At 57.6% G+C, this 112,895-nt stretch carries 108 protein-coding genes and 1 pseudogene (1 of these 109 running past the window's edge); 64 read left to right on the forward strand and 45 right to left on the reverse strand.

Annotation, left to right across the window (positions count from 1 at the left end):
- Nucleotides 1-132: pseudogene (locus tag FN806_RS14690) on the forward strand (bifunctional methylenetetrahydrofolate dehydrogenase/methenyltetrahydrofolate cyclohydrolase); the annotation flags it as partial.
- 249 nt (nucleotides 133-381) lie between these two features.
- Here the strand turns inward: FN806_RS14690 and FN806_RS14695 are convergent.
- Nucleotides 382-1,227 carry a DMT family transporter gene (locus tag FN806_RS14695; protein ID WP_142638470.1) on the reverse strand — a complete coding sequence of 282 codons (846 nt, stop codon included), beginning with the start codon at nucleotides 1,225-1,227 and terminating at the stop codon, nucleotides 382-384.
- 139 nt (nucleotides 1,228-1,366) lie between these two features.
- Here FN806_RS14695 and FN806_RS14700 point away from each other — a divergent pair, with 139 nt between their 5' ends.
- Nucleotides 1,367-1,801, forward strand: a complete 435-nt coding sequence (locus FN806_RS14700) for a group II truncated hemoglobin (protein ID WP_142638472.1) — start codon at nucleotides 1,367-1,369, stop codon at nucleotides 1,799-1,801.
- Nucleotides 1,802-2,232: 431 nt separating this feature from the next.
- On the opposite strand, the gene glnT is transcribed toward FN806_RS14700, so the two are convergent.
- The 6 genes from glnT to FN806_RS14730 all read right to left on the reverse strand — a co-directional run bounded on the left by glnT (nucleotide 2,233) and on the right by FN806_RS14730 (nucleotide 8,354).
- On the reverse strand, nucleotides 2,233-3,561 hold the full coding sequence (glnT, locus tag FN806_RS14705) for a type III glutamate--ammonia ligase (protein ID WP_142638474.1): 1,329 nt from the start codon (nucleotides 3,559-3,561) through the stop codon (nucleotides 2,233-2,235).
- Between the two features lie 80 nt (nucleotides 3,562-3,641).
- Nucleotides 3,642-4,970 (reverse strand): FMN-binding glutamate synthase family protein, encoded by a 1,329-nt coding sequence (locus FN806_RS14710; protein WP_142638687.1) that lies wholly within the window; start codon nucleotides 4,968-4,970, stop codon nucleotides 3,642-3,644.
- 20 nt (nucleotides 4,971-4,990) lie between these two features.
- A complete protein-coding gene (locus tag FN806_RS14715) occupies nucleotides 4,991-5,674 on the reverse strand; it encodes a GltB/FmdC/FwdC-like GXGXG domain-containing protein (RefSeq protein ID WP_142638476.1) in 684 nt (227 codons plus the stop codon).
- 1 nt (nucleotide 5,675) lies between these two features.
- Nucleotides 5,676-6,605, reverse strand: coding sequence for a class II glutamine amidotransferase (locus FN806_RS14720; RefSeq protein ID WP_142638478.1), 930 nt, complete (start codon nucleotides 6,603-6,605; stop codon nucleotides 5,676-5,678).
- 148 nt (nucleotides 6,606-6,753) lie between these two features.
- Nucleotides 6,754-6,969 carry a hypothetical protein gene (locus FN806_RS14725; protein WP_142638480.1) on the reverse strand — a complete coding sequence of 72 codons (216 nt, stop codon included), beginning with the start codon at nucleotides 6,967-6,969 and terminating at the stop codon, nucleotides 6,754-6,756.
- An 11-nt stretch (nucleotides 6,970-6,980) separates the two neighbouring features.
- Complete coding sequence (locus FN806_RS14730) at nucleotides 6,981-8,354, reverse strand: ammonium transporter (RefSeq protein ID WP_142638482.1); 1,374 nt, start codon at nucleotides 8,352-8,354, stop codon at nucleotides 6,981-6,983.
- A 339-nt stretch (nucleotides 8,355-8,693) separates the two neighbouring features.
- Here FN806_RS14730 and FN806_RS14735 point away from each other — a divergent pair, with 339 nt between their 5' ends.
- Genes FN806_RS14735 through FN806_RS14755 form a run of 5 tightly spaced genes read left to right on the forward strand, consistent with a single transcriptional unit; the run spans nucleotide 8,694 to nucleotide 13,056 of the window.
- A complete protein-coding gene (locus FN806_RS14735; RefSeq protein WP_142638484.1) occupies nucleotides 8,694-9,839 on the forward strand; it encodes an aminomethyl transferase family protein in 1,146 nt (381 codons plus the stop codon).
- A 54-nt stretch (nucleotides 9,840-9,893) separates the two neighbouring features.
- Nucleotides 9,894-10,490 carry a dimethylamine monooxygenase subunit DmmA family protein gene (locus FN806_RS14740; RefSeq protein WP_142638486.1) on the forward strand — a complete coding sequence of 199 codons (597 nt, stop codon included), beginning with the start codon at nucleotides 9,894-9,896 and terminating at the stop codon, nucleotides 10,488-10,490.
- On the forward strand, nucleotides 10,487-11,449 hold the full coding sequence (locus FN806_RS14745) for a PDR/VanB family oxidoreductase (RefSeq protein ID WP_142638488.1): 963 nt from the start codon (nucleotides 10,487-10,489) through the stop codon (nucleotides 11,447-11,449). The genes FN806_RS14740 and FN806_RS14745 overlap by 4 nt, the downstream gene beginning before the upstream one ends.
- 13 nt (nucleotides 11,450-11,462) lie before the next feature.
- Nucleotides 11,463-12,530, forward strand: a complete 1,068-nt coding sequence (locus tag FN806_RS14750) for a heme-dependent oxidative N-demethylase family protein (RefSeq protein ID WP_142638490.1) — start codon at nucleotides 11,463-11,465, stop codon at nucleotides 12,528-12,530.
- A gap of 28 nt (nucleotides 12,531-12,558) precedes the next feature.
- Entirely contained in the window at nucleotides 12,559-13,056 is a 498-nt protein-coding gene (locus FN806_RS14755; RefSeq protein ID WP_142638492.1) for a GNAT family N-acetyltransferase, read from the forward strand.
- Here the strand turns inward: FN806_RS14755 and FN806_RS14760 are convergent.
- Both FN806_RS14760 and FN806_RS14770 read right to left on the reverse strand, forming a co-directional pair.
- Nucleotides 13,034-13,690, reverse strand: coding sequence for a helix-turn-helix domain-containing protein (locus tag FN806_RS14760; RefSeq protein ID WP_185956716.1), 657 nt, complete (start codon nucleotides 13,688-13,690; stop codon nucleotides 13,034-13,036). The genes FN806_RS14755 and FN806_RS14760 overlap by 23 nt on opposite strands.
- A 237-nt stretch (nucleotides 13,691-13,927) precedes the next feature.
- Entirely contained in the window at nucleotides 13,928-14,950 is a 1,023-nt protein-coding gene (locus FN806_RS14770) for a helix-turn-helix domain-containing protein (RefSeq protein ID WP_142638497.1), read from the reverse strand.
- 137 nt (nucleotides 14,951-15,087) lie between these two features.
- Here FN806_RS14770 and FN806_RS14775 point away from each other — a divergent pair, with 137 nt between their 5' ends.
- The gene (locus tag FN806_RS14775; RefSeq protein WP_142638499.1) at nucleotides 15,088-16,110 is read left to right on the forward strand and encodes an alpha/beta hydrolase family protein; all 1,023 of its coding nucleotides are present in this window, start codon (nucleotides 15,088-15,090) and stop codon (nucleotides 16,108-16,110) included.
- Between the two features lie 95 nt (nucleotides 16,111-16,205).
- Here FN806_RS14775 and FN806_RS14780 read toward each other — a convergent pair whose 3' ends face one another.
- On the reverse strand, nucleotides 16,206-16,622 hold the full coding sequence (locus tag FN806_RS14780) for a helix-turn-helix domain-containing protein (RefSeq protein ID WP_142638500.1): 417 nt from the start codon (nucleotides 16,620-16,622) through the stop codon (nucleotides 16,206-16,208).
- 70 nt (nucleotides 16,623-16,692) lie between these two features.
- Here FN806_RS14780 and FN806_RS14785 point away from each other — a divergent pair, with 70 nt between their 5' ends.
- Together FN806_RS14785 and FN806_RS14790 are read left to right on the forward strand one after the other, a co-directional pair.
- A complete protein-coding gene (locus tag FN806_RS14785; protein ID WP_221929490.1) occupies nucleotides 16,693-17,940 on the forward strand; it encodes an MFS transporter in 1,248 nt (415 codons plus the stop codon).
- 26 nt (nucleotides 17,941-17,966) lie between these two features.
- The gene (locus FN806_RS14790) at nucleotides 17,967-18,863 is read left to right on the forward strand and encodes an alpha/beta fold hydrolase (RefSeq protein ID WP_185956717.1); all 897 of its coding nucleotides are present in this window, start codon (nucleotides 17,967-17,969) and stop codon (nucleotides 18,861-18,863) included.
- A 510-nt stretch (nucleotides 18,864-19,373) separates the two neighbouring features.
- On the opposite strand, the gene FN806_RS14795 is transcribed toward FN806_RS14790, so the two are convergent.
- The 6 genes from FN806_RS14795 to FN806_RS14820 all read right to left on the reverse strand — a co-directional run bounded on the left by FN806_RS14795 (nucleotide 19,374) and on the right by FN806_RS14820 (nucleotide 28,065).
- The gene (locus tag FN806_RS14795; protein ID WP_142638504.1) at nucleotides 19,374-19,838 is read right to left on the reverse strand and encodes a hypothetical protein; all 465 of its coding nucleotides are present in this window, start codon (nucleotides 19,836-19,838) and stop codon (nucleotides 19,374-19,376) included.
- Between the two features lie 131 nt (nucleotides 19,839-19,969).
- Nucleotides 19,970-21,040 carry a polyprenyl synthetase family protein gene (locus FN806_RS14800; RefSeq protein ID WP_221929491.1) on the reverse strand — a complete coding sequence of 357 codons (1,071 nt, stop codon included), beginning with the start codon at nucleotides 21,038-21,040 and terminating at the stop codon, nucleotides 19,970-19,972.
- A gap of 3 nt (nucleotides 21,041-21,043) precedes the next feature.
- Entirely contained in the window at nucleotides 21,044-23,092 is a 2,049-nt protein-coding gene (locus FN806_RS14805; RefSeq protein ID WP_142638506.1) for a hydroxysqualene dehydroxylase, read from the reverse strand.
- A complete protein-coding gene (locus FN806_RS14810) occupies nucleotides 23,085-23,912 on the reverse strand; it encodes a DUF3237 domain-containing protein (protein WP_185956718.1) in 828 nt (275 codons plus the stop codon). The genes FN806_RS14805 and FN806_RS14810 overlap by 8 nt, the downstream gene beginning before the upstream one ends.
- A gap of 14 nt (nucleotides 23,913-23,926) precedes the next feature.
- Nucleotides 23,927-24,808 (reverse strand): encapsulin, encoded by an 882-nt coding sequence (locus tag FN806_RS14815; protein ID WP_142638510.1) that lies wholly within the window; start codon nucleotides 24,806-24,808, stop codon nucleotides 23,927-23,929.
- A 53-nt stretch (nucleotides 24,809-24,861) separates the two neighbouring features.
- A complete protein-coding gene (locus tag FN806_RS14820; protein WP_142638512.1) occupies nucleotides 24,862-28,065 on the reverse strand; it encodes an adenylate/guanylate cyclase domain-containing protein in 3,204 nt (1,067 codons plus the stop codon).
- A gap of 448 nt (nucleotides 28,066-28,513) precedes the next feature.
- Here FN806_RS14820 and FN806_RS14825 point away from each other — a divergent pair, with 448 nt between their 5' ends.
- From FN806_RS14825 to FN806_RS14850, 6 genes are all read left to right on the forward strand, one after another.
- Nucleotides 28,514-28,948, forward strand: a complete 435-nt coding sequence (locus FN806_RS14825) for a hypothetical protein (protein WP_142638514.1) — start codon at nucleotides 28,514-28,516, stop codon at nucleotides 28,946-28,948.
- Nucleotides 28,945-29,610, forward strand: coding sequence for a MotA/TolQ/ExbB proton channel family protein (locus tag FN806_RS14830; RefSeq protein ID WP_142638516.1), 666 nt, complete (start codon nucleotides 28,945-28,947; stop codon nucleotides 29,608-29,610). The genes FN806_RS14825 and FN806_RS14830 overlap by 4 nt, the downstream gene beginning before the upstream one ends.
- Nucleotides 29,603-29,968 (forward strand): biopolymer transporter ExbD, encoded by a 366-nt coding sequence (locus FN806_RS14835; protein WP_246097257.1) that lies wholly within the window; start codon nucleotides 29,603-29,605, stop codon nucleotides 29,966-29,968. The genes FN806_RS14830 and FN806_RS14835 overlap by 8 nt, the downstream gene beginning before the upstream one ends.
- A 4-nt stretch (nucleotides 29,969-29,972) precedes the next feature.
- On the forward strand, nucleotides 29,973-30,350 hold the full coding sequence (locus FN806_RS14840; RefSeq protein ID WP_142638518.1) for an ExbD/TolR family protein: 378 nt from the start codon (nucleotides 29,973-29,975) through the stop codon (nucleotides 30,348-30,350).
- Complete coding sequence (locus FN806_RS14845; protein WP_142638520.1) at nucleotides 30,347-31,480, forward strand: energy transducer TonB family protein; 1,134 nt, start codon at nucleotides 30,347-30,349, stop codon at nucleotides 31,478-31,480. Before FN806_RS14840 ends, FN806_RS14845 begins: the two co-directional genes overlap by 4 nt.
- A 442-nt stretch (nucleotides 31,481-31,922) precedes the next feature.
- Nucleotides 31,923-32,930 carry a porin gene (locus FN806_RS14850; protein ID WP_142638522.1) on the forward strand — a complete coding sequence of 336 codons (1,008 nt, stop codon included), beginning with the start codon at nucleotides 31,923-31,925 and terminating at the stop codon, nucleotides 32,928-32,930.
- Nucleotides 32,931-32,990: 60 nt separating this feature from the next.
- On the opposite strand, the gene FN806_RS14855 is transcribed toward FN806_RS14850, so the two are convergent.
- The 5 genes from FN806_RS14855 to FN806_RS14875 are packed head-to-tail and all read right to left on the reverse strand — an operon-like array spanning nucleotide 32,991 to nucleotide 37,197.
- Nucleotides 32,991-33,533, reverse strand: coding sequence for a DUF3833 domain-containing protein (locus FN806_RS14855; RefSeq protein ID WP_142638524.1), 543 nt, complete (start codon nucleotides 33,531-33,533; stop codon nucleotides 32,991-32,993).
- Nucleotides 33,530-34,147: a DUF3833 domain-containing protein gene (locus FN806_RS14860; protein ID WP_142638526.1), complete on the reverse strand. Its 618-nt coding sequence runs from the start codon at nucleotides 34,145-34,147 to the stop codon at nucleotides 33,530-33,532. The genes FN806_RS14855 and FN806_RS14860 overlap by 4 nt, the downstream gene beginning before the upstream one ends.
- Complete coding sequence (locus FN806_RS14865) at nucleotides 34,144-35,367, reverse strand: MFS transporter (protein WP_142638528.1); 1,224 nt, start codon at nucleotides 35,365-35,367, stop codon at nucleotides 34,144-34,146. Before FN806_RS14865 ends, FN806_RS14860 begins: the two co-directional genes overlap by 4 nt.
- Entirely contained in the window at nucleotides 35,367-35,912 is a 546-nt protein-coding gene (locus tag FN806_RS14870; RefSeq protein WP_246097258.1) for a hypothetical protein, read from the reverse strand. The genes FN806_RS14865 and FN806_RS14870 overlap by 1 nt, the downstream gene beginning before the upstream one ends.
- Complete coding sequence (locus tag FN806_RS14875; protein ID WP_142638530.1) at nucleotides 35,863-37,197, reverse strand: NAD(P)/FAD-dependent oxidoreductase; 1,335 nt, start codon at nucleotides 37,195-37,197, stop codon at nucleotides 35,863-35,865. The genes FN806_RS14870 and FN806_RS14875 overlap by 50 nt, the downstream gene beginning before the upstream one ends.
- Before the next feature lie 178 nt (nucleotides 37,198-37,375).
- On the opposite strand from FN806_RS14875, the gene FN806_RS14880 reads away from it, so the two are divergent.
- On the forward strand, nucleotides 37,376-38,101 hold the full coding sequence (locus tag FN806_RS14880) for an SDR family NAD(P)-dependent oxidoreductase (protein WP_142638532.1): 726 nt from the start codon (nucleotides 37,376-37,378) through the stop codon (nucleotides 38,099-38,101).
- 34 nt (nucleotides 38,102-38,135) lie between these two features.
- Here FN806_RS14880 and FN806_RS14885 read toward each other — a convergent pair whose 3' ends face one another.
- Nucleotides 38,136-38,423, reverse strand: coding sequence for an I78 family peptidase inhibitor (locus FN806_RS14885; protein WP_142638533.1), 288 nt, complete (start codon nucleotides 38,421-38,423; stop codon nucleotides 38,136-38,138).
- Nucleotides 38,424-38,553: 130 nt separating this feature from the next.
- Between FN806_RS14885 and FN806_RS14890 the strand changes: the two genes are divergently transcribed.
- A complete protein-coding gene (locus FN806_RS14890) occupies nucleotides 38,554-39,666 on the forward strand; it encodes an S-(hydroxymethyl)glutathione dehydrogenase/class III alcohol dehydrogenase (protein WP_142638535.1) in 1,113 nt (370 codons plus the stop codon).
- A gap of 53 nt (nucleotides 39,667-39,719) precedes the next feature.
- Here FN806_RS14890 and FN806_RS14895 read toward each other — a convergent pair whose 3' ends face one another.
- Nucleotides 39,720-40,658, reverse strand: a complete 939-nt coding sequence (locus FN806_RS14895; RefSeq protein WP_142638537.1) for a DMT family transporter — start codon at nucleotides 40,656-40,658, stop codon at nucleotides 39,720-39,722.
- Between the two features lie 112 nt (nucleotides 40,659-40,770).
- Nucleotides 40,771-41,133, reverse strand: coding sequence for a group III truncated hemoglobin (locus FN806_RS14900; protein WP_246097259.1), 363 nt, complete (start codon nucleotides 41,131-41,133; stop codon nucleotides 40,771-40,773).
- 234 nt (nucleotides 41,134-41,367) lie between these two features.
- Here FN806_RS14900 and FN806_RS14905 point away from each other — a divergent pair, with 234 nt between their 5' ends.
- Complete coding sequence (locus FN806_RS14905; RefSeq protein WP_142638541.1) at nucleotides 41,368-41,835, forward strand: DUF1203 domain-containing protein; 468 nt, start codon at nucleotides 41,368-41,370, stop codon at nucleotides 41,833-41,835.
- Here FN806_RS14905 and FN806_RS14910 read toward each other — a convergent pair.
- Entirely contained in the window at nucleotides 41,832-42,824 is a 993-nt protein-coding gene (locus FN806_RS14910; RefSeq protein WP_142638697.1) for an ABC transporter ATP-binding protein, read from the reverse strand. The two genes, FN806_RS14905 and FN806_RS14910, sit on opposite strands and share 4 nt — an antisense overlap.
- An 87-nt stretch (nucleotides 42,825-42,911) precedes the next feature.
- Here FN806_RS14910 and FN806_RS14915 point away from each other — a divergent pair, with 87 nt between their 5' ends.
- The 3 genes from FN806_RS14915 to polA all read left to right on the forward strand — a co-directional run bounded on the left by FN806_RS14915 (nucleotide 42,912) and on the right by polA (nucleotide 46,839).
- Complete coding sequence (locus FN806_RS14915; RefSeq protein WP_142638543.1) at nucleotides 42,912-43,091, forward strand: zinc-finger domain-containing protein; 180 nt, start codon at nucleotides 42,912-42,914, stop codon at nucleotides 43,089-43,091.
- Between the two features lie 411 nt (nucleotides 43,092-43,502).
- Complete coding sequence (locus FN806_RS14925; RefSeq protein WP_142638545.1) at nucleotides 43,503-43,970, forward strand: hypothetical protein; 468 nt, start codon at nucleotides 43,503-43,505, stop codon at nucleotides 43,968-43,970.
- A 70-nt stretch (nucleotides 43,971-44,040) separates the two neighbouring features.
- Complete coding sequence (gene polA / locus FN806_RS14930) at nucleotides 44,041-46,839, forward strand: DNA polymerase I (protein ID WP_142638547.1); 2,799 nt, start codon at nucleotides 44,041-44,043, stop codon at nucleotides 46,837-46,839.
- Between the two features lie 42 nt (nucleotides 46,840-46,881).
- Here polA and FN806_RS14935 read toward each other — a convergent pair whose 3' ends face one another.
- Complete coding sequence (locus FN806_RS14935; RefSeq protein WP_342782020.1) at nucleotides 46,882-47,151, reverse strand: DUF2798 domain-containing protein; 270 nt, start codon at nucleotides 47,149-47,151, stop codon at nucleotides 46,882-46,884.
- 31 nt (nucleotides 47,152-47,182) lie between these two features.
- Nucleotides 47,183-47,938, reverse strand: coding sequence for a hydroxypyruvate isomerase family protein (locus FN806_RS14940; protein ID WP_142638549.1), 756 nt, complete (start codon nucleotides 47,936-47,938; stop codon nucleotides 47,183-47,185).
- Nucleotides 47,939-48,110: 172 nt separating this feature from the next.
- Between FN806_RS14940 and FN806_RS14945 the strand changes: the two genes are divergently transcribed.
- Nucleotides 48,111-49,061 (forward strand): DMT family transporter, encoded by a 951-nt coding sequence (locus FN806_RS14945; RefSeq protein ID WP_246097260.1) that lies wholly within the window; start codon nucleotides 48,111-48,113, stop codon nucleotides 49,059-49,061.
- Here FN806_RS14945 and FN806_RS14950 read toward each other — a convergent pair.
- Nucleotides 49,044-49,619, reverse strand: coding sequence for a DUF1285 domain-containing protein (locus FN806_RS14950; RefSeq protein WP_142638551.1), 576 nt, complete (start codon nucleotides 49,617-49,619; stop codon nucleotides 49,044-49,046). The genes FN806_RS14945 and FN806_RS14950 overlap by 18 nt on opposite strands.
- A gap of 64 nt (nucleotides 49,620-49,683) precedes the next feature.
- On the opposite strand from FN806_RS14950, the gene FN806_RS14955 reads away from it, so the two are divergent.
- From FN806_RS14955 to FN806_RS14980, 6 genes are all read left to right on the forward strand, one after another.
- Nucleotides 49,684-50,691 carry an AAA family ATPase gene (locus tag FN806_RS14955; RefSeq protein WP_142638553.1) on the forward strand — a complete coding sequence of 336 codons (1,008 nt, stop codon included), beginning with the start codon at nucleotides 49,684-49,686 and terminating at the stop codon, nucleotides 50,689-50,691.
- On the forward strand, nucleotides 50,688-51,563 hold the full coding sequence (locus FN806_RS14960; protein ID WP_142638555.1) for a DUF58 domain-containing protein: 876 nt from the start codon (nucleotides 50,688-50,690) through the stop codon (nucleotides 51,561-51,563). The genes FN806_RS14955 and FN806_RS14960 overlap by 4 nt, the downstream gene beginning before the upstream one ends.
- Nucleotides 51,560-54,322 carry a DUF4159 domain-containing protein gene (locus FN806_RS14965; protein ID WP_142638557.1) on the forward strand — a complete coding sequence of 921 codons (2,763 nt, stop codon included), beginning with the start codon at nucleotides 51,560-51,562 and terminating at the stop codon, nucleotides 54,320-54,322. Before FN806_RS14960 ends, FN806_RS14965 begins: the two co-directional genes overlap by 4 nt.
- A complete protein-coding gene (locus tag FN806_RS14970) occupies nucleotides 54,319-56,361 on the forward strand; it encodes a hypothetical protein (RefSeq protein WP_142638559.1) in 2,043 nt (680 codons plus the stop codon). Before FN806_RS14965 ends, FN806_RS14970 begins: the two co-directional genes overlap by 4 nt.
- A gap of 312 nt (nucleotides 56,362-56,673) precedes the next feature.
- Entirely contained in the window at nucleotides 56,674-58,890 is a 2,217-nt protein-coding gene (locus FN806_RS14975; protein WP_142638561.1) for a response regulator, read from the forward strand.
- Nucleotides 58,891-58,899: 9 nt separating this feature from the next.
- Nucleotides 58,900-59,361: a VOC family protein gene (locus tag FN806_RS14980; protein WP_142638563.1), complete on the forward strand. Its 462-nt coding sequence runs from the start codon at nucleotides 58,900-58,902 to the stop codon at nucleotides 59,359-59,361.
- Here FN806_RS14980 and yaaA read toward each other — a convergent pair.
- The 3 genes from yaaA to FN806_RS14995 form a co-directional block, all read right to left on the reverse strand.
- Nucleotides 59,331-60,122, reverse strand: coding sequence for a peroxide stress protein YaaA (yaaA, locus tag FN806_RS14985; RefSeq protein ID WP_142638565.1), 792 nt, complete (start codon nucleotides 60,120-60,122; stop codon nucleotides 59,331-59,333). The two genes, FN806_RS14980 and yaaA, sit on opposite strands and share 31 nt — an antisense overlap.
- Nucleotides 60,123-60,155: 33 nt before the next feature.
- Complete coding sequence (gene recQ, locus FN806_RS14990) at nucleotides 60,156-62,195, reverse strand: DNA helicase RecQ (protein ID WP_142638567.1); 2,040 nt, start codon at nucleotides 62,193-62,195, stop codon at nucleotides 60,156-60,158.
- A gap of 86 nt (nucleotides 62,196-62,281) precedes the next feature.
- A complete protein-coding gene (locus FN806_RS14995; protein ID WP_108860000.1) occupies nucleotides 62,282-62,572 on the reverse strand; it encodes a YggT family protein in 291 nt (96 codons plus the stop codon).
- A gap of 134 nt (nucleotides 62,573-62,706) precedes the next feature.
- On the opposite strand from FN806_RS14995, the gene FN806_RS15000 reads away from it, so the two are divergent.
- The 13 genes from FN806_RS15000 (at nucleotide 62,707) to FN806_RS15060 (ending at nucleotide 74,578) form a co-directional block, all read left to right on the forward strand.
- On the forward strand, nucleotides 62,707-64,074 hold the full coding sequence (locus FN806_RS15000; RefSeq protein ID WP_142638704.1) for an MFS transporter: 1,368 nt from the start codon (nucleotides 62,707-62,709) through the stop codon (nucleotides 64,072-64,074).
- Nucleotides 64,071-64,934: a penicillin-insensitive murein endopeptidase gene (gene mepA, locus FN806_RS15005; protein WP_142638569.1), complete on the forward strand. Its 864-nt coding sequence runs from the start codon at nucleotides 64,071-64,073 to the stop codon at nucleotides 64,932-64,934. Before FN806_RS15000 ends, mepA begins: the two co-directional genes overlap by 4 nt.
- A complete protein-coding gene (locus FN806_RS15010) occupies nucleotides 64,907-65,791 on the forward strand; it encodes an esterase-like activity of phytase family protein (protein ID WP_142638571.1) in 885 nt (294 codons plus the stop codon). The genes mepA and FN806_RS15010 overlap by 28 nt, the downstream gene beginning before the upstream one ends.
- Before the next feature lie 91 nt (nucleotides 65,792-65,882).
- Entirely contained in the window at nucleotides 65,883-66,527 is a 645-nt protein-coding gene (locus tag FN806_RS15015) for a queuosine precursor transporter (protein ID WP_142638573.1), read from the forward strand.
- A gap of 262 nt (nucleotides 66,528-66,789) precedes the next feature.
- A complete protein-coding gene (gene arfB / locus FN806_RS15020) occupies nucleotides 66,790-67,209 on the forward strand; it encodes an alternative ribosome rescue aminoacyl-tRNA hydrolase ArfB (protein ID WP_142638575.1) in 420 nt (139 codons plus the stop codon).
- Between the two features lie 59 nt (nucleotides 67,210-67,268).
- Complete coding sequence (locus tag FN806_RS15025; protein ID WP_142638577.1) at nucleotides 67,269-68,015, forward strand: SDR family oxidoreductase; 747 nt, start codon at nucleotides 67,269-67,271, stop codon at nucleotides 68,013-68,015.
- Between the two features lie 82 nt (nucleotides 68,016-68,097).
- Entirely contained in the window at nucleotides 68,098-69,111 is a 1,014-nt protein-coding gene (locus tag FN806_RS15030; protein ID WP_142638579.1) for a P1 family peptidase, read from the forward strand.
- A gap of 113 nt (nucleotides 69,112-69,224) precedes the next feature.
- The gene (locus tag FN806_RS15035) at nucleotides 69,225-69,638 is read left to right on the forward strand and encodes a c-type cytochrome (protein ID WP_142638581.1); all 414 of its coding nucleotides are present in this window, start codon (nucleotides 69,225-69,227) and stop codon (nucleotides 69,636-69,638) included.
- Between the two features lie 199 nt (nucleotides 69,639-69,837).
- Nucleotides 69,838-70,380 (forward strand): isopentenyl-diphosphate Delta-isomerase, encoded by a 543-nt coding sequence (gene idi, locus FN806_RS15040; protein ID WP_142638583.1) that lies wholly within the window; start codon nucleotides 69,838-69,840, stop codon nucleotides 70,378-70,380.
- Between the two features lie 145 nt (nucleotides 70,381-70,525).
- Nucleotides 70,526-71,002 carry an SsrA-binding protein SmpB gene (gene smpB, locus FN806_RS15045; protein ID WP_142638585.1) on the forward strand — a complete coding sequence of 159 codons (477 nt, stop codon included), beginning with the start codon at nucleotides 70,526-70,528 and terminating at the stop codon, nucleotides 71,000-71,002.
- Nucleotides 71,003-71,439: 437 nt separating this feature from the next.
- Entirely contained in the window at nucleotides 71,440-72,411 is a 972-nt protein-coding gene (locus FN806_RS15050) for an ABC transporter substrate-binding protein (protein WP_142638587.1), read from the forward strand.
- 67 nt (nucleotides 72,412-72,478) lie between these two features.
- A complete protein-coding gene (locus FN806_RS15055) occupies nucleotides 72,479-73,507 on the forward strand; it encodes an ABC transporter permease (RefSeq protein WP_058274114.1) in 1,029 nt (342 codons plus the stop codon).
- Nucleotides 73,508-73,519: 12 nt separating this feature from the next.
- Entirely contained in the window at nucleotides 73,520-74,578 is a 1,059-nt protein-coding gene (locus FN806_RS15060; protein WP_058274115.1) for a quaternary amine ABC transporter ATP-binding protein, read from the forward strand.
- A gap of 33 nt (nucleotides 74,579-74,611) precedes the next feature.
- Here FN806_RS15060 and FN806_RS15065 read toward each other — a convergent pair whose 3' ends face one another.
- Nucleotides 74,612-75,535, reverse strand: a complete 924-nt coding sequence (locus tag FN806_RS15065) for a LysR substrate-binding domain-containing protein (protein WP_058277183.1) — start codon at nucleotides 75,533-75,535, stop codon at nucleotides 74,612-74,614.
- 237 nt (nucleotides 75,536-75,772) lie between these two features.
- Here FN806_RS15065 and FN806_RS15070 point away from each other — a divergent pair, with 237 nt between their 5' ends.
- The 6 genes from FN806_RS15070 (at nucleotide 75,773) to FN806_RS15095 (ending at nucleotide 83,893) form a co-directional block, all read left to right on the forward strand.
- On the forward strand, nucleotides 75,773-77,377 hold the full coding sequence (locus FN806_RS15070; protein ID WP_142638589.1) for a fatty acid--CoA ligase: 1,605 nt from the start codon (nucleotides 75,773-75,775) through the stop codon (nucleotides 77,375-77,377).
- Complete coding sequence (locus tag FN806_RS15075) at nucleotides 77,374-78,060, forward strand: dimethylsulfonioproprionate lyase family protein (protein WP_142638590.1); 687 nt, start codon at nucleotides 77,374-77,376, stop codon at nucleotides 78,058-78,060. The genes FN806_RS15070 and FN806_RS15075 overlap by 4 nt, the downstream gene beginning before the upstream one ends.
- An 11-nt stretch (nucleotides 78,061-78,071) precedes the next feature.
- On the forward strand, nucleotides 78,072-80,192 hold the full coding sequence (locus FN806_RS15080) for a 3-hydroxyacyl-CoA dehydrogenase NAD-binding domain-containing protein (protein ID WP_142638592.1): 2,121 nt from the start codon (nucleotides 78,072-78,074) through the stop codon (nucleotides 80,190-80,192).
- Nucleotides 80,189-81,373, forward strand: coding sequence for an acetyl-CoA C-acyltransferase (locus tag FN806_RS15085; RefSeq protein ID WP_142638594.1), 1,185 nt, complete (start codon nucleotides 80,189-80,191; stop codon nucleotides 81,371-81,373). Before FN806_RS15080 ends, FN806_RS15085 begins: the two co-directional genes overlap by 4 nt.
- 128 nt (nucleotides 81,374-81,501) lie before the next feature.
- On the forward strand, nucleotides 81,502-82,593 hold the full coding sequence (locus tag FN806_RS15090; protein WP_246097261.1) for an AraC family transcriptional regulator: 1,092 nt from the start codon (nucleotides 81,502-81,504) through the stop codon (nucleotides 82,591-82,593).
- Between the two features lie 121 nt (nucleotides 82,594-82,714).
- Nucleotides 82,715-83,893 (forward strand): acyl-CoA dehydrogenase family protein, encoded by a 1,179-nt coding sequence (locus tag FN806_RS15095; RefSeq protein WP_142638596.1) that lies wholly within the window; start codon nucleotides 82,715-82,717, stop codon nucleotides 83,891-83,893.
- Between the two features lie 266 nt (nucleotides 83,894-84,159).
- Here the strand turns inward: FN806_RS15095 and glpK are convergent, their stop codons facing one another.
- The 3 genes from glpK to panB form a co-directional block, all read right to left on the reverse strand.
- On the reverse strand, nucleotides 84,160-85,638 hold the full coding sequence (glpK, locus tag FN806_RS15100) for a glycerol kinase GlpK (protein WP_142638598.1): 1,479 nt from the start codon (nucleotides 85,636-85,638) through the stop codon (nucleotides 84,160-84,162).
- A 69-nt stretch (nucleotides 85,639-85,707) separates the two neighbouring features.
- On the reverse strand, nucleotides 85,708-86,550 hold the full coding sequence (gene panC, locus FN806_RS15105; RefSeq protein WP_142638600.1) for a pantoate--beta-alanine ligase: 843 nt from the start codon (nucleotides 86,548-86,550) through the stop codon (nucleotides 85,708-85,710).
- Complete coding sequence (gene panB / locus FN806_RS15110; RefSeq protein WP_142638602.1) at nucleotides 86,547-87,386, reverse strand: 3-methyl-2-oxobutanoate hydroxymethyltransferase; 840 nt, start codon at nucleotides 87,384-87,386, stop codon at nucleotides 86,547-86,549. The genes panC and panB overlap by 4 nt, the downstream gene beginning before the upstream one ends.
- Before the next feature lie 170 nt (nucleotides 87,387-87,556).
- Here panB and FN806_RS15115 point away from each other — a divergent pair, with 170 nt between their 5' ends.
- Genes FN806_RS15115 through FN806_RS15140 form a run of 6 tightly spaced genes read left to right on the forward strand, consistent with a single transcriptional unit; the run spans nucleotide 87,557 to nucleotide 94,970 of the window.
- Entirely contained in the window at nucleotides 87,557-89,044 is a 1,488-nt protein-coding gene (locus FN806_RS15115) for an ABC transporter substrate-binding protein (protein ID WP_142638604.1), read from the forward strand.
- A gap of 27 nt (nucleotides 89,045-89,071) precedes the next feature.
- Complete coding sequence (locus tag FN806_RS15120) at nucleotides 89,072-90,091, forward strand: hypothetical protein (protein WP_142638606.1); 1,020 nt, start codon at nucleotides 89,072-89,074, stop codon at nucleotides 90,089-90,091.
- 40 nt (nucleotides 90,092-90,131) lie between these two features.
- Entirely contained in the window at nucleotides 90,132-91,079 is a 948-nt protein-coding gene (locus FN806_RS15125; RefSeq protein WP_142638608.1) for an ABC transporter permease, read from the forward strand.
- Nucleotides 91,076-91,891 (forward strand): ABC transporter permease, encoded by an 816-nt coding sequence (locus tag FN806_RS15130; RefSeq protein ID WP_142638610.1) that lies wholly within the window; start codon nucleotides 91,076-91,078, stop codon nucleotides 91,889-91,891. Before FN806_RS15125 ends, FN806_RS15130 begins: the two co-directional genes overlap by 4 nt.
- Entirely contained in the window at nucleotides 91,888-93,486 is a 1,599-nt protein-coding gene (locus FN806_RS15135; RefSeq protein WP_142638612.1) for an ABC transporter ATP-binding protein, read from the forward strand. The genes FN806_RS15130 and FN806_RS15135 overlap by 4 nt, the downstream gene beginning before the upstream one ends.
- Before the next feature lie 32 nt (nucleotides 93,487-93,518).
- A complete protein-coding gene (locus tag FN806_RS15140) occupies nucleotides 93,519-94,970 on the forward strand; it encodes an aldehyde dehydrogenase family protein (RefSeq protein WP_142638614.1) in 1,452 nt (483 codons plus the stop codon).
- A 3-nt stretch (nucleotides 94,971-94,973) separates the two neighbouring features.
- On the opposite strand, the gene pncB is transcribed toward FN806_RS15140, so the two are convergent.
- Nucleotides 94,974-96,266: a nicotinate phosphoribosyltransferase gene (gene pncB / locus FN806_RS15145; protein WP_142638615.1), complete on the reverse strand. Its 1,293-nt coding sequence runs from the start codon at nucleotides 96,264-96,266 to the stop codon at nucleotides 94,974-94,976.
- A gap of 165 nt (nucleotides 96,267-96,431) precedes the next feature.
- Here pncB and FN806_RS15150 point away from each other — a divergent pair, with 165 nt between their 5' ends.
- Complete coding sequence (locus FN806_RS15150) at nucleotides 96,432-96,965, forward strand: hypothetical protein (protein ID WP_142638617.1); 534 nt, start codon at nucleotides 96,432-96,434, stop codon at nucleotides 96,963-96,965.
- On the opposite strand, the gene pncA is transcribed toward FN806_RS15150, so the two are convergent.
- Nucleotides 96,962-97,555, reverse strand: a complete 594-nt coding sequence (pncA, locus tag FN806_RS15155) for a bifunctional nicotinamidase/pyrazinamidase (protein WP_142638619.1) — start codon at nucleotides 97,553-97,555, stop codon at nucleotides 96,962-96,964. The genes FN806_RS15150 and pncA overlap by 4 nt on opposite strands.
- Before the next feature lie 96 nt (nucleotides 97,556-97,651).
- On the opposite strand from pncA, the gene trhO reads away from it, so the two are divergent.
- Nucleotides 97,652-98,557, forward strand: coding sequence for an oxygen-dependent tRNA uridine(34) hydroxylase TrhO (gene trhO, locus FN806_RS15160; protein WP_142638621.1), 906 nt, complete (start codon nucleotides 97,652-97,654; stop codon nucleotides 98,555-98,557).
- A gap of 73 nt (nucleotides 98,558-98,630) precedes the next feature.
- The gene (locus FN806_RS15165; RefSeq protein ID WP_142638623.1) at nucleotides 98,631-99,134 is read left to right on the forward strand and encodes a potassium channel family protein; all 504 of its coding nucleotides are present in this window, start codon (nucleotides 98,631-98,633) and stop codon (nucleotides 99,132-99,134) included.
- A gap of 13 nt (nucleotides 99,135-99,147) precedes the next feature.
- Here FN806_RS15165 and FN806_RS15170 read toward each other — a convergent pair whose 3' ends face one another.
- The gene (locus tag FN806_RS15170) at nucleotides 99,148-99,477 is read right to left on the reverse strand and encodes a hypothetical protein (RefSeq protein ID WP_142638625.1); all 330 of its coding nucleotides are present in this window, start codon (nucleotides 99,475-99,477) and stop codon (nucleotides 99,148-99,150) included.
- Nucleotides 99,478-99,643: 166 nt separating this feature from the next.
- Between FN806_RS15170 and betB the strand changes: the two genes are divergently transcribed.
- Nucleotides 99,644-101,098: a betaine-aldehyde dehydrogenase gene (gene betB / locus FN806_RS15175; RefSeq protein ID WP_142638627.1), complete on the forward strand. Its 1,455-nt coding sequence runs from the start codon at nucleotides 99,644-99,646 to the stop codon at nucleotides 101,096-101,098.
- Nucleotides 101,099-101,220: 122 nt separating this feature from the next.
- On the opposite strand, the gene FN806_RS15180 is transcribed toward betB, so the two are convergent.
- Genes FN806_RS15180 through FN806_RS15200 form a run of 5 tightly spaced genes read right to left on the reverse strand, consistent with a single transcriptional unit; the run spans nucleotide 101,221 to nucleotide 105,854 of the window.
- On the reverse strand, nucleotides 101,221-103,356 hold the full coding sequence (locus tag FN806_RS15180; protein ID WP_142638629.1) for a hypothetical protein: 2,136 nt from the start codon (nucleotides 103,354-103,356) through the stop codon (nucleotides 101,221-101,223).
- Complete coding sequence (gene motA / locus FN806_RS15185; protein WP_142638631.1) at nucleotides 103,353-104,222, reverse strand: flagellar motor stator protein MotA; 870 nt, start codon at nucleotides 104,220-104,222, stop codon at nucleotides 103,353-103,355. Before motA ends, FN806_RS15180 begins: the two co-directional genes overlap by 4 nt.
- Nucleotides 104,223-104,268: 46 nt before the next feature.
- Entirely contained in the window at nucleotides 104,269-104,844 is a 576-nt protein-coding gene (locus FN806_RS15190) for a MotE family protein (RefSeq protein ID WP_142638633.1), read from the reverse strand.
- Nucleotides 104,841-105,347, reverse strand: a complete 507-nt coding sequence (locus FN806_RS15195) for a hypothetical protein (RefSeq protein ID WP_142638635.1) — start codon at nucleotides 105,345-105,347, stop codon at nucleotides 104,841-104,843. The genes FN806_RS15190 and FN806_RS15195 overlap by 4 nt, the downstream gene beginning before the upstream one ends.
- Nucleotides 105,348-105,356: 9 nt before the next feature.
- Nucleotides 105,357-105,854, reverse strand: a complete 498-nt coding sequence (locus FN806_RS15200; RefSeq protein ID WP_142638637.1) for a flagellar basal body-associated FliL family protein — start codon at nucleotides 105,852-105,854, stop codon at nucleotides 105,357-105,359.
- A gap of 119 nt (nucleotides 105,855-105,973) precedes the next feature.
- Between FN806_RS15200 and fliF the strand changes: the two genes are divergently transcribed.
- The 4 genes from fliF to fliP are packed head-to-tail and all read left to right on the forward strand — an operon-like array spanning nucleotide 105,974 to nucleotide 109,164.
- Nucleotides 105,974-107,560 (forward strand): flagellar basal-body MS-ring/collar protein FliF, encoded by a 1,587-nt coding sequence (fliF, locus tag FN806_RS15205; RefSeq protein WP_142638639.1) that lies wholly within the window; start codon nucleotides 105,974-105,976, stop codon nucleotides 107,558-107,560.
- Entirely contained in the window at nucleotides 107,560-108,156 is a 597-nt protein-coding gene (locus FN806_RS15210) for a FliH/SctL family protein (RefSeq protein ID WP_142638641.1), read from the forward strand. Before fliF ends, FN806_RS15210 begins: the two co-directional genes overlap by 1 nt.
- Nucleotides 108,149-108,436, forward strand: coding sequence for a FliM/FliN family flagellar motor switch protein (locus tag FN806_RS15215; protein WP_142638642.1), 288 nt, complete (start codon nucleotides 108,149-108,151; stop codon nucleotides 108,434-108,436). The genes FN806_RS15210 and FN806_RS15215 overlap by 8 nt, the downstream gene beginning before the upstream one ends.
- Complete coding sequence (gene fliP / locus FN806_RS15220; protein ID WP_142638644.1) at nucleotides 108,436-109,164, forward strand: flagellar type III secretion system pore protein FliP; 729 nt, start codon at nucleotides 108,436-108,438, stop codon at nucleotides 109,162-109,164. The genes FN806_RS15215 and fliP overlap by 1 nt, the downstream gene beginning before the upstream one ends.
- 4 nt (nucleotides 109,165-109,168) lie before the next feature.
- Here fliP and FN806_RS15225 read toward each other — a convergent pair whose 3' ends face one another.
- Both FN806_RS15225 and FN806_RS15230 read right to left on the reverse strand, forming a co-directional pair.
- Entirely contained in the window at nucleotides 109,169-110,620 is a 1,452-nt protein-coding gene (locus FN806_RS15225; RefSeq protein ID WP_142638646.1) for a sensor histidine kinase, read from the reverse strand.
- Nucleotides 110,617-111,354, reverse strand: coding sequence for a response regulator transcription factor (locus FN806_RS15230; protein WP_142638648.1), 738 nt, complete (start codon nucleotides 111,352-111,354; stop codon nucleotides 110,617-110,619). The genes FN806_RS15225 and FN806_RS15230 overlap by 4 nt, the downstream gene beginning before the upstream one ends.
- 214 nt (nucleotides 111,355-111,568) lie before the next feature.
- Here FN806_RS15230 and FN806_RS15235 point away from each other — a divergent pair, with 214 nt between their 5' ends.
- Entirely contained in the window at nucleotides 111,569-112,813 is a 1,245-nt protein-coding gene (locus FN806_RS15235) for an ABC transporter substrate-binding protein (RefSeq protein WP_142638650.1), read from the forward strand.
- A gap of 57 nt (nucleotides 112,814-112,870) precedes the next feature.
- On the forward strand, nucleotides 112,871-112,895 hold the beginning of the coding sequence (locus tag FN806_RS15240; RefSeq protein ID WP_142638652.1) for a carbohydrate ABC transporter permease. Its footprint extends 848 nt past the window's final position; 25 of the gene's 873 nt are visible here — the first part of the coding sequence; the start codon lies at nucleotides 112,871-112,873; its stop codon lies off the right edge, out of view.

Here is a 112,895-nt window from a genome sequence, read left to right on the forward strand (position 1 = left end):
GAACGCGCCGGAGCAATCACCCCCGTCCCCGGTGGCGTCGGCCCCATGACAATCGCATGCCTGCTGGCCAACACCCTGACCGCCGCATGCCGCGCTAACAAACTCCCCGAACCAGAAGGCCTGACGGCTTAAAACGAGGCCGCCGCTGTTCAAACTGCGGCTGTTCTTTTTTCCGTTCTGATTTAGGTAGGTATTGGCGACCTTTTAGGTCGTAACTAGTGCATGGTGATCGTATCCATTGGCGTGTCGCCTACCAATTCCCTCCGATCCCCCCTACTACGAGCGTTGTGTGAATCCGGACCGCCACGCTCAGGCGAGATTGAGTGCCTGCCAAACAGCCCGGCTGCAGCCCATCAGGCACGTCAATTCGCAAGGCCGTCCTCAGAGCGCGAGATAGCCGATTCCGGCAAACGCGACGACACAACCAAGCCACTGGCTTGGTGACATACGCTCTTTCAAGATTGCCCAGGCAAGGACAACAGTCAGTAGTCCAAAAACCGAAGCCGCGACGGATGCATATTGGGCATTGGGCAACCTACCGGCCGCGACCACACTGAGAATTGCGACCGCATCCAGTAAACCCATTAAGCACAAAAGGGGCAGTGCTTTTGTGCCGGGCCAAATCGACTTGCGAGACGCAAAAGCTATCGCTGCCAGAACCAGAATTGCCGTAAGTCGACCGATTAGAGACACGGTGTATTCGTCGCTGATCTCTGCCGCGTATTGCCCCAGGGCAAATGCTGCGGCGAACCCGGTTGCGGCCAGCAAAGACAAGACAATGGTTGGGCCACGGGCAGGGTAGGTTGTCTCGGTTTTGTCTGAGCGGGCTGCGACGATGGATACTCCGAGGCCGATCGCAATTACGGCCAACCAGTGCCATGCACTGACAGTCGAGCCGCGCCAAATTGCGACGGTGACGGACAAGACCGGATAGCTGGCAACTAGCGGCGCAACCAATCGCACGGGCCCCCGATGAAAAGCCTCGTACATGCTGAGCCCGGCCAAGAGGTAAAAAAAACCTGCTGCAATCGCATAAGCCATCGCGTTGCCCGACATGGGGTTGATGTCGCCCCAGGCTGCAACCATCCCGATCTGCAGGATGGCACCAAAGAGTAACACAAACATAAGCGAGGCGACCACGCTGACGGACTGGCTGATATAGCGGACCGAGAGATCATGAATGCCCCAGCACAACGCAGCTAGCAACCCGAGTGCAAGGGCGCTCATGTAAGGGAAGATTGTTGTAGTGTCGACCATATTGGCATGTGTTCGGTCCCAGATATCAACAGCGCCAAGATGTCACTGTTGATAAACTAATATTCCTGTTATGCAATAAATTAGGCACTGGAGACCCGGAGAATCCACTATGTCCTCGGCTTTGGATCAACTTGGAGGCGAAGAGAGCCTGCGCGCGCTTGTCGAACAATTTTATGATCGAATGGAGGCCGATCCGGCTGTGTATTCCTTGCACCGGCTGCATTTTCGGGGTCACGGATTGAACCATACAAGGCAAGCACAGTTCGAGTTCCTCAGCGGTTTTTTGGGCGGCCGAGCTTATTACCGGGAACGATTTGGCCACATGGATTTACGGGAAATACATGCCCATGTGCCTATTCGCGAGGCCGATGCAGAGCTTTGGCTGGAAACCTTTGACGCCGCTTTGGAAGATTGTGAACTGCGCGGCCCGGCGGTGGATAAGATGCGAACCTCCCTGCGACGTGCGGCATTGATGCTTGTTAACGACGTTCCCGACTGGCGCATCGAGGTGGATAGGAAAAAAGGACAAGAAGTCCCAGAATAGGCTATTTGCAGGGTCTCGAAATCAGTCGTCAAACAACCAACCGTTCAGATTAGATGAAGCGGTCTTAAGTATTGAACGTCATAGAGATTTGCTCGATCGCGATATCGTCGTTTAGGTGTCATCTTTTGCACAGCACCCTTAGCCCATGCCCTGATTGACTGCTTTTCGGCCGCAAGCCAGGGATGGTTCCGATTTCCCAGACAACCAAGGGGCTGCCCAAAGCAGCTGTGCAATGCGGGGATTGGGTTCCCGTCTTAAAGGCGCACAATTTCAACGGAATCCCCGTTTGACGATATGTGTGCAAAAGACGCGCCGCGATCTTCGCCCGGCGCGTGTTGACTGAAAAAACATCCCGGCGTGATCGTTGTTGGTTAATGAACAACAAGGCCGCGGCACAGGCCGCAACCTCGATGTCTTCCAGTTTTACCGGATCAGATATCCAGCGTGTTTTCCTTTTCCCAGCGCGAGAAATGCGACACGAAGGAATTCCACTCCTGATGCTTCATCTTCAGGAAAGCAGACGAGAATTCGGCGCCCATCATGCCCTTCAGGTCTTTGTCTTTGTCGTATTCGCGCAGTGCATCAAGCATGTTCAACGGCAACTTTGGTGCTCCGCGCACTTTATGGCCTTCGGCATACATATCGATATCCCAGCGCTTGCCAGGGTCTGCTTTGGATCGGATACCTGACAGTCCAGCCGCAATGATCACGGCCTGAAGCAGGTAGGGGTTGGTTGCTCCGTCCGGCAGACGCAATTCAAACCGCCCGGGGCCGGGCACACGCACCATGTGAGTCCGGTTGTTGCCCGTCCATGTCACGGTGTTGGGCGCCCATGTTGCACCCGACATCGTCCGCGGCGCGTTGATGCGTTTGTAGCTGTTCACCGTGGGGTTGGTGATCGCGGCCAGTGCTGACGCGTGCTTCATGATGCCACCGAGGAAGTGCTTGCCACGCTCTCCCAGACCAACCTCACCGGTCGGGCCGTCGCCCTCGCCTGCAAACACGTTGGTCTTGGCCGCATCGCCTGGCGCATCCCAGACCGAGATATGCGCATGACAGCCATTACCGGTCAGGCCTTCCACCGGTTTCGGCATGAATGTCGCACGCAGCCCATGTTTTTCAGCAACCGATTTGGTCATGAACTTGAAGAAAGAGTGTTTATCAGCAGTGCGCAGAACGTCGTCAAATTCCCAATTCATCTCGAACTGGCCGTTGGCGTCCTCGTGGTCGTTCTGATAAGGTCCCCAGCCCAGTTCCAGCATGTAGTCACAGATTTCACGCACGACATCATACCGGCGCATCACGGCCTGTTGGTCATAGCAAGGCTTTTCAGCTGTATCGAAAGGATCGCTAATCTGTTCTCCGTCCGGCGTCATCAGGAAGAACTCGGCTTCGATACCGGTTTTGACATGCATTCCTTCGCTTGCAGCTTCGTCGATCAGGCGGCGCAATACATTACGAGGGGCTTGCGCGACATCGCTGCCTTCCATAACGCAGTTGCCAGCAACCCAAGCCACTTCGGGCTTCCAGGGCAGCTGAATGACCGATGATGGGTCTGGAACTGCCAGCATGTCAGGATGAGCCGGTGTCATATCCAGCCAGGTGGCGAACCCGGCAAAGCCTGCACCATCTTGCTGCATGTCGGCAATCGCCTGCGCAGGAACCAGTTTAGCCCTCTGTCCACCGAACAGGTCGGTGAACGAGATCATGAAGTATTTGACGCCTTTTTCTTTTGCGAAAGCTGCGAGATCTGTCGTCACGATTGCTTTCCTTTCCCTGTTGAATTCTAGTTTTTCAAAGCAAAAACGCGGCCCCCATCAGGGAGCCGCGCAGCATCGGTTCAGAACCCTTCCTTGCCCGGGTACCAACTGGTGCCCGCCAAGGGGACACGCGCCATGGCGGCCGCCTCCATTGTCAGGGCACACAGGTCTTCAGGTTCGAGATTGTGCAGGTGATTGTGGCCACATGCACGCGCGATGGTTTGGGCCTCAAGCGCCATCACCTTCAAGTAGTTGCGCAGCCTGCGACCCGCAGCAACCGGGTCAAGACGCGCAGCCAGGTCGGGGTCTTGCGTGGTGATCCCTGCCGGGTCCTGACCTTCGTGCCAATCGTCATAAGCGCCAGTGGTTGTGCCCAGCTTCTGGTATTCGGATTCCCATTTGGGATCGTTGTCCCCAAGGGCCACCAGAGCAGCCGTGCCAATGGCAACTGCATCTGCACCCAGTGCCAATGCCTTGGCCACATCGGCCCCGGTGCGAATGCCGCCTGAGATGACCAACTGAACCTCACGATGTACGCCCAGATCCTGCAATGCCTGAACGGCAGGGCGGATGCATGACAGTGTTGGCAACCCGACATGTTCAATGAATACGTCCTGCGTCGCAGCGGTGCCGCCCTGCATGCCATCCATGACGACAACGTCCGCCCCGGCTTTCACTGCCAATGCAGTGTCGTAGTAGGGGCGCGTGGCGCCAACTTTCACATAGATAGGCACTTGCCAATCAGTGATTTCCCGAAGTTCGAGGATCTTGATCTCAAGGTCGTCCGGCCCTGTCCAGTCTGGATGGCGGCAAGCGGACCGTTGGTCAATGCCTTTGGGCAGGGTCCGCATCTCGGCCACACGGTCACTGATCTTTTGACCCAACAACATGCCGCCCCCGCCGGGTTTGGCGCCTTGGCCAACCACAATCTCAATCGCATCAGCCTTACGCAGATCGTTGGGATTCATGCCATAGCGTGAGGGCAGGTATTGATACACCAGCTTGGTTGAGTGGCCACGTTCCTCGGGCGTCATGCCTCCATCACCGGTGGTGGTTGACGTGCCCGCTGCGGATGCGCCGCGGCCCAGAGCTTCTTTCGCCGGACCGGACAACGCGCCAAAGCTCATACCCGCAATGGTGATCGGGATATCCAGCTCGATCGGCTTTTTGGCAAAGCGCGTGCCCAACGTTACTGAGGTATCGCAACGTTCCCGATAGCCTTCCAACGGATAGCGCGACACCGACGCACCCAGAAAGAGTAGATCGTCGAAATGAGGAACTTTCCGTTTGGCGCCACCGCCACGAATGTCATAGATACCTGTCGCAGCGGCGCGACGGATCTCAGCATTGATCGGATTGGTAAATGTCGCCGACTGAATCGGCAGGGTGCGGGGGATCTGATCGTCCATATCTTTCATACCCTTCTTCCTCAGTAAGCTGCGGAATTGTCGATGTCGAAATTGTAAAGCTGACGAGCCGAGCCATAGCGTTTGAACTCTTCCGGCTTGGCGTCGCTGCCAGCGCGGTCCAGCAGATCCCTCAGAATATCCAGATGCTCAGGGCGCATTTCTTTCTCGATGCAATCAGCACCGAGGCTTTTGACCGAACCACGCACGAACAGCCGTGCCTCGTAGAGTGAGTCCCCCAGCGCATCGCCCGCATCTCCGCAGACGACCAGATTTCCTGCCTGTGCCATGAAGGCGGACATGTGCCCGATATTGCCATGCACCACGATGTCGATACCTTTCATCGAAATACCGCAGCGCGAGCTTGCGTTGCCCTTGATGACCAGCAACCCACCATGGCCTGTGGCCCCGGCATACTGGCTGGCGTCGCCATCGACGATGACCTGGCCGGACATCATATTCTCAGCCACACCCGGACCAACTGAGCCTTGAACCTTGATGGTCGCCTGTTGGTTCATGCCGGCACAATAGTATCCGGTAGACCCCTTGACCGTCACTTCGATCGGCGCGTCCAGTCCGACAGCAATCGCATGGCTGCCTTTTGGATTTACAATTTCCCAGCTGGTTTGGTTGGTCTCGGCGTTTTGCGCCTGCAGGGACGAGTTCAATCCACGCAGTCCGTCTGCCTCTAAATCATAGGTCTGCATTTCAGGCGGCCTTTTCGTGAGTTGTGGGACTGTCGTTGTGCGACCAGAAATAAACGGTGGCTGGTTCAGGTTCCCAAACTCGGGCGTCTTCAATGCCCGGCAGGTTCACCAAGGCGCGGTATTCGCTGCCAAAGGCAACATATTGATCCGTTTCTGCCATCACTGCAGGCTTGCAAGCGATTGGGTCACGTACGACGCCAAACCCGTCTTTGGTCCCTACTACAAAGGTGAAAAACCCGTCCAGATCATCAATGCTGGATTCCAGAGCTTCCCCTAAAGTGGCGCCATTCATCATTTTCCAGGTCAGGTATGCGGCACCAACTTCGGTGTCGTTCTCTGTCTGGATGGTAACGCCTTCGCGGCGCAACTTGCGGCGCAACGAGTTGTGGTTGGACAGGGATCCGTTGTGAACCAGACATTGATCGGACCCCGTGTTGAACGGATGTGCGCCCATTGTTGTCACGGCGGATTCCGTCGCCATGCGTGTGTGTCCAATGCCATGAGTGCCGCTCATGCCGCTGAGGCTGAAGCGGTCTGCAACATCCTTGGGCAGGCCAACTTCCTTGTAGATTTCGAGGCTTTCGCCACGACTCATGATACGAACCGTCGGCCGGATTTCAGCCAGCGCGGCGCGCGCGGCTTCGAACTGACGGGCGGGAATTTCCAAGACGGCATGTGTATCATTGTCTGCCTGACCAACCGTCACGCCAAGACTTTTGCCTAGCTCATCAGCCAAGTCGACGAAGTCCGTTTCGGGGTTGGGGGACTGAACTGTAATCTTGGTTTTGCCATCGGACTCAGAGCCGTAGATTGCAATACCGGCACTATCGGGGCCACGATCTGTCATCGTGATCAGCATGTCTGTCAGCATATTGCCCAGTTGGGGCGCAAGAGACTGGTCTTTGAGGAATAATCCAACAATTCCGCACATGGCTGGCAGATCTCCTTATGTGTTTCATTATGATTCGACGGTACCAACAAATCAGTGGGACATCAATAATCATAGGAAAGTTTTTTTCCTAAGAGGCAATGGGCGCGACCTGTGTTTTTCGCGCCCATTGCAAGCATTCAAGGCTGGATCAATATCGCTCCAACTGTGCTTTCACCTTTTCTTCGTCACCGGTATGGCGCGCCTTTTCCAGGTGCTCAGCTTCGCGGACGAATTGGATGCGATGCCAGCCAACCCAGAAGACGACACCAATGATGACCATTAGAACTTCGTAACCTTGGAAGGGATAGACCGGCCCGACTTCGGCCAGATCCACGGCCCAGTTTGTATAACCATTCGTAGACATATCTTACTCCCTCATTTCACTGCTACGCCACGGGCGGCCAGTTCTTCTTTATCGGCTTCGATAATGGCAGCTTTGGCGTCCTCATAGGCATGGTGTTCAGCGTAATCGAGACCCTGAAGTTCAACTTCTTCCGGGATGCGCAGTACGCCGGCAGCGGATTGCATTTTCGCTAGAGCCCAGCCTGGCAGGAACCCAAGGACAAAGAACATGATGACCGCACCCGTGATCTGACCGATCGGGTTGATGGTTGCATAACCTTCATATGGTGACGAAGGCACGCCCCACAGGACAAAGCCCGCGATGACCAGCCCGACGACACCTGCATAGCCATGCACGGCTACAGCACCGACAGCATCATCCAGCTTGAACCGACGCTCTACCCAGTAGTGCAGATTATAGACGATCACGACGCCGATTGCGGCAATGATCATCGCTTGGATCGGGTGATACAAATCGTTTCCAGCAGACGCGGTGATGATACCGGCCAGACCGCCCGAGAAGGTCCAGAAGGCATCTCCCTTCGAGACGACATAGGCTGCCATCAACCCGCCCGACAGCGACATCAGGAAGTTGAACGTAATCGCCGACAGCGTGGTCGGGGCCAGATAGATGTTGGTTGCAGTCCAGGTGGCGCCAACGATCTGACCGTCGATAACCTCGGGCGAGATTACCGGAACGTTACAGGCGGCATAGAAGCCCCAGAACCCGGTATAGATCAGGAAAATTCCGATGGTCAGCAACCATGGATTATGCGGAGGAATATCCCGCGGCGTTCCATCTTTGGCGAACTTGCCAAGTCGTGGACCCAGTACCATGATCACACCAAGTGCGTAACCACCTGCGATTGCATGGATAACGCCTGACGCATATGCATCGTGATATCCCAAGATGCGCACCATCCAGCCACCATAGTGCCAGCCCCAAGCAGCGTCGATGATCCACCAGACGGACCCGATCATGACTGCATGGACCCACAAAGCTGATGACCTGATCCGTTCGATCACTGAACCAGAAACGATCGAGGCAGCCGTCCACGAGAACAGAAGGAACGCGGCCCAGAAGACCCCTGTGATTCTGTCGTCCAAATTGGTTGCCATTGTGTTCGCCCACGGTAGATTTGCGGCACCTGCTTCGGTGTCGAGACCGCCCCAGAACGGAAAGTTCGGGAACGCCCAGTAGATCCACCATCCAAAGAAGAAGAACGTGACCGTCACCAGCGGGATGATCATGATGTTTTTCATCAATGTGTGCATATGGTTACGGGCCCGGCTGGCGCCGACTTCGTACATGCAAAAGCCCACATGGATGAGGAACATGAAGACGACCGTTACCCAGTAATAAAACTCGGTAAAGACCGTCGTAAGTGCATTTAGATTGCCATCCACTTCGTAGTCTCCCTGTTGTTGCAGCAGGAGGTCTTTCTGCGAAGCATTTCCTGCTGGGAATAATTGTATACTAAGGGGACAATCTCATTGGCGACCTGTCAATAGATATGTGGGGCAAACATCTTTAAGGTCGGTGCTTGATGTATGTCCTCACACGTCAAAAAACGCACTAAGCCACAGATAAAGAAAAGAAATATCAATATTCTCGAATGTTCTTAGGGTGCAAAAATTGCAGGCAAATATTCCCAACAGGAAAAAATTCTGCACACAAGTGTTGATTTTCAACCCAACATCGGCCTCAATATGGGCAACAAAAATGATCAACGGGAGAACCGAACCATGGCCATTCTTTGGAGGACGTCGGCCCTTGCGCAGCGCCACGCCCAGATCGGCGGCGAGCTTGAAGACTGGAACGGGATGGGGACTGCTTGGTTCTATGACCAAAGCCCTGAACGTGCCAAAGCTGACTACGAAGCAATTCGAACCAAAGCTGGTCTTATGGATGTTTCCGGCTTGAAAAAGGTTCACGTGGTTGGTGAGGATGCCGCCTATGTCATTGATCGTGTCACCACGCGGAACGTCGAAAAGATCATGCCGGGGCGGTCGACCTATGCCTCAATCCTGAATGCCGAAGGCAAGTTTGTTGATGATTGCATCATCTATCGCCTGTCGGTGAACACGTGGCTGGTGGTGCATGGCACAGGCACAGGAATGGAGCAGCTGACATCCGTGGCGGCGGGTAAGAATTGTTCGGTCATCTTCGATGATGACATGCATGACATGTCGCTGCAGGGTCCGGTGGCTGTAGACTTCCTGGCTAAGCACATCCCCGGAATTCGCGATCTGGCCTATTTCGGCATCATGCAGACCAAGCTATATGGCTGCCCGGTGATGATTTCGCGGACCGGCTATACCGGTGAGCGCGGGTATGAGATCTTCTGTCAGGCCAAGCACGCCGTTCACTTGTGGGACAGCATTCTGGCTGATGGCAAGGATATGGGCATCGTCCCGGTCCAGTTCTCGACGCTCGACCTGTTGCGCACCGAAAGCTACCTGCTGTTTTACCCCGGCGACAATTCCGAAACCTATCCGTTCGATGGCGATACCTGCGGCGATACACTGTGGGAACTGGGCCTGGATTTCACTGTCTCACCTGGAAAAACCGGCTTTATCGGCGCCGAGAACCACTATGCATCGCAAGGCAAAGAGCGGTTTAAGATCTATGGCGTCAAACTGAACGGCACGACGCCGGCGGATGAAGGCGCGGATCTGCTGCAAAACGGCGAGAAAGTCGGCGTTGTCACCTTCGGCATGTATTCTGATATCAATGGTCACAATGTGGGTATCGCGCGGATGCCGGTCGCATGTGCATCACCCGGCACCAAGCTGACGGTGCGTAACGGCGATGGGACAGAAATAACGGCAACTGCGGAAGAGATGCCGTTCTACGATCAGGACAAATCGATCAGAACCGCAAAGGGCTGAGTTTCAGGGGGCGCGACGGACACACCGTGGCGCCCTTTTCCTATTGAGGGCACAATGTCAAAGTTCGAATTTCCCAAGTCAATCGCAAGCCGCCCGGTCTGGGGCACGCTAGAGGTTCGCCAGGGCGAACATCATCTCATGATAGCCGAGGCTGAAGGGGCCGAAGCCATTCTCGACATCGCAACACCTGACCTGATGGCCAAAACCCATCTGATCTATATCCCGAAAGGCACGGATTTCGCGGAAAAGCTAAGGGCATTGAACCCTGCTCAGTTCTATGAAGGCCCGTCTTTCGAGGCGTCTCTGCCGCGCATTCGTCGGGTTCTGGAGGACGCGCATATGGGATTGCAGGTCTACCTGACCGGCACCGAAGGCATGATGGGGCAGGCCATGAATGAAGTGATGGCTGTGGGTCTGCCACACACGGCGATCCAGACCGAACATCGCGGATCGGTCGCCCGTCGGATGCAATGCGTGCATTGCAAGGGCATCACCGAAGACGTCGAGATTGACCCGTTTGTCTGTTCACATTGCGGCTTAAACCTGTTTGTGCGCGATCACTACTCCCGCCGTCTTGCCGCCTATCAGGGCGTCCGTATCGACGCCGAGGATCATGGTAATGTGCCCGAGTCGAAGGGGATTTACGAATGAGCGGTGCTGAGAAAATTCAGGTCAAGGTGACCGAGATCACTCCGCTGAACGAATTGGTGACGCGGTTCCGGTTCGAACGTATCGACGGCACGCCATTACCAACCTTTTCGGGCGGGGCACATACTGTGGTCGAAATGAAGGATGGTGCCATTACACGGCTTAACCCCTATTCGTTGATGTCGGATCCGTTTGATCAGTCATCTTATACAATTTCGGTTCGACGCGATGATGAGGGCAGGGGGGGGTCGCTGTTCATGCACCGCCAGGTCAAGCTGGGCGACGAGATGACCATCAGCTATCCGGTCAACTTGTTTTCACTGGACTTGCGCGCCCGCAAGCATCTGTTTCTGGCCGGTGGCATCGGGATCACCCCGTTTCTGGCGCAGATCAAACAGTTGGAATTGCTGCACGGGCATTGGGAGTTGCATTACGCGTGCCGAAACACTGCCTTGGCATCTTATGCTGAGCAACTGACAGACAGGCATCCGAACGAAACCCATCTGTACTATGACGATCAGAGCCAGGCGATCGATCTGAAAAATCTGCTCAGCGGGCAACCCTTGGGAACGCATGTGTATGTGTGTGGTCCAAAGGGCATGATCGACTGGGTCCGAAACACGGCTGCCGCCGAAGGCTGGCCCGAAGATTGCGTGCACTACGAAGAGTTCCTGGCGCCTCAGCCCGGCAAACCGTTCGAGGTGCGCTTGGCGGCATCGGATAAGGTCATTCATGTGGGTGAAAACGAAAGCCTGTTGGAGGCCATCGAACGTGAAGGCGTGGACGCACCGTATCTGTGCCGCGGTGGGGCCTGCGGTCAGTGCGAAACCGTTGTGCTCGACCATGAAGGTAATTTCGTTCACCGCGATCACTGGCTGACCGGCGAAGAAAAGGCCGCGGGCAAGAAAATCATGCCCTGTGTATCGCGCTTCGAGGGCAAGTCCCTCGTGCTGGACCGTTGAGAGGAGGCCCAACATGACCATTCAATTCAACGACGAATCCTTCCGCGATGACTATACGTTTCACAACTCGGACTGGGCGATCAAACGCTTTCCGTTTCCGTTTCACGAAGACAGCTATATGTATTCGGTCAACATGGAACAGCATCGCGGCGGGCCCAAAGGATCGGTCTACGAGATGCGGTTCGACGTCGACGAACACTATGTGTCCGAGATGAAAGACCGCGCCATGGTATTGGATCAGGATCCGTTGCGCTGCCAGTCACTGCCGCATATGACTTTGGCCGGTTGGGACTTGCTAGAGCTGATCATGGTCAGCAAATCCGAAGACTATCCCGATCTGTTCGAACTGCATCGCAATGGCAACCAGTGGCGCTGGGTCAACAAACCGATGGGCATTGATCACAGCTTTACCTTCATGGACGAAACCACGCTTCCGTACGGGCCGATGGAATACATCACCCGTCAGGCACAGGGTGATTTCGCCGTGCTGGATCAGCGTGACGAGATGCTGTGGATGGACGCGGGAATGGTGACGACCCAAGCGGATTGGAGCCTGGATTTTGACATCGGAATGAACTTTTTCGAATGGCACGCGCCGGTTCCCAAAGCCCATGAAATGGGCATTTTCCAACGCGCCCTGAAATTCCTGCTGAACATTCAACAGGGTGCCCCGGCACGGCGTCTGAATTGGACTATGACAGTGAATCCGCTGCTGGATACCAGCCCGGAAAACTATCACAAATGGGGTATCCAGAAGACGACGCTGACACCTGAAAACATAGCGCACAAACAGTATCTGCGGGTCGAGTTGCAAACCTTTTTCCGCCTACCGCGTTCCAACGCCCTGGTGTTCCCGATCCGCTGCTACCTGTGTAGTTTTCAGGACCTGATGACCGTACCCAAATGGGGCCGTCGTCTGCATCGGGTCATCCGGGACCTGCCGGTCGAGCTGGCAACCTATAAAGGGTTCATCGATAACCGCCCCATGATGTTGGACTATCTCAGCCAGTTTGACGACGGGTTGCCCACGTCTCCGGGGATCTGGCCGGATTTGGAAACGGAACCACCTTTGTCTAAGTAAGCGAGACTTGCGAAATTTCTCAACTCATATGATTGATCCGGTCGAAGCGCCTTGGCTCATCTCGAGTGACGATTTTGCTTTGTATGACGTGCTTGCGCTGCTTCGCGCGTCATTTCAGTACATGGATGCCCGGATCGACCCTCCGTCTTCTATCCATAGTCTGAACGTGGAAGGAATGCAGGTGCATTGTCAGGGTGGCGGCGAGATCTGGGCCGTTGGGCGACCACTTTTCGCGTGTATGTTTCTGACGCCCAAGCCCGACAGTTTGTACCTTGGAAAGCTTGCGGTGAAGGATGGATTGCGGGGTCAGGGTATCGGCCGCAGGTTGGTGGATCATGCTGTACGCCGTGCTGCAGAGCTTGGCTTACCTGCGCTGGAACTGGAAACACGCGTGGAACTTACTGAAAACCATCGCGTATTTTCGAGGCTGGGGTTCACGATCGTAAGCACGGGCAGTCGCGAAGGTTATGACAGACCCACAGATTTCTTATTGCGCAAACCGATCAGTTTGTCTGCGGATAGCTGATCACTGATATATACCGCGCCGGCAGACTGACAAGCCGTTCGGGCCCATGCGGAGCATCTGCATCAAAGAACAGGGTATCGCCGGGTTTTAGCGGGTAAATCTGGTCCCCGTGGCGGTAATCCACCTCACCGTCCAGCATGTAAATCGTCTCGATCCCGCCATGTTGGAAAGTTGGGAACACATCTGATTCAGCGGTCAGGGTAATCAGATACGGTTCTACGATCACGCCGGATCCGTTGGCACCAATATGTCCCAACAGGTTATACTGATGGTTCGCACGTGTTCCTTCACGCTCCAGTTCGACGCCTTCTCCTGCTTTTGTATGAACCGCCTCGCGGCGTTCTTCAAACTGCCGGAAAAAGCTTGTCAAAGGAACCGAAAGCGCATCCGCCAGCGATTGCAGAGTCGTCAATGACGGCGACGTATTTCCGTTTTCGATCTTGGACAGCATGCCAATCGACAGGCCGGTCAACTGGGCCAGCTCTGCGACCGTTATGTTCTGCTGTTTGCGAAAGGCACGAACCTCGCGGCCGATGGCAACTTCAAGAACTTTCTCTCTGTCACCCGAACGAACGGAATGTGGGTCCTGCGTCAGGTTTGCTGCCATTTCTTTGTCGCGTTTTTTCAATTTCATTCTTTCAACGTCTTGCTACACGTGTCCAAACCGGTTCTGCAAGCAGGCGCGGCGCAATACCCAATTCTATTCGGATTACCATAGCATCAGTTTTTCCTGATAGTAATATAATCATGCTGACAGAAAACAGAATAGAGATCGGATTCTCACTGTTTGACGGCTTTCACGGCTCTGACGCCGATGTCCTAAATCAAGGTTCGGCAGCTGTGGCAAGGATGCTTGGTACACCAGAACGTCTTAGGTTTTGACCCTTTCATCGGGCACTTCCACAGGAGACCTCAACCAGCGACGCGGATTGACGCCGATCACCCTTAAGAACTCGCGGTTGAAGTTCGACTTGGTGTTAAACCCGCTGGCCAGCATCGCCTCGGTCACCGATTTTCCAGTCTTCATTACGGCGCAAGCGTGAGAAATCCGATGCCTATTGATGTAGCGAGACACATTCTCGCTTTTGCCTTTGTTGATTGCGCTTGAAAGCTGCTTTTCTGGAACCTGCAATTTTCGGGCCAACCGGGCCAGTGTGAGATCGGGATCGAGATATGGCTTATGTGTTTCCATATAGGCGTCGAGCTTTTCGACAATAGCGGTGTCACGGGTTTTATCTTGCTTGGAATACGCATCGCGCGTGTCAGAACCAATGCTCTGGCTTTCGATTGCATGCGATAGGCTGAGCGCCCCTAATATGAGCAATGTGATTGCGGAAAACAGGCTTGGCAGCCAGAGCAAGACCTCGGTGTCTCCTGATGCAAGGCGGACTGCAATGAATATGTCGCTGCCTGCTGAGGCGATCAAAGCGATGGCCAGAACACGCCAAACCCAAACAATCATGCGCCCGTTTTCTAAGCGGCTATGGGGCAAACAATCTTCGCCGCGCAAGAGCATAAACGCGATGGCGATACCGTATGCCGCAAAGAGAAAGGGGATCAACACGTCCAGCGCTTCGGGTTGGGTTGCCAGAAAACTTATCGCAAGGGCCGGACCTACCGCATGCAAATACAAGTCCTGTCTGCGCAGATAACCCACCGAGGCCTGACGAAAGGACAGCCACGCGGATGCGGCAATTACAGTCGCAAGAATGGGCTGAACGACCCTGAGACCCGTAAAGCCATAATATTGCACAAGCGCGATAACCGCACTTTGTGCTGCGCAGCATCCGATGAGGACCAAAAGCGTGGGATGGGTTTTGCGGGTCAGAAAGCGATGTAAAAGAAAGCCCGAAAGCAGCAGGGCAGTAATCATTGGGATTGGTAGAACTGGCATCAGGGGGGTCCGTTTTCGTCTGTCATAGGACCTAAATCCTGATCTGCGCGACCTTAAACCGGATTCAGGTCGTATGAAATCCCGACAGCGTCTGAATGTAGGCCGACACTAATGCCACCCTACAAAAAAGGCGCGCCATGAAACTTCCTCTTCTTACCCTCGTCATGACCCTTTCGGCGGGTACGGAAATTGCTGCACAAGATGTCGGCCTCGTCGAATTGACGATTGCCGCACCTCATCATGATCAGGACATGCAAATGGCTGTCATGTTCCCTGCGGCAGGTCAGCGCCAGACTATGTTTGCAGAAAATGCAGTGTTCTATGGAACAGCAGTAGTCGAAAACGCCAAGCCGGTGCCAGGGCAACATCCGGTTGTTCTTCTCTCACACGGATGGGGCGGCAATTATGCACGAATGGCGTGGCTTAGTGCGGGGTTGGTCTCGCAAGGTGCAATCGTTGTGGCAGTAAACCATCCAGGCAGCACGACCTTAGATTTGGATTTCGCTACCGCATTTAATCATTGGACCCGCGCCCAGGACATGTCCGCCGCGTTGGATCACGCGCTGCAAGACCCGGTTTTCGCCCCCCTCATCGACACTTCACGGATCTACGCCACGGGCTTCTCTTATGGTGGCTGGACAGCCCTTTCGCTTGCGGGCGTCCAGGGCAATCGTGACGGATTTTTCGATTATTGCGAGGCCGCAGGGGCAGGGTCACAATTTTGCGCAAAGCTGACGGCAGAGGGCGTCAATGTAACCGCAATCGACCAAGAAAAATATGAGGCATCTTACAAGGATCCACGGGTCAGTGCCGTCGCAGCCATTGATCCGGGACTAACTTGGGATCTTGCGTATAAGGATGTGCGGGACGTGACAGCCTCGCTTTTTCTGATTGGATTGGGTGACGGGGCCGACAGGCTGAATGCAACAGACACGAGCGCTCTGGGAAGCAATTTTGAGGCGCTGGTTCCTCAGGCCGCGGTGATGACGATCGCGCCCGCAATGCATTTCACCGCGCTTGGATTATGTAAGCCCGCCGGTGAAGCGATTTTGATCGAAGAGCAGGACGATCCTGTTTGCACTGATCCCGTGGGAACGGACCGCGCCCAAGTCCTTGACATGATAATTGACAGTTTGGCCGCTCACTTCGATCTGAATTAGTGTATTTCGGACACTTACATATCGGCATTGCATCCAATGGTGCGGGCCGACCATACCCCTCAGCGGTATACCAAAAATTCGTAGTTGGATTGCCGCTACCTGCCACTGGCTTTCTTCGTGCCCCGGTGATGGGCGAGGTCGATGAGCCGTCTGAATGTTGGGCATTCCAAATGCGATGGCGCCGGGCAATCCGCCACATGTCGCAGGGTATCGCGCAGCGCCGTCAGCTCGCGGATTTGCCGATCCAGCGCATCCGCACGAATGTGAAACTCTTGCCGGGGGATATTCGGAGTTCCATCAAGGCCGAACATCCCCGAGATTTCCTCAAGTGAAAACCCTGCAGATTTGCCCATCGTGATCAGGGCTAGTTGCAATAAGACATCCGGCGTGAACTGCCGACGAAGCCCGTGCCGCGCAACAGACGAGATCAGGCCAAGCTCATCATAGTAACGCAGCGTTGAAGTTGGGGTGCCGGTCTTTTTCGACACCTCGCCTATATCCAAAAGTTTCATGCTTGACCTCAAGTCGACTTGAACTCGTAACGTCGCCTTCTGTAGCGATTCCGACAAGAGGAAAATAGTCGTGCACATCAAATCAAATGCATTGAAGACAACGAGACCCGGCGCTTTGTTGTGTTTCTCCCTGTCCATGCTGCTGGCCTCATTGGGCACTAGCATTGCCAATATCGCCTTGCCTGCAATCGCCCAGGACCTGAAGGCGCAGGTACATCAAGTGCAATGGGTGGTGATCGCATATCTCGCGACACTGACGCTGTTCTCTGTGTTGGCTGGACGACTTGGGGACCGCTTTGGACGACAGCAGATGCTGATCTTCGGGCTTATACTTTTCGCGCTGGCCTCTGCGTTTTGCGGCTTGGCGCCTAATCTTAAGGTGTTGAGTGCCGCGCGGTCTCTTCAAGGAATTGGCGCTGCATTCCTCATGGTGCTGACCGTCGCACTCGTTCGCGATATTTTTCAAACAGAGCGTGTCGGGCAAGCCATGGGCCTGTTGGGCACGATGTCGGCGGTCGGAACCGCACTGGGACCTTCGTTGGGTGGCGTGCTGATTGGAAAACTCGGGTGGCAAGGAGTGTTCTTTGTCCTGGTGCCGATGAGCCTGACTACGGCCATTTTGGCCGTTCGGCTTTTGCCTGCAAGTGTTTCCTCTGGGATAACACCTCTGGTCGGACTAACTGCACTGCGAAAGAGCGGCGCAATCCCCGGCCTTGCGGCAAATTTTCTGGTGGCAAATGTGATGTTGACCACTTTGCTGATAGGCCCCTTCTTTCTGGGGCAGTCTCTTGGGCTGAGCGCGGCGAAAGTGGGGCTTGTCATGTCGGTCGGACCAATCATATCGATCTTCCTCGGCGTCCCATCGGGTCGGCTAGTGGATGCATGGGTGGCGGCGCGTGTTCTGTCGCTTGGGCTCATTGCTCTGACCACCGGGACCTTTGCGCTTGCGGTCCTGCCAGTCGCATTCGGTGTCATTGGTTACATTGGCGCTATCAGCATCCTGACACCGGGATACCAGTTGTTTCAGGCCGCCAACAACACCATGATCATGGTGGGGGTTCGGGCAGATCAGCGGGGGACAGTTTCAGGGCTGCTTGGCTTGTCGCGCAATCTGGGCCTTATTTTCGGCGCCTCTGTCATGGGGACGGTCTTTTCCTTTGGGATCGGGGCCCGCACCGTCGAGGCAGCATCTGCTGAAGCGATTGCCAACGGGATGCAGCTCACCTTTGTAATCTGCGGGGTATTGGCCATCGTGGCGTATTGGCTTTCGCGTCGAACTTCGTTGAAGAGCATCACCAGTAAGACAGTCGCGAGATAATGATAAAGGAGGTCGCAGTCCTACCGATGAACACTTTTAAACCTGTCCCAATAGACGGCTTGAACGTACAGATTTGGGGGCATGGCGATACGCCCGCGCTCATTTTCCATGGGGGGCCAGGGTCGGGTCTCAACCCGCAGCACACAGCCTATTTCGACGCCGACCGCCATCGGGTGGTTCTTTTTGACCAACGCGGAACAGGGTTGTCGGGCAGAGCTGGTCGGGTCACTGTAAACACGACCCAGCACACCCTACGCGATGCCGAGGCTATCCGGATGGCCCTGGGATATGAAGATTGGATAGTGCTGGGTGGTTCATGGGGTGGCGCACTGGCATTGGCCTACGCATCCGCTCATCCTGATCGGGTACGCGCATTGATCGTGCGCAGCACGCATATCTGCCGCCCTTCAATGGACCAGTGGATGTTGCGCGATAGGGCAAAGCGTTTCGAAGCCGGGCAGCGTGCGCGCGGCCTGTTTCTCGATCCTCTCGATGAGACAGAACAGCTCCATCCTGCCATAGCATGGTTTGCCCGTATGGAAGATAATGACGCGCAAGCACGTGAGGCAGCCCGCCGTGTGATGGCGCTTGAAGATGCATTTCATGGACCGCAACCCGGCACTGTGCGGCTTCCGGCATCCGTCACCCAAAGCGACATAAATCGCACCCGCGTGTACCTTTGGTACTGGCTTAATAATTTCTTCCTACCTGCTACCGGCCCCGGAGATCCAAATACAATCGCCGTACTCCCACATCGTTTGATCCATGGGGCGGATGACCTAATATGCCCGATTGAACCTGCCCGTGCCTTTGCCCAAGCTGGAAAGCTTCAATTTGAGGAGATTGAGAGACTGGGTCACAACGGTTTGGCGCCGCAGATGATCGCTGCTGTGCGCCAAGCCGTAGAAGATTTGAGCGGTTGAGTATCAAGCAGAAGCGCGTTCTCAAATCGGACAATCGCGGCAATTCCGAGTGCGCGCAATTTGGGTTCAGGGCATCGTCATTTTTTTGGTTGCGTGAGGTGGCTGAAGCAAAGCGCGATGCCTGACCGCCTTCGATTCCGTATGCGAGAGACAGGGGACAATTCTGGCTGGTCATTTCGCTTCGCGCGTCGATGTTGCTCAGCAGTTTATATCGTTTTGCCGGTAATCTTTTGGTCGAATTTTGTGCCAAGGCGACCCATCTCACCCGATTTAAAAAGCTGTTTGTTCTTGCTCGGCATTCACGTTGGCTGTGGCACCTAAAAGCCCAATGGCAGGAATAGTTAAGTTATCTATGAGGCGCATGTTTAGCCTCGCCCGGTGCCAGCTTCGTATGAGGCAGATGATTACAAATCGAAATATTTTTCGAAGCTATTTTCTGCATATGTGCAATCGAAATAGAAAACTCCGACCACGGGCAATACTGCACCGTACCTTCGGGGCAGGATCACTTTAGTCAGCTACAACCTCAAAGGTGACAACGATGGCGGTGTTTTCGCTGCCTTTGGTGTATACGCGCCCCTGATACTGGCCGGGTTCTGCCAGATCATGAATGGTGAGGCTTACGGCAACGTCGACGGCCTGTCCCGGGGGAATACGGACTGCGGAAGGTTGGATGCTCATCTTGTCGGTTGGCAACACGTTGCCGTCGCGGCTGATCATGTCGCCCGGTTCGAACTGCAAGTCGACAACGTCTGCTCCGGCAGGTGCAGCAAAGGACAACAGAATGGTTCCTGTCTCACCGGGCCTGCAGGGCTTGCGGCAGTGAAAGGGTCCGTCCAGTTGTTGTGTGGTGCTGTTTTCCGCATTCAGAATGCCCCGTGCGATCTGAGATATCGGAAGTGTATCCTGCTCCGGAACGGCCTTGGTGGCCGTGCGGAGAGCGCTGACAAATGGTTTTCGCTCGAAATAAGGCATAGCTCAATGTGCACAGCCTACAGCGTTTAGTAAATGACAAACTTGAAAGGAATGCGTATTGGATTCGGCGGTGGATTCACGGGATTTCGAAATTTAAGATATTGAATATCTACAAAAAAATAGGGCGAGTGTTAGACCTGACGCGCCACCAGATAATCCATGAACTGACCAAGAAACGCGCGCGGCGCCGCGTTGGTATTTGCAAATACAACATCGAATTCCCGACGGGCCGCCGCAAGCAGGTCATTTGCTGCGGCCTGAGCATATTCAATGCAAGAATAGTGGTTCATCCGCGCCAATACCCATTCGACCTCTTGCTCCGAACGGGCCGTTCTTGGCTTTTCTAGAAACTCTGACAGTCGGGACTGTTCCTGCCGATCCGCCTGCGCCCCAAGACGTCCCAGCATCAGCGTGCGTTTGCCTTCGTAGATATCCCCACCGATCTCTTTGCCGTATTTACCCTGGCTTCCCACAAGATTCAGAACGTCATCCTGGATCTGAAAGGCGGCCCCCAGAAAAAAGCCGAACGCGTTGAAGTCATCCAGATTCAGCGCCCCGGAGGCGACATCGTCCGGGCGCGCGATCAGGGCACCTATACGCATCGGGTGAATGAAGCTGTACCAGCAGGTTTTCTTCAGACACATGGTCAGATAGTCGGACGGGCTGAGGTCAAGGCGATTGTCTTTTATCCATCCCAATTCAAGGGCTTGGCCCTCGATCGACTCTTTCAGCAGGTGATCAAATTCGTCCACCACACGCGCGCCGGTCATCGGGCCCAGAGGGCCGAGGTTCTGGCGCAGCAGGCTTAGCGCCAGAGATTGCATGCCGTCGCCGATATTGATCGCCAAGGGCACACCAAGACGTTTGTGCATACATTCCCGACCCCGTCGGAAATCGCTGAGGTCTTCGATATCGTCATGAACCAGAAATGCATTGTGCAGCAATTCGATGACCGCAGCAGCAATTTCGGCATCCTCGGCTTTTCCGCCGAATGCTTCACACGTGGCCAGAAGAAGGGCAGGTCTAAGCCCTTTGCCCGAGGTTTCGATATAGTCCCGCATAGGCCCATAGAGATAGGCTTGCGGCTCACCCGTTGGCATTTTGTCCAACAGTACCTTGCGCGCCTGATCGCCATAACGCGTCAGCTGCTCAAGGAAGCCTTGCGTGGCCGCGGATGCCGGCTGCGCCTTGGGAACAGTCACCTGTCAGCCCTTCTGTGTGATGATGACTTTGCGACCGGACGTGTCGGTTGGCGGTGAGGTCGCCTCAACAATGCCGATCGCCAGATCTTCGGCAAAGTCCGCGCCGGGGATCGGTGTGTCCCGGCCCGGCAGATGCGCGGCCATCAGATTATAGAGCTCAGGAGGTGCCGCGACCATGCGCAACGCGTCCGAGATCGCAGGGTCTTCGACAATTCCGCCGGGCTTGGAGTATTCGGCCGTCAGCGGACCAATCGCGGCCAGCGGTCCTTGCCCACCACGTTTGGTGCCGGTGGCGTCTTGTCCCATGCGCAAAGCGGCCTCGACAGCGATGGCAAAGCGTTCATCCCAGGGCTCACCCGCCTGATATCGGGCATAGTCATAGGCCCGCAGGGGTTGCAGGATGTCGGGCTCATGCAGATCCCAGATTTCACAGGGCTGCGCCTCAGAACCACTGCGCCGTAGGATGGCATTGACGGCTCTTCGGGCAGCCTCATTTGCGCCTTCCATGGTGGCCAGGTCGGTGTTGGTCCGGACGTAGTCGGACGCAAGCATAAAGTTCGGAATCAGCGTCGCCGCTTCGGGCCGCAGCCGCCAGCTGTTAATGCGGTTTACCAACAGCGGTTCGACATTGCTTTCTCGGGCAGGATGATCGGGGTCCTCAACGATGTCGGGATCCAGGAACCAATAATGCAGTTCTTCATCCCTGAGGACGATGTTGCCATCAACGTTCAGGCTGCGTTTGAGCTGTTCCCAGACCTCTTTGGCGATTTCTTCACGAGAGCTGTCGCGCGCGGTTTTTCCGTTCGTGCCCGGCTTGTCCCATTCGGAAATATCGACCGAGAGTAATCCCTTGGTCTTACCATCGGCCCAGTTTTCAAAATCTATCTGGGACCAGAATTGTTTTTGCGAAACAGCCGTCAGCGCCCAAGGGCTGTCGATAAAGATCACATGGCCATGGGCTAGTTCAACATCCTTGGTCAGGTAAAACTGTATGCCATTCATCCATTGCACGTCTTCGGCAAGCAATGGCAGCTTGGCCAGACCCGGATCTACCTTTGTCATGGCCGGCGTCACCAAAGGTGCAATGCGTTCAATGGGCAAGGCGCTGATGAACCAATCACCGGTGACCTGCTTTTGCGTGCCGTCCTGTTCAACCGTGGCGCTGGCAATTCGGCCGTTTCGGCATTCAATCCCGGTCACCTTGGAATCGAAATGGTACACCACACCCCGGCTTTTCAGATATTCCAGCCAAGGCTGAATCCAGACCAGATTGGTTGGCCCGTTCAGCAGCCTGTTGCTGGTCGCCTCGGGTGTTGCGATCCCAAGCTGCAGTTGAATGGCGACATCGCCGACGGTCTTGGTGCTTGCGGTTGTCGCTTTGGCCGCCACCAGTGACCGGGTCAGGCCGATTGCCAGAAACTTCTGATAGGCTTCGGACCGCTCCGCGGCGCCGATGAATTCCCACCAGCCGATACGTTCATACTCATCGAACCGGCGCTCTTTGCACGAGGTCGCTATGCGCCACATGCAACCAAGGAAATGTTCGATATCCTCAAAGTCGATTTCGTTGCGCGGCGAGATTGTATAGGCAAAGGTCTTGAGCGCATTGGCGACCTCTTTTAGCGATTGTGGAAACCGCTCGGGTACGATGATACCGGGGTGGTCGAACTGGCTGACCAATACCTGGGTTGTCGGAACCAGATTGTCGTAGCAGGTGCCCTTGTCATAATAGGGCGTGCGCGACATCGTATTGGTGATGTGCCGGTAGAAGTTGGGGAAGAACCGGAACCCATGTTCACCGGGCAACCAGGGGCGTTTGACACCGGGTGGCAGGTCATAGCCGTGCATCCCGATCCAGTCTTTCAGCGCTCTGATATGTTCCTCTTTCGAACCGTGATCGTCTTCACCTTCAAGCACGGGAATGCTGCGTGCCTTGCCGCCGGCGATAAGCTGACGCTCATACACTTCGACTTCGAAACCCCGTTCGATCAGCTCATGCGCGGCGCTCATCCCGCCGACGCCTCCGCCTAATATGACCACCTTTTCAGCCATCGGATGTTCCTTTCGCGGAATAGACGTCAAATCGCAGGGTGATGTCGGACAGGCTGGCCTCTCCGATCCCGAAACCCTGCAGACGGTTGATCCACATATAACGCGGATTCGAGGTCAGATACCGGGGTGCCAGCCGAACCGGGGCACTGGGTGGCAGCTTGCCCTTGGCAAGGGCGGCATAGCCATCCGTACCGAAATCGCAGATCCCGGTATCGTCGAACATGACCGGGGCACCGCCGGTTGTCGGATTGATCAGCGCCTTGGCATGCAGAATACCCACACCATCAGGGCGCACGCGCATCCAGTCTCCGCCCACGGGCTCGATCGTTCCGTTCAGGTTCGGGCCGGTCACGGTACCGCCTTCTTTGATCGCAAAATGCAGCCATATGCCATCGGGAGTTTCACCCGATGGGTTGAAGTTGCCCGAAAACGGCACCTCAAAATGGGCGATATGATCCAGCACCGGGCTGGATGTCTCGTGTTTTGGCGCGCGATCTTCTGGTTTCGGCGCGACCGCGTTTCCGGGGTCATAATCGCGCCCGCCCGAGGTCAGAACCGGCCGCCAGGTCATCAGTTTTCCCACAGCGGGAACCGGCAGGGCCGCTGCAAATTGTTGCAACCCCGATTGTGGATCCTGACCCAGTGGCCACCCACGGACAGCCCGTTCAGGTCCGTCCCCTTCGCGATAGAACAGGCGCAGCGTGTCATGCGGAGATATCGCAGGCCCGGCCTCAACCAGAACCCGCTGTACCCCGGTGGCTGCCTGAAAGGCGGCCTCGGACCAGCGCAGGGTGACCCCGCCGTCGCTGAATTCCCGCATACCCATCGCGCCGGTCAGCACGTGATGGTCGAGATAGCCTGAGCTTCTTTGATCCTGAGGCGGAATTTCTGCTGAACGCGGAAGATATGATCGCCATCTGCCGAGGTCTGCAGATATTTGACCGCAATGTCAGAAGGCACAACAATCTCAACCGGTGCGCCCTGCAAAGACACCAGCACGGCCTTGTTCACCGGAAATGCGCCAGACCGCAGCAGCGGCCCGTCCAGAAATGGCAGAATGCTGTCGCGGGGCAGGACCATCGAGTTTTCCATCGGTGTCGTGACCGCCTGGAACAGGCCGTTACCCATCACACAGGCATAGGGTCCAAGATGACCCAGGGATTCCAGTTGACTGATCCCCGCAACCACGGCCTCGAAAACCTCGGGGCCGGTTGGCTTTTTCTTCGAGCCGCTGGAAACCGGCTGGGCCTCACCTGCTTCCAGCAGACCTTCGTAATGTCCACCGCCGCTGACGGTATAGACCGGGGGCAGCGTGACAGGTGCACCGGGCGCGGGTTGGGGGCCTTCACCAGTGCCGGCCTGACCGTTAAAGATGATCTCATCCTCGACCCGTGCGACAATGGCAGCCGCCCGGCGGAACATGATCAGCGCAGCGGCCAGTTCGGGATCTGCAAGCTGTGCACCTTTGACATGGACGTTCACCGACACTGTCGACAGCCGCGTCGTGTCAAAGTCATTCACGCCAAAGCGCATCCTTGGGCCGGTCGCTTCTGGGACCAGCTCGAGCTTGTTCAGAGGAACCGATTGGGTATCAGCCGGTAGCGGGCCGTAGAGCGGCAGGAAACTGGCAGCAATACGCGCGCGCAACGCTTCGTCGTGGACGGCCTTGTTCACGGCATCCCACTGCTGCTGGTCCAATTCAAGTGCTTCGGTCATCGTCTCCCCCTTCTGGATGGCACTGCGCGGTTAAATCTGGCAGCTATCTAATTTCATAACGTTTTAGCAAATTTGTTCAGGCAATCCAGAGCGCGTTTCTCTTGAACAACTGCCCCGATGTCACGTGCAAGCTGCAGGGCTTGATTTGCCTCAGTGACAGCTTGGTCAAGGTCGCCACGGGCGGCCAATGCTTTAGCGCGCACACGGTGATATTCCGGCTTGTTCAACATCTCTCCACGCTCCCACCCGGGCGTGCAAACATGTTCAAGCCGGTTCAGGGCATCCTCGATATGACCCTGATCGATCAACAGCTCGGACAGGACAATCTGGTTTTGCGGGAAGGTAAAGTTGCCGCCAGCTTGGGACACAAGGTCCATATAGGTCCCGACACGAGCAGCCCCCCCGATCACGTCACCTTTGCCCGCCTGAGCCAGACCCAGATAGATATCCTGCATTGCGTGAAGATACAGGAACCCTTCTTCGTCCGCGATCCGACGCGCTTCGTTCATCGTATCGTCCAGCAAGTCCCATTCGCCCGCATACGGAAGGAACATCGACGACGCGCCCATAATGTAGACAAGGTTGGGGGCGTGTTCGAACGGCTTGCTGATTTCGATCGACTTCAGGCGGGCCTCTTCGGCCTCGTCGAATTTGCCAAGCTGCCACAGAAGACAGCCCTGAATGGCAAAGAACGACGCGCTGGTCGAGGACTGGGTCATCGGCATCATGGCCATGTCAAGCTCGGGCGTGATCAGGGCAAGGCCCCGTTCAAGCTGTCTTTCGCAATCGGCGAACTCGCCGCGGAAATAATGAGTATAGCTGAGCGCTCGAGCAGCAAGGACGTTTGTAACCGGATCCGGTGCAAGGCTGGCCATGCCGTCAAGGGCCTGCGCCATCTCAAGTGCGCGGTTCATCTGGCCCGACACAAAGAAATGCGTCCATCGGCAGAAGGTCGCGGCAAACAGGGTTTCGCCCGCACCCAGCGCCTGTGCAAGATGCATCGCACGGGCTGCGGTCTGCCCAACCTGTGTGGATGACCAACCGTGTATCGCCATGAACGCAGGCAACACATTCATCTGAACGCCAAGCTCTACCCCATCTCGTTCGGGACCGCCGGGCATCGTTTCGATATTGCGCAATGCGGCCTGAAAAGCGGCAATCGCCGGTAGGTTCGCAAGGCGGCTGAGGGCCTGTTCACCCGCCAAAACCCAGTGGGTAACAGCCTCGCCCTTCAGACCACCGAGATCACAGTGATGCGCCACGGTATCCGGTGTCGGGTTACCAAAAGCCTTGTGACCGGCCAGCAATTCTTTGGCGATTTTCAGGTGAATCTGTTCCCGGTCTTCAAGTAAAAGCGACTGGTACGCTGTATCCTGCACCAGCGCATGGTGGAACGTGTAAGTCGGCGCCCCGGCTTCGCTGGTGATGGATACCAGACCTGCACCGATCAGTTGGATCAATGCCGATTCCACATCCGTGTCCTTGGGCGCTACCGCATGGATCATCGCCGACGTGAAGCTGCGGCCAATCACGGATCCCAACTGCGCTACAGGTCGCGCATTTTCCATCCGGTCCAGCCGCGACATCAGCGAGTCATGAAGAGTTGCGGGGATACTGAGTGTTCCCATTACCCCGGCATCGATGGGCACGTCCTGCGGCAGCTGATCCAGAACCGCCTTGGTCATTTCCTCGATATAAAGCGGCACACCATCGGCTTTTTCGACAATCTGTCTGACCAAAGTGACCGGCAGGCTGCGCGGTACGGCAACACGGCGCACCAGTTCAGACGCTTCGAGAACCGAAAGAGGTGTCAATTCGACGATTGACGCGCGGCCTTCAAAATGTTCCGGAGGCTCGTATTCAGGGCGGTGCGTCAGAACCACAAGGATGGGCAACTGGTCCAAGGCGTCGATCAGCGCGTCCAAGGCATCCAGCGTGGTTGCGTCCGCCCAGTGCACATCTTCGAATACCAACAGCAATGACCCGCGTTCATCGCAGATGCTCCCGGCACAGCGGATCAGCAAGTCCAAAGATTTGCGGGCTTTCTTGATCGGATCGGGTTCGACCGGAGCGTCAGTTTCAAACCCGGCCAAATCCAATAGCAGCGCAGCATCTTCTTCGGTCAAACGAGAGGCGTTTTTCGCGTATTCCCTGATCGACTCGGTTACCTTGTCGGTATCAGTCTCATCCCCTGCAAACCGCCGAAGCTCGGCACGCAGCGGGTGCAGGGGCAAACTGGCAAGATGCGGGACACATTGCAGGGTCATAGGCCTTTGTCCCAGCGTTTTGCTGAGGGAATTGATCAGCCGCGATTTCCCGATACCGGCCGGGCCACCAACCAGCGCAACCTGACCCGATCCGCGCAGCACATGATCCCAAAGCCCTGTCAGGCCGGTCAGGTCGTCTTCGCGGGCAACCAATTTGACCGTGGACTTGCCGGTGCGCGCGTCGAACCGGCTGGCGGCGATCTTTTCGTCAATAACGCGGAAGACCGAGCGCTCACCATCAAATCCCTTCAATTCGTGATTGCCGCGCGGTTCAAAGTTGAAGGCCCCTTTTGTCAGGCGCCATGTCTCGGACGAGACGACAACTTCACCGGGATTGGCCAATCCCTGAAGGCGTGAGGCAAGGTTGGCCGTTTCGCCAACAATGAAATCCTGTGTTCCCAGGCTGGCAGAGGAAACAACCCCGACAACGACAACTCCGGTTGCGATTCCCGCGCGCAGGTCCAGGTTTTCACCGAACTTGTTTTCCAGATTCTGAACCGCTTCGATGGTTTCCAAAACTGCACGCACCGCGCGCTCGGTATCATCTTCAGTGGCTTTCGGATATCCGAAATACATCATGATGCCATCGCCCTGCTTATAAGCCAGGTGGCATCCGTGTTGTTTCATCGTGCCGATGGCGGTGTCCAGATACAGATTCATGATCTGCATCAGCTCTTCCGGATCATGCCGCTGTGCTAATTGCGTGGACCCGACCAGATCGCAGAATACAAGCGTCAGCTGTCGCCGTTCGGCCACGCGGGACATTGCGGGTCTGTCGGACGCTTCCTGAAGCTTCAGTTGTGCCTGTGTTTGCCGAAAACGTTTCCTTTGACCGACAGTCAAACCCAGATCTCGAAGTTCCGGGTCTGTCAATTCGTCCAATATTACGTCGTCTATCCCTTCTTCGAGAAACCGCGCGCTGAAGTCATGTAGATCGGCGTTTTGCAGAATAGTTGAAAGGCGTGTGGATTTCCCGATGACAGTCGTCATTGATCAGCGCTTGCCCCCTGGTACTTCTTCGGCACATCGTTGCATGCCTCATTCGCGTCAATATCGCGCCGAATCCAAAAGATTGACGTGGTATAAGACCAATTTGGTAACAAGTGTGGCAGATGTCGGGCCGAATTGCTATGATATTGCGGTCAAGCCTCCCAAATGAATGGTTTTGTTGTCAAATCGAAACCAGCCCGGTGTGGTCGCACCACTCAGACGCAATTTCGGTCGGTCCGAGGTTAATTGGCACCAGGTACAAGGCCTCAGGGGTTCAGGTTAATCCGGGCGGAAACCAGTGGCCTGACCGGATGGCTGTAAATATGCCGGTTGGTCACAAATGCGTCGCGAGCCCTTTCGCGGGCCATAGCTCTTGGATAAAAGAATAACGCGCCAGCACCGAAACGCCGGCCTTCGATGTCTTCATTGAATTACCGGGAGCATACCTGTGACGTCTTTCCGCCTGGCGAAACTAGCGATCCTTTGTCTTGGCATTCCAACCATGTCCCCTGCGCAATCCGCCGAGGACCCAAGCGCTGGGCTGTTGATGGAACTGAACAATCTGCAACAGGTCGATGGCAACTGCCGACTGTCATTTCTGTTGCAAAATCAGACCGGTGCCGAGATTGAGGCCGCCAATTTTGAAACCGTTATCTTTAACGCGGAGGGCAATGTTGTCAGCCTGACGCTGTATAATTTCCGCGATATTCCTGCGGGACGTCTGCGGGTGCGGCAGTTCACCATCGCGGACATGAGCTGCGGCAATGTCGGCCGGATTCTGATCAACGGATCCAATACATGTACGGTCGAAGGCGCCGAGAGCGATCTGTGCGACGCGGCCCTGACCCTGAACAACCGAACAGATGTGGAGTTTCTCAGATGAGCCCGCTTGATGCTTTGCGTGAAATTGTTGCCCTTGGCGGGCCGGTGGTTGCGGTCCTGATCGCCATGTCGATCGTGACGCTGGCCGTCACGCTGTACAAGCTTTGGCAGTTCACCGTTTCCGGTGTCGGTCGGCACAAGATCCTGTCCCAGGCGCTTGCGGCCTGGGATGCAGGTGACACGCAGGCCGCAAGGGCCAAGCTGGCGGAAAGCCGCAGTTATCTTGCGCCGCTAGTCAGAACTGCCATGGATGCGCCCATCATGCCCGGGCTGGACCAAAGGCTGGATGCCGAGGCCGGGTTGGCCTTGGCGGGCCTTGAACGCGGCTTTCGCCTGCTGGACACCGTGGCACAGCTGGCGCCTCTGCTGGGCCTGTTCGGCACCGTCCTTGGCATGATCGAAGCGTTCCAGAGCCTTCAGACTGCCGGATCGTCGGTTGATCCCTCGCTGCTTGCGGGCGGTATCTGGGTAGCGCTGGTCACCACAGCGGTTGGTCTGGCCGTGGCGATGCCGACCTCGATGGTTCTGTCCTGGTTCGAAAGTCGCACTGCGCGCGAACGGGTTTTCGCCGACAAGGCCTTGAGGACCGTTCTTGTTCCGGGGCGGGGATCGTCAGACCCTGCCCAGATGGCCGCTGTCCCAACGACAGCAGATCATGCGTAATCGGGCACCATTTGTGCGACGGCCAATGTCGATGACGCCGCTCATCGACATCATTTTCCTTTTGTTGCTTTTCTTCATGCTGACTTCGACCTTCTCGAAATATGCCGAGATCGAATTGAGCAGTGCGACCGGCGGCGCCTCGACCGACGAAGTTACGGGTCAGCGGGTGTTTTTGCAGCTGGGATCAGAGCGCCTGATCCTGAACGGCGTTCCGGTCACATTGGACGAGGTGGTCGAGCAGGTGAACACCGGGCAAGTCCTGGTCAGCCTTGACCCCGATACAACCTCGCAAAGGCTGGTCAATCTGCTGGTGCGGCTGCGTGGGCGCGACGGGTTGAGCGTTCTGGTGTTGGAGTGAGGCGATGATCCGCAATCTTCGACCCCGCCGCAAACGCGATTCGACCATTGCTTTGATCAATGTCGTGTTTCTGATGCTGATCTTCTTTTTGATCACCGGAACGATAGCGCCGCCGCTGGATCCGGATCTGCAACTTGTGGATACGTCAGAACTGGATGGCAGTGAGCCTCCCGACGCATTGGTTCTGCACAAGAACGGATTGCTCAGCTTTCGGGGCCAGCCGATGACCCCCGAAGCCTATATGACCGGCCGCGACCCCGCGCCGGTGCGGATCGTGCCCGACCGTGAAGCACCGGGCCACCGCCTGATTGAGGTGACGGGGACTCTGCGGCGGTTGGGGGCGACGTCGGTCTTTGTAGTGACCGAAAAGGCGCTGGAATGATCAGACGCTCGGTTGTCATTGCGGCTATTGCGGTCCTGGTGTCCCTGTTAATTCACTTAGTCGGGTTGAGCGTGACGGCGCCCCGTCTGACTGAAACCACGGAACCTGCAGGCCCGGCCGATGCCATCGCGCTGGGCAATGAGTTCGAAGAGATTGCCGATGTCGTTGCGGACCCGGTTGAGCCCGAGCCCGCCCCCGAATCCGAACCGGAACCGGAAGAGCCGCTGGAGCCCGAACCGGCACCCGAACCCGAAGAAGTGCCGGTTAGCGAAGCATTGGTCGCCTCTGATAACCCTCAGCAGGTCCCTTCACCCGATCTGGGCAAGTCCGAAATCGTGCGCCCGGTTGTGACGGAAACGGTTGAGCCGTCGGAAACCACGTCTGAGACACCTTCGGACGCAAATGAAGCCGCCAGCCAGGACGAAGATTCCACGCCTCAGGCCGAACCCAGTGAGCAGGCCGAAACACCCGAAGGAGTGCCCGAGGCCAGCCCGGTGCAAGCCGAAGAACAGGCAGCGGTTGACCCGGCCCCGGCTGAAGTTCCCACGCCCGAGCCATCGCCGGTTCCCGACATACCGCTGATAGCTGACATTCCCGACGTCGACATCCCACTTGTCGAGCCCGAACCCGAACCTGAGGCGGAGGAAGAGACAGAGACGGCACTGACCTCTTCGGTGCGTCCGAAGCTACCGGATCAACGGCCTAGTTCCAAACCGCAGGGCGTCTTGCCGGGCTCCAACGATTTCAGTGATCTGCGGTTCCCAGAGAAAGAAGTCGAATCCCCGCTGTCGCAGTACAAACGCGCGGGAATTGACCCGTTCACACGCGGCAACACCAGTGCAGGTTCAGGGGGAAGGGGGCCAGGCAATTCCACCAAAACCAACTATGCTGGCCGTGTGCTCATGCATCTGAACCGGGCGCCTTTGGTCTATGTTTCGGCACGCGGTTTCGCTCAAGTCTTTTTTCAGATCAACCCGGATGGCACCTTGGCCTTTGTCGATGTGGTCGACAGCTCTGGATCCCCCGAAGTCGACCGCGCTGCCAAGGCGCAGGTTCGTGCGGCGTCACCTTTCCCGTTGCCCCCTGGCGGTGTCAGCCGCAGCCTGTCATTTTTCTATAACAGCAACTAGCATATGGTGCCGTAGCAGGATCGCATCCGACCCGAAGCGCGGCTGGGCATTATGCTGTGTGACTGGGCGTGCTCTTGGGCGTGGCAATTCCCGGAATGCGGACTCTCAGATTGCGACTCACCTGAAATTGGGCTGCAGTCACAACAGGGGTAGGGACCGAGAATCCCTGAATCATGCGACCTGTCAATAATTCCCGGTTTAAAGAGGTGGTCTGGCTTTTTTGCGTTCAAATTTTTGTAACGTTTCCAATGAGCGAACAAAGTGCTCGAAAAGCTTGAATATCTACGCCCTGCGGCCTTTTTGCCCGATGCAAAGTGGCAACACCGTTGCAGGCAGAGGGCGTGGAAAATCCCGTCTCGCTATTGTGCCCATGTTGAAATTATTCGACGAATTTAGCCGCCGCTTCGGTGGCACTACTCCTCTCAAAACTTATGGATTAACCATGAAAAACGTACTCATCGCATCGACCGCGCTGATTGCAACCGCCAGTGTTGCTGCCGCGGAAGTCAAATTCAGCGGCTATGGCCGCTTTGGTCTGGGCTATGAAGAAGACCGTTCAGCAACCACCACCACAACGACCGCGTCTGGTGCGGTCAATTCGAACAACGCCTCGACCGACGATACCATTTTGGTGTCGCGTTTTCGTCTGAACATCGACGCCAGTGCCGAAACAGATGGCGGCGTTGAATTCCAGGGCCGTGTTCGTCTGCAGGCGGATGACGATTCAAGCACCGGCGAGCAGAACGAAGCTGGCCTGAATGGCGCCCGTTTCTCGGTTATCTATGGCGGCCTGCGTGTTGACGCCGGTAACGTTTCGGGTTCGTTCGACAACCTGGATGACTACTTCGGTACCGAGCCGGGCCTGGAAGAATTCCTGGGTCAGTATTCGGGCGTGAACTATTCCTTCCTAGAATACAGCTCAACCGGCACGGGCGCGAATGCTGTGTTCTTCCGCTACACCGTTGGCGATCTGGCATTCTCGGCATCCTATGACCAGGACACGAAATTCCTGGGCGCAGGCATCACTGACGACCGTGATCGCTGGGACGTAAGCGCAACTTACACCTTCAACAACTTCACCGCCTCGCTGGCATATGGTGAAACTGATGAAGGCGCAGGCGTTGACAAGGAAAGCCTGACTGTTCTGACCCTGGGTGCAGAACTGGGCGATTTCTACGGCACCCTGTTCGTGGCTGACGATGACGTCAACAACGACGCCGAAGACGGCACCGCTTATGGTTTCTCGGTCGCCTATGATCTGGGTGCGGCAACCACGCTGCAGCTGGTTTACGGTGACGGTTCGGCTGACGACGACACCCGCAACATCGGTGTTGGCGCCATCTATGACCTGGGCGGCGGTGTATCGCTGCGTGGTGCAGTTGGCGAGATCAAAGACGGCGATGACGACGGCAAGATCCGTGCCGACTTTGGTGCTCAGTTCAACTTCTAAGCCGATCTGAACCATATTGATCTAAGGGCGGGCCTTCGGGTCCGCCCTTTTTCTGTCTGACTATTTCTTTTCAAAGAACAAAATGACTTCACCCAGCCGGATGCCATAGCGCGAGACATAGGCCCGGTTCAGCAGCCGGTCATCGCTCAGCAGCCACATCCAGTCATCGAAATCGACCCGCATGGTCCCATCCTTGACGGGCAGGTCGATCTTGTAGGTCCAGTTGAAGGTATCGCCACGCTCGATCCCGCTGGCGGTGCCCAGCACGCCGGGGGCTGTGCCGGTCCAGGTATCCTCGCCGGTTTTGGTCAGGGTCCAGACGCGCTGCTCGGTTGCGCCGTCGTCATAAACGAAATCCTCGATCAGGGTCAGCGTCTCGCCATCCCATGTACCATTGATATCAACAGTGAACCGGCGTGGCACATTGCCCAGAACATCCTGAAATTGACCATAGGCCACAGTCTGACCCTCAAAGAACTCTTCCAGGTTCAACTGCCGATCGGACAAAAAGGTCTTGGGGGTTCGGGGTTTCGCGGAGCAGGCAGCCAGAACGGTCAGCCCCAGAACAGCAAGGCCCGCGATGACAAGACGACGTGGTTTCATTGCAGCACCCGTGTTTCAGCGGCGGTGTCATGGCCATTCGCCCGGTCCAGATAGGTCGATTTGGTGGAGGGCGCCGGGCGCATGGTGGCTATCAGCTCGGCGACTTTGATGCCGAACTTTCGCATCTCGGACCGGTTCATGATCACGCCACTTTCCGTCAGGTACATCCAGTCGGTTACGTCCAGCGTGTGTCCCCCTGCGTCCTCGGGCAGGATGATCTTGTAGGTCAGCTTTACGGTCGAGCCCGAGACCGTGCCGCGCCCTTCGCCCACGATGTCATCTGCTGTCGCGATGAATGTGTTTCCTGTGCCCAGAGTCAGATACCATTTGCGGGCCATCTTCTTGCCGTTGGAATAGATGAAATTCTCGGTCAGAGTGCCTGTGTTGCCGTCCCATTCCCCGACCATACGGGCGACAAAGCTGTTCGACATCTTACCGTCGGGGCCATAGATCAGCCCTTCGGACAGGATCTCCCCGTTCAGGTTTTCCGTCATCTTAAACGCGGGGCCGGTGCCGCTGTAATCCTCAGGCGATTGGGCCCGAAAGCTGAGATAGCGCCCTTTTGCGATGGACAGGGCGAAGATGATGAGCAGGGCTATAGCAAGTAGTTTCATTTGGCTGAGACCTCAGTTGGCAGCGTCAGGACCATTCCAAACGCGCCGAGTTTCAGGATGCAGGGCAAAATGGCATAGGCGAGGTTGAGCGTTCGCAGCGCCTCGGCTGAATTTGCCTGTCCCGGAGTGAATCCGCTGCGTTCCAGCAATGGAAGGGTGAAAAAGGCCGCCAGGGCCAGCCCCAGCTTGCCCGCGAATGACCAGATGCCGAATGCGGCGGATGCGTTCAGACCTGCGCGTGTCAGAGCGACCGAGAACATGGCCGGCAGCACCACCATATCCGCCCCAAGTGCGGCGCCCGATGCAATGCAGATCAGGGCGAACCCGGCTAGGCTGCCGGTTGACAGCGTCGCGGCGCTGACAAAGGCCGCAATCGAGAGCGGCATGGCGATCATTAGGGTCTGTTTCGGGCCAATCCGATTGCTGAGCCGCGCCCAAAGGGGCACGCTTGCCCCCGCGCTGAGGAAGAACAAGATCAACAGCGGTCCTGCCATGCCTGGCAGTTGCAGCCGGTCTTCGACAAAAAACAGAAACAGAGTCGAGGTGATGGCGACCGGCAAGCTGTTGATCAGCGCCAGAACCAGCAGGCGTAAGGCTCCGGCATCGCCCAGCCCTGCAAGGGTCAGGGCCTGTCCGGTGATCGGCGCGCGTCGCCAGATCGGGGCCGTCAGGACAAAGGTCAGAATGGCGATGAGGCCCAAAAACAGCCCGAACGCAGGATAGCCCTGCGCCTGCGCGCCAAAGGCAACAAACAGCGCGGGGGCACTTGCGGCAAGTATCACGCCGGTTAGCTGTCCGCCTTCGCGATAGGCGGCGAGTGTCATCAGCTCGGACGGGGTGGGCGTTTTGGCCAACGTGGCGCTGCGGCCATAGAGCAGGATGGTTCCCAGGCTGTAGGCTGAAAACAGCAGGATAAGGATGGCCACCAAACTGGCAACGGACGCGCCCTCAGACAGAGTGAACAGCAGCGGGAAGCCAACGGCCAGCCCAAGTGCGGCGAGGGCAGCAAACAAAAGCTGGCCACCAGGCCACCGGTCAATCGCCCAGCCAATCAGGGGATCCTGCACAAGGTCAACCAAACGGATCAGCAACAGGACGGCGCCGATCACCCCAAGGCCAATGCCCAGATTGACCGCCGCAAAACGCGGGAGGTGAATGTAAAGCGGGATGCCTGCAGCGGCGAGCATCAACGCATAGAGACTGACCCGGGGATACAGCATCACTGACCCTTCAACTGCCGGGTAAAGTTGGCCGATCTAGTGTTGCTGCCAAGAAAGATCGACATGAATGCGCGCGTGATGCCCGGGCTCGACAAGGTGCAGGTTCTGCTGCCATTGCGCCAGAACCCGATCTTGTCCGGACCCTCCGGGATTGCAAGATAGCTGTCGCCTTTGCTGACGGCCTGAAAACAGGCCTGCAACTGATCGGCGGTTGGAGGCGGGTTGCCCTGTCGCACCATTTCGCCAAGCGTCGACTTGATCAGAGCCTTCTGCGCGATGGATTTGCGGTATGTCAGTTTCAGTCCGAACTCTTGATTCCAGTCAAACGGTGCGCCGCCGGGCGTATAAAGCCTGGCATCGTAAACCGGCAAACCCAGGAACCGGAACGTAGAGCTGCCCAGAACTTTTGGATCGTCCAACCGTTCAGCCAAAGGTGACGCCGCTAAACCGCAGGGCAGCACCATCGCCAGCGCCAGAATGGCCGGGCGCATCAGCTCAGAGATCGGCCGCAACAGGGATGGCCGCGATCTGTTCGGGGGTGCCATTGTCTGCTCCGATGGTTTGCGGGCCGCCAGCGATCCGCTCGACGACATGCATGGCGCTGGCAATCCCGTCTTCGTGAAACCCGTGCCGGTTATAGGCGCCCGCAAACCAGGTGCGGTTCTGTCCCTGCATCTCGCGGATTTGCCCCTGTGCCCAAAGTGCGGCCTTGTCAAAAACCGGATGGGCGAATTCGACCTGATCATAGATCTTGTCGGCGGCGATCTCGGATGAGGCGTTCAGCGTCACAAACAGCGGGTCACTGTCGGGAATATTCTGCAGCCTGTTCATCCAGTAGGTCACCCCGACATTCCCGGCCTGCGAGCGATAGGTCCAGCTGGACCAACAGGCCCGGCGTTTGGGCATCTGCGACGGATCGCAATGCAGGATGGCCGTGTTGGGCTGATACTGGATCGCGCCAAGCGCGGCTGCTTCGGCTGGGGTGGCATCCTGGCCCAGAATGGCAAGGGATTGATCCGAGTGGGTGGCCAGAATGATCTCATCATACTGATCCGACTGGCCTTGGCTGTGAACGGTCACGCCTATCTCATTGCGCTGCACCCTCTGAACGGGGCTGGCCAGACGTATTTCGGCCCCGCGGGCACGCAGGGTGGCGTCAATCCGGCGGACATATTCAATGCTGCCGCCCTTGACCGTGTACCATTGGTGCTGATTGGCGCGGCCATTGGCCAGCAGAGCGTGATTGCGAAAGAACTGCACCAGCGACCGCGCTGGGAATTGATCCACAAATTCAACCGGGGTCGACCAGATCGCCCCGCACATGGGCATAAGGTAATTGTGCCGAAACCAGTGCCCCAACCGCAGCTGATCAACCAGCTCTCCGATCGTTGTGTCATCGTCCTTGGCTGCGTCCGGGGCCTCTCTGCCAAAACGCAGGATGTCGGCGATCATCTTGTAATAGGCCGGCCGCGCAAGGTTGCGTTTCTGCGCCGTAAGAGTGCGCAGGTTGTTCAGCCCGTATTCGATGCGCCCGTTGTCGATGGTCGCACCAAAGCTCATCTCGGATTTTTCGACAGGCACGTTCAGCGTATCGAACAACCGTGTCAGGTAAGGGTAGGTGGCATAGTTGAAGACGATAAAACCGGTATCGACGGGTTGATCGCCATTTTTGCCCGCCATGACCGTGCGGGCATGCCCGCCAAGCCTGGGTTCAGCCTCAAAGAGTGTCACGTCATTGTTTTCGGAAAGATAATAAGCCGCTGAAAGGCCTGAAATGCCTGCGCCAACTATGGCGATTTTTTTCCTGCCCCTTTGGGTTTCGTCGAACATGATAGCCTCGTTACGTGACGTTTTGATAAAGAATACGCAGTAGGAGCAGGATTGGATCATTCAAGACAGGAGTTTTTCAGGTGCGGCTGCAATTTAGCGGCCTCACCGCGAGCAACCGAAGGTGATCCAATCTGGCCGTGTAACCGTATTGAAATAACACAATTCAGAAATGGTCGGCATGAACAGCTTTGACGGGAAAACTTATTGGATAGTTGGCGCAAGCGAAGGTTTGGGTCGTGCATTGGCGCAAGCTCTAAGCAATCGCGGCGCCCGGGTGATCCTGTCGGCGCGAAACGCGAAACGCCTGGATGAAATCTGCAGCATTCTGCCAAATTCAAAAGCCATTCGTTGCGATGTCGCTGATTTAGACTCTGTTCGACGTGCCGCTTCCGCTGCCGGAAAAGTGGATGGCCTTATCTATAATGCCGGAGCTTATGACCCGATGCGCAGCACTGAGTGGAACACCGAGGCCGCTCTTCGGATGTCCGATGTGAATTTTCAGGGCGCTTTGCGGGTTCTGGGCGAAATACTTCCTGGGTTTGTTAAGGCCGGGCAGGGGGAGATCACGCTGATCGGGTCGCTGTCCGGCTATCATGGCCTGCCATCTGCAGTCGGGTATGGTGCCAGCAAGGCGGCTTTGATTTCACTGGCAGAAACCATGCGGCATGATCTGGCGGGTTCGGGCGTCACGGTTCGGATCGTAAATCCCGGCTTCATCAAGACTCGCCTGACCGAAAAGAACAGTTTCCGGATGCCGATGCTGATGACGCCTCAGGGCGCGGCCCAGCATGTGGTTCGGGCAATGTCCCGCCACAGATTCCGCACAGACTTCCCAGCGCCGTTTTCATGGCTGATCCGCCTTGTAGGCTATTTGCCGGATTGGGTGATATATCGCGGAAGATAGGCCCTAACATTGGGGTTTTGAGCTTCTGCCAGGCTTAACCGCAGGTCAGGCTCTGTATGATCCCCGAGCCGTTTACAAAGACGTTCAGCCGGTCGATGCGATAATCCTGTGTGGCGATGTCATCGGGGCCTAAAACGCGCGACCGTTCGGGTAATTGCGACTGAATGGTCGATACAGGCTTGCCAATCGCATCGGCAATTGGCTCTCCTTTGCAAAAGGCCAAATCTACCGGGGTGGGTTCAAGTGGCAGTGGCGCGTCCTCAGGAGCGGGCGACTCTGTACATGCGACCAGCAAAATCAAAACAGGGGTCAAACGGCGCATTGGCGCTCCTCTTTCTGGCAATGTCGTTTCTGTAATATCAAATATTTAGCATTGCTGCCATCAAAGCGCAGTTGAAAAAATCCTGCATTTAACGCAGGGTCAGGCCAAATTTGACTGGGAGAAGTACATCATGCGCACCCGTGCCGCCGTCGCCGTGCAGGCCGGCAAACCTTTGGAAGTGATGGATGTGAACCTCGAAGGCCCCAAGGCGGGCGAGGTTCTGGTCGAGATCAAGGCGACCGGCATTTGCCACACCGACGAATTCACCCTGTCGGGTGCAGACCCCGAAGGCCTGTTCCCCGCCATTCTGGGCCATGAAGGCGCAGGTGTGGTGGTCGAGGTCGGCCCGGGCGTGACCAGCCTGAAGCCGGGCGATCACGTGATCCCGCTTTACACCCCCGAGTGTCGCGAATGTGAATACTGCCTGCATCCCAAAACCAACCTGTGTCAGGCGATCCGTTCGACGCAGGGCCAAGGGTTGATGCCCGATGGCACCTCGCGGTTCTCGACGCTGGATGGTGATCCGATCCTGCATTACATGGGCTGCTCGACCTTTGCCAACCACACGGTCCTGCCGGAAATCGCGCTTGCCAAAGTGCGCCCGGACGCGCCTTTCGACAAGATCTGCTATATCGGTTGCGGCGTGACCACCGGCATCGGCGCGGTGATCAACACCGCCAAGGTCGAGATCGGCAGCCGCGCCATTGTCTTTGGTCTGGGTGGCATCGGCCTGAACGTGATCCAGGGCCTGCGACTGGCAGGGGCCGACCAGATCGTCGGCGTCGACCTGAACCCCTCCAAGGTGGAAATGGCCACCCGGTTCGGTATGACCGATTTCGTGAACCCGTCCGAGGTCGAAGGCGATCTGGTGCCTTATCTGGTCAATCTGACCAAGGGCGGCGCAGATTACACCTTTGACGCAACGGGCAATGTCGGCGTGATGCGCACGGCGCTGGAATCTGCACATAAGGGCTGGGGTGAATCGATCATCATCGGCGTGGCACCTGCTGGGGCCGAGATCTCGACCCGCCCGTTCCAGCTGGTCACCGGTCGTTCCTGGCGCGGTACGGCCTTTGGCGGCGCCCGTGGCCGCACGGATGTGCCCAAGATCGTCGACTGGTACATGGAAGGTAAGATCGAGATCGACCCGATGATCACCCACACCATGGGACTGGACGACATCAACCATGGGTTCGACCTGATGCATAAGGGCGAAAGCATCCGCTCGGTTGTGGTTTACTAAGGCTCTAATCCAGACGGAAAAGTTGTTACGGCGCGCTTCTGGCGCGCCGTTTGTCATTCCCCCGGCCGCGTCGCCCCTGTATCCGATCGGGGTGAGCGGACCCTTAAAACCGGGGTATTGGTCGAGGTGGTGTTCGACCGGCTCTCGCGCCAGACGACGAAGACACCAGATGCGATGATGATGCTGGCGCCGACGGCAACCCAGCCGTCTGGCTTTTCGCCGAAAAACGCCATGCCAAAGATCGTGGCCCAGATGATCTGGCTGTATTGGCTGGGGGCGATGACCCCCGCTGGCGCGGCACGATAAGCCAGAATAATCAGGTGTTGGGCAATGACAGAAAATACTCCGACCAGTGCCATCATGGCCAGATGCAACAAGGACGGAGGCTGATAAACGGCCGGTTGCGCGATGCTCATGACCACTATGGCCAGCAGCATCGGATAAAGGATCAGAACGGCCGAGCGTTCCTCATTGCCGATCTTACGGACCAGAACCGACGCGAAGGCGCTGCAGAATGCGGCCGTCAGCGCCGCCAGATGGCCTAGCGTGATGTCCGTGGTACCCGGGCGCAGAACGATCAACACGCCGATCAGGCCCACGCCAACCGCGGCCCAACGCTGGGCGCGGACCACCTCGCCCAATATGGGGATCGACAGGACCGTGACGATCAGCGGGAAAGAGAACAGGAGTGAATATACCTCGGCCAAAGGCAGGACCGAAAAGGAATAAAATGCGCAGGACATGCCTGTGACCATCAACCCCGACCGCAGCAGGACCAGCCAGGGATGGTGCGGAAGGAAGTTGCCGGTAGAGCGGTCTGTCAGGATTGTCACGGCCATCGGTACAAAGGAAAACAGCGTGGCGAAAAAGATGATTTGCATCACCGAATAGGTTCCGCCCAGCACCTTGATCAGCGCATCGTGGCTGGCAAAGACAGCAAATCCCAGAAACGCATAGCCAAGGCCCCTGAGGGTGGTGTTTTGAGTGCTCATGGGTCTGACCTTGGGCAGCGGAATGGTGGGTTCATCCGTTGCATAAACCCATTTTTCAGAGTCTGATAGCCCTTATTTTACCGCTAACATGGCAACCGGCCATGATCTGAGATCATCGCAGGATCGGTGGCGCGTCCTTTGGCTGGCGCGCGGATTGTACACCCACTTTCATCCCTACGCCGATGCGCCGGGCCAGCGCCACCCAGGGCAGCGCGGTTTCTGCGGGCAGGGTGCTATGGGCCACCTCCTCGAACAGGTCCAGCCAATGATCGAACAATTCGGGCCTGATATCGGGCCTTTCGATGTGAATACGCTGCGGATTTCCGTCATAACAACGCTCATGCAGAATGGCGTTGCGCCAGAACGCGGCGATCTTGTTCTCGTGCGGGGGCCAGTCGCTGACATGGTTTGCAAAGACCGGCGCCAGTGCCTCGTCCTGCCGGACGCGGGCGTAGAATGCGCTCACCTGCGACATGATCTGTTCAGCGGTGGCGGGAAACCTCGGAGGAATTCCTGGGCGGGCAGGAGAGGTAGGTTTGGACATGGGCGTTCCGAAACTGAATTGCGTCCCGTTCAGATCGGATTGTAGCCCGTGCTGTCAAGCCACGGCGCGTATATGTCGCGCTGTCTCAAAGAAGCGTTTGCGCAGGAAACGGGTCGGTTCCCCTCGCCGGGTCAGGCATCTTTTGTACAAAGAAGGAGACCTAACATGCACAAAATATCTGCCCTCCCCACCGCGCAGGTTCAGGCCTATCGCCAAGGCGCGCCTGATGGTTATGGCAACCCGCCCGAACGGGCGATATCGAACGGGGAAGGAAACCCCTGCCGTCATTGCCTGACCTATATTCCCAAGGGAAAGGAAATGCTGGTGCTGGCCCACCGGCCCTTTCCAGCGACACAACCTTTTGCTGAAACCGGGCCGATTTACCTTTGTGTAGAGCATTGTCAGCGCTATGAGGATCTCACCAACCTGCCCGAGGCGCTGACCGCCTCACCCAATTATCTGATTAAAGGGTACGGATCGGACGACAGGATTGTTTACGGCACCGGGATCATTACGCCGCAGGCGGAATTGCAAAACGCTGCCGGGGATATCTTTGCCCGCGCGGATGTCGCCTATATCCACATCAGATCCGCGTCGAATAACTGCTATCACGCGCGGATCGACCGCGCCTAAAGCTTAACCCGGTGCAATCCCCGGCGCGGCTGATCAAGATCAGCTGCCGGGACATCGCCCGCCCGGGTCGAGGTCAGGGCCAGGAACACATCCTCAAGATCTGCTTCTTCGGTGCGAACGTCCCGGATACGCATGCCCACGGCCCTGACGGATTCCAGAACCTGTTCGGCACTGGTCTGGGCACTGCGATAGCGCAGCACCAGGCTGCCATCGTCGCGCAGTGTGGCCTCGACTCCCTCGGTCGCAGGCAGTTCAGTGACGGGGCCATCCGGAATAATTACCATCGTCCGACCATCCATGCGGCCCAGCAGGTCTGCCGTGCTGTCCTGTGCGATCTTTTCGCCATGATTGATGATGGCGATCTGGTCGCACATCTCCTGTGCTTCTTCCAGGTAATGCGTCGTCAGGATGATGGTCATGCCCTGCTGGTTCAGCTTGCGCACGTTGGCCCAGAGCATTTGGCGCAGCTCGATATCCACGCCCGCTGTGGGTTCGTCCAGAACCAGCACTTTGGGGTTATGCACCAAAGCCTTGGCCAACAGCAACCGGCGCCGCATACCGCCGGACAGGGTGCGGGCATAGGCCTCGGCCTTGTCGCTGAGGCCAACCAGTTCGAGGATTTCATCACTGCGCCGCTGCGCCTTTGGTACACCATATAGGCCAGCCTGAACCTCCAAAGCACCGCGCGGAGTAAAGAAAGGGTCCAGGTTCAGCTCTTGCGGCATAACGCCGATGGCAGCGCGAGATTGGCGCGGGTTGCGGTCTTGGTCATGACCCCAGATCGACACATGGCCTGCAGATTTAACCACCAGCCCGGCCAGAATGTTGATCAGGGTCGATTTCCCGGCCCCGTTCGGCCCGAGCAATCCAAAGACTGAACCACGCGGGATTGTCAGGTCGATACCCTTCAGCGCCTGCTTTTCAGGCTGGCCCTTGCTGCCGCGATAGGTCTTGCGCAGCCCTTCGATCCTGATTGCCGCATTGTCCATGTGGCTCTTGCCCCCGGTTTGCTCATCGCTCATAAACGCACCTAATGCATGCCCGCGAGGCCGACAACCAGTGAAGGATCGCCAGCCGTGACAATCGAAGCGCCGGAAACCAAGATCGTCGAAACCTCTCGTGTCGCCTGTGATGGCGGCGAAGGTGCATTGGGCCACCCACGTGTTTGGTTACAGATCCCCGAAGACACCGGCTGGGTCGAGTGCCCCTATTGCGACTGCAAATTTGTCTTAAAAGGGCACGAGGCCAGCGCCTGAATGTGCAAAGCCGCGGGCAGGTTTTACCTCTGCCTAATCATTGGAGCTGTTGGCTATTTTCTGGCCGCCGCTATCGGAATGCTTCTAACCGGATCGGGAAATCGGGCGCAGGGCGATGATACGATCGAAATCGCCTGGTCAGCGGGCCGATCTACAGGCCTCCTGGCTGCCGGGTTTTTCCAACCACAATCAGTTTTAAGGCCAAAGGGTGTTTCAACGCGCTGCGAACCTGCCATGTCTGGGCCGGTGAGGTGCTGTGGTCCGCGAATGAAGACTTCGGCACATGGGTGCCATTGCCTTACTCGATCACTTTGTCCCGCTTGATAAACCAATCAGGCAAGGTCTAACCTGCCCAACTAATGTCGTGTTCTGACGATAGCTTTGCGCCGGCTCAATGGAGGAAGTGTGTTGATGGACGCCAGTATCCAAAATACCAACCAACCGGTCTTCGGATGGATTGGTTTTAGTGTTTCCGCGATGGCCCTGTTGGGCGCCCTGTTCCTGTTCTGGGCCGGGCCATTCGCACCGCAACAATCGACTGGCGTGTCTTTGGGAGAGCTTGCAGCCGAGCTTGGAAAATCCACCTTGCGCTCGGCCGCCGGGCTGGACCAACCCGAGCCTCTAACGCCCTCACGGGACCTGGATGACTATCTGCAAATCGGCGTCGCCCTCTTGGGTGGGTTGGCCATTGTCCTGTCGGCCATAGGCATTCTGCGCCACGAAAAACTGCGCCCGGCCATTGCGGGTATCGCAATCGGCATCGGCGCAATCCTGTTTCAGTTCTTTGCTTTTGCGTTTTTCGCTTTCCTCGGTGTGCTGGTCATCATGGCGCTGCTCAACAGCTTTTCGGATGTATTTGGCGGCCTGTTCGGCGGATAGTTCACCTTCTGTACTGGTCACCCGTGCGCCCCTGTGGCAGAACCATCCCTGACCGACAGGGAGCGCGCGCATGAGCAATTTCGGAAAAGGGTGTCACCTTCATCTTATTGACGGATCGGCCTTTATCTTCAGGGCCTATCACGCGCTGCCGCCGCTGACGCGGAAGTCGGATGGGTTGCCGATTGGGGCCGTGTCGGGCTTTTGCAACATGCTGCAGAAATATGTCGAAGGAAACACCGGGCCAGACGCGCCGACGCATGTGGCGGTGATTTTTGACAAGGGCTCTCATACGTTCCGCAATGACATGTATGACCTCTACAAGGCCAACCGCGAGGCCATGCCCGAGGATCTGCGCCCTCAGATGCCCCTGACACGCGAGGCGACCCGCGCTTTTAATATCGCCTGCAAAGAGCTTGAGGGCTATGAGGCCGACGACATCATTGCCACCCTTGCCATACAGGCGCGTGAGGCGGGTGGTCGCGTCACGATCGTCAGTTCCGACAAGGACCTGATGCAGCTGGTCGGCGATGGGGTCGAAATGCTGGATGCGATGAAGAACAAACGCATCGACCGCGATGGCGTGTTCGAGAAATTCGGCGTCGGGCCTGAACGTGTGGTGGACGTGCAGGCGCTGGCCGGGGACAGCGTGGACAATGTGCCGGGGGCTCCGGGCATTGGGATCAAGACGGCGGCGCTTTTGATCAATGAATTTGGGGATCTGGAAACCCTGCTGGACCGCGCCGAAGAGATCAAACAACCCAAACGCCGCCAGACCCTGATCGACAAACGCGCCCAGATTGAGCTGTCGAAAAGACTGGTGCAGTTGGATGAGAATACGCCGCTGGATTTCACCTTAGACGATCTTGAGGTGCAAGACCCTGAACCGGACACTCTGCTGGGCTTTCTTGCTGAGATGGAGTTCCGCACCCTCACCAAGCGCATAGCGGACAAGCTGGGGGCCGAGGCACCGGTGATTGCAGACGCGCCTGCGCCCGTTGCAGATGTGGCCGAGGCTGAAGACATTCCATTCGACGCGTCGAAGTATGAATGCGTCCGCGACGCGGGGGCTTTGCAGAAATGGATAGACCAGGCATATGAGCGTGGCTGGGTTGCAGTGGACACCGAGACCACTGGGCTGAACGAGATGATCGCAGATCTGGTCGGCATTTCGCTCTGCATTGAGGCGGGCGAGGCCTGCTATATCCCATTGATCCATCGTCAAAGCGCCACCGACGATCTGTTCGGCTCGGACGCTCTGGCCGAGGGGCAAATGCCGATTGAACAGGCTCTAACACTGATAAAACCGATGTTAGAGGACCCGTCGATCCTCAAGATCGGGCAAAACATGAAATACGATGCCAAGATTTTTGCCCGCTATGGCGTGGATGTGGCGCCGATTGATGACACGATGTTGATGTCCTATGCGATGCATGGCGGCGAGCATGGGCATGGCATGGACACCCTGTCCGAGCGTTATCTGAACCACACGCCGATTCCGATCAAACCGCTGCTGGGATCCGGCAAATCCGCGATCACCTTCGACAAGGTTCCGATTGACGAGGCCACGGCCTATGCCGCCGAGGACGCTGATATCACCCTGCGGCTGTGGAAACTGTTCAAACCTCAGCTGCATCAGGTTCAGGTAACGACCGTCTATGAAACGCTGGAGCGCCCTCTGGTGCCGGTTCTGGCCGAAATGGAGATGCATGGCATCAAGGTTGACCGCGATGTCCTCAGCCGCATGTCCAACGCGTTTGCCCAGAAAATGGCCGGGTTAGAGGCTGAAATCCACGAATTGGCTGGTGAAAGCTTCAATGTCGGCTCGCCCGCTCAGCTGGGCGAGATTCTGTTCGACAAGATGAGTCTGGAAGGCGGCAAGAAGGGCAAGACCGGTAAATATTCAACCGGGGCCGATATCCTTGAGGATCTGGCGACCGAGCATGAATTGCCGCGTCGGGTGCTGGATTGGCGGCAGCTATCGAAACTGAAATCGACCTATACGGACGCGCTGCAGACCCATATCAACCCCGATACGGGCCGGGTACATACATCCTATTCGATCACCGGGGCGAACACCGGTCGTTTGGCCTCGACCGATCCGAACCTGCAGAACATCCCCGTGCGCACCGAGGAAGGCCGTCGCATCCGCGAGGCGTTCATTGCCGAACCGGGAAATGTGCTGGTCAGCCTCGACTATAGCCAGATCGAGCTGCGCATTCTGGCGCATATTGCCGATATTCCGGCCTTGAAGCAGGCGTTTACCGATGGGCTGGACATTCACGCCATGACTGCGTCGGAAATGTTCGAAGTGCCGCTGGATGAGATGACGCCGGATATTCGCCGTCAGGCCAAGGCGATCAACTTCGGTGTGATCTATGGCATCTCGGGTTTTGGTCTGGCGCGCAACCTGCGCATTCCACGGGCCGAGGCGCAGGGCTTCATCGACCGCTATTTCGAACGCTTCCCCGGCATTCGGACCTATATGGACGACACCGTCGCCTTTGCCAAAGAGAATGGCTATGTGCAGACTCTATTCGGGCGCAAAATCCATACGCCCGAGATCAATGCCAAGGGGCCGCATGCGGGATTTTCGCGTCGGGCGGCGATCAACGCTCCGATTCAAGGCACCGCGGCCGACGTGATCCGACGCGCCATGGTGCGGATGCCGGATGCGATCCATGGGTTGCCTGCGAAAATGTTGCTGCAAGTGCATGACGAATTGCTGTTCGAAGTATCCGAGGACGCCGTTGAACCGCTGATCGACGCGGCGCGCGACGTGATGGAGGGGGCCTCGGACCCAGCGGTGAAACTGGATGTGAAACTCAGCGTTGATGCGGGACAAGGCGCGAATTGGGCCGAGGCGCACTAGCGCCGCCGTTCATCAAGCCCTGCGGGCCCTCTTCGCGGCGGGTCAGCCCTGTGGTCTGACCATGCGGTTGACCATCCGTTGCACGCTGGGGCCCAGCAGTAGGATAACTGTGAACGCGATGGGCCAGGAGAAAACCCATGAGCCCATCCAGTCGCCCAGCGTCGCGGGACCGAAGCCGACGGCCTTGGCCGTGGCGATACCGGTGACGATGCAGGACATCATGCCTGACATGATCAGGCTGAACAGGGCGCGGGCATAGCGGGCAGGGATCATCCGGACATCCTTGGTGTGAGTGGCACTGATCTGCGCCATTTTTCCGGGTAATACCAGTACCAGTGGAAAATCAAAGGTGCATCCAGCCGAGCGTCTCGGCGGTACGTTGGATCGAGGGCTGATATTCGGCACTGACCCAGCCGGTGTAGCCGCTGTCATCAATCGCTCGGAACAACTCGGCAAAATTCATCTCACCTCGACCGGGCTCTGAGCGATCCGGGGCCGCTCCGATCTGGGCATGCACGATGCGGTCTTGGTAATCCTTCCAGACTTGCAGCGCGTTGCCATGGATCATCTGGGCGTGGAAGCTGTCATATTGCAGGCCGACATTGGGCCGGTTCACGCGATCCAAAACCTCGGCGGCCAGATCGTAAGAGTTCAGGAAATATTCAGGCTGTGACACCGGGTTGAGCGGTTCGATCGTGAACGGCTGTTGGGGCGCGTGGTCTGCTGCCCATTGCAGGTTTTGAACAAAGCAATCCATAGCATCCGCGCCCGAGGAATATCCGGACATGATGTGGATTTTTTCGGGCCGTAGCGCCTGAGCATAGCGTAGAACACGGCGGATGTCGGACTGGAACCGCGCCTCACCGCCCGGAATGGCGGCATATCCGGGAGTGCCGCCGGTGTAGTTGGGTGGTGGCGCGTTGATCAGCACCAGGTCGAGCCCGTTAGCCAGCAGAGCACGGCGGGTTTCCTTGGTAGCCAGATCATAGGGAAACAGAACCTCAACAGCCTTGAACCCGGCCTGCGCGGCAGCTTGAAACCTGTCGAGATAGGGCAGTTCGGTAAAGAGCAATGAGATATTTGCAGCGAATTTGGGCATGGATGGCCTTTGCGTGTCTGTTCGCCGGACCATATCGGTCGGGTGATTTCAGCGAAAGGGACTGAAAACGACAGATTGTCGAAAATCGGCCAGATCACCCAGTTTAATTCAGTGACGTTCGGGACAATGCGGCGAATCATTTCTGGCGTCGCTTTGACCAGAGGTATGACCCATGGCACTGAGCCCTGACCCCGTGCGCGGGACCGCTATTTCTATGTCTGCCGACCGCAACTCCGCGTTGTCTGGCAACGGGTTGGCGGTTGCCTCGATGCTGGCATGGGCCGCAGGTTTTCCGGCGGCGGAGGTCTTGTTGCAAAGCTGGTCGCCGGTGGGCTTGCTTGCGGCACGTCTGGGTCTGGCGGTTCTGGTGCTGCTGCCGATCTGGCTGATGCTGGACGGTCCCAGCCGTATTCTAAGGGCCAGATGGGGATGGGCCATGATCGTCGGAGCGTTTGGCTTTGGCTGCCCGATGTTCCTGCTGATCCTGGCGCAAAAGCTGACCGATCCGGTAACCGTCGTCATCATCGCCTCTTGCGCGCCACTAATCGCAACCCTGCTGGAGCTTAAGGCGGGCACACGTCGGCTGAGCTGGAATTTTGGCCTAGGCGTTCTGGTTTCAATTATCGGCGGGCTGATCGCCACCAGCGCCGTCGCCCCGGCGCAGCTGGGCCTTGGGGCCTTATGCGCGGTCGTGTCGGTCGTCTTTTTCAGTTGGGGCAGCATGACCACAGCGCGCGATTTTCCCGAACTCAGCCAGACCGGGCGCGCGACGATCACGTTGATCGGAGGCTTTGCCATGGCCGTGATCTTGTGCTTTGCCGCTGGGCTGCTGGGCATGGAGGTGATCCCCGAGGTTGCCATTGACGGACAGCAGATCGGGATGCTGGGGATCTATGCGCTGATTTCGCTGGGGCTGAGCCAGATCCTGTTCGTTGCTTCGGTTGGCAAGCTGGGCGTGGCGCTGGCCTCATTCCATATGAACATCGCGCCATTTTACGTGATGCTGATCATGATTGTGCTGGGGGATGAATGGAATTCAACCCGCGCGCTGGGCGCGGGCATCGTGGCGGTCGCCGTTGTTCTGGCGCAGGATCGCAGGCCGCGCTCAGCCCAGATCGGCTGAGCGGATCAGCGGAAAGAACTGACCGCCCGACCACACCCCGAACCAGTCTTCATGATCGGTGCCGATCTCAACCAGCCGGTAAAAGCTTTTGCGGTCAATGCGCGCCTCTAGATTTGCGCGGATCAGGATATAGGGCGAGGGTTCCTGGGTCTTCGGATCAAACTCAACACGGATCGGGTGATCCGCTCCGGCCTTGGCCGTATCACCCACATGGGTGCTGAAAGTTAAAATCTGCGCCGCGCCTGAGCCTGTGGCATCAAAGTCGACAGCCATGAACGGGACATCCTCGACCGTGATTCCCACCTTTTCGACCGGGGTCACCAGGTAATATTTGCCTTCTTCTTTCTTAAGAATTGAGGAAAAAAGCTTCACAAGCTCGAGCCTGTTGATGGGCGAGCCTAAATAACTCCAAGAACCATCTTTTGCGATCCTGATGTCCAGATCGCCACAAAACGGGGGATTCCACAGGTGAACAGGGGGTAAATCCCGTGTTTTCGCGGCTTTGACTGATGCCGCAATGCCATCAGGAGAAGGTGTCACAGGGATTTGTCCGCTCATTACTTTTGCCATTTCCTTTTCGCGCGATACACTTCAACCATACTCGTCCACGGAAGGGAAAGTCATGAGCGAACCTGCCGACCTCGTATCCGAGATCGAAGCGCTGGAAACTAAACTGCAAGAGGCCAAGGCCTCGATCACCCGACGCTTTATCGGGCAAGAGCGGGTCGTGGATCTGACGCTGGCCGCGCTGTTATGCGGCGGGCACGCATTGCTGATCGGATTGCCAGGGCTGGGCAAGACCCGGCTGGTTGAGACTTTGTCGACCGTGATGGGCCTGCATGGCAACCGTATCCAGTTCACGCCGGATCTGATGCCAGCTGATATTCTGGGGTCCGAGGTTCTGGATACGGCCGAGGATGGCAGTCGCCACTTCCGGTTCATTCCCGGCCCAATCTTCTGTGAATTGCTGATGGCGGATGAGATCAACCGCGCCAGCCCGCGCACACAGTCGGCCTTGCTGCAAGCGATGCAGGAACGCACCGTCACCGTCGCGGGCGAGAATCGTGCGCTGGATGAGCCGTTTCACGTACTGGCCACGCAGAACCCGATTGAACAAGAAGGCACCTATCCGCTGCCCGAGGCGCAGTTGGACCGCTTTTTGGTGCAGATTGACGTCGAATACCCGGATCGTCAGACCGAGCGGGATATCCTACTGGCCACGACCGGTGTCGAAGAAGACGACGCTCATCAGATTTTCACCAAAGAGGAATTGCTGGCGGCGCAGCTTTTGTTGCGCCGGATGCCGGTCGGCGAGTCGGTGGTCGAATTGATACTGGATCTGGTCCGCGCGTTCCGCCCCGGCGAGGCAGGCGTGTCCGATCGTGTGGCCGAAACCGTGGCCTGGGGCCCTGGCCCCCGCGCGGCGCAGGCGTTGATGATGACGGTGCGTGCCAACGCCATGTTACAGGGGCGACTGGCCCCCAATGCCGAGGATGTTCTTGAGATGGCCCGCCCGGTTCTCAGCCATCGTATGGCGCTGAACTTTGCGGCCCGGGCGCGCGGTGACAGCCTGGCTGATCTGATTGACTCGACCGCGCTTGGGCTGATCCGAACCGAGGCTGCGGCGTGAATGCCGGGTTGACTCTTCGTGAAAGATCCGAGGCCGAGGCATCCCGGCTACCGCCCCTGTTGGCGCGGGCGGAACATCTGGCCGGAACCGTCTTGCTGGGTGACCATGGGCGTCGCCGATCCGGGATGGGTGATGATTTCTGGCAATACCGCCCGGCACAGGTTGGCGACAGCCGCCGGATGATCGACCACCGCCGCTCGGCCCGTGGCGATCAACAATTTGTGCGCGAACGCGAGTGGCAGATTGCCCAATCGGTGATGCTGTGGGTGGATCAGGGCGCGTCGATGCGCTTTGCCTCGGACGCTTCGCTGCCCACCAAGGCGGATCGGGCGCGGTTGCTGGGCCTGGCAACTTCGATCTTGCTGGCGCGTGGTGGTGAGCGTGTGGGCCTGACGGGCACAACTCTGCCGCCCCGGCGCGGCAATGCCCAGATCATCCGGCTTGCGCAGGCCTGGTCCGAGGATGATCAAGCCGACTATGCGCCACCCGAACACCGCGCCATGATCCCCCATGCGCGGGCGGTGTTCATCTCCGATTTTCTTGGCCCGATGGAAGAGGTTGAACTGGCCCTGTCCAAAGCTGCGGATCGTGGCGTGCGCGGGGTGGTCCTGCAGGTGCTGGATCCCGGTGAAGAGAATTTCCCCTATCGTGGACGCACCATTTTCGAAAGCGTGGGCGGCTCGGCCCGGCATGAAACGCTAAAGGCTTCTGATCTTCGTGACCGGTATCTTGCGCGCCTTGCCGAACGAAAGGATACCTTGATGCGCTTGTGTCGGGTGACGGGATGGCAACTGGGGCTGCACCACACTGGCGACAGCGCACAGGCGGCTCTGTTATGGCTGTATAGCGCTTTGGACGGGGGCAGAGTATGACGGTTTTGGCTGGGATAGGCTTTACCGCGCCCTGGGTGTTGCTGGGATTGTTGACCCTGCCCATCCTGTGGCTGGTCCTGCGCGCTGTGCCGCCTGCGCCGATCCGGCGAATGTTTCCGGCCGTAACGCTGCTGCTGGGGCTGAAGGACGACGAGAGTGTTTCGGATCGGACACCATGGTGGCTGCTGCTGTTGCGAATGCTGGCGGCGGCGGCGATCATTATCGGTCTGGCCGGGCCGGTTTTGAATCCCTCGCGGGATCAGGTGGGTTCGGGGCCGCTGTTGTTGGTGCTGGATGCCAGCTGGGCAGGTGCAAGCGGCTGGCCATCGCTTCAGGACCAGCTTGATACGCAGCTGACCGAGGCCGGACGCGCCGGACGCACGGTGGCCTTGCTCAACTTGACGGAGCCAGAAGCCCCAGTCTTTCAGGCCGCCGAAGCGTGGCGGGGTCGGCTTCCGGGGGTGACTCCGATGCCCTGGCAACCAACTCAGCTGCAGATGGATCAGGTGCTCGATATGCTGGATCAGCTTGATGGTGGTTTTGATACATATTGGTTCAGCGACGGTCTGGAATTTGCGGGTCGGGAAACGGTTCTGGCTGCGTTGCAATCGCGCGGGGAAGTAACCGTGTACCAGTCAGGCTCGCCTGTTTATGCGATTCTGCCCGCCGCCTATCAGGATGGTGTCATTCAACTGACGGCCCAACGCGCCACTGCTGGTCCGGAAAACATCCTGACCATTTTGGCACAGGGGCGCGATCCGGCGGGCGCAATGCGGGTTCTGCAATCCGCCAATATCGTCTTTGCTGAAGGCGAAACGCTTGCTCAGGTGGAGCTGGCGCTGCCCTCGGAACTACGGGCCAGAATCACCCGGTTCGAGATTCAGGGTCAGCGGTCGGCGGGTGCCGTAACGCTGACCGATGACAGCCTGCGCAGGCGTGAGGTGGCCTTGCTTGCGGGCAGTTTGAACCGTGAAGGGTTAGAGCTGTTGTCGCCGCTGCATTATCTGACACAGGTTTTGGTCCCGACCGCGGATTTTGTCGAGGGCGGCCTGATGGATGTGTTGCCCGCCAATCCGGATGTGATTGTTCTGGCGGATGTGGCGAAATTGGCCGAAGCGGAACAACTGGCGGTGACCGAATGGGTCGAACAGGGCGGGCTGCTGTTGCGCTTTGCCGGGCCGCGCATGGCCGCCAGCGATCTGGGGCGGGATGTCGAGGATACCTTGCTGCCGGTGCGCCTGCGCAGCGGTGGCCGTTCGGTCGGCGGCGCGATGAGCTGGGGTGAGGCCAAAGGTCTGGCCCCGTTCCCCGAAACCTCACCCTTCTACGGGCTGCGCGTGCCATCGGATGTTTCCGTGACCACACAGGTCATGGCGCAACCAGACCCAAATTTGGCCGATCGGGTGATTGCATCGCTCTCGGATGGCACGCCTTTGGTCACGCGCAAGGCCTTGGGGCTGGGGCAGGTGGTGCTGTTCCATGTCACCGCTGATGCCGAATGGTCGAGCCTTCCCCTCTCGGGCCTGTTTGTCGAGATGCTGGATCGGCTGGCCGTCGCCTCGGCTGCGAAATCCCGAGAGGAGTCGCAGTTGCAGGGCACAACTTGGGAACCGCTGCAGGTCATGGACGGATTTGGAGGCTTATCGGATGCAGATAATCTAGCAGGCGTCGATGGGGTTGATCTTGCCGCCGGCGCTATCGGGCCAGAACTGCGACCCGGCCTGTATGAAAGCGGTAAGCAGAAGCTGGCACTGAATGTGCTGGACGCGGACTCGGTTCTGATGCCCGCTGTCTGGCCATCCGATGTGCCCATCAAAGGGCAGGAAATCAGCGCCGAAACGCCGATCGGGGGCATTTTGCTTAGCCTCGCGCTGATCTTGCTGACGGTGGACGTTATTGCGTCACTTCTGTTGTCGGGGCGACTTGGGCTGGCCCGGGCCGCGGCGATGGCGCTGGGTGCGTTGCTGATTGCACCTGACCTTCAGGCACAGACGTCCAAGGAAACCGATTTTGCCCTGATGGCAACGCAAGAGCTGGTACTGGCTCATGTCATGACTGGAAACGCGCAGGTTGACGATATCGCGGGCGCCGGGATGCGTGGCTTGGCGCAAACTTTGTTCTTCCGCACTTCGGTCGAACCGGCAGAGCCCATCGGCGTTGATCTGGAACGGGACGAGCTGGCGTTTTTCCCGCTGCTGTACTGGCCGATCACGCCGGAACAGCCGCAACCCTCGGACGAAGCCTATGCCAAGCTGAATGCCTATCTCCGCTCGGGCGGCATGATCTTGTTCGACACGCGCGACGCGGATGTGGCGCGTTTCGGTGCAGCCAGCCCCAATGGCCGCAAGCTGCAACAACTGGCCGCCCCGCTGAATATCCCTTCGTTAGAGCCTGTTCCGGATGACCATGTTCTGACGCGGGCCTTCTATTTGCTGCAGGATTTCCCGGGCCGATATGCCGGTACCGAGATTTGGGTCGAAGCCGCCCCGCCGGATGCGGAACAAATCGACGGCATGCCGTTCCGCAACCTCAACGACAATGTGACCCCGGTAGTGATCGGCGGGAATGACTGGGCCGGAGCCTGGGCCGTCGACCGAAACGGGCAGGCCCTGTTGCCGGTCGGGCGCGGATATGCCGGTGAGCGGCAGCGGGAATTGGCCAATCGGTTTGGCGTCAATCTGGTGATGCATGTGCTGACCGGGAATTACAAATCGGATCAGGTCCATGTGCCTGCGCTGCTGGACAGGTTGGGACAATGACCGGAACCGTTATATTTGACCCTCTGATTCCGTGGCCCGTTCTGATGGTCGTTACCGCGATTGCCATATCAGGCGTTGTTCTAGCCCTGTGGCGGGGCCTGTCTGGCTGGGCCTTGCGCGGGTTGGCCGCCCTGGTCGTGATCGCGGCCATGGCGGGGCCTGTTTATCAGGTCGAAGATCGCACTCCGCTGACCGACATCGTGGTGATGATCGAGGATGAAAGCGCCAGCCAGACCCTGTCCGATCGCCCGGAACAGACAGCACAGGCCGCTGCCGAACTGGCGGCCGAGATCGACACGCGCGACAATACCGAGCTGCGCCGGATCCGGGTGGCTGACAGCGATGGGGATGAGGGCACACAGGTCATGGCTGCGCTGAACAAAGTCCTGGCCGAGGAACCCCGTGCGCGCATTGCGGGGATCCTCGTGGTTTCGGATGGGATCGTGCATGACGTTGATCAGGCCCCTGACCTGCCTGCACCGATGCACTTGTTGCAGACTGGGCGGGCCAGCGACTGGGACCGCCGTCTGATCGTCCGCAATGCACCGGCTTTTGCCATTATCGGAGAACCGGTCACGCTGACGTTGCGGGTTGAGGATAGCGGCGCAGTTCCTGTTGCGGCTGCGAATGCGCCTTTGGAAATTTCGGTTGATGGCAATGCGCCAGAGCATTTCACCATTCCAATCGGTGTCGATGTCGAGCTACCGGTCAAGCTGTCCCATGGCGGGCGGAATGTCATCCAGTTTACCGTACCAGGCGTCGAAGGAGAGTTGACCGACCGCAACAACACCGCACTGATTCAGATGAATGGTGTGCGCGACCGTCTGCGGGTGCTGCTGGTTTCGGGTGAACCGCATCCCGGTGGACGGACCTGGCGGAACCTTCTGAAATCCGACAGCTCGGTCGATCTGGTGCATTTCACGATCCTGCGACCGCCTGAAAAGCAGGATGGTGTGCCTGTGGACGAGTTGTCTTTGATCGCTTTTCCGACTCGAGAACTGTTTCTGGAAAAGATCAACGATTTCGATCTGATCATCTTTGATCGCTATAAGCGGCGCGGTATTCTGCCTGCGGTCTATCTGGAGAATGTCACCAATTACATCAATGATGGTGGTGCGGTTCTGATTGCGGCTGGCCCTGATTTTGCCAGTGCCGACAGTATCTTCCGCTCGCCGCTGGCGCCGATTCTTCCGGCCCAACCCACCGCGCGGGTCATCGAAGAACGCTTTGTCCCCACAGTTACAGATATGGGGCACCGGCACCCGGTGACGACGGATCTGGGCGATTCCGAGCATTGGGGAGCATGGTTGCGCCAGGTTGATGTCCTGTTCCGATCAGGTGAAACGCTGATGACCGGCGTCGATGACCGGCCGCTGCTGGTGCTAGACCGGGTCGGAGAGGGGCGCGTGGCAATGCTGGCCTCTGACCACGCCTGGCTCTGGAGCCGTGGCTTCGACGGCGGTGGTCCGCAGCTTGAACTGCTGCGGCGATTGGCACATTGGATGATGAAAGAACCCGAGCTTGAGGAAGAGGCTCTGTGGGCCGAAGCAAATGGTCAAATCATGCGCGTCATCCGTCAAACCCTGGGGGATGACGTCGGAACAGTTACCATCACGCAGCCCAATGGCGAGACACTTGAGGTGACGCTGAACGAAGTTTCTCCGGGGCGGTTCGAAGCTCAGATCTTCGGCCCCGAGATTGGCCTCTATCGGCTGCAAGAGGGTGAACATTCGGCGGTAATTGGGTTGGGCCCTGCGGCCCCCAAAGAATTTGAGCGCACGATTGCTACTGATCAGATCCTTGAGCCGGTTCTGGCCGAATTGCGCGGCGGTGTGATCCGGGTCGAGGACGGTTTGCCTTCGATCCGAAATGTCCGCGCTGGGCGGCCAGCATCGGGGCGCGGTTGGATCGGGCTGACCCCGCGCGATGCCTACCAGACCAGCTCTGTAACACAGGCTGGTGTTCTACCGCCCTGGCTGGTGCTTTTGCTGGCCGGTGGGTTCCTTCTGGCGGGTTGGCTGCGTGAAGGTCGGCGTTAGGTCATTCGACTACAACGCTGATTGTGGCCCCAATCACCAGCATCATGTCATGGTAAAGCACCGTTTGAACCGGCTTTGCTGCGTCAGGATTGTCGTGTAATCCCACACAGTTTTTTGATCTGAGCGCCTTTCGCGCATTCAGATACCGCAGATTTTGCGTTGAGTAGGAAAAGGCAGGTACCGGCGAGGCAGGCAGTTTTGGACATTTGCGGCCTCTGAGCCTGCCATTGGTCTGTTGCAACAGGCACGGCTTAAACACTTTTTCACGCTCTGTTGGGATGCTGTGGGCAGATTGTACCGGGATCACCTTTGATGAGTCTTGCAACCAAACTGGCACAGGAAAGACGCGCACGGCTTGCCGCTGAACGTCTGCTGGAGATGAAACAGGCCGAGCTATCAGCGGCCAACCGGAAATTGGGCCTGCACGCGATGGCTCTGACTAAACGCATTGGTGAAACGCGGGCCGAGGTTGAGACGGTGCGCGATGAAAATGAAAAAGTTAAATCGGACCTGACATTGGCCAATGCCAAGATCGAAGTGGCCGAACGGCGGCTATGGCATTCGATCCAGACCTTCCCAGACGGGTTTGCATTCTTCGACGAAGAGAGCCGGTTGATCGGGGCAAATGCCTCATATTTCAGCCTGTTTGAGGGGCTGGATGAAATAGCGCCCGGTATCAGCTATGGCAGAATTCTGGAAACCCTCACGCAGGAGGGTCTGATTGATACCGTGGACGAGGCGCAGGATGATTGGCGCGCCAGGATGCTGGCCCGTTGGAAGTTGTCCAACCCGCCGTCAGAAATCGTCAAGCTGTGGAACGGGCTCTATATCAAGCTGATTGATCAACGCGGTGGCGGTGGCGATGTGGTCAGCCTTGCGCTTGATATAACCGCCTCGGTCCGGCATCAGGCCGAACTGACCGCGGCGCGCGAACGGGCCGAGGCTGCAAACCGCGCGAAATCTGCATTCCTAGCCAATATGAGCCATGAAATCCGCACGCCCATGAACGGTATTGTTGGCATGACCGAGTTGATGACCGAAACCGCGCTGGATGAAGAACAACGGCTCTATCTCAACACGATCCGCAATTCCGGTGAAGCCTTGCTGGTGATCATCAACGATGTTCTGGATTACTCGAAGATTGAGGCGGATAAGCTGGTCTTGCACCCCGAACAGTTCGATTTCGAACGCTGTATCCTTGAGGTGGCGATGCTGCTGCAGCCCAGTGTTCGTGACAAGGGTTTAAGCCTTTTAGTCGACTATGACCTGTTTTTGCCAACCCTGTTCGTAGGCGATCCGGGCCGGGTGCGTCAGGTCTTGACCAATCTGGTTGGCAACGCGGTCAAGTTCACGGCGGAAGGGCATGTCTTGATCCGCGTCACGGGGGTCCCCCGCGCGGAGGCCCAGGCCTGTGATATTCATGTTGCCATAGAAGATACCGGTATCGGTATTGCCGAGGATAAAGCGGCGCATATCTTTGGTGAATTCAATCAGGTTGAGGATGAACAAAACCGACAGTTTGAAGGGACCGGGTTGGGCCTGGCCATCACCAAACGACTGATCAAATTGATGGACGGTGCCATCTGGGTCGAAAGCGAGCCGGGCCAGGGGTCCTGTTTTGGATTTCGGATAACGCTGCCGACGGTCGAAGGTCCGCAACCCGCCCCCCCGAATCTGGAAGGATGTCTGCGCCATGTGGTCGTGGTTGAAGATCTGGCTGTCAATCGAGCGATCCTGTCAAAGCAACTTGGTCGTCTGGGTGCCAAGGTTACCGAATGTACCACCGGAACCGAGGCGCTGGCTACGCTTGATGACACCGTAGATCTGGTGCTGTGCGATCACGATCTGCCGGACATGGACGGGCTGGATTTGGCGGCCACGATAAAGGGCCGGGGGTGGACGGATACCTCTGTCGTGGTCATGTCGGCCAATCCCGGCGTGATTCATGCTCATCCGGCCTGCCAGCTCATTGACGGAGTGTTGCAAAAGCCGATCCCTCGTTCAGAATTATATGCACGTCTGACCGCTCTGGGACGATCAGCGGATTCGATATCGAATGGTTCCGACACGCAAAACCCAACGGTTGCGCAGGTCAGACCGATTGCCGAGGATCAAAGGCTCATGCGGGTTCTGGCTGCTGAGGACAACAAGACCAACCAGCTGATCCTGCGCAAGATGGTCAAGGATCTGAACATTGATCTTCGCTTTGCGGGCAACGGGCTTGAGGCGGTCGCCGCCCATCTGGAATTCGACCCGGATTTGATATTCATGGATATCTCTATGCCCGGAATGGATGGTAAACAGGCCACAGGTGAAATCCGCCGCCGCGAGGTTGAAACCAATCAGCACGTCCCGATCGTAGCCCTGACCGCACATGCAATGAGCGGAGATGACCAGGGTATTTTATCGGCTGGATTGGACTACTACCTGACCAAACCGCTGCAAAAACAGAAAATCCACCAGATGATCCTTGACCATCGGCCAGACGGAACGCAACCGGTTCTTGATGACGAAACCCGAGCGTTCTAGGCTGCCGACATGACTGATGACCGTGGATTTCACCCCCGCGCGCTGGGCGAGATTGCCATTCGCTGCGCAGATATGGCCGCTATGGTGCAGTTCTATGAACAGGTGGTCGGCCTGCAGCGTCTGAGCGGTGACCATGACAGCGCTATAACCTTCTTCCGGATAGCCGAGGGGTTTGGCGGCCATACGCAAGTTCTGGCCCTGTTTCACCACAGCACCGCGCCACGACCGGGGCAACATCGGGCCGGTGCAGAAGGTCCCGTAACAGGAGCGGGATCGTCGCTGCATCATATCGCATTGTCGCTGCCCTTCGACGAGCAGGCGGCGGTCATAAGTTGGTATGACAAGATCGGCCAACCCTATCGCGTCGAGCAGTTCGGATGGGTTGGTTGGCGCGGTATTTTCACCGAAGACCCGGAAGGCAACACAGTTGAACTGGTCTCTTACGACCCGTCGATGCTGGCTGAGGCCTGATAGGGCCGGATAAAGACCGGCTTGTCGTTCTCTGACAGGTCGGGTCGGTATTCATAGCCGCCCGAGTCGAACTCTGTCAGGCTGGCGGGTTCGGACAGACGGTGTTGAATAACATAGCGGGCCATCGCCCCGCGTGCCTTTTTGGCAAAGAAGCTGACGATCTTTGGCGTGCCGCCCTTGTCTTCCATGAAGACCGGCGTGATGACCCGTAATTTCAGCGCTTTGGGGTCTACTGCACCGAAATATTCCTGACTGGCGCAATTCAACAGCACATCGCTACCGGTACCGGCTGCCTGAGCGTTCAGCGCCTTGCTTAGTTGGTCGCGCCAATAATCGTACAGGTTCTTGCCGCGCCGGGTCTTCAGCCTACTGCCCATCTCAAGCCGATAGGGCTGAATGGCGTCCAGCGGACGCAATATGCCATACAGTCCGGACAGGATGCGCAGGTGATCCTGGGCCCAGGCCATCTCTTCCACATCCAGCGAAGTCGCTTCGAGCCCCTGATAGGTGTCTCCGGCAAAGGCCAGTGCGGCCGGGCGTGTCGCCACAGCATCGGGGGCGTCCGAAAAGGCGCGATAACGGTCGCGGTTCAGGCGGGCCAGATCATCGCTCAGATCCATCAGCTTTTTCAGGTCGCCCAGCGTCAGATTGCGGGCGGTTTTCGACAGGCGGATCGCGTCATCCTGAAAGTCGGGTTGCGTGACCTCAACATTCCGTTCTGCCCAATCCAGCCGTTTGGCCGGGGAAATCACTACCAGCATAGTCGCCCTCGTTTCTTGCCTGTTGGTGGGTATCTAGCTTGCCATACGCAGCACGTCCAGAAAGGCGGCTCCAAACCTTTCGTGACGGCGGTCACCCAGAACCTGTTCGATGGCGCGCGGGTCGTCTGATCGCAACTGCGCCACCTTTGCCAGTTGCGAGGCGGTACAGGTCAGCGGCTTGTCGATTCCATCAGGGCCGCGCGACAGTTGCGACTGAACTTCGAGCAGGCGGTCGTAAATCTCACCCTGATCGCGCCCGGCCAGTTTGCGGCGGGCCGGGTGCAGTTCTTCGACCGCGCCGGTCAGAACCTCCAGAAACGTGGCCCCGTATCGTTCCAACTTTTTAGCACCGATCCCGCTGATCCGGGCCATATCATCCAGCGTTGCAGGGCGGGTTTCCGCCATTTCGATCAGCGTGCGATCGGGAAAAATAACATAGGCCGGGACCCGCGCGGATTCGGCCAGCGCACGGCGTTTCGCCTTGAGTGCGCTCAGCAGCGGTGCGTCTTCTTCGGATACCATCTCTTTGACCGCAGGCCGACGGGTTGCTTTGCGGATCGTGTCCTTACGCAGGTTGATCTGCGCCTCGCCTTTCAGGATCGGCTTGGCGGCCTCAGTCATGCGCAGCGCACCGTGGCGGTCGGGATCAGGACGGACCAGATCATGGCCCATCATCTGCCGGAAGATCGCCTGCCATTGCGGGCGGGACCAGTCCTTGCCAATGCCATAGGTCGACAGATTGTCATGTCGGCGGGCGCGGATCTTGTCGGTTTCATTGCCCAACAGGATGTCGATCAGATGGCCTGCGCCGAACCATTCCTCGGTGCGCAGGATCGCGGACAGGGCCATACGAACCGGGGTGGTGCCATCGAACACTTCCGGCGGGCTGTCACACAGATCGCATTTGCCACAGGGTTCGGTCTGTTCACCGAAATAACCCAGCAAAGTCTGACGGCGGCAGGCCAGCGCCTCGGCCAAGCCAAGCAGGGCGTTCAAACGGGCGTGATCGGCCATCCGCCGGTCAGACGGAGCAAGCCCCTCGTCTATCTGTGACCGGCGCAGGCGAATGTCATCTGCCCCAAACAGGGTCAGGGTTTCTGCCGGGGCGCCATCACGCCCGGCGCGGCCGATTTCCTGATAATAAGCTTCGATGGATTTGGGCAGGTCCGCATGGGCGACCCAGCGGATATCGGGCTTGTCTATGCCCATGCCAAAGGCAACCGTGGCCACCACGATCAGACCATCCTCGCGCGCAAAGCGGGTCTCGACGATGCGGCGATCCTCGGGATCCATGCCGCCGTGATAGTGACAGGCGGTGTGGCCTTCGGCACGCAGGGCCTGTGCCAGAACCTCGGTCTTGTTACGGGTGCCGCAATAGACAATGCCGGATTGGGTTTTGCGCGCGGCGGCAAAATCCAGGACCTGTTTGCGGGGCCCATCCTTGGCGGCAAAGGCCAGGTGGATGTTGGGTCGGTCGAACCCGCGCAGAAATTTGCGCGGGGCTGTACCGTCAAACAGCTTTTCGACAATCTCGTCCTGCGTTTCCGCATCTGCTGTGGCGGTGAAAGCGGCCAAAGGCACATCCAGCGCACGTCGCAGCTCTCCGATCCGAAGGTAGTCGGGGCGGAAATCATGGCCCCATTGACTGACGCAATGCGCCTCGTCCACCGCAATCAAGCTGACATTGATCCGCCGCAACATGCCCAGCGCCGATCCGGCGGCCAGACGTTCGGGAGCCATGTACAGCAGCTTGAGCCGCCCGGCCTCCAACGCCTCCCACACGGCATCGGTTTCTTCGGGGGTATTGCCGGAGGTCAGCGCGCCGGCCTCGACGCCTGCTTCCTGCAAGCCGCGCACCTGATCACGCATCAGGGCAATCAGCGGAGAGATCACTACCGTGACCCCATCACGCATCAGCGCAGGCAGTTGGAAACACAGGGATTTACCACCGCCCGTCGGCATGATGGCCAGCACGTTTTCGCCCAGCGTGACGGCATCGACGATCTCTTCCTGACCGGGGCGGAAATCGTCGAATCCAAAGACATCTCGCAGCAAAGGCGCGGCGTCAAACATGTGCGGGGGTGCCCTGTTTTAAGGTTTATCTGCTCTTAAGACAGGACAATCACATACTAAGATTCACTGAACAAGAGGGATCAGCCTCAGCTCAGGGCCAGAAAGAGTTCCGGCAGGACGTAGCTTCGCAGTGAAATGATGATGATCAACACGACCAGAGGCGTCAGATCGATGCCGCCAAGATCGGGCAGCACTTTGCGAATAGGGCGATAAATCGGCTCCAGGATCCGATTCAACCCGTACCAAATCTGGGCAACGAATTGCTGGTGAAGGTTCAGAACCTGAAAGTTAATCAGCCAGCTCATTATGACCTGAATCAAGACGAACCAATAGGCGATGCTCAATACCAAGTCGATCGGGCCGAAAATTGCCATCATATTCGTATACTCCAAGTCACGTTTCGGGAGAGGTAGTGGCTAGCGCAGCAAAGAGCAAGTGCGCGCTAACAGAACCCTTGCGAAATAGGCCAAAGAACCGTCTTATGACGCCAACAATAAAAAACGGGGCAGGTATGGCAGAGATTTCCAAGCGCAAACGCATCTGGGGCTGGTGGTTCTTCGACTGGGCAAGTCAGCCCTATCACACGCTGTTGGTGACCTTTGTTTTTGGGCCCTATTTTGCCGGGGTAGCCGCCGAGTATTATCTGAACGCCGGTCTGGGTTCCGATGCCGCAGACGCACGGGCGCAGACGGTGTGGGCGAACTGCATGACCATCGTGGGGCTGATCATCGCCTTTGGTGCCCCGCTGATGGGGGCGATGGCGGATGTTTCGGGCCGTCGTATACCATGGATATTCGGCTTTTCCATCATGTACGCGGTGGGCTCTGCTGCGCTGTGGTACACGTTGCCGGACGGGTCAAACATGTGGCTGATGCTGTCGGCCTTTGGCCTGGGTTTTGTCGGGGCGGAATACGCGCTGATCTTCGCCAATTCTCAGCTGCCCGATCTGGGTGATGACAGTGAGGTGGGCGAGATATCGGGTTCGGGTTTTGCCTTTGGCTATTTCGGCGGGCTTATCTCGCTGGCAATCATGCTGGCCCTGTTTGTTGAGCAGGGTAATGGCAAGACCCTGATCGGCATGGACCCTGTTTTTGGTCTGGACGCCGCAGCACGCGAAGGCACGCGATTTGTCGGGCCGTTCACCGCCGTGTGGTTCATTCTGTTCATGATCCCCTATTTCCTGTGGGTGCGCGACGATCCAGATGTCGAAAAGAAAGGCAGCGTCAAAGAGGCGCTGCAGCTGCTGGTCAAATCAGTCTCTAACCTGCGCAATCGCGTCAGTCTGGCCAGCTATCTGGGCTCGTCCATGTTCTATCGCGATGCGCTGAACGGTCTGTATACCTTTGGCGGCGTTTATGCGCGGCTGGTGCTGGAATGGGATCTGATCAAGATCGGCGTATTCGGGATTGTCAGCGTTCTGGCCGCGGCAGCCTTTGCCTGGCTTGGCGGCAAGCTGGACAAGAAATACGGCCCCAAACCTGTCATTCTGGTTGCGATCTGGGTGCTGATCTTTGTCTGTATCACCGTCGTGATGATGGACCGGACCCAGATCTACGGTATCGCCCTGCCCGAAGGGTCGGGCCTGCCGGATCTGGTGTTCTTTGGTTGCGGTGTTCTGATCGGCGGCATGGGGGGTATCCTACAATCGGCCAGCCGTTCTCTGATGGTGCGCCACACCGATCCCGCTGCCCCGGTCGAGAGCTTTGGCCTGTATGGCTTGTCCGGCCGCGCCACCGCATTTGCGGCCCCTTTGTTGATCGGGATTGCCACAACCCTGACCGGTAGTGCGCGACTGGGGGTGTCACCCATAGTTCTGTTGTTTATTCTGGGACTGTTCCTAATGCGCTGGGTGAAACCGGAAGGGGATCAGAGCAGATGATTTTATTACGTTTTTTCGCGGTCATTGCCGCAATCACATTCGCCGGTACCGCAGGTTCCGAGCCGCTGGCCAAGCAGTTATTCGGAGGCCAAAAGCAAAGTTCACAACAAAAACCGGCCGCTTTCGGCAGTTATTCGCGCGGCTGTGCGGCGGGGGCGGTACAACTGCCCGAAACCGGACCCACCTGGCAGGCTATGCGCCTGTCACGCAACCGCAACTGGGGCCATCCGCAGGCGATCGACTATGTCCAGGATCTGAGCCGGTTTGCGGCCAAGCAGTCAGGATGGAATGGTCTCTATATAGGCGATATCAGCCAGCCGCGCGGCGGGCCGATGACATCGGGCCACCGCAGCCATCAGCTGGGTCTGGACATCGATATCTGGATGCTGCCCGGTGACAACATGCGTCTTTCCCGCAAGGCGCGCGAGAATATCTCTTCGATTTCCCTGCGCCGCTCGAACGGTGCCTTTGTCAACGGCAGCTGGACCAAACAGCATCACGCAGTGCTGCGTGAGGCCGCAAAAGACAAGCGCGTGGCTCGGATATTCGTCTTTCCCGGTGCCAAGGTGCAGATGTGCAATGACGAAAAGGGAAACCGCGCTTACCTGCGTAAAATCCGGCCGTGGTGGGGCCATCACTATCACTTCCACGTGCGGCTGGCCTGTCCAAGAGGATCAAGCGGCTGCGTGAATCAGGATCCGCCGCCCAAGGGTGATGGTTGCGCCGAAGCGCAGCAATGGGTGAACAACATCCTCAACCCGCCACCGCCCGATCCAAACGCGCCTGCACCCAAGAAGCGACGCGAATACCGGCTGGCCGATCTGCCCAAGCAATGCACAAACGTCTTGCAATCCAACTGATCGCGGCGCTGCTGCTGTCAGGGGGTGTCTGGGCCGAGGGAGCAAAGCCTGCCGCTTTGCTGAACAATTTTGCCTGGCGACATCAGGCGGATTGGTTCGGCGGATATTCCGGAATTCACATCTTTGACGGTGGGACCCGCATGATCGCGCTGAGTGATCGTGCAACGATGCTGGACGCTCGTATTGATCGAAACGAGGATGAGATTACTGGCATCGAGATCCAGCGGCACTGGCCCATCCTGTCCAGCACCGGCAAGGTTCTGGTGGGCACCGCGGGCGATTCCGAAGGCCTGGCAATCGCCCCTGACGGTGGGGTCTATATCTCATTCGAGGGTGTGCACCGGGTGGCTTATTATTCCGATCCAACCGGCCCGGCGCAGGTTCTGCCACGCCCCAAAGCCTTTGAGGTTCTTGACCATAACGGCTCGTTCGAGGCACTGGCCATTGACAGGCTTGGGCGGCTGTACACCCTGACCGAAAAGAGCCGTACCGTATCGGGGGACATACCGGTATATCGTTGGGATGGTCTGTCGTGGTCGACACCTTTTGTCCTGCCGCAACGGGGCAAGTTCCTGCCAGTAGCCGCGGATTTCGGCCCCGACGGGCGGTTCTATGTGCTGGAACGATCGGTGTCCCTGACAGGCTTTCGGTCGCAGCTCAGGCGTTGGGAACTGAATGGTGACACTCCGCAATCCGAAGAGATCTTGCTGCAAACCGCGCGCGGGACGCATGACAACCTCGAAGGCCTGTCGGTCTGGCGTGACGATCAGGGAAGGTTGCGGGTTACGATGATTTCGGATGACAATTTTCTGGCCCTTCAGCGGACGGAACTGGTGGAATATCTGCTGCCCGATTGACAGGCTCGAAACAAAGGTCTAAACGCACGGCTTGCCTTGGGACGGTCCCTTGGCCAAGTCGCCGCTACCTTGTCAAAACGGGCATCAAAACATGCAACGCGCTTTTATTCCCGGCATTCTTGCCATGGCCACCATCGTTGTGGCTTCGAACATTCTGGTCCAGTTCCTGATCCTTGACGGGCTGTTGACTTGGGGTGCTTTCACCTATCCACTGGCCTTTCTGGTCACCGACATCATGAACCGCGTCTATGGCGTGGCCACCGCCCGCAAGGTCGTGTTTGCCGGGTTCGTCACCGGCATCGTCTGCTCGCTGATCGGCAGCCAGATCATGCTGCAGGGCGACGGGTTCACCTATGCCGCTGTGCCGCTGCGGATCGCTGTTGCCTCTGGCACTGCTTTCCTGATCGCCCAGCTGACCGATGTCACCGTGTTCAATGCAATGCGCGGGGGTCGCTGGTGGCGCGCACCGCTGGTCTCGACCCTAGTGGGTTCGGCGCTGGATACAGCATTGTTCTTCACTATCGCCTTTTCTGCCTCGATCGCGATCTTCGGCGCCAATGCCGACGCTGCGATCAGCTGGGCGTGGGAGCCTGTTCCCTTCATGCTGTCTGGCCCGATGGCACCCCTGTGGGTCACGCTGGCCTTTGCCGACTGGCTGGTAAAGTTGTCGTTGGCGCTGGTGGCGCTGATCCCCTTCAAGGTGATCGTTGCGCGCCTGACCGCGCAGCCCGTGTAAAAAACGCTTTGAGAATGGCACAGCTTGTGTCACCATCCTAGTTAACCGCAACAGATAGAAAAGGAGGTGATCCAGTGTCGAGAAAGAGATTGGAGAGAGGTGTTGGAACAACCGGGGGGATCGCCCGTTAGGGCAGCCCTTGGTGGAGCGCTCGCTCCGGCTGGTCGATTGATCTAACCGACCCAACCTCCTGAACTTTCGAAGGGCCGTCCTGCTAGGGCGGCCCTTTTTGTTTCCGCACAGCACTTGTAAGGTCCGCCCCATGTTGCGGATCAATGACGATATCACCCTGCAAGACTGGGAAATGACCGAAAGCTTTGTGCGCTCTTCCGGCCCTGGCGGGCAGAACGTGAACAAGGTTTCGACCGCAGTCGAGTTGCGGTTCGAAGCGGCGCGCTCGCCCTCACTGCCTGATCCGGTCAAGGCGCGGCTGAAACGGTTGGCTGGGCGGCGCTGGACCAAAGAGGGCGCGATCATCATCCAGTGCGAGGAAACGCGTAGCCAGGCCCGCAACCGCGAGATTGCGCGGGTGCGATTGGCTGAACTGATCACCCGCGCGCTGGTCAAACCCAAACGGCGTATCGCCACCAAGCCCACCTATGGCTCGGTCAAACGTCGATTGGCCGCCAAAAAGGCCCGTTCGGATGTCAAATCTCTGCGCGGCAGGGTCGACGAAGATTGATCTGGTAACTTCTTTGCGCCTTGCTACTCTGCCCTGACAGGCGACAAGGAGGCAAAGCCATGAGGTTGGAGGGAAAAACCGCAATCGTAACCGGCGGCGCATCCGGGTTCGGGGCCGGTATCGCACAGAAGTTCATTGCAGAGGGCGCACGCGTTATGATCGCGGATATCAACGGCGCTGCGGCCCGCGAAATGGCAGAAACGCTGGGCGCGCAGGCCATCGCGCAGCAGGTTGATGTGGCCAGCACGGCATCGGTTCAGGAAATGGCGGGCACCGCCCACGACGCCTTTGGCGGGCTCGACATCCTGGTCAACAATGCCGGAGTGACCCATCTGCCGACCCCGCTGGAGGACGTCTCCGAAGAGGATTTCGACCGTGTCTTCAACGTGAACATGAAATCCGTCTATCTGACCGCCCGCGCCTTTGTGCCGATGATGAAGGCACGCGGAACCGGGGCGATCCTGAACGTCGCCTCAACCGCCGGGCTGTCCCCACGCCCCAACCTGAACTGGTATAACGCGTCCAAGGGTTGGATGATCACCGCAACCAAGACCATGGCGGTGGAACTTGCTCCGTCCGGCGTGCGTGTCAACGCGATCTGCCCCGTTGCGGGCGAAACCCCATTGCTGAAATCCTTCATGGGCGAAGACACCCCCGAGATTCGCGCCAAATTCCTGTCGACCATCCCATTGGGTCGCTTCTCGACTCCCGAAGACATGGCCAACGCCGCCTGCTTTCTGTGCTCGGATGAAGCCACTATGATTACGGGCACCACGCTCGAAGTGGACGGGGGCCGATGCATTTGATCCGGACTTCATTTGGCTCAAAATATCTCCGCCAGAGGCAGCGCGCCGAGGCGCGCTTCCCTGCCCAACGTCAGAGGTTTCGATGACTCCCGGATCCAAAAACCTGATCACCGATGTCCCAGGGCTGAAGGTCGGCAACGCGCAGGACGAGGCGTTGAAATCGGGCACAACTGTTCTGACGGCGGACAAACCCTTTGTTGCTTCTGTCCATGTAATGGGGGGCGCGCCGGGCACGCGTGAAACTGACTTGTTGGCACCGGACAAAACCGTTGATCAAATCGATGCGATCGCGCTGTCTGGTGGCTCGGCTTTCGGGTTGGACGCCTGCTCAGGGGTTACGGATGGTTTGCGGGGCGACGGGCGCGGCTTTGCTGTCGGGAATGCGATTGTGCCCATCGTGCCGGGAGCAATTCTGTTCGATTTACTCAATGGCGGCGATAAAACTTGGTCCGAGAATCCATACCGCGCTCTCGGAAAGGCAGCCTACCACGCTGCCGCAGAACGTTTTGCGCTCGGTTCAGTCGGGGCAGGAACCGGCGCATTGGCGGCTATGCAAAAAGGTGGCCTGGGTTCTGCATCGTTGGTTCTGGACGACGGCATCACTGTAGGCGCGCTTGTGGCAGCCAATCCGGTTGGCAGCGTCACGACACCTGGGGATCGCCACTTCTGGGCGGCGCCATTCGAGATCGACAACGAATTTGGCGGCCTGGGGCCAGACCTCTCATCGGGTCAAGCACAGATTCAGCAAAGCCGCAAAGCTCTAGCTATGGGGCAGGTTGACCCGGACCGGGCCAACACGGCCATTGCAATTGTCGCAACTGATGCAGCGTTAACCAAGACACAGTGCCACCGCCTGGCGGTGACAGCTCATGATGGCATCGCTCGCGCGATTGTGCCTGCACATACTTCACAAGATGGTGATCTGGTTTTCGGCATCAGCACCTCCGGTCAAGCTGTTGACCCAAGCGTGCTGCCTATGATCGCGCATGCAGCCTCGGTTTGCCTGTCGCGGGCGATCGCCCGTGCGATTTATCTGGCGTCACCCAGTGCAGGCGATCTTCTGCCCTGTTGGGCAGACGTACATGACTTAAGTTAAGGACGACCCGATCCCGGCTGTGACACAGTGCCATCGCGCGGCAATCTGCGCGTTGACTCTCTGCTGCGCCAGAGGTCCTTTCTGTGCAGCCAATTCGTATCGGAGCAAAAGTTATGAATCGTATCCTCGCGACCGCAATTGCCGGCCTACTGGCCCTTCCAGTCTATGCTGAAGGTGACACCGAAGCTGGCAAGAAAGCCTTCAACAAATGCAAATCCTGCCATCTGATTGCTGATCCCGATGGCGAGGTGATCGTAAAGGGCGGAAAAACCGGCCCGAACCTCTATGGGGTTGCAGGCCGTACTGCTGGGACGGTCGAAGGGTTCAAATACGGTGACAGCATTGTCGAAGCCGGCGAAAACGGTTTGGTCTGGGACGAGGCAACCTTTGTCGAATATGCCCAGGACCCCAAAGCCTTCCTGCAATCCTATCTGGATCAGACCTCGGCCAAGTCCAAAATGACCTTCAAGCTGAAAAAGGGCGCTGAGGACGTTTACGCCTATATCGTCAGTGTTTCGGGCGAATAACCTGGGAAACCACGCAATCGGTAAGACCAGAAAAGGCCGCAGCCCCTGCGGCCTTTCGTGCGGTTGATAACCGGATCAATAGACGCCAGTTTGGAATCGCGTGGTGCATTGCCCGCTTTGCACCACAGCCAAGCCTATCAGGCCAAAGCTATTCCGGAATTCCCGGTCGCACAGGCGGATCGGCAGCAGGAGACGACAAATGGGAATCATGATCCCGGCCTGGGTTGATGGTGAATTGACCCCCGTTGAAAAGCTTGAAGCCCATGAAAAGGGTCTGCGGCACAAGGCGGTGTCGGTCTTTGTTGTGCGCGGCACCGAGATTTTGCTGCAGCGCCGGGCGATGGGCAAATACCACACGCCGGGTCTTTGGGCGAATACCTGCTGCACCCATCCTGACTGGGGTGAGATGCCCTCGGTCTGTGCAGTGCGTCGCCTGCATGAGGAACTGGGGATCACTGGGCTGTATCCCGAATATCGTCACCGGCTGGAATATCATGCCGATGTCGGCAATTCCCTGATCGAGCATGAGGTGGTGGATGTTTTCCTCGCTCATGTCCGCGGGCCATTGAAGATCGAGCCGAACCCCGAGGAAGTGATGGATATCCGCTGGATCGACTACCACGATCTACTGGCCGAAGTGCAGCGCCATCCCGACCGGTTTACACCCTGGCTGAAGATCTACCTGCACAACCACGCCGACACAATTTTCGGCCCCGATCTGATTATCTCGGCCAAATCCTGATGCACCTCGGCGCTTTGCGTTTCCTGATAGAAGGCTATCGAGCTGCGCGTTCGATCAAAGGGAGAGGCAGCGCAATTCGATTCAATTCGAACGCAAAGCGCTCTGGGCTTGCAAGGCCCGCCCAAGGGGCCTAAATCAACCCGTCATGGCCAAGCAGAAGACAGACCCGAATTACAAAGTGATCGCCGAAAACCGGCGTGCCCGCTTCGATTACGCGATCGAAGAGGATATCGAGTGCGGCATCATGTTGCATGGGTCCGAGGTCAAATCCCTGCGGGCAGGCGGCTCTAACATCGCCGAAAGCTATGCCACGGTTGATGACGGAGAGCTATGGCTGGTCAACAGCTATGTCGCCCCCTACGAACAAGCCAAGGTGTTCAAGCACGAGGAACGCCGTCGCCGTAAGCTGTTGGTGTCGCGCAAGGAACTGTCAAATCTGTGGAACGCGACCCAGCGCAAGGGCATGACCCTTGTGCCGCTGGTGCTGTATTTCAACCATAAGGGCCTGGCCAAGATTAAGATCGGCATCGCCAAGGGTAAGAAAAACCACGACAAGCGCGAAACCCAGGCCAAGCGCGACTGGTCACGGCAAAAGCAACGCTTACTGAAAGATCACAGCTAAAGGCGCTCGATTATCGGTTGTCAGATAGATTTGATCCTCGCGTTCTCAATCAGGCTACCGGGGCTGTGTCACAGATACAGCAGATGTCCGGTTAGAGCCCAATCTACCGATGCTGCAGCTAGTTCGAATGGGCGTGATGAGCACAGAACGGACGTCCCCGGGTTTGATCACTCCTCCTGCCGACTCCTGAGAAGAGGCAATAATACACACGCATAAGCCACCTATGGATTTACATCTAAGAAGCTTTCGTTGGAACGGAGGTCACTAAATTCGAGCCTGGCTTCAACTCTCCACCTGTAAACAATTGTACATGATCCAAAATTCTTTTCAGTTTTTTGCCATTAGGCCTGTCGGTACAAATCATCACTACAAACAAGGCGAATTTTGGCTTGGAGCGTTTCTCTGCCCCTGTTTCGCCGATGACAAGGAGGAAAGAAATGTTCAAGATTTCAGCGGGTCTCGGGTGCGTATTTGCTGCGGCAATCACCGCTTCGGCGGCCCAGGCAAACGAATGCGGTGAAGTATCACTGATGCAGGCCGATTGGGGGTCAGCGCAAATTGTGACCGCGGTCTCGAAGTTTCTGATGGAGCAAGGCTATGGTTGCGAAGTGACCACGGTTCCGCTCTCGAGCAACCCTGCGCTGGCATCCGTATCCGAGACCGGAGAGCCCGATATTCTGACTGAAATCTGGACAAACGGCGCGCCGGCTTACCAAGGGCTGGTTGCTTCAGGTGCGATCATTCCTGTGACCGAAGTTTTGTCAGATGGCGGTGTCGAAGGGTTCTTTGTTCCGAACTACCTTGTGGAAGAGCATCCGGAACTGGCAACAATTGAAGGCATCGCAGCCAACCCCGAACTCGTCGGAAATCGCTTTCACAACTGCCCCGAGGGATGGACCTGTCTAAATGTCAGCACCAACCTGATGAAGGCAGGCGGGCTGATTGATGCAGGCATTGAAAACTTCGTGCATGGATCAGGCGAAACCCTTGCGGCTTCGATCGCTGCCGCCTACGAAAACAAAGAGCCATGGTTCGGCTTTTATTGGGCACCAACATCGGTACTGGGCAAATACCCGATGACCCTGGTCGATATGGGCCCCCATGACCCTGAAAAGCACGCCTGCAACATCACAGCGGAATGCGCGACGCCAGAAATGAGCGCCTTCCCCCGCAGTGAAGTCGTTACAGTTCTGTCGAAAGAATTCATGGCCGAAAACGCAGCAGTGTCTGACCTGATGACAAATCTATCCTTCACCAACGCTCAGATGGGCGAAACGCTGGCATGGGTTGAAGACAACAATGCCTCCTACGATGAAGGCGCGGTGCATTTCCTAACAACCTACAAGGATGTCTGGGGGGCGTGGCTTAACGATGCTGCGCGCGACAAACTTTCCGCCTTGCTGCAGTAAACTGCATGGACAGGGGCATCCTCAGCGATGCCCCTAACGCACTGAAGTAGATCGGAAAGTGGGAAAAATGGCCTTCTATGACAAGTTATTCAGCGCATTGGGTTTGAGCGAATGGTGTGGCACGTCCGATGACAAAGCGCCTCTTTCGCTGGCTGATCTTGCGGCGCAAGCAGGAGGAGAAGAGGCCTCTGAGCCGCTCATTCCAATTCCCTCGTTTGATAATCTGCACGAAAGCTGCAACCGCATATGGCAGTCGCGCGATGTAACCAACGGGATCGAAGAAGGGTTTCTGGCAGCCAAACCGGTCCTGAAAACCGTTCTGGACCCGATCACGCAGCCATTGAGCTGGATATTGGATGGCGCACTTTGGCTGTTTGAAGCGACGCCATGGTTCATCATGGTACCGCTTCTGGTGGCGATTTCCTGGTACGCGTCACGTTCGCGCCCTGTGACGATCTTCGTGGCCGCCTCGATTATGATGCTGGCCCTCGTAGACCACTACGATGTGGCGATGCAAACCCTGTCGATCGTCTTTGTGTGTACGACGATTTCGGTGCTGTTCGGTGTGCCCATTGGAATTGCCATGTCGAAATCCGACCGATTGCAAAAAGGCGTCGTTCCGTTGCTCGACCTGCTGCAGACCCTGCCGACATTCGTGTACCTGATCCCTCTGATTTTCTTGTTCTCGGTCACGGAATCCAAACTGTACGGGATTGCGATCATCCTTTACGCGATTGTGCCGGTGATCCGTTTGACCGACCTTGGCATCCGGCTTGTCGACAGGGATGTGATCGAGGCGGCCAATGCCTTTGGCATGAAGGACCGCCAGAAACTGATGCGGGTGCAACTCCCTTTAGCGCTGCCCAATATCATGGCCGGAATCAACCAGACCATCATGATGAGCCTTGCCATGGTCGTGATCGCCTCTCTTGTTTCGGCCCCTGGCCTTGGCGTGAACGTGTTGCGCGGTATCCGAAACCTTGAACTGGGTGTGGGCATCGTCGCGGGCATCGGCATTGTTCTGCTGGCCGTGATCCTTGACCGCGTATCCAAGGCAGCTCTCACACGGGTCGATAAGACCCAAGTCAAACATTAAGGAGCCGGTTCAATGACACAACCAATGGTCCGCCTGTCCGGGCTCTATAAAATCTTTGGCGCCCGCGACAAGGACGTGTTGCAGCATGCCAAAGGAGGCATGGGCAAGGAAGAATTGCTGGCGCAGCACGGGCACGTGTTGGGGCTCAACAACATCAACGTCGATATGCAGGCGGGGGAAATCACAGTGGTCATGGGCCTGTCCGGCTCTGGGAAATCTACTCTGATCCGCCACCTGAACCGGTTGATCGAACCCACTGCGGGCGAGATCATCGTGCAGGGTGAGGACGTGATGCAACTGTCCGAGGACGGGTTGCGCCATGCTCGACAGGAAAAGATGTCGATGGTGTTCCAGAAGTTCGCGCTTTTGCCGCACAAAACCGTGCTGAAGAACGCAGGCATGCCGCTCTCGGTGCGCGGCGAGGACGAGGCGACTTGCGACCGTGAAGCCGCCAAGTGGCTGGATCGCGTGGGTCTGAGCGGGTTCGAGAACCATTATCCAGCGCAATTGTCCGGTGGGATGCAACAGCGTGTGGGCATTGCCCGGGCGCTGACCGCGAACACACCGATCATGCTGATGGACGAGGCTTTCTCGGCTCTTGACCCACTGATCCGAACAGACATGCAGGACCTGCTGCTCGAGCTGCAAAAAGAGCTGCACAAGACCATCATCTTCATCACTCACGATCTAGATGAGGCGTTGAAGCTGGCCGATCACCTTGTGATCCTTAAAGACGGCTTTGTCGTGCAGCAGGGCGAGCCGCAGCATATTCTGTTGAACCCCAACGATCCTTACATCGAAGACTTCGTGAGCGACATCAACCGAGCACGGGTTCTGCGGGTCCGCTCGATCATGACCCCGCTGGACGGTGGCCAAGTGCCAGAAGATGCCCATGGCGAAGTGGACGTGAACGACACGCTCGAAAGCATGATCGCGCGGTCCGGCGGGGATACGTCACACGCCTATGTTGTCAAGGATGGGGAGAAGACAGTCGGCTCACTGGATATGACTGAACTGGTTCGCGCACTCGTCCCTCGCGTCGCATCCGAAGCAGGCGCACGTCAGTCCTGACGCGCGCTGACGACAAAGCTGGAATTCATCAGATCAGGCCCGAAATAGCCGCATGGTTGGGTCGGCTTCGATCTGTTCGAACAGCCAGTCAACAAACGTATCGAGCTTTGGGTTGGGTGCACGTTCTTTTTGCGTCGCCAGATACCAGCTGCCTGGCTCGGGCACCGAAATATCAAACGGTTTGACCAGGCGCTCCCTTTCAAGGTCACGCGTGCAAAACGGTGCTCTTGCGACGCTGATACCGTGATTTTTTAGAACAGCTTCACGGACCAGCGGGTAATTGTCGAAAACAGAGCCAAATTTCATCGTTTCGCGATCTAAGCCCGCCGCATCCAACCAGCAGTCCCAGTCATCCGGCTCATTCCATGTGTTTGGGACACTCAGCAACAGGAAATTTCTTAGCTCTTCCAGCGGCATTCCACCGCTTGCGGTTTTCAAGGCCTCCGGAGCACATACCGGGTAGATATCCGTTTCGAACAAGGGGCTATAGTCAAACCGTTTGTCAAATGGTGGCGCGTTGAACACGCCCACATCGAACCGGTGCATGTCATAATCACCGTCTTCAAAAGTAGAGACGATGCGCACGCGTGTGTCCGGATTATCCTGAAGAAAGTCTGCCAATCTGGGCTGTAACCACATTGTATTGAAACTTGCGTAGGACTGAACGAGCAACACGTCCGGTTCCTCAGGTGTCTGGATGCGCCGAGTGGCTTTGATGATTCCCTGAATGTGTTCGCGTATTGGCGGGTAATATTGCTCGCCAGCCGGTGTTAGCTCGACCGAACGGCTTGTGCGTTCCAGTAGTTTAACACCGATTGTTGTTTCTAATGCTTTGACCTGGTGGCTGACTGCCGCATGCGTCACACAAATCTCGTCAGCGGCCTTTCGGAAACTCTTGTGACGCGCCACCGCCTCAAAAGCGCGCAGTGAAACCAGCGTGGGCATGTGAGTGGTCATTGCTGCATCTCCTCGATGAAATCAATTCTGCTTACCCTCAAGCAGAGTTATCCGACGACGGGCGCGAACATAGCAGGGTATTGATACTCTTTTTCATAACCTGTCAGGGGGTAGCACGCAATTCGCGGTGCGATGTGATCGGTTAGAATTTCTTGATGAAAGGAAATTTCTTTCAATTCTTCCACGGGGTGAGAAATGCCAGATTAGCAGATAGAGATGTTATGGGATTCCACCTTCATGCCACCACTTTCACCCTCGCCAAATGCATATGGCTATCCGTTGCTGATTAAACACTTGCTGGCCGGATCCCAGCTCGCGTCAGCCAGCCAAGAGATCGTCAGCGGCACCGAAATGCGGTTGAGCTATGCGGACTTGGGCAAACGCGTGCGCCAACTTGCCAATTCTTTAAAGGCGAGCGGGATACATGAGGGTATGCGCGTTGGTGTCATGGATTGGGATACGCACCGTTATCTTGAGTGTTTTTTCGCGATCCCGATGATGGGCGGGTCCCTTTTCACGATCAATGTGCGTCTGTCTCCTGCTCAGGTTCTTTATACGATCAACCATGGACAACCGGATCTGATCATCGTGCACCGCGATTTCATGCCGCTCATTGAGGGTATCAAATCGGGCTTTGATCGGGACATCACCATCGTGCCGATTGGAGACGGAGAAGGATATGAAGAGTGGATAGGCAAAGCCCCAGGCAGCTTTGACTTCCCGGACTTCGATGAAAACCAAACGGCAACCTTGTTTTATACAACCGGGACCACCGGCAATCCCAAGGGGGTGAGCTATTCACATCGGCAGTTGGTCCTTCACACATTGAGCTTGATCGCAGGTTTCGGCGCATGGCCCGGGAATGCCGGATTTCATCGCGGCGACGTCTACATGCCGCTGACGCCCTTGTTTCACGTCCACGGCTGGGGATTTCCATATGCCGCAACGATGCTGGGGCTGCGTCAGGTCTATCCCGGTCGATATGACCCTGACACAATCTTGCGATTGATTGCAGACGAAAACGTCACCTTTTCACACTGCGTGCCCACGGTTCTGTCAATGGTGCTCGACCATCCGGGCTGCCCACAAATTGACCTGGACAGATGGAAAGTGATCATTGGCGGGGCCGCTTTGCCGCGAGGCCTGCAGGACCGCGCCGCGGCGGCAGGCATATCCTTACATGCGGCCTATGGGATGTCCGAAACCTGTCCGTTTCTGACGGTGGCCGATTTGTCCAGCAATGACCCCGAGATGCAGGCGCAAACCGGCTTTCCCGGCCCTCTTGTCGACCTTCGTGTTGTGACACCGGATATGCAGGACGTCCCACATGACGGCGAAACAACCGGCGAAGTTGTTGCTCGGGCTCCCTGGTTGACACAAGGCTATCTGGATAATGCGCAAGCCTCGGATGAGCTTTGGGACGGTGGGTATCTGCATACCGGGGATGTTGGGTATATCCGCGAGAATGGATCGTTGCAGATTACTGACCGCCTCAAGGATGTGATTAAGACCGGCGGCGAATGGATATCCTCACTGGCACTGGAAAACATAGCATCGTCTTGCAGCGGCGTTGAGGACGTCGCAGCAATCGGGCTGCCGCACGCGAAATGGGGCGAAAGGCCAGTGTTGGTCGCTCAAGCCGCAAAGGATGCCGACCCGGATCTTGTGCGCTTGAGAGTCATGGAAGAAATCCAGTCGTGGGTTGACGCAGGCGAGATCTCAAAATGGGCAGTTCCAGACGAATTAATCTTTGTCGACCGCCTACCTAAAACCAGCGTCGGCAAGCTCGACAAGAAACTCGTGCGGCAAGATATTTCAACGCGCTCGGACCTAAAATCATGACAGACAAACAACGTCGTATTCAGGCGCTTATTCAATCGATTGTCACCTATCTGCAGGCTCACAGAGCTGCCACGCGCGGCGTTGATCTGACGTTGGACAAGCTGGCAGCCATGGATCTGTCCGATGAGAAGCTCATTGACTTACCTCCCCATGGAACCCGGCATGATGAGGTTCTGAAGAACGCTGTCGCCGGGATTGCAGCCCCGGAATTGCAGGAAATCGCAGGCTGTCTGAAAGCGGCCAAGGATGATCTGATCTGGCGCGAAGACAACGCCCAATTCTATCCCCCCGGTGCCGATTTGGGAGAGGGATACACAAGGTGCAACCTGCATACTCTGCTGATCGGGCCGGATGCATGTGGATATCACCATCTCGATTTCAACCTTGGCATTTTCATGCTGGGACCAAGGACGCTGTATCGCGACCACAACCACGACGCGCCAGAACTGTACCTGAACCTTTCCGAGAAATCTGGTTGGCGGTTTGGCACCCGTGACTGGCAGGATTATCCGGCTGGATCACTTATCTGGAACGCGGCGGGCGATCCCCACGCCACCCGGGTCTATGACCAGCCATTCATCTCCGTCTTTGTCTGGCTCGAGAACGTGAATTCACCCTGCAATGTAATCCACTTCGACGATTGGGCAGAGATCGAACAAGATCTTGCCAAACAGTCCAATTGAGGTTTCCAAACATGATTTCCATTAAACATACCGAGGGTGTCGCTTTCATTGAGCTGAATGCCCCGCCAGTGAACGCTCTTGGTCTCAAGATGCGACTGGCGCTTTCCTCGGCCATCCACGAGTTGGACGCCGATGAACAGGTCAAAGCCATCGTTCTATGTTCGGCTCTGCCGCTCTTTTGCGGCGGCGCTGACATCGTCGAGTTCCGTACCGGGGCAGTTTGGGACAAGCCGGACTTGCCAGACCTGTGTGAAACGATTGAAACCAGCAAGAAACCCATTATCGTCGCGATAGCAGGTCCCGCGATGGGTGGTGCGCTGGAGATCGCGCTTGCCTGTGATTACCGTGTCGCCACGCCGGATGCCGTGATGGGCCTACCTGAGATCAAACTGGGGCTGCTGCCTGGTGCCGGAGGCACCCAGCGACTACCCCGGATTGCCGGGCTGGAAGCGGCAACGCAAATGATCCTCTCGGGTGATCCCGTGAAAGGCGAATATGCCCTGTCTTGTGGGCTGGTCGACGCACTATTTGAGAACGACCAGGATTTTCGCGCGCATGTTTTGGGTTTCGCCACCCGTGTCAGCCATGAGGGCGATCCGAAACGCGGTTGCATGGATATGACCGTCACACACCCTGATCCGAAGGGATATCTGACGGGTTTCCGAGACCAGATAGCGCACACGTCCAAAAACCTTGTCGCCCCTGAACGCTGCTTGGTATCCATCGAGGCCGCGTGCGAATTGCCGCTGGCCGAGGGGTTGGCACAAGAGAAGGCAGGTTTCGCTGAACTGCTCGACACACCTCAATCGCGCGCGGGGCGGCATCTGTTCTTCGCAGAGCGTGAATGCACCAAGGTTCCCGGCGTTACCCGTGCTGACCAACCACGTAGCATTTCATCGGTCGCCGTGATCGGTGCCGGAACGATGGGGCGCGGCATTGCCATCGCCTTTCTGCAGGCGGGATATCCGGTCACGCTTCTGGAAACCACACAAACTGCGCTGGAACAGGGGCTGGAAAAGGTCCGGGAGCATTTCCAGCGTGCGGCTCAAAAAGGGCGGCTCAGTGCCGATCGGGCAGAGGCAATCGCCGCCAACGCCACCGGGACGCTCAGCTATGCAGACCTTGCGAAGGCTGACCTGATCATTGAAGCGGCGTTTGAAAGCATGAATGTCAAACACCAAATTTTCGCGAGCCTAGACCAGCACGCCAAACCTGGCGCGATACTGGCCTCAAACACATCGACATTGGATCTTGATGAAATCGCCGCGGTCACGTCCCGCCCGGAGGATGTGATTGGTCTCCATTTCTTCAGCCCGGCCAATGTCATGCGCTTGCTGGAGGTGGTGCGCGGCGCCAAGACCGCTCCCGATGTCATTGCAACGGCAATCACGGTCGCAAAGAAGATCCGGAAGCTCCCTGTCACGGTTGGCGTGTGCTACGGCTTTGTTGGAAACCGGATGCTGGAACCATACTTCCGCGAAGGATCTCGTCTGCTTCTTGAGGGGGTGACGCCGAAACAGGTGGATGACGTCCTTGAAGGCTTCGGCATGGCCATGGGCATTCATGCGATGGCAGATCTGGCCGGAGTCGATGTGGGCGCACGCGTGCGTCAGGAACGGCGTAGTGAAATCGCGCATGACCCGACATACCAGGCTGTGCAGGACAGGTTGTTTGAACTGGGCCGACTGGGTCAGAAAACCGGGCGTGGAAGCTATGTCTACGAGGGACGGACACGGGTCGAAGACCCTGAGATAGTTCAAATCAGTTCCGATCTGGCGGACCTGCATGGTGTGAAGCGCAGGGACATCGACGATCAGGAAATCCTTGAACGGTGTCTGTTTCCCCTGATCAACGAGGGCTTCTTGATCCTTGAAGAGGGCATTGCAACGCGCCCGGGTGATTGCGACCTGATCTGGACCAACGGCTATGGCTTTCCGAACTGGCGCGGCGGCCCAATGCACTATGCCGACGAGTTTGGATTAAGCCAGATTCTGGAACGCATGAACCACTATCGGCAGTCGCTTGGTGCCTATGGTGAGATGTGGTTCACGCCTGCGCCTTTGCTGGAAGAACTCGCAACCTCGTGCGTAACACTTGCCGCGCATTTTGATGCCAAAAAGGAAAAATCATGAGAGCAGCCGTTGTCGTCTCAACCGCACGAACCCCTATTGGGGCTGCCTTCAAAGGTGCGCTGAACAACATCAAATCCCCTACCATGATGGGGCACGCCATTCAACACGCTGTTGAACGTGCAGGCGTGGACCCCGGTTCGATCGAAGATGTCGTCATCGGATCGGTCCTTACGGCGGGAACCGCAGGCATGAATGTCGCGCGTTTGTCGGCGCTGGCGGCGGGCCTTCCCAATACGGTGGCAGGACAGACGATCGACAGGCAATGTTCATCGGGATTGATGGCCATTGCGACGGCCGCAAAGCAGGTCATTGTGGATGGTCAGAATGTCTCGGTGGCAGGCGGGCAGGAAAATATTTCCATCCTGCAGAATGCCTATCTGAAATGGGCGGGCGATGAGAAAGATCCAAACGTTATCGCCCAATCTGAACATGCCTATATGCCGATGCTGATGACGGCGGAAAATGTGGCGCAGGTATATGGGATCAGTCGTGACGCCCAGGATGAATACGCTGCACTTTCCCAAGGTCGGACGGCCCGGGCTCAGGCCGCTGGCGCCTTTGATGACGAGATCGTTCCGATCACTGCGATAAAGCGGGTCAAAAACCGCGAAACCGGAGAGGAAACCCTGGACGAGGTGACCTTGTCAAAAGACGAAGGCAACCGGCCGGGCACGACGGCCGAAACTCTCGGGGCATTGAACCCAGTTGTCGAAGGAGGCGTGATTACTGCCGGAAACGCAAGCCAACTCTCTGACGGGGCCTCGGCTTGTGTGCTCATGGAAGGCAAAGTGGCTGAGCAGCAGGGCCTCACACCGCTAGGTATCTATCGCGGCATGGCTGTTGCAGGAAACGCACCGGAAGAGATGGGGGTCGGCCCGATCTTTGCAATTCCAAAGCTGCTGAAGAATGCAGGTCTTCGCATCGAAGACATCGGCCTTTGGGAGCTTAACGAAGCCTTTGCCTGCCAGGTTCTGTATTGCCGTGACCATCTTGGGATCGATCCCGAAATCTACAACGTGAACGGCGGTGCAATATCGATTGGCCACCCCTACGGCATGACAGGTGCGAGACAAGTCGGGCATGCTCTGATTGAGGGGAGGCGTCGTGGCGTGAAATACGTGGTGACCTCCATGTGTGTCGGCGGAGGCATGGGCGCCGCAGCACTGTTCGAAGTCGCCTGACCCCACTGAAATTAGTTCAAGCAGAGCGTTATCTGGTTGAGACATTGACATTCTGTCATCTGCGAGGGTCGCCATCTGCAAGCCTGCGTTTCATGTCGACCGGAATTGGTGATACCTCCTGAGGCGTTATGACCAATGTCGCGCCAACGATCCTTTCCACGGTTTCCAGCCAGTTTGTCGATGACTGGCTGGCGGCGCTGCGTGCCCTGTGCCCAGAGGCGCAGATGGCTTCGCTGCTGAGCCGGTCCGGTCTGAACGCGGATACGCGCTCGCCGAATGGTCGCGTCACGCTGGATCAGATCGTTTGCCTCTATCAACTTGCTGCAGTTGAGACCGGCGATGAGATGATGGGGCTTTGGAGCAGGCCCGTGCGACCGCGTGCCCTGCAACACCTTCTGACGACAGTGCGCGAAGCCACATCCTTGCCATCTGCACTTTACCGGTTTTCGACCTTCTGGAATTTGCTGCTGGATGACTATCAGTTTGATCTGGATGACACTGACAGCGCCCTCACACTGAGCCTGAACCCGCAAACAGATGCGCCTGTGCAACGGTTTGGCCACATGCTGATCCTCAAACTTGCCCACGGGCTCATGTCTTGGCTGGCAGGGCATGAGGTTCCGGTTAAAGCCGTTGATTTCGCGTTTGATCGCCCGGACTTTGATCAGGATTACGCGATCATCTTTCCTGCATCGCTGCGGTTTGGCCAGCCCGCCACCGCAATCTCGTTCGATCCGAATGCACTGGGTCCCGTGCAGACGCGCAGCACCGCTGACCTTGACCGGTTTTTGCAAAACGCGCCGCGGGACTGGATTTTCACCTCGTCGCGTGAACACACCCAATCGCTGCGCGTGCGCACCTATCTGGGCCAAGCGGGATGGGACGCGGCCACCCTGACCCAGACAGCATCCGCAATGCACATGACCCCGCGCACCCTGATCCGCAGGTTGCAGGCGGATGGCACGTCGTTTCAGGCCATAAAAGACGCCCTGCGCCGCGACACCGCGATCCGCGACCTGCAGGCGGGGCGCAAAAGCGTTGAGGCAATTGCGCAGGATGTGGGCTTTTCCTCGGCTGCCAACTTTCATCGGGCCTTTCAGCGTTGGACCGGCAGCAGGCCAAGCTCCTACCGCAGGAAAAAACGTAAGGCGCCGTTTTTGTCACTTTTGGACAATGATCTGTCAGCGCAAGAGATAGAGCTTAGCAAGCCCGATCGCTAAATCTTGTTACAACAAAGCATTCTTATCTAAATTTTCGCCTTTACAGCCCATCAATCCGGCCATCCGTGGCTGCGGGGTTATGGCGTCATATGAGAATGATCGCCCCTGAAAGGACCGACCAATGTCAGACAAACTCGCCACCATACTCCAAGCCGCACGCGACCACGCCGAGCAGGTCATCCTGCCCAATGTGGACGCCTGGAACGCCGCAAAGAAGTGGCCCCGTGATGCGTCTGACAAGGCCGGGGCCGCTGGCCTGACGGGGCTCTACGCCCCCGAGGAGTTTGGTGGTCAGGGCTTGCCACTGGCAGAGGGCATTCAGGTCTATGAACAACTGGGGTTGGGCGATGGTGCCTATGCCTTTGCCCTGTCGATGCATAACATCTGCACCTTCGCGGGCTGCGGTTATGGCACGGATGCGTTCAAGGAAAAATGGGCGCGGGATCTGACTTCGGGGCGCAAACTGGCGAACTTTGCACTGACTGAACCGCAATCCGGCTCGGATGCCACAAACATGTATTCGCGCGCCCAGATCAATGATGACGGCACTTGGACGATCAGCGGTGCGAAGGCATGGGTCAGCTTGGCCGGTGAGGCTGATGTCTATTTCACCGTGGTCAAAACCAGTGACGCACCCGGCCACAAGGATATGGCGATGATCGCCATTCCCGCCGACGCGCCGGGCCTCAGCTTTGGACCGCTCTATGATACCCCGTCCTACAGCTTCTTGCCTCTGGCCGAGATGTACATGGACAAGGTGGTGGTGAGCGAAGACAACATCATCCTGCCGATCGGTCAGGGCTTGCAAGGCTCGCTCATGGCGATCGATATCGCCCGTGTGTCGATTGCGTCAGGATGCTGTGGATTGATGCAAGCCGCATTGGATACGGCTCTGTCCTATTCCAAGAACCGCAAGATGTTTGGCGGCAAGAACCTCGATCTGGACGGAATCCAGTGGATGCTGGGTGAGGTTGCGACCGATCTTGAAGCCTCCAAGCTGCTTTATCGAAAGGCGGCAGAATCCCTTGGCACACCCGAAGGCCCTCTGATGGCCGCTCATGCCAAACGGTTTGTGCCAGATGCCGCAGTGAAGGTTGCGAACACCTGTACGCAAGTGTTGGGCGGTATGGGTCTGCTGCAGCCTTATGGTCTGGATCGTTTGTCCCGCCTCGCACAAATGCTGCGGATTGTGGACGGGACAACCGAAATCAGCCGTGTAGTTATCGGGCGGGCCCTGCAAAAACGAGCGGCAACCTTGCCTGATTTGCCAGTACCGAAAGGATTTGGTGAAACCGGCTGAACGTTCCACCCCCCGGTGAAGCGGAACCAACCTGAAAATCTCCTCACAGATCGGTAAAATCGAAAGATCGGCCGCACACGTGCGGCCGGTTACTCGAGATTGCAGACCTTGGTGCAAACGCAGCGAATTCACACTTTGTCCCGCTCTACCGACATTGACCATCAGCCTAACTCGCAGCACTGACTTGCCGTAGAAATTCACCGTTCGCACAGGTGGCCCCATAAGAACCCAACTTTGAACAAAGCAGAGCCCAAATGCGGCAGCGATCAGAACGCCATGGCCGCCTGAACAGCGCGTTGCCAGCGTGCATAGGCGGCATCGCGGTCATTTGCGGATAGTTTGGGTTCAAACCGGCGATCCAGCGCCCAGGTTTCTGCGAATTGTTGTTGATCAGGGTAGATGCCCGCGCGCATACCCGCCAGCCAGGCCGCGCCCAGAGCAGTGGTTTCCTGCATCACGGGTCGGTCGACCTCGGCGCCGAGGTAATCCGACAGGCCTTGCATCGCCCAATCAGATGCGCTGGCACCGCCGTCGACGCGTAAGATGACATCGGTATCTGCACCCCAGTCGCCCTGCATGGCATGCCAAAGGTCACGAGTCTGATAGGCGATGCTTTCCAGTGTTGCCTTGGCAAATTCTGCCCGCCCGGAATTGCGGGTCAGGCCAAAGACCGCGCCCCGACAATCTGGTTTCCAATAGGGCGCGCCCAATCCGGTAAATGCGGGCACCAGCACAACATGCTGGTTGGGGTCGGCCTGCTGCGCCAGCTCGCCGCTTTCCGGGGCGGTTTCGATGATCTGCAGCGCATCGCGCAGCCATTGCACCGCGGCCCCTGCGACAAAAATCGAACCCTCAAGCGCATAGGTTTTTTGCCCGTCCAACTGATAGGCAATCGTCGTCAGCAGGCGGTTCTTCGACGCGACCGGCTGTGGCCCGGTATTCAACAGCGCAAAACACCCCGTCCCATAGGTTGATTTCATCATGCCGGGCTGAAAACAGGCCTGCCCGATGGTCGCGGCCTGCTGATCGCCCGCAACACCCAGAATCGGGATATTTCCCCCAATCAGAGTCGTTTTTCCGAAATCCGAGGCGCAATCCTGTACCTCGGGCAGCATGGACATGGGCACATCCAACAGATCGCAGATCTCGGTGCTCCAACAGCCTTTGTGGATGTCGAACAGCAGTGTGCGGGCAGCGTTGGTGGCGTCTGTCACGTGGTTGCAGCCTTCGGTCAGGCGCCAGATCAGGAAACTGTCGATGGTGCCGAACAGTAGATCGCCTGCCTCGGCGCGGTCGCGGGCGCCGGGGACATTATCCAGTAGCCATTTGACTTTGGTGCCCGAAAAATACGGGTCCAGCAACAGCCCGGTCTGCTGGGTCACGTCATCCTCGCAACCGGCCTGCTTGTAGCGGGCGCAGATATCGGCGGTGCGTCGATCCTGCCAGACGATTGCGTTGTGGATAGGCTCGCCGGTCTGTTTATCCCAGACCACGGTTGTTTCACGCTGGTTGGTGATGCCGATACCGGCAATCTGATCGGGGGTTGCGCCAACGCTCTGCATCACCTCGCGGCAGACACGTAGGACGCTGTCCCAGATTTCCTCGGGATCGTGTTCGACCCAGCCTTCTTGTGGGAAATGCTGCGTGAATTCATGCTGCGCGGTGCCTGCCCGTTGCATGTCCGCGTCGAACAGAATGGCCCGTGATGATGTGGTGCCCTGATCAATGGCAAGAATATAGGTCACGCCTGCGCCCCCCTTCGCATTTGGTTTTGCGAGACTTTAGCGCAAACAGTCGGTTGCGTACCAGAGTGTTCAGACGGGAATATTGTCGATTAGACGCACTCCATCCGCCCAGGCCGCGGCAAACAGGCGGGCGGGTCGGTCGGCATGTGTCAGCGGGTTCAGAGATTCCGCACAGCGCAGTTGGATATATTCCACTTGTGTAAAACCTGCGGCCAAAAGATCGGTACTGGCCTGTGCTGCCAGTGTGTCGAACGGGGCGCCGTTCTTTAGCGCGTTGGCCAGATCCAGCATGATGCGGTGTTTGTGCGCTGCAATCTCCACCCCCTCGGGCGAGAGGCGCTGATTGCGCGAGGACATGGCCAGACCCGAGGGTTCACGCACCGTGGGGCAGCCGATCACTTCGATCGGGATATCCAGATCGCGCGCCATGCGGCGCACGACCAGCAGCTGTTGATAGTCTTTTTCCCCAAAATAGGCTCTGTCTGCCTGGGTTTGCAGGAACAGTTTGGCGACCACAGTGGCGACGCCATCGAAATGGCCGGGGCGGAATTCGCCCTCCATCACACTCGTCAGGCCAGTTACAGATACGGTGGTGGCAAAGCCTTGCGGGTAGATCTCGTCCGGGTCCGGCACATAAATTGCATCAACGCCATAGGGGGCCAGTTTCTGAGCATCTTCGATTTCGGTGCGCGGATAATTGGCCAGATCCTCGGGGTTGTTAAACTGCGTTGGGTTCACGAAAATCGTCACGATAACTCGGTCGGTGCCATTTTTGGCCGCCTCAACCAGAGACAGATGCCCCGGATGCAACGCGCCCATAGTTGGGACGACGCCGATTGCCTCACCATTCTTGCGCCAGTTGGCGGTCAAGGCGCGCAGATCGGAGAGGCGACGCAGGATCGGAGCGGTCATTTAGCTGTGCCCTGTGACGGAGCCTGATTGGCAAAGACATGTTCATCGGCGGGGAAAGCGCGTGCGCGCACTTCGGCGGCGTACTCGGCGATGGCGGCCTCGGCCAGTGGCCCCAGCTCGGCATATCGTTTGACGAATTTCGGTTTGAAAGCGGTGAAAAAGCCGACCATGTCGTCCACCACAAGTATTTGCCCGTCACATTCGGCGGACGCGCCAATGCCGATAGTAGGGATGGCGACCTCGGCAGTGATTTGGTTGGCTAGACCCTGCGGGACCTTCTCTAACACAAGGGAAAAGGCGCCTGCATCAGCCACGGCATGGGCATCGGCCAGTACCGTCTGTGCCTGATCATCACGGCCCTGCACCTTATATCCACCTAGCGTGTTGATCGACTGTGGGGTCAGGCCGATATGCGCCATCACCGGGATGCCGCGCTTGACCAGAAAGCGGATGGTCTCGGCCATTTCGACACCGCCCTCAAGCTTGACGGCACCGGCACCGGTTTCGGCCATCAGGCGGGCGGCATTGCGGAACGCCTGTGCGGGGCTTTCCTCGTAACTGGCAAAGGGCATGTCGATGACCATCATCGCCTTGTCCAGCCCGCGAGCAACAGCCTGACCATGCAGGATCATCATCTCCATCGTCACGCCAAGGGTGGATTCCAACCCGTGTAGCACCATGCCGACACTGTCACCGACCAGAACAAAGTCGCAATGATCATCCATCAGCCGGGCCATCGGAGTTGTATATGCGGTCAGACTGACCAGTGGCTCGCCACCTTTTCGGGCGCGAATATCCACGGCATTCGGGGCTCTTTTGCGGGCGGTGGCGCTCATGCTCGCTCCTCGCGGTTCATGTTGCGGTGCGGCATAGCAGATTGGACCGGGCCAAAGATAGCCCGGTTGCGCGAACATTTCCTTGATTGACCTAAGGTTTAAAGGGACATTGGTCCGCAGACCGGTCCGCGACATGCAGGACCACGCAGTTTCAGTGGGGAGACAACGATATGACAAAGCAGATGTTTCGGTCTTTTGCATCGGCGCTGGCGATTGGAGCCAGTTTGATAGCCACCCAAGCCCTGGCCAAATCCGACATCACCATCGCAATGCAGCTTGAGCCGCCGCATCTGGACCCGACCAGCGCTGCGGCACAGGCCATCGATTCGGTTGTCTATACCAATATCTTCGAAGGTCTGACCCGGTTCATGGGCGACGGATCGGTCGTGCCCGGGCTGGCGGAAAGCTGGGAGATATCAGACGACGGCACCGTCTATACCTTTAAGCTGCGCGATGGTGTGACCTTCCACGATGGCACCACCATGGATGCCGAGGACGTCAAATTCAGCCTTGACCGTGCCCGCGCTGAAGACAGCGCCAATGCACAAAAGGCCCTGTTTGCCGGGATCGAAAGCGTTGAGGTCGTGGATCCGCTGACCGTCAAGGTCACCCTGTCAGGGCCAAACGGGAATTTCCTGTTCAATATGGCCTGGGGGGATGCGGTGATTGTCGCCCCCGAAAGCATAGAGGCGATCAAGACCAACCCGGTCGGCACCGGCGCGTTTGCCTTTGGGGACTGGGTGCAGGGGGACAGCATCACGCTGACGCGAAACCCCGACTATTGGGGTGATCAGCCCGCGTTAGAGTCTGCTACATTCAAGTTCATCTCGGACCCGACCGCCGCCTTTGCCGCCATGATGGCCGAGGATGTGGATGTGTTCGACATTTTCCCGGCGCCTGAGAACATGCCGCAGTTCGAGGCTGATCCGCGCTTTCAGGTGCTTGTCGGCTCGACCGAGGGTGAGACGATTCTGTCCACCAACAACAAACAGCCGCCCTTTGACGACATCCGGGTGCGGCAGGCGCTGGCCCATGCCATCGACCGTCAGGCAATTATTGACGGCGCGATGTTCGGCTATGGCACGCCCATCGGAACGCATTTTGCCCCGCACAACCCGGCCTATGTCGATCTGACCGGCAATTCGGCGTATGACCCCAAGAAGGCCGCGCAGTTGCTGGCCGATGCGGGCTATGCCGAAGGGTTCAAGACCACTCTGCACCTGCCGCCGCCTTCTTATGCTCGCCGCGGAGGCGAGATCATCGCCGCGCAACTGGCCGAGGTCGGGATCGAGGCTGAAATCATCAATGTCGAATGGGCGCAGTGGCTGGAATCGGTGTTCAAGGGCAAGGATTTTGGTCTGACTATCGTCAGCCATACCGAGCCGATGGATATCGGCATCTATGCGCGGCCCGACTATTATTTCCAGTATGACAGCATCGACTTTCAGACGCTGATGGAGACGTTGAACGCCACCACCGACCCTGATGAGCGTACCCGCCTGTTGGGCGAAGCGCAGCGTCTGATCGCAAATGATTACGTCAACGGGTATCTGTTCCAGCTGGCCAAGCTTGGCGTTGCCAAGGCTGGCGTTCAGGGCCTTTGGGAAAACGCACCCACAGCGGCCATCGACCTGACCGCCATCAGTTGGGCGGAATAAGACCAGTTCCAGAGAGGAGACCGGCGCATGAGAAGATCAACCCTCGTTGCGTTGATGATCGCGGTTTTAGCCGTGATTGCGCCGGTCGCCAAAGGGGATACGCCGCTTGAACAGGCGGTGACACTGTGGCTGGAGGGCGATGATGAACGCGCTCTGCCACTGCTGGCAGAACTGGCGGCTGATGGTGACGCGCAGGCTCGTCTGCTGTTGGGGCGAATTGAAACCGCCGATCTTGGACCATCTCCGTTCCGCCAATCGCTGGGCCGAAAGGGTTCGCGCAAGCTGTTTCGTCAAAAAGACCTGACGGCCTTTGGCCGATCCTGGCTGTTGGTTGAGGCGAAAGGTGGAAATGAGCTTGCCCAAGCGCTGTTGGATGCCAAACGCCCCACACCAGACCCGAAGCTGATTGCACAGCTCAATGCGTTGGGAGAACATCAAGCTACGGACTACCCGACGCGAATTGTGGCGCTCTATGGCGATCCAGAAATGCGCGGCGATCTTTTGGCGGATGGGCAGCTTATGCAGGACCTCAAACCTTACCTGAGTTATCTGACGGTCAATCCCGAGCCGCGTGGCGACGGTCTGGCCGCGCTGCGCCACATTCAGCCTGATCCAGTTGACATGAATTCCGATCAGGCGCTGGGCATGGCGGGGTTGCTGGCCCTGGGGCTGGGATATGGCGATCTGTCTGTGGACAATAGCTGGCGCCCGGCGGTGGAAAACTGGTTAATGACATCCCAGTCGACCCGCCCCATCGCGCGGCTCTGTTCTGACCAATGCGGGGCCGAGGCACCAAACTGCGCCTTTGCCTTCCTTGCCCTGTTTGGCGGCTATTTCGAGGTCATCCGCATCGACAGCCCGCTGGAAACGCTGATCCCGCAGGAGCAGTTTCTGGACAGCCCTCGCGCGCGCCTGATGGTCCTTCGTCGGGCGGCACTGGCCCGGACCGAGACAAATCTGGAAACGCTGGTGGACAGCGCACCCGCGGCGAAGCTTTCGACCTGCGCGACTGATTTGGTCCGGCAAGAGCAGCAGTCCTACAAGTAGCTGTTGCGTATGCGCGGCTCGCACCCGTAACCTGTTTGTAATGCTACGCTATGCCCTCAAACGTCTGATTTCACTGGTGATCAGCCTGGCTATCGCCTCGGTGGTCATTTTTGCAGTGATCGAGGTCGCGCCGGGCGATCCGGCATCCTTCATGCTTGGCGTCAACGTGCAGGCTGACACGCTGGCCGCGCTGCGGGTCGAGCTGGGGTTGGATGTGTCCAAACCGCGGCGATATTTCAACTGGGTCAGCGGAATGCTGGTCGGGGATTTCGGCACTTCATACACCTATCGCACGCCGGTGTCTCAGATGATTGCGGACCGACTTTGGGTGTCGCTGCCGCTGGCGCTTTATGCACTGACCCTTTCAACCCTGATTGCCTTTCCCGCAGGGATTTACGCTGCTGCGCGCCGGGGGCGGCCCGGCGATGTGGCGGTCATGGGGGCCACACAGCTCGGCATCGCCGTGCCAAATTTCTGGTTTGCCATGATGCTGGTGCTGGTCTTTGCCATTAATCTGCGCTGGTTCAACGCTGGAGGGTTCGCAGGCTGGGACGGCGGGTTTTGGACCGGTCTGCACTCGCTGACCCTGCCAGCCATAGCGCTGGCTCTGCCACAGGCGGCAATTCTTGCAAGGGTCATGCGGTCGGCCCTGCTGGATATTCTGGGTGAGGATTTCATGCGCACCGCACGGGCCAAGGGCCTGTCCCGCCGACAGGCGCTGTGGCGGCATGGGGTGCGCAACGCGCTGATCCCGGTGCTGACCATCATCGGGCTGCAGTTTTCCTTTCTATTGGCCGGGTCGATCATCATCGAGCAGGTGTTTTACCTGCCCGGCCTTGGGCGGCTGGTGTTTCAGGCGATCTCGGCCCGCGATCTGATCGTGGTGGAATCGGTGGTCATGCTGCTGGTCTTTGCGGTGATCACGGTGAATTTTCTGGTCGATCTGGCCTATGCCGCAGTTGATCCCCGTTTAAGGAGCAGGACATGAGCCGCAACCTCATCCTTGGTGCAGTGCTCTCCTCGCTGGTGGTCTTGGCGGCCGCACTTTCCTTTGTCTGGACGCCCTATGCGCACGCCGCGCTGAATATTCCCGCCAAGCTGCAACCACCCAACGCGCAGCACTGGTTTGGCACCGATCATTTTGGGCGGGACATGTTCTCAATGATCATGGTGGGTGCGCGCACTTCAATCGCTGTGGCCTTGGTGGCGGTGGGGATCGGCATGACATTGGGCGTGCCACTTGGTCTGGCGGCAGCGGCGCGCAAAGGCACGTGGCTGGATGAGGTGATCATGCGCGGCAACGATCTGGTTTTTGCTTTCCCGTCGTTGGTCATCGCCATCCTGATCACTGCCGTTTTCGGTGCCGGGGCGGTCAACGCCATCATTGCCATCGGTATCTTCAACATTCCGGTCTTTGCCCGTATCACCCGTGGCGCTGCGCTGTCCCTGTGGGAGCGAGAGTTCATCCTGGCCGCCCGGGTCTCGGGCAAGGGCGCGGCGCGGATATCGGCGGAACATATCATGCCTAATGTGGCGAACTTGCTGATCGTACAGGGCACCATCCAATTCAGCCTTGGCATTCTTGCCGAGGCGGGCCTGTCCTATGTCGGGTTGGGTGCGCAACCGCCTACGCCCAGTTGGGGCCGGATGTTGGCAGATGCGCAGACGATGGTCAGTTTTGCCCCGCATTTGGCTCTGATTCCGGGGCTTGCAATCATTGTCACTGTTTTGGGGCTGAACCTGCTGGGCGACGGTTTGCGGGATTGGCTGGACCCAAGAATACGGGTGGCGCGCGCATGAGCTTGCTGGAAATCGAAAATCTCAACCTGTCGATTCATGGCATGGACATCCTCAAACAGGTCAGCCTGTCTGTTGCGTCGGGTGAGATCGTCGCCGTCACCGGTGAAAGCGGTTCGGGCAAGTCCATGACGGCGTTGGCGGTGATGCAACTGCTGCCAAACGGTGCGGATGCCGCGGGCGCGATCCGGTTGGACGGGCTGGACCTGCTGAACTGTTCCGAGGATGAGATGTGCGCCCTGCGTGGCGCCTCGGTCGGGATGGTGTTTCAGGAACCCATGACCGCGCTCAACCCGGTCAAAACCATCGGGGATCAGGTGATGGAGACAATCCTGATCCACAAAGCCATGCCTACTGCACAGGCCCGGTCCCGTGCCGAGGAAGTGCTGACGCGCGTCGGCCTTCCGCCCGAAAGGTTCCCTCTGTCCAGGTATCCGCATGAGCTGTCCGGTGGTCAGCGTCAGCGCGTGGTGATCGCCATGGCCATCGCGTTGCGCCCAAGGTTGCTGATCGCGGACGAACCTACGACGGCGCTGGACGTCACTACGCAGGCGCAGATTCTAGACCTGCTCACGGGGTTGGTGCGCGAATACGACATGGGATTGCTAATGATCACCCATGATCTGGCGGTTGTGGCCGATATGGCCGACTGGATCATCGTCATGCGCTATGGCGAAGTCGTCGAGGCCGGCGCCACCGAACCCTTGCTGCGGAACATGCAGCACCCTTATACACGCATGCTGTTCCGGGCTTCGGGCCATCAGGTCAACCTGCCGGAACCCAAACCGACACAGCCTTTGCTTGAGGTTGCACAGGTGGTCCGGGATTACCGTTTGCCCCGAAAGGGCTTGTTTGATGCGCCGCGACACCACAGGGCTGTGGCTGGGGTCAGCTTTACACTGAACAAAGGCGAGCGCTTGGGCCTAGTCGGAGAGTCCGGGTGCGGAAAATCGACCCTAACACGGGCTATCCTGGGGCTGGAAGAGGTGCAGAGCGGCCAGATTCTGCTGGACGGGCAGCCAGTATTCACCGGGCACAAACCCAATCTGGCCGTCCGGCGTAAGATGCAGGTTGTGTTCCAGGACCCCTATGGCAGCTTCAACCCCCGACACCGGGTCACGCGCCTGATCACCGAGCCGTTTCACCTGCTCGAACATCCCCCAACCGGGTTCGAGCGGCAGGATCGGATCGCCGAGATTCTGACAGCCGTAGGTCTCAGCCCCGATGACGCGGGTCGGTATATTCACGAATTCTCGGGCGGGCAGAGGCAGCGTATTGCCATCGCCCGTGCCCTGATCATCCGGCCCGAGCTGATCCTGTTTGATGAGGCGGTCTCGGCCCTTGATGTTTCTGTCCGGGCGCAAATTCTGGATCTGCTGGCCGAGCTCTGCGCTGCTTATGACCTAACCTATCTGTTCATCAGCCATGATCTAAGCGTCGTGCGTACGATCACCGACCGGGTTTTGGTGATGCAGGCAGGGCAGATTGTCGAGCAGGGCGAGACGGAACAGGTCTTTTCCAACCCGCAGCACGTTTATACCCAAACTCTGATTGCCGCTGCACCTATCCTGCCGGATATCGGTCAGGATGTGGCGTAAACTTCAATGTTAGAGACGAAATGGAGCCTGACATGACCAACCCCTTGTGGTTCGATCCCAGCTTGTGCCTGATTGGCGGCGCATGGCAGCGCCCAGCCTCGCAGGCCGATCTGCCGCTGATCAACCCCTCGGACGGATCTGAACTTTGCCGGATCGCGCGCGGAGATGCCGGTGACATCGACGCAGCCGTGGCCGCGGCCCAAAAAGCGTTGGATGGGGACTGGGGCCGCAAATCCGCATTAGAGCGCGGGCGCATTCTGACCCGGTTGGGTCAGATGGTGCTGGAGCGTGTCGATGATCTGGCCGCGTTGGAGGCGATGGATGTCGGCAAACCCCTGACACAGGCGCGCGCCGATGCGGTGGCACTGGCGCGGTATTGTGAGTTTTACGGAGGCGCGGCGGATAAGGTGATGGGCGAAACGATCCCTTATCTGGATGGCTATACCGTCTATACCCTGCGTGAACCGCATGGTGTGACGGGCCACATTGTGCCGTGGAATTACCCTATGCAGATCATCGGCCGCTCTGTCGGGGCGGCTTTGGCGATGGGCAATGCCTGTGTGCTGAAACCAGCGGAAGAGGCCTGTTTGACCGCGCTTGCCTTTGCCCATCTGGCGCAGCAGGCCGGGTTGCCGGCGGGCGCTTTGAACGTGGTTCCGGGGCTGGGGGCCGAGGCCGGGGCGGCGCTGTCGGCGCATCCGGGGATTCAGCATGTGTCTTTCACCGGCTCCGTTGCCACCGGCGCGTTGGTGCAACAGGCCGCTGGGCATAACGTGGTGCCAGTGACGCTGGAGCTGGGCGGGAAATCCCCGCAGCTGGTGTTCGACGATGCAGATCTGGATGCGGCCCTGCCATTTCTGGTGAATGCGGGCGTTCAGAACGCAGGGCAGACCTGTTCGGCCTCCTCCCGCGTTCTGGTGCAACGCGGAGTGTATGAGCAGGTCAAATCGCGCATGGCCTCGGCCTATTCCGAGTTGACCGTTGGGCCCGCGTCCGAAGATTTGCGCCTGGGGCCCCTGATTTCAGCGCGCCAGAAGGACATCGTGACTGGATTTATCGACAAAGGCGCAGATCTGAATATCGTGGGCCAGGGGCCGATTGTTGGCCACGCACCCGAGTCTGGCGCCTATGTGCAACCGACCCTGTTTGCCGACGTACCCCCTGATCATGTTTTGGCACAGGATGAGATTTTCGGCCCAGTCCAAGTGCTGATCCCCTTTGAGACCGAGGAAGAGGCCCTGCAGATCGCCAACTCCACCGATTACGGGCTGGTTGCCAGCATTTGGACACGCGATGGCGCGCGGCAGATGCGGCTGGCGAAGAAGTTGCGGTCGGGGCAGGTGTTTATCAACAATTACGGCGCTGGCGGCGGCGTGGAGCTGCCCTTTGGCGGTGTCGGGAAATCCGGCCATGGTCGCGAAAAAGGGTTCGAAGCGCTGTACGGGTTCTCACAGGTGAAAACGGTAGCTGCGTTCCATGGTTAGGGCCTAAACGATGACCTCGATTGGCTGTTGCACGCCGACGCCGAAGACACGTTTGTAGCGCTCGATCTGATCTGCCGGACCCATCGCTTTTTCCGGGTTGTCCGACAGTTTGACCGTCGGGCGACCATTGGCCGAAACCGCCTTGCAGACCAACGAGAAGGGTGCCAGCGCGTCATCGGGAACCAGCCCTCTGAAATCATTGGTCAGCAGCGTGCCCCAGCCGAAGGATACTTTGGTGCGGCCTGCAAACTGACTTTGCAGTTCGCGGATTTTGCCGACATCCAGACCGTCAGAAAAGATCACGCGTTTCTGTTTGGGATCCTCACCGCGCGATTGCCACCATTTGATCGCAGTTTCTGCACCGGTTGCCGGATCACCGCTGTCGATTCTGATGCCGGTCCATCCCGCCAACCAATCTGGCGCGTCGTCCAGAAAACCCTTGGTGCCATAGGTATCAGGCAGGATGATCCGTAGGTTGCCGTCATGTTCCTCGTGCCAATCGCTAAGCACATCATAGGGTGCCTGCGCCAGTTTCTCATCAGTATCAGCCAGCGCAGAGTAAACCATGGGCAACTCGTGGGCATTGGTGCCGATGGCCTCGACCTCGCGCCGCATGGCGATCAGGCAGTTCGAGGTGCCGGTAAATGCAGGGCCCAGACCTTCGATCATGGCTTGGACGCACCAGTCCTGCCATAGAAAGGAATGCCGCCGCCTAGTGCCGAAATCGGCGATGCCCAGCCCCTGAATCCCTCGTAAGTGTTCGATTTTCTCCCATACACGGGTCATCGCACGAGCATAGAGAATTTGTAGCTCGAACCGCCGCATCGCATTCAGCACCGAGCGGGATCGCAGCTCCATCAGGACTGCCAATGCGGGAATTTCCCACAGCATGACCTCGTGCCATTTGCCTTCAAAGGTCAATTCGTACTGATCACCTTTGCGTTCAAGGTGATAGGGCGGCAGTCGCAGGTTCTCGAACCACCCCATGAAATCCGAACGGAACATCTGACGTTTGCCATAAAAGGTATTGCCGCGCAGCCAAGTGCTTTCCCCCCGGCTCAGGCTGAGTGACCGAATGTGGTCCAGCTGTTCGCGCAGCTCCCCCTCATCAATCAATTCAGCCAATGGAATGTGATTCGACCGGTTAATTAGTGAAAACACCACATCCGTTTGGGGCTTATTTCGAAACACTGACTGGCACATCAGCAGTTTGTAGAAGTCTGTGTCGATTAAAGACCGGACAATCGGGTCAATCTTCCATTTGTGATTGTATACTCGCGTCGCAATATCGACCATTGGGAACTCCTGCGATTTCCGTTGTTAGATCAATAGGTGCGTGGAATGGCAAGAGTCGCTAAATTGATGACAATGACAAGGTCAAGTCACAATGCGAGCATATTGTGGGGTCTTTTCACCGGTTAGTGGAAAGAGGGGGATGGATAGTCGAGGTTTAGTTAGTGAATGGTTCTCGAGTACGACTTTGATATTGTAACGATCGCTTCGGGGGAAAACGATCCGGAGGCGACCTCGTCAGGGGCGCAAAACGGACGCAAAGTGCGTGCGCTGTTTCGGAATGTGAAAACAGCCGATGCATTGCGGGCAGCGTCACCCAAAATACGCAAAATTTTTCATGATGCCGGTTTTGGTCTTGATTCGACGCGCAGCGAGATTACCCATGGATATTACCGTCCGCAGGATACGGCGGACAGGGATCGCATTCTGCGAGCCTTGTTTCACAATATCCGGACGACGGGAGTCAAAGGCGAATATTGCGGCGAGTTTGATTTCCTGAAGTTCATGAACGATGTAAAAGCCGCCAAGCCGCGCGCCGGGTTGCCCAAAGAGGTTCCGATGTGGAAACCCAGGCCACAGCAGGCGGAATCGGCCGGACCAAATCGCCGAACTGTACCAGGCCGGGTTGGGTTTGCTTTGGGGTTGGCGGTGATTATCTTTGCGCTGCTCAAGTATCTGGCGGCTGCGGGGGCAACCCCTTAAATCAGCCGAACGCCTGCGTCTTTCATCGCGGTCTCTGCCGAGGCCAATGACCCATCCAGGTTAATTGCCCGGCAGGCTCTCATCTGAACTGACACGTCGAAACCCAGCCGCGCTGCGTCAACCGCAGAGTAGTAGACGCAGAAATCCGTGGCCAGCCCGACGAGTGTCAGTCTCTCGATTTCACGGGTGCGCAGATACCCTTCCAACCCGGTGGGCGTGGTCTGGTCGTTCTCAAAGAACGCCGAATAGCTATCGATGTTGCTGCGGAACCCTTTGCGCAGGATCAGATCGCCATCCGTACGCAGGTTCGCATGAAATGCTGCCCCATTTGTTCCCTGCACGCAGTGATCTGGCCACAAAACCTGAGGCCCATAAGGCATCTCGGTCATGTCATAGGGGTTTTTGCCCGCATGGCTGCTGGCAAAGGACGAATGCCCCGCAGGGTGCCAGTCTTGAGTCAGGATCACCGCGTCAAAATCTGGCATCATCGCGTTGATCGGAGCCACGATCTCATCCCCGCCGGGAACCGCCAACGCACCGCCGGGACAGAAATCGTTCTGAACATCGATCACAATAAGGGCATGGGTCATTGGGACCTCCTTCGATTGCGTTATCGGTAGTGGGCGCGACAAGGGGCGTCAATCCGGTCTCTTGCGACTCTGTCCGCGCGGGTTTAGACCGCGCGCATGTATACGATCGCTGCTCTCTATCATTTCACCCGGTTCGCCAACCACGAAGCCCTTCGTGCGCCCTTGCTTAAGCTGTGCCGCGCGCAATCGGTCAAGGGGACGCTCTTGCTGGCACAGGAAGGGATCAATGGCACTATTGCCGGACCCCGCGCTGGCATTGACGCGGTTCTGGCCCATATCCGTGCGCTGCCCGGCTGTGCTGATCTGGAGTGGAAAGAGGCCACGTCTGACCAACCGCCATTTGGCAAGATCAAGGTACGCCTGAAAAAAGAGATCGTGACCATGGGCCAACCGGATATCGATCCGCGAGCCCGTGTCGGCAATTATGTCGAGCCCGAAGACTGGAATGATCTGATCCGCTCGGATGATGTGGTGGTGATCGACACCCGAAATGATTACGAGGTGGCAATCGGTACGTTTGAGGGCGCGTTAGACCCTGAAACAAGCAGTTTTCGTGAATTCCCCACCTGGTGGGAAGAAAACAAAGACCGGTTCCACAATAAGCGTGTGGCGATGTTCTGCACGGGTGGCATCCGGTGTGAGAAATCCACCAATTACCTGTTGGGTCAGGGGGTTGAGGATGTCTATCACCTGAAAGGTGGCATCCTGCGGTATCTCGAGGAAATGCCCGTCGAGAACAGCACCTGGCAGGGCGAATGCTTTGTGTTCGACAACCGCGTATCTGTTGGGCATGGGCTGGTCGAAGGGCCGCACAACCTGTGCCATGGCTGCCGTCGCCCGATCCTGCCTGAGGATGTGAAACGTGCTGAATACGAACACGGCGTGTCCTGCCATCAATGCATAGAGGAAACCTCTGAGGTCGACAAAACCCGGTTCCGGGAACGTCAAAAACAGATCCTGCTGGCACGTCAGCGGGGACAGGAGCATCTGGGCGCAGACTGATTTGCTGAAATCTGGTTGCCACGCAGGACAGTCCACCGGATAATTCCGGAGATTTCAGCGCGTTGGAGATTTCATGTCCCGAAAACCCACGACTTTGGAAGAATGGAAATCAACGCTGCTGGCGGCAGCCGCAATGGTGGTTGCCAGTTTCCTCGCATGGTTCGGTCTGTCCCGTCTGAGCGAAGGCACCGCAGGTGACACGATCGGTACGATCGCCTCTGTGGGGCTGGTTGTGTGGATGGTGTCTCAATCCTGGTTTTATATGACTCAGGTGAAATCACCGCGCCGCATTCTGCTTTTGATGGGTGTGTCCTTTATTCAGGTCGTTCCGTTCCTGTTCGCCGCTGCCTATGGCGCATTCGGGTACCAGGATAATTGCGTCATCGGGGCGCAAGGGCCCGCTGATATCCTGTATTTTTCTTATGTTACATTCACCACCGTTGGGTACGGCGATATGTCCCCAACCGGGCTGTGCCGCGCCCTGGCCGTGGCCGAGGCGGTGACCGGCTATATCCTACTGGGCCTGTTCGTCGCGGCGGCGGTGGCGTTGTATGCCCGCAATCATAGTCCGGATTAGGCTCTGATTTCGTCTATTTGTTTTGATCTATCCAACGCGACATCATCTGTTTGTCGCGAAAGCACTCCGACGGGATTGGGCGGCGTTTGCTGCGCGAGATACGTTCGGCAAAGGTAACCTGCTTGCCGGTCGGGTAATTTGCAAATGGCGAGGGATCATCAGGTTTGTGTTTGGAAATCCAGGCAGACATGGACTGACGGTCGCGCTGCGCCTCGACCGGAATCTCAAGAGCAGTTTGCTCCGCGATGGCGCGGGCATAGCGTATCTGCCGATCGGTGGCGGGCAGCAGGTGATAGTCGTTTGTCGGGCCGTGCGGGGCGGTGTTTCGCAATGAATGGGCCATCGGTTGATCCTCTGACTATGTAGAACATAAATAGAACATTAACCGAAAATTTCAAGCCACGGCCTGTTGGAATTGGCAGGAAATCGCTCTGGATCAGTTTTATTGACTGCTGAGTCAATAAAATATAAACGCGGAGGAAACAGCTTCTGATCAGGGAATCCCCACAATGAGATTTCAGCCCAAGGCGAGCCATTTCATCAACGGTGAATATGTCGACGACACGACCGGAGCACCCATAGACGTGATCTACCCTGCAACAGGGGAAGTGATCGCACGGCTGCATTCTGCTACTCCGCAGATCATAGATCAGGCTCTAAACAGTGCAAAATCGGCACAGGCAGACTGGGCCGCGATGTCTGGGACCGAAAGGGGCCGTGTTCTGCGCCGCGCCGCGGACATCATGCGCGAACGCAATCGTGATCTGTCGATCATCGAAACCCACGATACTGGAAAACCGCTGCAGGAAACGTTGGTTGCCGATGCTACCAGCGGAGCCGATGCGTTGGAATATTTCGGAGGTCTGGCGGCCTCGCTGACCGGCGAGCATATCCCGCTGGGTGGTGGGGATTTCGTATATACGATCCGTGAGGCGCTTGGGGTTTGCGTCGGAATCGGCGCGTGGAACTATCCAACCCAGATTGCCTGCTGGAAAGGCGCGCCTGCTTTGGCCTGCGGCAACACGATGGTATTCAAGCCTTCCGAGACCACGCCCTTGTCTGCTCTGCAAGTGGCCGAAATCCTGGTCGAGGCCGGGGCACCAAAGGGTGTCTATAACGTAATTCAGGGTTATGGCGATGTGGGCGCATCACTTGTGACGGACCCCCGTGTTGCCAAGGTCTCGCTGACCGGATCGGTACCGACAGGGCGCAAGGTTTATGCCGCAGCAGCCGATGGCATGAAGCATGTCACGATGGAACTGGGCGGCAAGTCCCCCATAATCGTGTTCGACGATGCAGATATCGAAAACGCCGTGTCTGGCGCCATTTTGGGGAATTTCTACTCCTCGGGTCAGGTCTGTTCCAACGGCACCCGCGTTTTTGTACACAAAGGCATCAAAGAAGCCTTCCTCGATCGCCTGTCCCAGCGTCTGGCGAATGTGAAAATCGGCGACCCGATGGATGAAGAGGTTAATTTCGGTCCGATGGTTAGCGAAAACCAGATGAATATCGCTCTGGGTTATGTTGAAAAAGGCAAGGCAGAAGGTGCCCGTTTGGTCTATGGCGGTGTGCGTATCGAAGGCGACGGGTTCTACATTCAGCCCGCCGTCTTTGCCGATGTGACCGATGAAATGGCCATCGCGCGCGAGGAAATCTTCGGCCCGGTTATGTCAGTGTTGGATTTCGAAACCGAGGAAGAGGTGATGGCCCGCGCCAATAACACCGAATTCGGTCTGGCAGCCGGTGTGTTCACCAAAGATCTGACCCGAGCCCATCGTATCGTGGCCGCGTTCGAGGCGGGCACCTGCTATATCAACACTTACAACCTCGCACCGGTTGAAGCCCCGTTTGGCGGGTCAAAAATGTCTGGGGTCGGGCGGGAAAACTCGAAATTGGCAATCAATCATTTCAGCGAGATGAAAACGGTCTATGTCTCGATGAATGACGTCGAGGCGCCTTACTGACTAAACCCACCAATTCAGGCTCTGTTCATGGGGTTTTCCCTCTGGAACAGAGCATTGGATGCCGCGGTTCGTCAGGAGATCAGCCCTGACTGAGTGGCCACCCTGAGTTTTGCCCAGACGTTTCAGTCTGCCCTCACAAGTGCGAGAAGCTGAGCGATATTATCTCGGGCGTTGGCGCTGTTTTCAAGCAGGGCAGTTGCATCCGCCAATGGTTGTTCTTCAATCCTGGTTACAGGTTCTGCCAATGCCAGAGTCGCCCGCCTGACCTGTCCGAATTTTTGGTCGACCGCAGGCTGCGGGACGTCTTCCATATCAGAAAGCCAGAACAATCTTTCTGCTTCGTTCACCCTGTCAAACTGCAACAGTACCCGCCCTGCATTTTCAAACTCACCTATATCCAGATTGGCCTGCGCCCGCAGTGACATGGCCTTGTCCGAGGGTTCATCCCCTAACTCCAGCAAGGCTTTGTGTGGCTGGCCGGACAACAATGCGGCCTGCGCGTGCAAAAGGGCTCGGTCCTTTCGCCTGATAGTGTCCTGCGGTCGGTTGGACCAAAATAACGTTGGACGGGCAAACCCCAGCGATGCCAACCTTTCGGCAATGGAGATTGCTGTTTCGGTTGTCAGCGATTGTGCCATCGGTTCGGGCAGGTTGAAGATGCGCCGCAAAAAGGTATCGTCGTCGGCGCGCGCAGTCAGTACTTGAACGGCCCGGTCCAGCGTTTCAGCTGAATTCGGAATATCTTCTAACAGATCAAAAGACTGGTCGAACTCTTGGCCCAAACTCAGCGCCAGCGCATATGTACGTTGCATAAGTGGGCCGATCTCAGATCGGCGCAATTCGACCGTATAAGATGCGGCAAGTTCGAGCTCCCGGGCGGAGGCTGACCCGCGTTCCGCCCACCGCTGTTCAATCAGTCGCGCCAGCGCCAGAGGCGCTTCGAGCCCCGCTTCCGAGCTGCCCACCACGTCTTTCAGCAAGGTTTCGGATTTTTCCTGATCGCCTTCAGCCTTTGCAACACCGGCCTTGGCCTGTGTTGCGCCGGGGCTGGGTTTGGTTTCGATGCGATCAACAGCCCGCAAGACGCGCCGCGCGGCTTCAAGTTTTTGGGCTGCAACGAAAATGTCGGACAGCATAGGTCCGACTTGCCGGCGCAGATGATCCGGTAGTCGCGCAAAGGAATGTTCCATAACCCTTATCTGGGCATCTTCGGCGAGCTTACCCTCGGTCAGAGCGGCCCAGATTGCGGCGTCACTTTCGCAACGCTGTAGGTCGCGGAATGGATTTGACCCTTTCAGTGGCCGGTCGTCCAGAACAGCGGCAATCGCAGAAATCCGGTTCGTTTCCGGCGTCTCTTCACCCATCCAGCCAAGGCTGCGAACCGCCTCGGCACCGAAGCCGAAATACGCATAGAGCTTGGCAAGCTTCATGGCTCGTTCTTTGTCAAGGTGATCAAACTCCTGAAAAAGGCCAGTGCGCAGCTCTGCCACCTGTTCGGGGAACAGGCGCTCATCGGACCAGCTGTCAAAACCTAGCTCGGCGCTGGAAATGCAGGCTGGTTTCTTTTCCAGTTGTGGAATGGATGGTCCCAGCAAGCCATCCAGATCGTCCAGTACCGACGTAACTGCGATGTTCAGGTCCATACGCGGTGGCATGTCGAGCGATTGATTGCCATTCGAGTTCCTGGGCCCAATCTGAGATAGTTCAAGATCAACCAGATCTCGGTCAGCGCCTTGCAACAATCGCGTCGATAGCTGGTCCTCAAATACCTGCGCTTTGAGATTCAAAAGCGGCAATACCAGAGGATCAAGCGCCTGTGGCCCGGGCAGCGGGGCGTTTACCACAGCGGCTTTGGGCAGCGTTGGGGGTGGAATGTCGCTGCTGATCGGTGGAAGGGCTGCCCCCGGCGCAATATCCACAACGATCATCGTGTTTTGATGCAGAAATGCGGTGGCAAAGCAGTCGCAGCCGAATTCCATCTCTAACGCATCACCCGGGTTGGTCTGTGAGATCGCAGACAGACGGTTCTGCGACAGCCGCTGAAATACCGCTCCGGTTTGAAATTCGGCATCAGGAAGCGCCACGTTGAGTTTTGCGCCATTTTTCGTTCGTTTCAGACCCCATTCCGTCCCCGGGGGCACCTGCACAACAAGACGCGTATATCCGTCATGCTCGCCCGATCGCACAGAAATGTCGCGCGCGCCAGCCTGTCCTGCAGCCGTAAGCGCCGCTGAAATCATTAGGGCGTATCGGATCATGCCGCTGCCTGCTTTAGCTCTTTCAAGGCCTCTTCAAGTTCTGAGAAACCCGGCCTGTTATGGGTGGGAGTGTTCTGTCGGCCGACTTCGATGCACATGGCAGGGTTGTGGTTGTGCAGGTTGGCAACCAGAACCTCTTTGATCAACTGATAGAAATGATTGTCTTCTTCCACCACGGATTTGAGTTTTCCTGCAAATGGGCCGACCAACCCGTAGGCCAGAAAGACCCCCAGGAACGTCCCGACCAAAGCTCCACCGATCAGCTTTCCCAACACTTCTGGGGGTTGATCAATCGAGCCCATCGTTTTGATAACGCCCAGAACTGCCGCAACAATTCCAAGTGCGGGCAGGCCGTCAGCAACAGTCTGTAGCGCGTGGCTAGAGTGCATCGCGTGGTGAAAATTCGCCTCCATCCGTTTTTCCAGCACCTCTTCGACCTGGTGGGGATCGTCATAATTCAAAGAGGCAGCCCGCATCGTGTCGCAGATCAAGTCGACGGCTTCTTTGTCCACCTGAATCTTCGGATAGGTCGAAAACAGAGGTGAGTTTTCGGGGTCTTCAATATGTTGTTCGACTTCGACCGGGTTGGCCTTGGCGATACGGATCAGCGAAAACAACAGGCACAGCAAGTCACGGTAGTCATCTGGTTTCCATTTAGGACCTTTGAATACTTTTGCCATATCCTTGATAGTGTGCTTCACGGCGCTCAGGTCATTGCTGATCATAAATGCGCCGACCGCAGCGCCACCAATCATCATCATTTCAAACGGCAGGGATTTCATGATGATGGTCATTTTCCCGCCAGCCGCCAAATAGCCGCCGAACACCATGACGAAAATAACAACAATTCCGACAATTCCGATCATAAGAGGTCTCCGGCGAATTCCGATGCAGGGTTGAAAATCATGGGGGTTACTCCCGCGGGGCCGAAGCGTTTCGCCCGGCCATAATCACGCTGATTGTATAGGCAGCCTCGGGGTTCAGGCCTGCCAAAACACCGGCTGCGGCATCGGGCGGCATCCGTGACAGGAATCCGGCGGCAAAGGTCGGGTCCATCGTTTCAAACAGGGCGGCCGCATCTTTCGGCTTCATGTTCTGATAGACATCCGTCAGGCGCGTCAAGTCTGTCTCAGCCGCTTTTTCTGCAATGGCCAGCGTCTCACGCAGCGCCTCTTCGGCCTGCTGCAGGGCGGCCAGGCGGGTCTCGATGGCCTCATCGGCAATGGCCAGCGCCTTTTCCCGATCAATGGCTGTGGCTTCGCGTCTTTTCAACGCTTCTTCGCGCCGCAGCAATTCAGTCAGCAATATTCGGGCACCGGGCAGTTCTGCTTGGGTCTCTTTCGGTTTTGATTCTGCCTGCTCGGCCCCTTTTGCCAGGGCTGGTGCAGCCTCAAACCCCAGCCGAATCGCGGCTGATCCAAGCATCAACAGTGAGATCACTGTCAGCACACCGCTTCTTGGTCGTTTCTCTACAACGCGTCCGCTCATGTCGCGGCCTCTTCGCTATTGCGGTCGTGGCGGAAAAACATCAGCCCGCCCGGGCGCTTTTCCTGAGTGTCCTCAAATTTGGGCGCAGCAGGATCCTCTGACTTTTCCACCGCCTCGATTGGAACCTCTTCAGGCTCAGGATCCGTCGTTGGTTCCTCGGCCTTGGGTTCTTGCGGCTTGGGATCTTCAACCTTGATGTCATTGGCGGGTTCTTCGGCCGGAATGACATCATGCATCGAAGCCATCATCAGTTCGAGCCGCTGAGCAACCGATTCCGCCCTTTGGGTCAGTGCCTCAAGTACAAGGCCCGACTGGTCCGAAGCAGTTCGTGCCGAATCAAGCGATTTCTTCAGCTCATCCGCCTGGGATGACAGGACAGCGACCGCGCCACCGACCCCTTGTTCCAGATTGGTGAACTGCTTTAGCCGACGGGACAGCACGAAACAGTAAAGACCCGCACCCAGCGCACCTGCGACCAGCAAAATATCTGCAATCAGCTCCATCTCGGCCTCCTAATTCAATACGAATTCCATCACGAGGACATCGCGCACGCGCCCTTCCCCGACGACGATTTCAATGCGACGCAAAAGGTGACCGCGGATGCGCATCAGTGCGAGCGGCTCCTCCAGATCCGACACTTCGACCGCCCGCAGATACCCGTTCAGAACATCCATGATTCGAGGCTTCATCTTCTCGACATCCGAGGCGTAGCTGCTGTTTACCTCAAGCTGGGCATGGAATTTCAGGTGTCGCGAATCGCCGGCACTGACCGAGACGATCACCGCCGGCAGGTCGATAAAACCAACCTCAGGCAGGGCTTTAACCTCGGTCCCTTTGTCTTTTTCCTTGGCGTCTTCCGCGGCTGGTTGGCCGCCAAATGGCAGGAGTCCCGAAGTGGTCAGGAAATACCCGCCCGTAGCCCCGGCAACGGCCAGAATCACCCCAATGATCAATCCTTTTTTCCCCGATTTTTCCGGGGCTTCTGCCTGTTCCGCAGCCGCGTCGGTCATGACGTCCTCATTCATTCAGTCTGGGGATGTCATAACCCGGCAGGGACTAACCGATTGTTAAGGGCAATCGTCCAAACAGGGGTTGCGCCGGGCAGAATGTCGGCGAGTCGGAGGTGAGCGTGCAGCAGATCGGAACTGTCTGGGCAAGTTTGGACAGGCGAAAGCAAATCATTGTCGCCGGTGCAGTCGTGCTGGTGTTTTTGGGGGTCCTTGCGATGTCGCGGTTGGCGACGGCGCCGTCGATGACCCTACTCTATGCCGGGCTGGAAAGCGGCGCGGCGGGGGATATCGTTCGATCACTGGATCAGCGCGGCGTACAGTATGAGATTCGAGGCGGTTCGATTTACGTGCCCGGCTCGCAGCGGGACGAATTGCGCATGACTCTGGCCAGCGAAGGCCTGCCTGCGAACGGAAACCGCGGGTATGAGCTTTTGGATTCACTCAGCGGCTTTGGCACCACCTCGCAAATGTTCGATGCGGCCTATTGGCGTGCGAAAGAGGGTGAGCTTGCGCGCACGATTGTCGGCAGCCCTCACATAAGTCAGGCGCGCGTGCATATTGCCAATGGGTCAACGAACCCGTTTCAGCGCAGCGTCGCGCCGACGGCTTCGGTCTATCTGGTGTCCTCGGGTGCGGATATCACTTCGGATCAGGCCAAGGCGATCCGTTTTCTGGTCTCTTCTGCCGTCAGCGGCCTCGCACCCGAGAATGTGGCGGTGATTGATTCAAATGGTGCGGTCATTGGCGCAAAAGAGACTGCGGTTGCGGCAGATTCTGCGGATGACAAGTCGCGCCAGCTGCGCGAACGGGTCCTGCGTCTGATTGAGGCCCGAGTGGGGGCCGGAAATGCAGTCGTCGAAGTCAGTGTCGATACGGTCACTAAAACCGAATCCATCCGTGAAAGGCGCTTTGATCCTAAGGGGCGCGTAGCCATCAGCACCGATGTCGAGGAACGGTCTGACAGCGCCCGGAACCAATCGTCCGATGTCACGGTGGCGTCGAACCTGCCCGATGGCGACGGCGCAGGTGAGGATGCATCCAATTCAAATGCCACACAGACGCGGGAGCGGGTCAACTATGAGGTATCCGAGACGGAGCTAGAGGTTCACACCGCACCCGGGGCGATCAAGCGCCTGACAGTGGCGGTGCTGGTGAATGGAATGCGCTCGGTTGATGCCTCGGGTGCAGAAAGCTTTGCGCCATTGCCTCAGACCGAGCTTGACGCATTGGGAGAGCTTGTGGCCTCGGCCGTTGGGTTCGATGCCGAACGTGGCGACGTCATCACCTTGAAATCGCTGGATCTGCCCGCAGTAGAGCCTGGCGGAACTGTGGTTTCGTCCTCGATCTGGCAGCAGGTTCATTTTGACGCGATGTCACTGGTCCAAATGGCCGTTCTGGCGATCGTGATGCTGGTTCTGGGATTGTTCGTGATCCGCCCGATCTTGATGAAACCGGCCCTTGCCCCCGCCCTTTTGCCGGCGGGAACACCGCCAGAGCCCGAGGCGGTTCTGACCGGTGAGATTGCGACCGAAGAGGGCGGGCAATTCGCCGCCATTCCGGGGCACGCCCCAGCAGACGTACCCGCATTGGCGGCAAATCCAGGCGCTGATCCGGTTGATCGGCTGCGCGCCATGATCGGCGACAAGCAGGAGGAAACCGTGGAAATTCTGCGCAGCTGGCTTGAAGAAAGTGAGGAGCGTGCGTGATGTCGATAGCTCATCTTCTTGAGGATTTCACTGTACAGGCAGGCGGCGGCAAAGTTCATTTGCTGGACGAAGAGGCGCTGGAAGAACAGCGGCTTGGTGCCTTCGAACACGGCTATAGCGCCGGATGGGACGATGCCCTTCAGGCCCAGGAACAGGGTCGTGGAAAGGTATCAGACAACCTTGCCCGCGCGCTCGAGGATATGTCCTTTACTTATCATGAGGCAACGAGCCGGATGACAATGTCGTTAGAGCCCATGTTCCAGAGCCTCGTCAATCTGGTGTTGCCGAACACCCTGGATAGGGGACAGGCCACGCGGCTGGTCGAACAGCTTACAGAAATGGCCCGTGAACAGATTGGCCAACCGATGCAAATCTTTGTGCCTTCGGGGTGCGCGAGTGTTGTCGAAGGGCTGTTGCCCCCTGAATTGGCCACCCCGACCCGCGTTGTCGAGGACCCGTCTCTTGGGGCCGGTCAGGCACGTCTGCAGGTTGGTACCTCGCAGCGAGAGGTGGATAGCAGCGCCTTGCTAGAGACAATCCGTTCAGCATTTGACGCTTACGTGTATGAGGCAAAAGAGGCATTGAACAATGAGTGACCCGCAATCCCCCAAACCCGAAAAAGCCAGCCCGTTTGATACCGTTCCGATCGAGGTAACCGTGTCAGTCGGCCGCGCCCGCCCGCTCATCCGCGATCTGCTGAGTATGGGTGAAAACGCTGTTCTTACCCTGGACAAGCGGATCGAAGACCCTGTGGACCTCTATGTTGGCGACCAACTCGTGGCGCGTGGTCTGCTGGAAGAGATGGAGGGTGATCAGGCCGGGCAACTGGCCGTGCGCCTAACCGAAATCGCGGATCTGCAGAACGGGATCGGGTAATGCGTTTCCTGTTTTGGGTGGCGGTGCTGCTGACGCTGACCCCGTCTCTGACCGCCGCACAAGAGGTGTCGCTGTCGCTGGGCGAAGCTGGTTCGATCTCCGCGCGCACCATTCAGTTGATTTTGCTGATTACCGTGCTCAGCCTTGCGCCTGGGCTGGCGATCATGATCACCTGTTTCCCTTTCCTGATCACCGTTCTGGCCATCTTGCGGCAAGGGATCGGATTGCAGCAATCCCCCCCCAACATGCTGATCGTCAGCCTCGCACTGTTTCTGACCTATTTCATCATGGAGCCGGTCTTTTCGGAGGCCTGGACCACAGGTATTCGCCCCATGGTCGAAGAAACGATGGAGGTCGAACCAGCGTTGGAGCGCGCGTTGCAGCCGTTTCGCGCCTTTATGGCATGGCGAGTTGATCCGGATACTTTCCACGCCATGGCAGCATTGCGACCCGGGGGTGATACGGTTTCCTTGTCGGCCGAGGCATCCTTGTCGATCTTGATGCCGTCTTTCATGCTCTCTGAGATAGCGCGGGCCTTTCAGATCGGGTTTCTGATCTTCCTGCCGTTTCTGATCATTGATCTTGTGGTGGCCGCTGTGCTGATGTCGATGGGGATGATGATGGTTCCGCCTGCAACAGTGTCGCTGCCGTTCAAACTAGCCTTCTTTGTCATTGCCGACGGCTGGTCGCTGATCGCAAGCGCTCTGGTGCGTAGCTATATGACATGAATCGTCACTGCCTGGTGATCTGCAGACGTGCGCGCAGGCCTTGCTCTCCGGCTTCGAAGCTGAGGGTGCCGCCATGCTGTTCCGCGATTGTCGCCGCGATTGTCAGTCCCAGACCAAACCCATCCGAAGACCCGGAGTTTGACCCGCGCCGGAACGGGGCCATCAGGGCTTCGATATCCGAGACGGACAGATCGGCCCCTTTGTCCTCGACGGTGATGGTTGCTATTTTGGCATCGGTTTCCAGCTGAACCTCGGCATGGCGCCCATATTTCAGCGCATTGTCGATCAGGTTGGTCAGGGCGCGCTTTAGCGAAATTGGCCTGCCAACGACCAGTATCCGCCGGGTCTCGGGCAGGGATCCATGCCCTCGGCGCGACATGAAAACGGACGTGCCGCCCTGTACCGCCACTGGGGCCAGCTTTTTCAGGGTCACCGGCAGTCCCATATCCTGATAGTCCGCGACCAGAGCCTCGACCAGCGACGTCAGTGAAATCTGCCGCGGTTCTTCGATGCTCAGCTCGGACCGTGTGTAGGTCAGAACGCTTTCGATCATGCCGGTCATCTGATCGACATCGGCCTCAAGTTTTTCGCGCAGCTCGGCATCTGGGATCAATGCGGCACGCAGCCGGACGCGGGTGGCCGGGGTGCCCAGATCGTGGCTGACACCCGATAAAACAGTGGCGCGCTTTTCCAGTTGCATGCGCTCTGCGTCCAGATGCTCGTTCACGGCAGAGACGATGTCGCGCAGTTCGGCCGGGCCATCGGCCTCATAACTGTTCGGCCCACCCCGCCTTTTGCGGTCGCGCAAGGCAGTAGAAAAGCGGGTGAAACTGTCTGATACATTGCCCACCGAGGTCAGGATCACCGCCAGCGCGACAATAGCGACCAGAATCGTAGGCAGACGCAGGTCGGTTGGGGCTGCACGGCATCCCCAGATATCTGTCCCGTCCACCTGTTGCCATGCGCCGCGCCCATAGCGGGCGATCAGTATCGGTTCGCTGCAATAGGTCGCCAAAAGCCGGGTCAGATTGCCCATTTTCTCTGGGCCGGTCTGGTCGATGCCGGAGAGGATGTCGGACACCGGGTAAACCAGCCGGTCTGACATCACAGCCAGCGTCAACTCTCGGCCTGAAACGGGTGCTGAGCTGTCAGTCAGGATCGACAGGTTGGTGACAAAGCTGCGATCCGAAAACCCGGGAAGTTGCTCAAACTGCCCGGCATCCGCCAGGCTGGCTGCTTTGGGCGGCAATGGTACGATGGAGATGCCTGGCGGTGGGGATTTACCGATGCGCAAATCCTCGTAAATAGCGAACCCGGCAACATATGCACGGGTCTGGAATTCCTGCCATGCCCGGGCCGAGGCGAACCAAAGGCCTGCGGCCAGCAACCCCGAGGTAAAAGCGGCGCAGGTCCAGATCCAGCCCAGGCTGCGCAGGCGCGTGGCGCGGACGGTCATGCGGTTTCGTCCACAGACACCTCTGCGGCAAAGATATAGCCCACACCGCGTTCGGTCTTCAGCATTTGCGGGTCTTTGGGGTTGGCTTCGATCTTGGATCGCAGCCGCCCGACCAGCATGTCGATGGCGCGTCCCTGGCCTTCGCTCTTGTCATTAGCGCCTGTTACATCCAGGGCCGCGGCGATTTCATCCCGGGTCAGGGGAATATGCGGGTTGGCCAGAAAAACCTTGAGCATTGCTGTTTCTCGCTGCGACAGGGATACCAGATATCCGTCGGGCGAATGCACTTCGTCCCGTTTGCCGTCATAGAGCCAGCCGTCAAACCTAAAGGAGCGGGTGCGGCGGCGATAGGCAAGCGAAGGTGTACGACGCGCCCGTTGCATGACGGCGCGTACGCGAGCCAGCATCAGTTGCGGATTAAAAGGCTTGGCGATGTAATCGTCGGCGCCCACCTCATACCCGGCCATGCGTTGATGATCGGCGGACAAGGCCGAGACCAGAATGATCGGCACGTCCTGTTCGGCCCGCAGGCGGGCACAGATATCAACGCCGTTTTCATCCCCCAGCATCACATCCAACAGAATCAGGTCGATCCGACCCGACTTGAGATGGGCGCGGATTTCGCTTTCGGAACTGGCGGGCAGCGCAATGAAGCCATTCTGTTGCAGGAACTGGGTCATCATCGACCGCATTTCAGGGTCGTCATCCACCACCAACAGCCGCGGAATGCTCACAGTGTTCGTCCTCCTGTTCTCTGGCCCCAAACTTCGTCCATTGTAACGAACGGAAACAGATTCAATGCTAACGTAACACGCTGTAACAAAAGCGGTGAAAATTTGCGCCATTCCCGGGTATTGGCCCGGATTTAGCGTTGTCAGACTCAGATAGAGACACAGTATTGCGGCATTGCCATTTTGACTGGCACCGAATTCTCAGGGAGGAGAAAACATGAAACGATTTTCTTTTGCGACTGTGTCCGCATTGGCCGTCGCAGCCGGATCATCTGTGGTGGCTGAACCACAGGCGGAGGTCTTGCATTGGTGGACATCCGGTGGCGAGGCCAAATCGGTGGCCGTGCTTCAGGAAGAGTTTGCCTCGAACGGGGGCACATGGACCGATATGCCTGTCGCAGGCGGCGGCGGTGATGCGGCCATGACAGCGCTGCGGGCGCGGGTTCTGGCAGGCAACGCGCCGACAGCGGTTCAGCTGAAAGGCCCGGCGATTCAGGAATGGTATGAAGAGGGCGTTCTGGCCGATATCTCGAACGTGGCCGCCGCCGAAGGCTGGGCCGAGGTTCTGCCCGCGTCGATCGCTGGTCACATGATGTGCGAAGGCACTTGGTGCGCGGCGCCTGTGAACGTTCACCGCATCGACTGGATCTGGGCCAATGCCGATGTGCTGGCCGCAAACGGAATCGAGATGCCGACCACATGGGAAGAGTTCAACGCCGCAGCCGAAAAACTGCAGGCCGCCGGTGTGATCCCGCTGGCGCATGGCGGTCAGGCCTGGCAGGACGCTACGGTTTTCGAAGCCGTCGCGCTGGGTCTTGGCGGACCGGAATTCTATCAGAAAGCCCTGGTCGATCTGGACCCCGAGGCGTTGACCTCGGACACAATGATCCAGGTCTTTGACCAAATGCGCACCCTGCGTGGTTATGTGGACGAGAATTTCTCGGGTCGCGACTGGAACCTTGCCACCGCGATGGTGATGAACGGCGAAGCGGCCTTTCAGATCATGGGTGACTGGGCCAAGGGCGAATTCCTTGCAGCGGGCAAGAAGCCTGGTGAGGATTTCCTCTGCGCCTCGACCCCCGGCGATGGATATCTGTACAATGTCGACAGCTTTGCCATGTTCGAGGTTGAGGGCGACGACAATCGCGCCGGTCAGGAATTGCTGGCCAAGCTGATTGTTGCACCGAACTTTCAGGAAGTGTTCAACCTGAACAAGGGTTCGATCCCGGCCCGGACCGATGTGTCGCTGGATGCCTTTGACATCTGTGCGCAAATCTCGGCCGAAGACATGGGCTCGACCTCGGCAGGTGGTTCACTGCTGCCGTCTTATGCCCATGGCATGGCGCTGCGCGGGTCGCAGGCTGGTGCGATCACCGATGTTGTGACCGCGCATTTCAACTCGGATATGTCCTCGGCTGACGCGGTTCAGCAACTGGCGGACGCGGTGGCCAACAGCTACTGATCCAATACGCTCTGCCCCCCAAGGTGTGGGGCAGAGCATCTTTCCCCGGAGGAAAACATGTCCGAATGGCTGGAAAACCACC

Source organism: Ruegeria faecimaris, assembly GCF_900182615.1.
GTDB classification, from domain to species: Bacteria; Pseudomonadota; Alphaproteobacteria; order Rhodobacterales; family Rhodobacteraceae; genus Ruegeria; species Ruegeria faecimaris.

What these genes read in the sequence shown, in the direction of transcription:
- FN806_RS14695 (WP_142638470.1), bottom strand. Translation starts at nt 1,227, where the DNA reads ATGAGCGCCCTTGCACTCGGGTTGCTAGCTGCGTTGTGCTGGGGCATT.
- FN806_RS14700 (WP_142638472.1), top strand. Translation starts at nt 1,367, where the DNA reads ATGTCCTCGGCTTTGGATCAACTTGGAGGCGAAGAGAGCCTGCGCGCG.
- FN806_RS14710 (WP_142638687.1), bottom strand. Translation starts at nt 4,970, where the DNA reads ATGGACGATCAGATCCCCCGCACCCTGCCGATTCAGTCGGCGACATTT.
- FN806_RS14715 (WP_142638476.1), bottom strand. Translation starts at nt 5,674, where the DNA reads ATGCAGACCTATGATTTAGAGGCAGACGGACTGCGTGGATTGAACTCG.
- FN806_RS14720 (WP_142638478.1), bottom strand. Translation starts at nt 6,605, where the DNA reads ATGTGCGGAATTGTTGGATTATTCCTCAAAGACCAGTCTCTTGCGCCC.
- FN806_RS14725 (WP_142638480.1), bottom strand. Translation starts at nt 6,969, where the DNA reads ATGTCTACGAATGGTTATACAAACTGGGCCGTGGATCTGGCCGAAGTC.
- FN806_RS14735 (WP_142638484.1), top strand. Translation starts at nt 8,694, where the DNA reads ATGGCCATTCTTTGGAGGACGTCGGCCCTTGCGCAGCGCCACGCCCAG.
- FN806_RS14740 (WP_142638486.1), top strand. Translation starts at nt 9,894, where the DNA reads ATGTCAAAGTTCGAATTTCCCAAGTCAATCGCAAGCCGCCCGGTCTGG.
- FN806_RS14745 (WP_142638488.1), top strand. Translation starts at nt 10,487, where the DNA reads ATGAGCGGTGCTGAGAAAATTCAGGTCAAGGTGACCGAGATCACTCCG.
- FN806_RS14750 (WP_142638490.1), top strand. Translation starts at nt 11,463, where the DNA reads ATGACCATTCAATTCAACGACGAATCCTTCCGCGATGACTATACGTTT.
- FN806_RS14755 (WP_142638492.1), top strand. Translation starts at nt 12,559, where the DNA reads ATGATTGATCCGGTCGAAGCGCCTTGGCTCATCTCGAGTGACGATTTT.
- FN806_RS14760 (WP_185956716.1), bottom strand. Translation starts at nt 13,690, where the DNA reads ATGAAATTGAAAAAACGCGACAAAGAAATGGCAGCAAACCTGACGCAG.
- FN806_RS14770 (WP_142638497.1), bottom strand. Translation starts at nt 14,950, where the DNA reads ATGCCAGTTCTACCAATCCCAATGATTACTGCCCTGCTGCTTTCGGGC.
- FN806_RS14775 (WP_142638499.1), top strand. Translation starts at nt 15,088, where the DNA reads ATGAAACTTCCTCTTCTTACCCTCGTCATGACCCTTTCGGCGGGTACG.
- FN806_RS14780 (WP_142638500.1), bottom strand. Translation starts at nt 16,622, where the DNA reads ATGAAACTTTTGGATATAGGCGAGGTGTCGAAAAAGACCGGCACCCCA.
- FN806_RS14790 (WP_185956717.1), top strand. Translation starts at nt 17,967, where the DNA reads ATGAACACTTTTAAACCTGTCCCAATAGACGGCTTGAACGTACAGATT.
- FN806_RS14795 (WP_142638504.1), bottom strand. Translation starts at nt 19,838, where the DNA reads ATGCCTTATTTCGAGCGAAAACCATTTGTCAGCGCTCTCCGCACGGCC.
- FN806_RS14805 (WP_142638506.1), bottom strand. Translation starts at nt 23,092, where the DNA reads ATGGCTGAAAAGGTGGTCATATTAGGCGGAGGCGTCGGCGGGATGAGC.
- FN806_RS14810 (WP_185956718.1), bottom strand. Translation starts at nt 23,912, where the DNA reads ATGCGGGAATTCAGCGACGGCGGGGTCACCCTGCGCTGGTCCGAGGCC.
- FN806_RS14815 (WP_142638510.1), bottom strand. Translation starts at nt 24,808, where the DNA reads ATGACCGAAGCACTTGAATTGGACCAGCAGCAGTGGGATGCCGTGAAC.
- FN806_RS14820 (WP_142638512.1), bottom strand. Translation starts at nt 28,065, where the DNA reads ATGACGACTGTCATCGGGAAATCCACACGCCTTTCAACTATTCTGCAA.
- FN806_RS14830 (WP_142638516.1), top strand. Translation starts at nt 28,945, where the DNA reads ATGAGCCCGCTTGATGCTTTGCGTGAAATTGTTGCCCTTGGCGGGCCG.
- FN806_RS14835 (WP_246097257.1), top strand. Translation starts at nt 29,603, where the DNA reads ATGCGTAATCGGGCACCATTTGTGCGACGGCCAATGTCGATGACGCCG.
- FN806_RS14840 (WP_142638518.1), top strand. Translation starts at nt 29,973, where the DNA reads ATGATCCGCAATCTTCGACCCCGCCGCAAACGCGATTCGACCATTGCT.
- FN806_RS14845 (WP_142638520.1), top strand. Translation starts at nt 30,347, where the DNA reads ATGATCAGACGCTCGGTTGTCATTGCGGCTATTGCGGTCCTGGTGTCC.
- FN806_RS14850 (WP_142638522.1), top strand. Translation starts at nt 31,923, where the DNA reads ATGAAAAACGTACTCATCGCATCGACCGCGCTGATTGCAACCGCCAGT.
- FN806_RS14855 (WP_142638524.1), bottom strand. Translation starts at nt 33,533, where the DNA reads ATGAAACCACGTCGTCTTGTCATCGCGGGCCTTGCTGTTCTGGGGCTG.
- FN806_RS14860 (WP_142638526.1), bottom strand. Translation starts at nt 34,147, where the DNA reads ATGAAACTACTTGCTATAGCCCTGCTCATCATCTTCGCCCTGTCCATC.
- FN806_RS14865 (WP_142638528.1), bottom strand. Translation starts at nt 35,367, where the DNA reads ATGCTGTATCCCCGGGTCAGTCTCTATGCGTTGATGCTCGCCGCTGCA.
- FN806_RS14870 (WP_246097258.1), bottom strand. Translation starts at nt 35,912, where the DNA reads ATGGCACCCCCGAACAGATCGCGGCCATCCCTGTTGCGGCCGATCTCT.
- FN806_RS14875 (WP_142638530.1), bottom strand. Translation starts at nt 37,197, where the DNA reads ATGTTCGACGAAACCCAAAGGGGCAGGAAAAAAATCGCCATAGTTGGC.
- FN806_RS14880 (WP_142638532.1), top strand. Translation starts at nt 37,376, where the DNA reads ATGAACAGCTTTGACGGGAAAACTTATTGGATAGTTGGCGCAAGCGAA.
- FN806_RS14885 (WP_142638533.1), bottom strand. Translation starts at nt 38,423, where the DNA reads ATGCGCCGTTTGACCCCTGTTTTGATTTTGCTGGTCGCATGTACAGAG.
- FN806_RS14890 (WP_142638535.1), top strand. Translation starts at nt 38,554, where the DNA reads ATGCGCACCCGTGCCGCCGTCGCCGTGCAGGCCGGCAAACCTTTGGAA.
- FN806_RS14895 (WP_142638537.1), bottom strand. Translation starts at nt 40,658, where the DNA reads ATGAGCACTCAAAACACCACCCTCAGGGGCCTTGGCTATGCGTTTCTG.
- FN806_RS14900 (WP_246097259.1), bottom strand. Translation starts at nt 41,133, where the DNA reads ATGTCGCAGGTGAGCGCATTCTACGCCCGCGTCCGGCAGGACGAGGCA.
- FN806_RS14905 (WP_142638541.1), top strand. Translation starts at nt 41,368, where the DNA reads ATGCACAAAATATCTGCCCTCCCCACCGCGCAGGTTCAGGCCTATCGC.
- FN806_RS14910 (WP_142638697.1), bottom strand. Translation starts at nt 42,824, where the DNA reads ATGGACAATGCGGCAATCAGGATCGAAGGGCTGCGCAAGACCTATCGC.
- FN806_RS14925 (WP_142638545.1), top strand. Translation starts at nt 43,503, where the DNA reads ATGGACGCCAGTATCCAAAATACCAACCAACCGGTCTTCGGATGGATT.
- polA (WP_142638547.1), top strand. Translation starts at nt 44,041, where the DNA reads ATGAGCAATTTCGGAAAAGGGTGTCACCTTCATCTTATTGACGGATCG.
- FN806_RS14935 (WP_342782020.1), bottom strand. Translation starts at nt 47,151, where the DNA reads ATGGCGCAGATCAGTGCCACTCACACCAAGGATGTCCGGATGATCCCT.
- FN806_RS14940 (WP_142638549.1), bottom strand. Translation starts at nt 47,938, where the DNA reads ATGCCCAAATTCGCTGCAAATATCTCATTGCTCTTTACCGAACTGCCC.
- FN806_RS14945 (WP_246097260.1), top strand. Translation starts at nt 48,111, where the DNA reads ATGGCACTGAGCCCTGACCCCGTGCGCGGGACCGCTATTTCTATGTCT.
- FN806_RS14950 (WP_142638551.1), bottom strand. Translation starts at nt 49,619, where the DNA reads ATGAGCGGACAAATCCCTGTGACACCTTCTCCTGATGGCATTGCGGCA.
- FN806_RS14955 (WP_142638553.1), top strand. Translation starts at nt 49,684, where the DNA reads ATGAGCGAACCTGCCGACCTCGTATCCGAGATCGAAGCGCTGGAAACT.
- FN806_RS14965 (WP_142638557.1), top strand. Translation starts at nt 51,560, where the DNA reads ATGACGGTTTTGGCTGGGATAGGCTTTACCGCGCCCTGGGTGTTGCTG.
- FN806_RS14970 (WP_142638559.1), top strand. Translation starts at nt 54,319, where the DNA reads ATGACCGGAACCGTTATATTTGACCCTCTGATTCCGTGGCCCGTTCTG.
- FN806_RS14975 (WP_142638561.1), top strand. Translation starts at nt 56,674, where the DNA reads ATGAGTCTTGCAACCAAACTGGCACAGGAAAGACGCGCACGGCTTGCC.
- FN806_RS14980 (WP_142638563.1), top strand. Translation starts at nt 58,900, where the DNA reads ATGACTGATGACCGTGGATTTCACCCCCGCGCGCTGGGCGAGATTGCC.
- yaaA (WP_142638565.1), bottom strand. Translation starts at nt 60,122, where the DNA reads ATGCTGGTAGTGATTTCCCCGGCCAAACGGCTGGATTGGGCAGAACGG.
- recQ (WP_142638567.1), bottom strand. Translation starts at nt 62,195, where the DNA reads ATGTTTGACGCCGCGCCTTTGCTGCGAGATGTCTTTGGATTCGACGAT.
- FN806_RS14995 (WP_108860000.1), bottom strand. Translation starts at nt 62,572, where the DNA reads ATGATGGCAATTTTCGGCCCGATCGACTTGGTATTGAGCATCGCCTAT.
- FN806_RS15000 (WP_142638704.1), top strand. Translation starts at nt 62,707, where the DNA reads ATGGCAGAGATTTCCAAGCGCAAACGCATCTGGGGCTGGTGGTTCTTC.
- mepA (WP_142638569.1), top strand. Translation starts at nt 64,071, where the DNA reads ATGATTTTATTACGTTTTTTCGCGGTCATTGCCGCAATCACATTCGCC.
- FN806_RS15010 (WP_142638571.1), top strand. Translation starts at nt 64,907, where the DNA reads ATGCACAAACGTCTTGCAATCCAACTGATCGCGGCGCTGCTGCTGTCA.
- FN806_RS15015 (WP_142638573.1), top strand. Translation starts at nt 65,883, where the DNA reads ATGCAACGCGCTTTTATTCCCGGCATTCTTGCCATGGCCACCATCGTT.
- arfB (WP_142638575.1), top strand. Translation starts at nt 66,790, where the DNA reads ATGTTGCGGATCAATGACGATATCACCCTGCAAGACTGGGAAATGACC.
- FN806_RS15025 (WP_142638577.1), top strand. Translation starts at nt 67,269, where the DNA reads ATGAGGTTGGAGGGAAAAACCGCAATCGTAACCGGCGGCGCATCCGGG.
- FN806_RS15030 (WP_142638579.1), top strand. Translation starts at nt 68,098, where the DNA reads ATGACTCCCGGATCCAAAAACCTGATCACCGATGTCCCAGGGCTGAAG.
- FN806_RS15035 (WP_142638581.1), top strand. Translation starts at nt 69,225, where the DNA reads ATGAATCGTATCCTCGCGACCGCAATTGCCGGCCTACTGGCCCTTCCA.
- idi (WP_142638583.1), top strand. Translation starts at nt 69,838, where the DNA reads ATGGGAATCATGATCCCGGCCTGGGTTGATGGTGAATTGACCCCCGTT.
- smpB (WP_142638585.1), top strand. Translation starts at nt 70,526, where the DNA reads ATGGCCAAGCAGAAGACAGACCCGAATTACAAAGTGATCGCCGAAAAC.
- FN806_RS15050 (WP_142638587.1), top strand. Translation starts at nt 71,440, where the DNA reads ATGTTCAAGATTTCAGCGGGTCTCGGGTGCGTATTTGCTGCGGCAATC.
- FN806_RS15055 (WP_058274114.1), top strand. Translation starts at nt 72,479, where the DNA reads ATGGCCTTCTATGACAAGTTATTCAGCGCATTGGGTTTGAGCGAATGG.
- FN806_RS15060 (WP_058274115.1), top strand. Translation starts at nt 73,520, where the DNA reads ATGACACAACCAATGGTCCGCCTGTCCGGGCTCTATAAAATCTTTGGC.
- FN806_RS15065 (WP_058277183.1), bottom strand. Translation starts at nt 75,535, where the DNA reads ATGACCACTCACATGCCCACGCTGGTTTCACTGCGCGCTTTTGAGGCG.
- FN806_RS15070 (WP_142638589.1), top strand. Translation starts at nt 75,773, where the DNA reads ATGCCACCACTTTCACCCTCGCCAAATGCATATGGCTATCCGTTGCTG.
- FN806_RS15075 (WP_142638590.1), top strand. Translation starts at nt 77,374, where the DNA reads ATGACAGACAAACAACGTCGTATTCAGGCGCTTATTCAATCGATTGTC.
- FN806_RS15080 (WP_142638592.1), top strand. Translation starts at nt 78,072, where the DNA reads ATGATTTCCATTAAACATACCGAGGGTGTCGCTTTCATTGAGCTGAAT.
- FN806_RS15085 (WP_142638594.1), top strand. Translation starts at nt 80,189, where the DNA reads ATGAGAGCAGCCGTTGTCGTCTCAACCGCACGAACCCCTATTGGGGCT.
- FN806_RS15090 (WP_246097261.1), top strand. Translation starts at nt 81,502, where the DNA reads ATGACCAATGTCGCGCCAACGATCCTTTCCACGGTTTCCAGCCAGTTT.
- FN806_RS15095 (WP_142638596.1), top strand. Translation starts at nt 82,715, where the DNA reads ATGTCAGACAAACTCGCCACCATACTCCAAGCCGCACGCGACCACGCC.
- panC (WP_142638600.1), bottom strand. Translation starts at nt 86,550, where the DNA reads ATGACCGCTCCGATCCTGCGTCGCCTCTCCGATCTGCGCGCCTTGACC.
- panB (WP_142638602.1), bottom strand. Translation starts at nt 87,386, where the DNA reads ATGAGCGCCACCGCCCGCAAAAGAGCCCCGAATGCCGTGGATATTCGC.
- FN806_RS15115 (WP_142638604.1), top strand. Translation starts at nt 87,557, where the DNA reads ATGACAAAGCAGATGTTTCGGTCTTTTGCATCGGCGCTGGCGATTGGA.
- FN806_RS15120 (WP_142638606.1), top strand. Translation starts at nt 89,072, where the DNA reads ATGAGAAGATCAACCCTCGTTGCGTTGATGATCGCGGTTTTAGCCGTG.
- FN806_RS15125 (WP_142638608.1), top strand. Translation starts at nt 90,132, where the DNA reads ATGCTACGCTATGCCCTCAAACGTCTGATTTCACTGGTGATCAGCCTG.
- FN806_RS15130 (WP_142638610.1), top strand. Translation starts at nt 91,076, where the DNA reads ATGAGCCGCAACCTCATCCTTGGTGCAGTGCTCTCCTCGCTGGTGGTC.
- FN806_RS15135 (WP_142638612.1), top strand. Translation starts at nt 91,888, where the DNA reads ATGAGCTTGCTGGAAATCGAAAATCTCAACCTGTCGATTCATGGCATG.
- FN806_RS15140 (WP_142638614.1), top strand. Translation starts at nt 93,519, where the DNA reads ATGACCAACCCCTTGTGGTTCGATCCCAGCTTGTGCCTGATTGGCGGC.
- pncB (WP_142638615.1), bottom strand. Translation starts at nt 96,266, where the DNA reads ATGGTCGATATTGCGACGCGAGTATACAATCACAAATGGAAGATTGAC.
- FN806_RS15150 (WP_142638617.1), top strand. Translation starts at nt 96,432, where the DNA reads ATGGTTCTCGAGTACGACTTTGATATTGTAACGATCGCTTCGGGGGAA.
- pncA (WP_142638619.1), bottom strand. Translation starts at nt 97,555, where the DNA reads ATGACCCATGCCCTTATTGTGATCGATGTTCAGAACGATTTCTGTCCC.
- trhO (WP_142638621.1), top strand. Translation starts at nt 97,652, where the DNA reads ATGTATACGATCGCTGCTCTCTATCATTTCACCCGGTTCGCCAACCAC.
- FN806_RS15165 (WP_142638623.1), top strand. Translation starts at nt 98,631, where the DNA reads ATGTCCCGAAAACCCACGACTTTGGAAGAATGGAAATCAACGCTGCTG.
- FN806_RS15170 (WP_142638625.1), bottom strand. Translation starts at nt 99,477, where the DNA reads ATGGCCCATTCATTGCGAAACACCGCCCCGCACGGCCCGACAAACGAC.
- betB (WP_142638627.1), top strand. Translation starts at nt 99,644, where the DNA reads ATGAGATTTCAGCCCAAGGCGAGCCATTTCATCAACGGTGAATATGTC.
- FN806_RS15180 (WP_142638629.1), bottom strand. Translation starts at nt 103,356, where the DNA reads ATGATCCGATACGCCCTAATGATTTCAGCGGCGCTTACGGCTGCAGGA.
- motA (WP_142638631.1), bottom strand. Translation starts at nt 104,222, where the DNA reads ATGATCGGAATTGTCGGAATTGTTGTTATTTTCGTCATGGTGTTCGGC.
- FN806_RS15190 (WP_142638633.1), bottom strand. Translation starts at nt 104,844, where the DNA reads ATGAGCGGACGCGTTGTAGAGAAACGACCAAGAAGCGGTGTGCTGACA.
- FN806_RS15195 (WP_142638635.1), bottom strand. Translation starts at nt 105,347, where the DNA reads ATGGAGCTGATTGCAGATATTTTGCTGGTCGCAGGTGCGCTGGGTGCG.
- FN806_RS15200 (WP_142638637.1), bottom strand. Translation starts at nt 105,854, where the DNA reads ATGACCGACGCGGCTGCGGAACAGGCAGAAGCCCCGGAAAAATCGGGG.
- FN806_RS15210 (WP_142638641.1), top strand. Translation starts at nt 107,560, where the DNA reads ATGTCGATAGCTCATCTTCTTGAGGATTTCACTGTACAGGCAGGCGGC.
- FN806_RS15215 (WP_142638642.1), top strand. Translation starts at nt 108,149, where the DNA reads ATGAGTGACCCGCAATCCCCCAAACCCGAAAAAGCCAGCCCGTTTGAT.
- fliP (WP_142638644.1), top strand. Translation starts at nt 108,436, where the DNA reads ATGCGTTTCCTGTTTTGGGTGGCGGTGCTGCTGACGCTGACCCCGTCT.
- FN806_RS15225 (WP_142638646.1), bottom strand. Translation starts at nt 110,620, where the DNA reads ATGACCGTCCGCGCCACGCGCCTGCGCAGCCTGGGCTGGATCTGGACC.
- FN806_RS15235 (WP_142638650.1), top strand. Translation starts at nt 111,569, where the DNA reads ATGAAACGATTTTCTTTTGCGACTGTGTCCGCATTGGCCGTCGCAGCC.